Consider the following 111,818-nt stretch of genomic DNA (forward strand, 5'->3'; position numbering starts at 1 on the left):
CGCGAGGGGGCGGGCGGGGTCGACGCCGCCCGGCCGCGGGGAGGAGGCCGCGTCGCGGCACCGTCCGTCATCGCGGCGCCGCTCGCCCGCGCCCTGGGTCCGGGGGTGCTTCGGTGGTCGCTCCCGGCGGCACCCCGGTCCCGACCCGAACGCGAGGGGGCGGGCGGGGTCGACGCCGCCCGGCCGCGGGGAGGAGGCCGCGTCGCGGCACCGTCCGTCATCGCGGCGCCGCTCGCCCGCGCCCTCCGGGCGGCCGGAGGGCGCGCGTTGTCCCACTCCCGCCGTCCTCCGGGTCGAGCGCTGCTCGCGCGGCGGACCGGACGGCGGTGGCCGCCGCCCGGGGCGGTACGGTGCACGCGGACAGAGCCTCCCCTCCGGAGTGCGCCATTCCGGGCGCATCACGTCATTCCGGGCCGGAGGGGCCCGACGGCCGACGGGAAACGCGGCGCCGGGCGGTCCGGCGGACCGGCGGTGGCCGGTCCCCGTGGCGGGGGCGACGAGGAAGAGCGCGAGACGGGGAACGACGTGGGACCACGGAAGAGAGCCATGGCGGGGCTGGCGGCGGCGGTCGCCCTCGGACTGGGCCTCGCGGCCTGTTCGGCGGACGAGGCGGAGCCCTCGGCGGCCGAGGAGAGGCCCGCCGCCGGGACCACCGGGGCCGCGCCGTCGGAGACGCCCTCGAAGGCGGCGTGGGAGGCCCCCGCGTCGTGCACGGGGCTGAGCCTGCGGCCGGGTGCGACTCTCGACGGCGATCCGCTCGGCACGTGCGTCTCCGAGGCGCTGTCGAGCCACGGCTCCGGAAAGATGCGCATCACCGCCGACACCTTCGGCGACGTCGAGTTCACCTATGACCCCGAGTACAACTTCCAGGGTGAACTGACCAGCTCCGAGGGCCCGGTCAAGATGGTGTTCCTCGACGGGACGATGTGGATCGACCGGGGCGACGGGCCCGTCAAGGGCGACAAGGACTCGGACGACCCCCAGGAACAGCTGGTCGGGGTGACCGGCGAGCTGTACCGGGTCTTCTCCGACGTCAAGTACACCGCCGAGATGGTGCGGTCGCAGCCGGTGTGGAAGGTCGACGACGCGAAGGACTCGATCGAGCTGCCCGACGGCGACACCGTGCAGGCGTACCGGATCACCAGCGACGGCGCCTTCACCTGGAACGGCTTCCCGGTGCGGGACTTCGTCCTCTGGTTCGCCGAGGACTGGACCCCGGTCGGCGACCAGGCCACGATGGAGGTCGCCGGCACCCGCGCGACCCACACCCAGCACTTCTACGACCTGGGCGAGCCGGTGGAGATCACCCCGCTCGGGTAGTGCGGGGCCCGGGGGCGGACGCGGCGCCGCCGCCCTGCCGGCCCAGGTGGGCGGCCACCGCGCGCCGTCCGAGGGGAATCGTGCGCGCACCGGTGTGCGGGAGCGCGCCGTGGTGCCCACACCGACGCCGGACGCGCCCCGGGGGCCGCCCCGGGGCGCCGCGCGCTCAGCCCTTCAGCGCCGAGACCTCCCGCATGCGGTCGGTGAGATCACGCACGGCACGGGTTCCGGCGTAAGGGACGACGCTCCGGCGCACCATGGCGAAGTGGTCGTCGCCCCGCACGGACGAGACGTGCTCGTACTCGTCCAGGAACCGCGTCCAGGACTGGCACGCGGCGTCCACGTGCCCGTGCCGGAGCTGGCGTTCACCGAGCACCGCGTAGGCGTGCACCCGGCCCTGGCGCTCCTGGGCCGGCTGCACCCGGATGGACTGCTTGAGGGCCCGGACGCTGCCGGGGTAGTCGCCCTCCTCCATCAGTACGTGCGAGACGTGGAACAGGTAGGCGGTCATGTCGTAGCCGCCGACGGCGTCCTTGCGGGTGTCGGCCCGGGAGAGCGCTGTCTCGGCCTCGCGGAGGCGGGCGTGGGCCTGGCGGCGGTCGCCCACCATGGAGGCCGCGTGGGCCTGCTGGCCGCGCAGGAAGGCGACGAGCCGGGGGCCCGCCACCGGCGCCGCCTCGGCGGCGGAGTCCGCCAGTTCGAGGGCCATCCGGCCGTGGCCGAGGCTCGACGCCTGGAGCGACATGCCACGCAGGGTCCGGCAATGGGTGAGGCGGTCCCCCGCTTCGTCGGCGAGCCTCAGCGCCTTTGAGTAGTAGGTCTGGCCGAGGCCGTGGGCCTTCTCGTACATGGCCATCCACCCGGTCAGGTACGTGAGGTCGGACGCAGCGGCGAGCATGTCCCGTCTGACGTCCTCGGACGCCCGGGCCCTCAGCCACGGGCCCACGCTGTTCACGAGCAGGGCCGCGGCCATGGGGCGCGCGTGTCCGGCTCCCCATTCGTCCAGGACGTCCGCGATCCGCTCGGTCATGGAGCGGACGGCGGTCACCTGGGCCGGGCCGATCCGGGGAGCGGTACCGCTCCGTGGACCGGGCCGGTCCGAGGTTGCCCGCGCGGTCTCCTGGAACAGGGGTACGGAGAGCGCCGCGGTGAAGAGGGTGGTGGAGAGGATCTTGCGCCGGGATGGGTCCATGTCCGCCCTTCCTAAGGTGATCAGCTCCTCGACAGTGTCGACGGAGGGGGAGCCGTCGACGGACACCGGCGGCTGGAGGCCGGCCTCCCCGTAGGTGACGGGCCGTCCGAGCCGGGCGGACAGCGCCTCGACGATCAGGGGTCTGACCTGCGGCTTCGGTGGTGTTCCGGCGATCCAGTGCGCAACGGCCGTCCGGTCGTACCCGATGTCGAGTCCGGCCTGGGGGCCGAGCCGGTTCACCTGCTGCGCCAGTTGTGTGCGCGTCCAACGTGCCTGGTCAAGGAGGTCGGCCAGGGCGGGATTGGGTGTGCGCTTCCTCGTGGCCATGCGTTCAACTCCCGACAGCTCACGGCGTTCACGGTGTTCACGGTCGCACCTGCTCTCCACGGTACCCGCAGACAGTCATCGGGGGGTTACCTCGTGTGAGTAACGGGACAGCGGAACAGGCGTGGGAAGCGGGAACCATGACGAGAGAGCGCGACACCACCGGCCCGGTGGGGGATTGGCCGCCCGGACCGGCCGACGGTGCCACCGGGGAACGAGGGGAGCCGGGGCAGGACGGCACCGCCCCGCCGTGCTCCGGCGGTTGGCGCGGCGCTGTCCTCGGCGAGGACCGCTGCGGGGGACCGGCGTGCTGAGGGAACGGGGCGCCGGGCCCGGGACGGAAGCCGCTGTCAGGACGTTCTCCCGCGATGCCGCCGCCGTACCCGTGGCGCGGCGCTTCGTGGTGGCCACGTTGACCGGCTGGCGTATCCAAGCGCTGGTGGGCGACGCCGAGTTGATCGTCTCCGAACTCGCCTCCAACGCCGTCCTCCACGCGTCCGGCGACTCGTTCCGGGTGGCTCTGCGCCGCTTCGACGCCCACCGGTTGGGGATCGCCGTGGCCGACCGCAGCCGGAGGCGGCCGGCGAGCCGCGCCCCGGACGCGGCGGACGGCCACGGCCGGGGGCTGGCCATCGTCGAGGCGGTGTCGGCGGGTTGGGGCACGGAGGTGCATTCCTGGGGCAAGAGCGTCTGGGCCGAACTGGCGGTGCCGGTACCGCCGCACGGGGATCCGGCGCGGCTCGCGTCCCCGGGCGCGGAGCGTACGGCGGTCCGTCCGTGAGGGGCCGCCGCGCCGACGCCGGGGTCGGCCGGGACACCCCGACCGTGGGCGTACCGGCCGGGGGCGGCCCCCGTGACGCCGTCCCACCGCCGGGAAAGGGGAACCCCACGGCTTCCGCCGTGAGGCGGAACACGGTGGTCGACGCCGCCCTGCTGGACACCGCCACCCGGCGGATCATCACCCGCGCGGTCGCGGACCTGTGGCCGGGGCGGGAGGCCGTCCTCGGCCCCCGGTGCCCGAGCGCGGCCTCGTACCTCCGCCGGGTCGTGGTGGACGGCGAGGAACTGACCGCCCGGTACGACTGGCTCGGCCTCCCGCTCGGGGCGGTCCTGCGGGGCGCCGGGGGGACCTGGGCGCAGGTCCGGCAGGCCCAGCGCGCCTACCTGGCGAACGCCGACCCGCTGACCGCGCGCGAGGCCCGGCACCTGGACCGTCTCCGCGCGCTCGGCCGCCCCCGGGTGTGCGGGACGGCCGGCCTGCGCGGCGGCGTGCTCCTCACCCGGACCGCACCCGGCACCCCGGTCTCCGACGTGCTGGCGGCCCGCCCGTGGGAGACGGGCATGCTGCTCGACGAAGTCCTCGGCGCCCTGGCCGCTCTCCACGGCCCGCCGGGGGCGGGACGCCTGCGCGGGGTCGCGACGGTGGGCGAGCGGTCCGTGGTCCGGGTCTTCCGCCGGACGTTCGGCGGCCCGAGCGCCGCCGCCCGGCTCCGGGCGCTCGGCCGGGGCGGCGGACTCCCGGAGGACGCGCGACGGAGGGCCGTGGTCCCGATGGGGAGCGCGGCGCGGCGGCTGCTCCCGATGGCCGACGCGCTCCCGCCCCAGCGGGAGACGGCCGTGTTCGGGAACCTCGATCCCGAGCACGTCCTGCTCGACGGCCCGCGCCTGACCTTCACCCGCCCGGCCGTCCGGTGGGCCGCCGGACCCCAGCCGGACCTGGCGACGCTGCTCGGCCGGGCGGTGCTCGTCGCCGCCGGGCATCCGGAGCCGAGGGCGGCGCGGCAGATCGTGCGGGGCGTGGCCGCGACCCTCGAACGGCACCTCGCGCGGCTGCCCGGGCGCGAGCGGACGGCCCGGCTGCGGGAGGTGGCGCTCCTCTGGCTGATGGACACCCTGAACGTCCTGGCGGACTGCCTCGGCGCCGCTCCGGAACTCCCCCTGTCCGCCCGCCGCCGGGCCCTCGTCCCCCGGGCCCCCACGATGGCCGCCGCCGCGGACCGGATGAGCGCCGTGCTCGCCGGCCCCCTGACCGGGCCCGCCCTCCTGGACGCCGTCCTCGCCGAGGCCGACCGGGCCGTCGGAAGGGCCGGTGACGGGGCCGCGACCCGGAGGACGGCGGGAGGGCCACGGAGGTGAGCGGCCCCTCCGGACGGCCGGGTCGAACCCCGGGGGCGGGGTGCTTCCGCAGGGACGATAACCCCGCTCCGGTCACCCGCGCGCTCCGGCGGGCCGGCCGACGGGGCCGCGTCCCCGCAGGGGGTGGCGGGCCCCGGCCGCTCCCACCGCCCGTCCCGGCGGGGAGCGCCGGGTCCCGGGTCAGCCGTCGGCCGGACGGAGTCCGTGCTCGGTGGCGAGGGCGCCGAGCCGGGCGGCCATGGTGGTGTCGAGGGAGGTGATGGTGTCCCCCGCGTCGTGAGTGCTGAGGGCGAGGCGGACGGTGCCGTAGAGGATCGTGACCTCGGCGTGGTGGTTCGCCTCGTCCTCGGCCGCGGCCACCGCCGCGTAGAAGGCGGGGACGGCCGAGCGGTCGGCCCTGAAGACGGCGGTGAGCCGCCCGTCCCGGACGGTCCAGCCGGGGAGGCCGGTGAGGGCCCGGTCGAGTTCGGCGTCGGTCAGCGGGGTCGCGGCCATGGGGGGCTCCTTCGGTTCAGCGGATGTCGGGGGCGAGGGGAGCGGACGCCCGGTCGAGCCGGGCGCCGAGCGGGTCGTTCCGGGCGGCGGACGGTCGGGGCGTCGCCGTCCCGGCGCGGCCGTCCCGGCGCCGGTCCGTTGCCGGGGCAGCCGCCGCCCGTGGCCGGTCCGCCCCACCGGTGGGCCCGGCGCCGGTCCCCATGGCGTCCCCTCGCGTACGGCCTCTCCAACGTAGTGCCCGACGGACCTTCCCGAAGCGGGAGATACGTCGTGTCGGTGCGTCCGTTCCCGGCGGCCGAAGGGTTCTCCCCGGCGGCTGGGTCTGCCCGGCCATCGGGCCGGCCATCGGGCCTGCCGCCGGGGATGTCCGGGGAGCCACGACCGGTCCACGGAGGGGAGAGGCGAAGCCGCGCCCCTCCGCTCACCGCGCCGCGGGCGGGACCGGGTACCGGTGGGCGGAATTCGGGTGACCCGGGGGAACGGGCCGGTCAGGATGGGGGCATGAGTGACGGAGTGGTGGGGGAGCGGCGGCCGGTGGCCCTGGTGACGGGGGCCGGGCGGTCGGCGGGGATCGCCGCCTCCGTGGTGCTGCGGCTGGCCCGGGACGGCTGGGACGTGGCGTTCACCTACTGGACGCCCTACGACGCGCGGATGGAGTGGGGCGCCGAGCCCGGGGCGCCCGGGGCGCTGCGGGAGCGGGCGGCGGCCCTCGGGGCGCGGACGTACGCCGTCGAGGCGGACCTGAGCGACCCGGCCGCGCCGGCCAGGGTCCTCGACGCCGCCGAGCGCGAACTGGGCGGCGTCACCGCCCTGGTGCTCTGCCACTGCGAGTCCGTCGACTCGGGCCTGCTGGACACCACCGTGGAGAGCTTCGACCTGCACTTCGCGGTCAACGCGCGGGCGACCTGGCTGCTGATCCGGGAGTACGGGCTGCGGTTCCGCGGGACCCACGGCACCGGCCGCGTCATCAGCCTCACCAGCGACCACACCGTCGGCAACCTCCCCTACGGGGCGAGCAAGGGCGCCATGGACCGGATCACCCTGGCCGCCGCCCGGGAGCTGGCCCACCTCGGGGTGACCTGCAACGCCGTCAACCCCGGTCCCGTCGACACCGGATGGATGACCGAGGAGCACCGGGCGGACATGGTCCGGGCCACGCCCCTGGGGCGGCTCGGCGTGCCCGGCGACTGCGCGAACCTCGTGGGCTTCCTCTGCTCGGAGGAGGGCGGCTGGGTCAACGGCCAGCTCCTGCTGAGCAACGGCGGCATCGGCTAGGCACGCTCCCCGGGGGGCCTGCGGATCCGGGGCGGCCGGTTCCGATCCGCCCGCCCGGCTGCCTACCCGGGCGCCCGGCGCCGGTACGCCGGTACTCGGTACGCCCACGCCCCACACCCCGTGGTCCGATCCGGCCGGCGGTCCCTACGGGCGCTCCGGGCGCACCGGTCCGGCGGTGCCGTCCGGGCCCAGCGCCGCGCCCAGCGCGGTGAGCCTGCGGTGCAGTTCCGGGTCGGGCGGCGGCTCGGGGAGGAGCGGGACCGGGGGGCTGGGGGAGCCCGGGAGGCGGGTGCGGGACAGCAGGGCCAGGACGGTCAGCCCGGCGCCGGCGCGGGCGGCGGCATCCGGCGCGGGCGGTGCCGGCGGGGCCAGAACGGTCCAGGACAGGAGGCGGCGCACCGCCAGCACGGCCGGCCAGAGGCGGTCCGCCGTGCCGGTCGAGCGGATCTCCTCGGCGGGCACGGCCGCGTGCATGTCCCACAGCTCCGCCGTCCGGCGCCAGGCCGCCCCCTCGGCGGCGGCGTCGTACGTCCCCGCGCGCAGCCGTTCCCGTACGGCCGTCCCCGTCGCCGCCACGGCCTCCGACACCGCCGCGCGCACCCTGCCCGCCGGGACCCCGGGCACCAGCAGCGCGGCGGCCACCCCCAGGGCGAGGCCGAGCGTCAGGTCCAGCAGCCGGAACGCGGCGAGCCGACCCAGCCCGGGGCCGGCCGGGTCCGCGGCGGCGACCAGCAGCAGGGCGACCGGTGTGTTCACCACCGTGCGCAGCAGCAGCGCGCCGGGCGGCACGGCCCGCGAGACGGCGTGCGCGGCGGTGGCCACGACCCCGGTCACCCAGGCGGCTGGCTGGTACGCGTGGAAGACCACGGCGGTGAGCGCCACCCCGGCCACCGTCCCCGCCAGCCGGGTCCGGGCGCGCTGCGCGGGCTGCCGCCCCGGACCGCCCTGGAGCGCGGCGGCGGCGCCCACGGCCACCCACGCCGGGTGCAGCACGGGGAGCAGCGCGCCGAGGACGGTCCCCACCGCGACGGCGAGACCCACCCGCAGGGCGACCGTGAGCACGGGGGAGTCGCGGGACAGCAGCCGCCGCAGGTCCGCGCGGCGGCTCTCGCGGGGCGGCAGGGGAACGGGCCAGTGGCCGGCCGCGCCCCGCAGGAACTCCGGTACGGGTACCGGGGGTTGGCGGAGCGCGATGCGGGAGCGGGGCGTTGTCCGGCCGTCGCGTGCGCGGTCGGCGGGCGAGGGCGGGTCACCGCCGTCCGTACGACTGCCGCTCCCCGCGGTGCCGGTGCCGAGGCCGTTCACCGTTGTGTCGGTGCCGCTCAGCGTCGTGCCGGAGCCGTTCACCGTCGTGCCCGAGTCGGTGCCGGTGCCGGTGCCGGTGCCGCTTGCCGTCGTGCCGGAGCCCGTGCCGGGTGGCGTTGTGCCGGTGCCGGAGCCCGTGTCGCTCCCCGCGGTGACGGCGCCCGTGCCGTGCGCCGCCGTGCCGTGATCCGGGGCGGGGCCGTCGCCGCGGGTGCCGGGTGAGGTGGCGCCGCCGAGGGGGTCGGCCGCCGGGGGCGGGGGGTGCGGGCCCGGCTCCGGTGTCCCTCCCGCCGCGATCTCCGTCGCCGCCGTCCCGAGCCACCGGGACCACCCGGGCGGCACGGGCGCCCCTCTCCCTTCCGTCCCGGCCCCCTCCACCGCGTCCCCGGACACCGCGCCCGCTCCCGCCCCGCCTTCCTCCCCCTCGCGCCGCCCCCTCCCGCCCACTTCCGCCGTGCTCCGTGCCGCGTCCAGCACGGCCTCCAGCCGGGCCAGCAACGCGTAGAGCACCAGACGCCGTTGGCCGGGTACGGCGGCGTTCCGTCCCCTGCCCCGGGCGTCGTCGAGGGCCACCCATGCCGCGTGGGCCGCCGTGTGCGCGCGCCGCTCAAGGGCCGCCGGTCCGCCCGAAGGCCCCGCCCGCGCCGTACCGGAGCCGCGACCGCAGCCGGAGCCGGAGCCGCGATCGGAACCGGAACCGCGACCGCCCCCGGCGGCGCCCTCCGCGCGCGCTCCGGCGGCGGGCCCCGGCCCGGCCCCCGCACCCGCCCCGGCGGCCCCCGCCACCGCGCGGGCCCCCGCCCCCGTGAACTCCCCGGCCGCCCGGAACGCCCCCGCCACCGCGCGCTCCTCCGGGAGGCAGGGGCGGGTCAGGCGGCCGGACATGCCGAGGGTCCAGGACACCGCCGCCCCGAGGGCCACACAGCCCGCCCGCGCGGCGGTCTCCGTGAGGCCCGTCGGCGGCAGGAAGGCCCCGAGCGCGGCGGTCAGGACGACGAAGTAGCTGCCCGGACCGCTCAGCCGCAGCGTGCGCACCAGCAGCGTGGCCGCCACCGCGACCACCGTGAGCGCCGCCGCCATCGTCCACACGTTCCCCGCGGCCAGCGACCCCGCGACGAAGGCCGCCACCATGCCCGCCGACAGCCCCGCGAGCAGCGGCCCCCGCCGGGGGTAGGGATCGCCCGCCCCGTACGCGTCGGCGTAGCAGCCCAGCGCCGCGAAGACCCCGTAGGGCACCCCGGCGACCGCCGCCACGCCCCCGAAGGAGAGCCCGAAGCCCGCCGCCGACCGCAGGGCCCGCCCCCGGTCGAGCCGCCGCGCCCCCTCCCGCCACCGCCGTGCCGCACGGATGGCGGCAGCGCTCACCACAGGGCCCGGGCGACGCCCGCGCCCGCGAACGACAGCGCGAGGCCGAGGGCGACCGTGACCAGGAGGTAGCCCGCCGCCCCGGCCAGCCGGCGGGCGCTCGTCATGGACAGCAGTTCGCTGGAGAACGTCGACCAGGTGGACAGCGCCCCGCAGAACCCCGTCGACAGCAGGGCCTGCCCGTCCCGGCCGAGCGCGCCGTCGGTGCCCGCCTGGACCAGGAAGCCGAGCAGCAGGCAGGCGGCCATGTTGGCGAGGAAGGTGCCCCAGTGGAAGGCGGACCGCAGGTGCTCCCGCGTCAGCACGCCGGACAGATGGCGGAGCGGTGCCCCGGCCGCCCCGCCCACCAGGACCAGCAGCCACTCCATCAGGCGCCCCCGTCCGGGCGTTCCGGCCCGCTCCGCGCGGCCGGGGAGCCGCCCGCGCCCCGCCGGAGCCCGCGACCGGTCAGGGCCAGGCGCGCCAGGGCCGTGCCGAGGGCCACCCCGGCCAGCGCCCCGGCCACCGTCACCACCATGGAGCCCACGGCGGTGCCCGGCTGGCCGTTCTCCAGCAGCCGCCGGGTGTCGTCGGTGTACGACGAGAAGGTGGTGAAGCCGCCCAGCACCCCCGTGCCCAGCAGCGGGTTCAGCAGCCGCGGCGCACCGGTGAACCGCTCCTTGAGGGCCACCGTCAGCACCCCCATCAGAAAGCACCCGAACACGTTGACCACCACGGTCGTCCAGGGGAACACGGCGGAGCCGATGTGCCAGAGCAGGGAGGAGTCGCTGCCGTTGCGCCAGAGGCGGGACAGCCCGTAGCGCAGCAGTGCGCCCACGGCCCCGCCCAGCGCCACCGCGGCCAGCACGGGGCCCCGGGAGCCGGGGGTGTGATCGGGGTGGGGGTGAAGGTGCACATCGCCCATAAGGTGCATATCGTCACACTAGCTGGCGGCCGGTCACCCGGCCCCGGCACGGCCCGCGGCGGCACCGCCCCCCGGCCGACGGCCCGTCAGGGGTCCCTTCCGAAGGAGTACGTGTGGCCTCGCAGCCCCCCGGTCCCGGCACCGGACCGTCCGCCCCCGCCCCGGGGGCCGCGCCCCGGTCCGCGGCGCACACGTGGCGGGACACGGCGCTCGGCGCGCTGCGCGGGGTGGGCCAGGTCGACTTCCAGGCCAGTGTGTGGACCTCCCTGGTGATCCTCGCCGCGCTGTGGGTGGAGGGCTGGCAGACCGGCCTCTTCGCCACCATCGGCGCCGTCGCCGCCACCCTCACCGCGCGCCTGCTCGCCGTCCCGCACGACTCCCTGACCCAGGGGCTGATGACGTACTGCGGGGTGCTCGGCGGCATCGCCATGCTGGTCTACCTCGGCCACCACCCCTCGACCTACGTCATGGCCGTGTCCGCCGCCGTCATGTGCACCCTGGTGACGGCCACCCTCACCACCCTGCTGGCCCCCTTCGGGCTGAGGGCCTTCACCGGGCCGTTCTGCCTGGTCTCGCTGGTGATGGTGCTGGGCGCCCCGTCCTTCGACCGGATCTGGCACGGCACCCCGGAGACGGCGGTCACCGGGGCCACCTCCAAGAGCCCCGTCCTCGACTGGACCGATCTGTGGCAGGGCTTCTTCTCCAACGTCTCCCAGATCTTCTTCGTCGAGACCTGGTACGTCGGCCTGATCATGCTCGCCGGACTCTTCCTGGCGGGATGGCGGGTCGGCGCGTTCGCCGCGCTCGGCAGCGCCGTCGGGCTCCTCACCGCCTGGGCGCTGGGCGCCCCGGCCGTCCTCGTCCACGAGGGCATCTACGGCTACAACGCGGTCCTGACGAGCCTCGCCTTCGGCGTGGTCCTGCTGCGCCCCACCTCCTGGAACCTCGGCTACACGGTGCTGGCCGCCGCCGCGACCACCGCCCTGACCGCCTCCCTGGCGGTGTTCTTCGAGGAGTTCGGCAGCCACACCTTCACCTGGCCGTTCAACATCGCCACCTGGGCGCTGCTGGCCGCCGTCCCCACCCTGTCGCGCATCACCCCGCTCACCGACGACTGACCGCCCCGCCCCGCACACCCGTCCGACGTCCCCCACCCGCTCCGGCCCGATCCGCACCGCCGCCGTCCGCGGCCCCCTCCCGCGGACGCGCTTCCCGAGGAAGGCAGCCCAGCCCATGAACCTGGCCCCCCGAGAGATCGACAAACTGCTCGTGTACGTCGTGGCGGACCTGGCCCGCAAGCGCCGCGACCGCGGACTGAAGCTGAACTTCAGCGAGTCGGTGGCCCTCATCACCGAGGCCATCCTCGAAGGCGCCCGGGACGGGAAGACCGTCGCGGACTGCATGGAGCTGGGGCGGCACATCGTCCGCGAGAACCAGACCATGCCGGGCGTCCGGGAGATGCTCCCGCTGCTCCAGGTGGAGGCGACCTTCGACGACGGCAACAAGCTCGTCTCCTGCCACGACCCGGTCGGCGGCTGAGCCGTGCGCCGGGGCACGGTGGTGGCCGTCGGCGGCCACGAGAGCGACGGCGGACGCGCCCTGCGCGGACTGCTGGACCCCGGGGTGGCCCGCGTGGGCCGGGGGCGCGAACTCCTCGCCCGGGTCAGGGCCGCGCGCGCCCGGGACGAACCGGTGTGCGTGGTGCCGATGACCCTGGGCCGGGACCCGGACCTGGTCGCGGACACCGCCCGCACCCTGCTGGCCCTCTCGCCCGCGGAGCGCGCCGGCACCGTGCTGGCCGGGCCCTTCGGCACCGCGGACCACCTCACCGGCTGGCTGCGGTCGGCCGCCCTGCGGGTGCCCGCGGACCGGGCGCTGCTGGTCACCGCGCCGACCGGGGACCCCTTCAGCGACGCCGACCTCTTCCGGATCGCTCGCCTGGTGCGGCAGTACGGACGGCACCGCCTCGTCGAGACCGCCCTGATCGGCGGCGACCCGGACCCGGCGGAGGGCGTGCGCCGCTGCCGGGCCCTCGGCGCGGAGCGCGTCGCGCCGCTGGCCGCCTCCTGGGTGCTCCCCGTCCTCCCCGCCGGGGAGAGCGATCCGGTCCGGCCGCTGCTCTCGGCGCCCGCGGTGGCCGGGGTGCTCGCCGCCCGCGCGGCCGACGCGTGGCACCGCCACGACCGGCACGGCGACGACGGCCTGTCCCGCGCCCTGACCGCCGCCCACGGCCACGGACACGCCCACAGCCACGGCCCGGGGGACCACGCGCACGACCACGGCACCCCCGGCCACGCGCACGACCACGAGCACGGCACCCCCGGCCACGACCACGCCCCCGGCGGCCACGGGCACGACCACGGCGCGCACCCCCACCCCCACGGCCCCGGGGAGCACGGCCCCGAGCACCGCGCCCACGGCGACCACCCCCACGGAACCCCGGCGCACGGCGCGCACCCCGACCCCCGGGACGGCCGCGCCCCCGCCCCGTACGCCCTCCCCTTCGGCAGGAGCCTGTCATGACGCTTCCCCCCCGCCACCAGTACGGCGAAGGCACCATCGAGATCAACGCCGGACGGCGCACCGTCAAGGTCACCGTCCGCAACACCGGCGACCGGGCCATCCAGGTCGGCTCGGACTACCACTTCTTCGAGGCCAACTCCGCCCTCGAATTCGACCGCAACGCCACGCTCGGCACCCACCTCAACATCGCCGCCGGGACCTCCGTCCGCTTCGAGCCCGGCGGCACCCGGGAGGTCGAGCTGTGCGCCTACGCCGGCACCGGGCGGCTCACCGGCTTCAGCGGCCTGCTCAACGGCAGCGTCAAGTCGCACCCCGCCCGGGTGGAGGCCGTCGCCCGGGCGTTCCAGCGCGGCTTCCGCGGCGCCGAGGGGCTGCCCGGGAACACCGCCGGAAAGTCCTCGTCCGCCGGGAAGTCCTCCTCCGCCGGAAAGGCCGGGGGCAAGGGCGACTCCGCCGGGTCCGGTGCCAAGAAGGCCAAGAAGAAGGGAACGAACTGACATGCCGACCCTCTCCCGCAAGCAGTACGCCGACCTGTTCGGCCCCACCGTCGGCGACCGCTTCCGGCTGGCCGACACCAATCTCGTCGTCGAGGTCGAGAAGGACGTCCGCGAGGGCTCGTACGGCGACGAGATCGTCTACGGCGGCGGCAAGACCATGCGCGACGGCATGGGCTCCGACCCGCAGGCCACCGCCGCGCAGGGCGCCCTCGACCTGGTGATCACCAACGCCGTGGTGCTGGACCCGGTGCTCGGCGTCGTCAAGTGCGACATCGGCGTCAAGGACGGCTTCATCGCGGGTATCGGCAAGGCGGGCAACCCGCAGACCCAGGACGCCGTGGACCCCCGGCTCGTGATCGGCACGGGCACGGAGGTCATCGCGGGCGAGCACCTGATCGCCACCGCCGGGGCCATGGACGCGCACGTGCACCTGATCTCCCCGCAGCAGTGCGAACAGGCCCTGAGCAACGGCATCACCACCCTCTTCGGCGGCGGCACCGGGCCGACGGACGGCAGCAACGGCACGACCTGCACCCCCGGCCCGTACAACCTCGCCCGTCTCCTGGAGGCCGCCGAGGACCTGCCGGTCAACATCGGCATCATGGCCAAGGGCAACGGCAGCCTCCCCGCCGCGCTCGACGAGCAGATCGAGGCCGGGGCCGCCGCCCTCAAGGTGCACGAGGACTGGGGCTCGACGCCCGCCGTCATCGACAACGCGCTGGCCGTCGCCGACCGCCACGACGTGCAGGTCGCCATCCACACCGACACCCTCAACGAGGGCGGCTTCTTCGAGGACACCCGCTCCGCGATCGACGGCCGCACCATCCACACCTTCCACAGCGAGGGCGCGGGCGGCGGCCACGCCCCCGACATCCTGCGGGTCACCGGCGAGCCCAACGTGCTGCCGTCCTCCACCAACCCGACGCTGCCGTACACCAGGAACTCGGTCGACGAACTGCTGGACATGGTGATGGTCTGCCACCACCTCAGCCACGACATCCCGGAGGACGTGGCCTTCGCGGACAGCCGGGTGCGGGCGGAGACCATCGCGGCCGAGACGGTCCTGCACGACCGGGGCATCATCAGCATGGTCTCCTCCGACTCCCAGGCCATGGGCCGCGTCGGGGAGTCCGTCACCCGCGCCTTCCAGATCGCCCACGTGTGCAAGGAGGCGTTCGGCCCGCTGCCCGAGGACTCCGCGCGCAACGACAACGAGCGGGTGCTGCGCTACCTGGCCAAGGTCACCATCAACCCGGCCATCGCCTGCGGCGTCTCGGACCACGTCGGGTCGCTGGAGGCGGGCAAGCTCGCGGACATCGTGCTCTGGCCGATGCACTCCTTCGGCGCCAAGCCCAAGATGGTCATCAAGGGCGGGGTCATCTCCTGGGCGCAGATGGGCGACCCCAACGCCTCGCTGCCCACGCCCCAGCCGGTCTACTACCGGCCCATGTTCGGCCAGTACGGGCGGGCCCTCCAGAGCACCCACGTCACCTTCATGTCCCAGGCCGGCATCGCGGCCGGGGTCCCGGAGCGGCTCGGACTCCGGCGGCGGGTGCTGCCGGTGCTCAAGACCCGCACCATCGGCAAGCACAACATGGTCCGCAACGACGTGCTGCCGGAGATCGAGGTCGACCCGGAGACGTACAAGGTGACGGTGGACGGCGAGGTGGTGACCATCGACCCGGCCCGCGAACTGCCCCTCAACAAGCTGTTCTTCCTCGCCTGAGCCCCATGTTCCGCGACGAGGACACCTCCCTGGAGACCGCCGGCCCGGGCCCCGGCGCCCCGGCCGGCACGGCGCCGCCCCGGACCGCCGCCGCCCCGGCCGCGACCGCGGTCGGACAGCTGCTGACCGCCCTCCAGCTCACCGACTCGGCCTTCCCCAGCGGCTTCTACACCCTCTCCCACGGCCTGGAGGGCTTCACCCAGCAGGGCGCGGTCGACCGGGACACGCTCCCCGCGCTCCTGCACGACGTGCTGCGGCACGGCGTCGGCCCCTCCGACGCCACCGCGCTCGCCCTCGCCCACCGGGCCGCCTCGGCGGAGGACTGGGAGACCGTGGCCGCCGTCGACCGGCGGCTGCACGCCACGAAGCTCAACCGCGAGTCCCGCCAGGCCGCCACCCGCACCGGGCGGCAGCTCCTGGACCTGGCCGCGGAGGTCTTCGGCGGGCCCGGCATCGTCCGCTACCACCGCACGGTGGCGGAGCGCCGGGCGCCGGGCACCCAGGCCGTGGCCGCCGGGGTCGTCCACGCCGCGTCCGGGGTGCCGGCGCGGCAGGCCGTCGCCGCCGACCTGTTCGCCTTCTGCGCCAGCTTCGCCGGGGCGGCGCTCCGGCTGCGGCTCACCGACCACCGGCTCGCCCAGGTCCTGCTGCGGGGCGCGGCCCCGGTCATCGAGCGGACCACCCGCGAGGCCCTGGCCCGGGACCTCGACGACCTCGGGGCGACCACCTTCGCGGTCGACGTGATGTCGGCCCGCCACGAACGGGCGGAGGCCCGCCTGTTCGCCAGCTAGGGGGTGCCGCGCACCCCGCCCGACACCGGGTGCCGGACACCCCGGCAGCCCGGCCCGCCCCATCGGAAGGAACACGGACCATGACGGACAACGTCCTGCGCGTCGGAATCGGCGGCCCCGTCGGATCGGGCAAGACCGCCCTCATCGAGGCCCTCGTCCCCGTCCTCATCGGCCAGGGCCGCACGCCCGCCGTGATCACCAACGACATCTACACCCAGGAGGACGCCCAGCACATCCGCCGCACCCTGGCGGGCGTGCTGGACGGCGACCGGGTGGTCGGCGTGGAGACGGGCGCCTGCCCGCACACCGCCGTGCGCGACGACCCGACGATGAACCTGGCGGCCGGCGCCGAGATGCTGGAGCGCTGCCCCGACGTGGACGTCCTGCTCTACGAGAGCGGCGGCGACAACCTGACGCTCACCTTCAGCCCCGCCCTCGTCGACGTCTTCGTCTTCGTCCTGGACACCGCCGAGGGCGAGAAGATGCCGCGCAAGCGGGGCCCCGGCATCACCGACTCCGACCTGCTGGTCATCAACAAGATCGACATCGCCCCGTACGTGCGGACCGACATCGGCGTCATGGAGTCCGACGCCCACCGGGTGCGCGGCGACGGCCCGGTGGTGCTCACCGACTGCCTGACCGGCACGGGCGTCGACGAGGTCGCCGCCTTCCTCGCCTCGCGGCGCAAGGTCCTGATCTGAGATGCCCGCCGTCCGCGACCGGCTCGCGCCGGAGTTCTACGAGCCCGCCCGGCTGCCGCCGGAACTGGCGGCCCACGCCGCCGCGCCGGAGACGCTCGGGCCGGGCTCGCCCGCCAAGGTCGGCATCCTCGACCTGGCGTTCGCGCGGCGCGGGGACCGGACGGAGCTGGTCGAGCGGTACCAGAAGGCGCCGCTGGAGATCATGCGCCCGCTGCACGTCGACCCGTCGCTGCCCGGCATGGCCGTCACCTATGTGATGGCCACCGGCGGGGGCGTCGCCCAGGCCGACCGCTACCGCCAGGATCTGCGCTGCGGCCCGGGCACCGAGGCGCTGTTCACCACCCAGGCGGCGACCAAGGTCTACCGGATGGAGCAGGACTACGCGACGCAGCTCGTGCGGCTCTCCGCCGACGAGGGCGCCTACGTGGAGTACCTGCCCGATCCGCTGATCCCGTTCGCGGGCGCCCGCTTCCACCAGAGCGCCGTGGTCACCGTGCACGAGGACGCCACGGTGGTGTACGGCGAGACGGTCACCGCGGGGCGGATCGCGCGGGGCGAGCGGCACGCGTACACCGTCCTCGGCGGCGACCTGGAGTTCCGCCGTCCCGACGGCACCCTCCTGGCCGCCGACACCCTGCGGCTGCGCCCCGGGGGGCGCGGCGGGGTGGACGGGCCGGGGGTCTTCGCCGGGCACGACCACGTCGCCTCCCTCTTCGTGGTGAGCGGCCGGTGCCCCGCCGCCGCGATCGCCGACGCCCTGCACGCGTCCCTGGACGGCCACGAAGTGCTCCACGGGGCGAGCGTGCTCCCGGGGGAGTGCGGGGCCTGGGTGCGGGTGCTCGCCCACGAGGAGCCCGCCGTCACCGCCGCCGTCCGCGCCGCCTGGGACGCCGTGCGCCGTCTGCTCACCGGCCACCCCGCCCCCGACCTGCGCAAACCGTAGGAGGCACCGCCGTGATCACCGCACCCGCCCCCATGCCGCCCGCCTACGACTCCGGCGACACCGCCTGGATGCTGGCCGCGGCGGCCATGGTGCTGCTGATGACCCCCGCCCTGGCCTTCTTCTACGGCGGCATGGTGCGCACCAAGCACATCCTGGTGATGCTCAAGATGAGCTTCGCCTCGCTCTGCTTCGTCAGCATCCTCTGGTACGTCGTCGGGTACTCGCTCGCCTTCGGCCCGGACGCCGGGGGCCTCGGGCTGATCGGCACCCTGGACCACGCCTTCCTGCGCGGCATCGGCCCGACCACCCTGACGGGCTCCATCCCCACCTATGTGTACGCCACCTTCCAGATGGGCTTCGCCATCGTCACGGTCGCGCTGATCAGCGGCTCCATCGCGGGCCGGGCGACCATGCGGGGGTGGCTGGTCTTCTCCGCGCTCTGGCTGCTGGTCGTGTACGTGCCCCTCGCCCACTGGGTCTTCGACACGGAGCACGGCTGGATCACCGCCCGGCTGGGCGCGCTGGACTTCGCCGGGGGCCTGCCGGTGGAGCTGAACTCGGGCATCGCCGGGCTGGCCGCCGCGCTGGTCGTGCGGGGGCCGGCGGACTTCCGGCGCCAGGAGCCGCGGCCCAACAACATCCCCCTGGTCATGATCGGCGTGGCGCTGCTCTGGTTCGGCTGGCTGGCCTTCAACGCGGGCTCCGCGGTCCGCGACACCGGGACCGCCGCGACGGCCTTCATCAACACCCAGCTCGGCGCGGCCGGGGCGATGGTGACCTGGCCGCTGGTGGAGTACTGGCGCACCCGCAGGGTCACGATGATGGGCGTCGGCTCGGCGGCGGTGGCCGGCATGGTCGCCATCACCCCCGCCTGCGGCGAGATCGATCCGACCGGCGCGCTGGTGACCGGGCTGGTCGCCGGGTTCGTCTGCGCCTTCGCCGTCACCCTCAAGTACCGGATCGACGTGGACGACACCCTCGACGTGGTCGGGGTGCACGGCGCCGGGGGGCTGACCGGCCTGATCATGGTCGGCCTGTTCGCCACGGCCCAGGTGAGCGGCAAGAAGGGGCTGTTCTACGGGGGCGGCGGGACGCTCCTCTGGAAGCAGGTCGTGGCCGTCCTCGCGGTGGCGGCGTTCTCCTTCGTGCTCACCTGGCTGCTGGCCAAGGCGGTGGACCTGACGGTGGGGTTCCAGGACCGGGAGGCGTACGCGGCGGTGCCGGGCGAGGACGAGGAACGGGCCTACGACTTCCGCGCCGCGGCCCGGCTGGACGCCCTGGCGTCCGGCGGCCACGCCGACCGGGAGGTCCTCGCCGAGATCCAGCGCCTCCTCAAGGACCACCGGGACGTGTGAGGGGCCGGAGGCCCGCACCGTCCGCTCACCGGGCCGGGCCGGGGCGCCGGGGACGAGGACGGGCGGGGGAGAGGCGGGGCGCGGAGGCCGCCGGGGAGGCCGCCGGGAAGGTGCGGCCGGGGGCGGATTCCGGTCCGCCGGGCCCGCACCACGCGATCCCGTCGCCTTGGGCTACCGGTAACAGGCAGGGTTGTCTATATGGCTTCTCTGTTCGATGGTCCGGGGCGTGGATGAAGATCCCTGGTCGAGGCCGACGGGGGCCTGATTTCGGTCAACCATCAACGATTGCGGTGAGTGTTCCGTATCCCACTCTGCCCATTAAAACAGGCAGAGTTGTATGCTCTCTGGTGTCGCCGGTGCCCACGCCTGCGGCACCTCATGTTGCGGCGGGAGCGGGCGGGAGCGGATCTGATGCAGATGCGGGCCGAACGGACGCGTCGGTCCCTCGTACGGGCCGCGGCCGAGCTGATCGCGGACGGGGGCCCGGCCGACGCGGGGCTGGTCAGCGTCTGCCGCCGGGCGGGGGTGAGCCGGGGTGCCCTCTACCACCACTACTCCTCGCTCGGGGAGCTGACGGCCGAGGTCTACGGACAGGCCCGCGGCCGGCTCGTCGAGCTGATGGACGAGGCGTTCGCGGGCCCGGCCGCCGACGCCCCCGAGCGCTTCCTCGTCGCCCTCGGCGGGGCGCTGCGCGCCGAGACGGTGGTGCGGGCGGGGGTGCGGCTGGCGGCGGACGGCTCCGCGGGCCCGCCGCTGCTGCGCGACGAACTCCCCGCCCTGGTGCGGGAGAGGGCGACCCGGGCCCGCTGGGAGGGCGGACCGCCGGAGCCCGGCACGGCCGATCTGGTGCTCGCCGTGGCCGCCGGGATCGAGTCGCTCGGCCACGCCGACCCCCGCTGGTGGGACCGGACGACCCTGCAACGGCTCAGCGGCCTGCTGCGCCCCCTGACGGCACCGGTGGGGGAGGGGCGGTGCTGAGGCGGGGCCCGGCTCCCGCGGGCGGCCGGGTCAGGGGGCGGCGGCGGGAGCGGGCGGCGCGGCCTCCGGGGCGGCGGGCGCCGGGACGACGCGCAGCCGGCCGATCAGCCCGGGGGTGGCCAGGCCCGGGAGCGTGAAGCGCCAGAACGCGGTGACGCGCTCGGGCAGGTCCGCGCGGTTGGTGTACACCTGCGACACGATCTGGAGCCCGGTGAAGGCGCCGATGATCAGCGAGGTGGCCTCCCGCACATCGACGCCGGGAAGGATCTCGCCCTGGTCCTGGGCCTGCCGCAGCAGGCCGAGGATGGCGGTGCCGGACTGCTCGTAGGCGGTCTGGCGGGGCGCGTCGAACGACGTCTGCTCTATGGTCAGGCGCACGCTGGCGCGCAGCACCGGGTCGACCTGGAGGCGCCGGGAGAACTCCAGCGTCAGGTCGATCACGGCCTGGAGCTTCACCGGCTGGTCGGGCACCTCCAGGGCCTCGGCGTGCGCGTCGACCAGGGCCATCGCGATGGCCTTCTTCGACGGGAAGTGGTGGTACATCGAGCCCCGGGTGAGACCGGTGCGGGCGAGGATCTCGTTGGTGCTCGCGGCGTCGTAACCGCGTTCGTCGAAGACCTGGGCGGCAGCCTCCAGGATGCTCCGTCTCGACCTCCTGCCGCGTTCCTGCTGCGTCATCCCGCTCCCCTACCCTGTATGAACAGACTTGTCTGTATCTTAGAGGACGGCGGACCGGGCCGTCCGTCCCGCGCCCGCGCGCCGGGTGCCGCGCGGCGCCGGAGGGGGCGGGCTCCGGTGCGGGCATCGCGCCCCCCGTGTCCACCGCCCGCCCTTCCCCGGCAGGCCGCTCCTCCCGTGGCCGCTCCTCCCGTGCCCGGCGCCGCCCCCCCGACCCGGCAGCCTCCCCCTCGGGCCCACCACCCGTCCGAGCGGGGCCGTTGCGGCCCCTGCCGTCCTCCACCTCGTCCGGCCCCGCCCGGGCGCGGTGCTCCCGGTCCGTGTCCCCGCCCGACGCCCCCCGCCCGAGGGGGAGTCGGGAGCGCTTCCGCCCGACCGGCGCGGGCGGCGGGCCCGTTCACCCGCGCCGCCGCCGTCGCGCCCCGCCGCCGCCCGGGCACGTGCGCGGCCCGGCGGGAGGCCGCCCCCGCCGCCCGCCGCCCGCGCCCCCGCTCCCTCCCGCGCCCCCTCCGTCCCCCCGCCCGGGCGCCGTGCGGGCGAGGGGGGCGTTGACAGACGGGGGCGCACGGCAGAGACTCGCCCCAGAAAAGTGAAGGAATTTTCACCAGGCGAACACATGCCCGCCGCGCCGCAGCCCCAGTGCCGTGCGCCGCCGGCGCGCCGTGCCCTCGCCGCATCCGCACCGACCGAAGGGAACGACCGATGCGCACCACCGTCGGGATCATCGGGGCCGGCCCCGCCGGACTGCTGCTCGCCCGGCTGCTGCACAACGCCGGGATCGACTCGGTCGTCCTGGAGAGCCGCGACCGCGCCTACGTCGAGCAGCGCCAGCGCGCCGGAATCCTGGAGCAGGGCACCGTCGACGTCCTGCGCGCCGCCGGAGCGGGCGCGCGGATGGACCGCGAGGGCCTGCGCCACGACGGCGTCGAGCTGCGCTTCGACCGCCGCCGCCACCGCGTCGACTTCCCCGCGCTCACCGGCGGCCGGTCCGTGATGGTCTACGCCCAGACCGAGGTCTGCAAGGACCTCATCGCCCTGCACGCCGAGGACGGCGCCCCGCTCCTCTTCGAGGCGGAGGCCCTCGCGGTGGAGGGCGCCACCACCGACCGCCCCCGCGTCCGCTTCCGCCACCAGGGCACCGAGGACGTCCTGGAGTGCGACCACGTCGTCGGCTGCGACGGCTCCTGGGGCGTGGCCCGCAAGGCCGTCCCGGACTCCCTCGGCCGCGGCTTCGAGCGCGTCTACCCCTACTCCTGGCTCGGCATCCTCGCCGACGCCGCCCCCTCCCACGACGAGCTGGTCTACGCCCGGCACGACCGCGGCTTCGCCCTGCTCTCCATGCGCTCGCCGTCCGTCTCCCGCCTCTACCTCCAGGTCCCGGCCGGGACCGACGCCGGGGCGTGGAGCGACGAGGAGATCTGGGACGAACTCGACCGCCGCCTGGAGACCGACGACGGCTGGACCCTGCGGCGCGGCCCGATCACCCAGAAGTCGGTGACGCCGATGCGCTCGGCCGTCCACGAGCCGATGCGCCACGGCCGGCTCTTCCTCGCCGGCGACGCCGCCCACATCGTGCCGCCCACCGGCGCCAAGGGGCTGAACCTCGCCGTCGGCGACGTCGTCACCCTCGCCCGCGCCCTCACCCACCGCCGCGACACCGGCTCGGAGGCCCTCCTGGACGCCTATTCCGCCACCTGTCTGCGCCGCGTCTGGCAGGCCGAGCGGTTCTCCTACGACATGACGACGATGCTGCACCGCGACCCCGGTGCCACTCCCTTCGAGGACCGGCTCCAGGTGGCGCGGCTGGACCGGATCTCCCAGTCGCGGGCCGCCGCCACGGACCTCGCGGAGGGCTACACCGGCTTCCCGCTGGACGCGGGACCGGTCCCGCCGGGCCCGGCGGCGCGCGCACCCCGCCCGTGAGGAGTGTCACCGCTCCGCGTAGCGTGTTCCGTCAAAGGGCGAGGGAAAGATCCTCCCCAGGCAGTAGGGTCAATCCTTTGCCGTTCTATTACTCTTGAGCCCAAGGCTGCGCCGTGTGGCCATGGAGGAGTGAAATGAGGAGCAGAAACCCGGTCTTCTCGCGACGGGGGTTCAGCCGCGACAACGGCTACGCGGGCTTCAACGCCGCGCCGCAGGCCGGGGGCCCCGCAGTCGCCACCCAGGGCAACCCGTACGCGCAGCCGTCCGGCAACCCCTACGCGCAGAACCCGTACGCCACGCAGGACCCGCAGTACGGCGTGCAGCCGCAGGCGCCCGCCGTCGCCGACCGGATGACGATGGACGACGTCGTCATCCGCACCGGCAGCACCCTCGGCCTGCTGGTCGTCACCGCCGCCCTGTCCTGGGCCCTGCTGCCGGTCGACGACGCCAACATCGGGCGTTCCTACGGCATCGCCATCGGCGCCGCGCTGATCGGCATGGTGCTGGCGTTCGTCCAGTCCTTCAAGCGCAAGGCCTCGCCCGCGCTGATCCTGTCGTACGCGGCGTTCGAGGGCGTGTTCCTCGGCGTGGTGTCCAGCGTCGTCGACAACCGCATCGCCAGCGGCGCGGCCATGCAGGCCGTGATCGGCACGATGGCGGTCTTCGTCGGTGTGCTGATCGCCTACAAGGCGGGCTGGATCCGCGTCAACCGCCGCTTCTACGGCTTCGTGATGGCGGCGGCGCTCGGCTTCGTCCTCCTGATGATGGTGAACATGCTGTTCGCCGTCTTCGGCGGCGGCGACGGCCTCGGCTTCCGCAGCGGGACCCTCGGCATCGTCTTCGGCATCGTCGGCATCCTGCTCGGCGCCTGCTTCCTCGCCCTGGACTTCAAGCAGGTCGAGGACGGCATCGCCTACGGGGCCCCGCGCGAGGAGTCCTGGCTCGCCGCTTTCGGCCTCACGCTGACCCTGGTCTGGATCTACATGGAGTTCCTGCGGCTCATCTCGATCCTCAACAGCAGCGACTGACCCGGCGCGAGCGCCGGCGGCCGTCGCCGCAGCACAGGAAGGGCCCCGGGCACCCGCCCGGGGCCCTTCCCGTCGTTCCGGGCCCCCGCGCCGCCACGTGCCCCGTCGCGCACCGGGAGCACCCGCCCGGCGCCGCCCGGCGGGCCCGCCGGGCGGACGGGGGACGCGACGCCGGGGCGCCCGGGGGCGGACGGGGGGACGCGACGCCGGGTCCTAGCGCTCCCGCGCGGGCGCCGCGAGGGCGTCCAGCAGCCGGTCCACCGGCAGCCCCGGCAGGGTCCGCCCGCCGAAGCCGGTGGTCGTGGACGCCGCGAGCAGCGAGTTGAGCACCGCCTCCTCGACCGCGTCGAGCACCCCGTCGAACAGCGGCCCCAGCTCCGCGTCGGCCACGGCGGCGCCGCCCCTGCCCGGCGGCACCGTCCCGAGGGCGACGGCGTAGTCGCCGCTGCCGTGGCCGTACGCCGCGCCCGTGCGGGCCAGGGCGAACACGGCGCGCCGGGCCAGCCGGGTGAGCTGCCGGGCGTCCAGCGGGGCGTCGGTGGCCACCACGATCACGCAGGAGCCGGTCTCCGCCGCCCCCGCGCCCACCCCGTCCGCGAGCCCCAGGGAGCCCGGGGTGAGGCGGCGGCCGAGCACCCGCAGCGTGCCGCCGAAGTTCGCCTGCGTCAGCACCCCCACCGTGTGCCGCGCCCCGCCCGGGGCCGCGACGCGCGAGGCGGTGCCGATGCCCGCCTTGAACCCCAGCGCGCCGGTCCCGGTGCCCGCGCCCACGCTCCCCTCGGCCACCGGACCGCCGCGCGCCCCGTCCAGCGCGGCCCGCACGTGCTCCCCGCGCACCGGCCGGGACCGGATGTCGGAGAGGAAGCCGTCGTTGCACTCGCCCACGACCGGGTTGAGGCTGCGCACCTCGGCGCAGCCGGGCCGCCCGAGCATCCAGCCGACGAGCGCGTCGGCCACCCGGAAGGCGGACAGCGTCGAGGTGAGCAGCACCGGCGTCTCCAGGGTGCCCAGTTCGGCGAGCTGGGTGGTGCCGATGAGCTTGCCGTGGCCGTTGCCGGTGAACACCCCCGCGGGCAGCGGGGCGTGCGGCCCGACCGCGCCGGGCACCACGGCGGTCACCCCGCTGTGCACGTCGGGCGGGCGGCGGACGGTGGTGTGCCCGACCAGGACGCCGGGCACGTCGGTGATGGCGTCCAGGGGGCCGGCGGGGAGGTCCCCGGAGACGAGGCCGAGCTCGCGGGCCCGGGGCCGGGCGGCGCCTTCGGGGGCGGGGGCGGTGAGGGGGTCCATGCGGCGGGAGGCTACGCGCCCGCCGGGGGCGGCGGGGAGCGCCCGGCCGGTGTGCCCGGGGCCTTGCGGCACCTTCGGACACCTTCCGGGGCCGCGCCGTTGGCGGCGCTCCCCGGCGGGCGCGTACGCTCGCGCCGTGCTTGATACGACGCCGTTGACCCGTGCCGTGGAGGACTTCGCCGACCGCCTGCGGGCCGCGCCGCAGAGCCGGCTGCAACGCGGGGCCGCCGCGGAGGCGCTGGAGCTGGCCAGGGAACTGGCCCGGCGCGCCCAGCGGCTGGAGGAGCCGGGGACCGAGCCCCGGGTGATGCCGGACGCGGGGATGTTCGCCGCCGCCGACCAGATCGCGGTCGCCGCGAACGACCTGGCCGCAGTCCTGACGGAGCCGGGCCAGGTGGAGGAGGCGGTGGGCCTGGTGGAGGAGGCCCGCGGACGGGCCGGGGTGTGAGCCCGGCGGCCGGGGAGTCCGGCGCCGGGGGCGGACCGGCGGGCGGGGCGGCGGCGCCGAGGGGGCGCGGCGGATTCCGCCGGGCCCGCGGTGGCGGGGGCGCGCGCCGGTTACAGCGAGGCGATGACCCGGTCGGCGAGGATGTACACGTTCTCCTCGCCGCAGGAGAAGGTCAGGGTGTAGGCGCCGGAGACGCCCGAGCCGCCGAGCAGGCGCGGGGTCTCGCCCCCGGCCAGGGCGGCGGCCAGGCGCTCCGCGGTCTCGCGGTGGCCGGGCGTCATGCACAGGGTGGTGCCGTCGGCGAAGACGTAGACGTCGAGGGTGCCCAGCGGGCCCGGCCGCACATCGGCCAGCGCGACGCGGGAGGCGGCCAGCTCCTCCAGGGCGGCGACGGTGCGCTCGTGGTCGGCCACGGCGGGCGACGGGTTGGGCACGAAGTCGGGGTGCGAGGGGTGGCGGCGGCGGGCGGCGGCCAGTTCGGCGGATTCCGCGGCGCCCTCCTCGGCGTCGGCGACCGGGTCGGCCAGCGGCTCCACCACCGGCTCCAGACCGGCGAAGTCGGCCTGGCGGGGCAGGAACAGCTCGCTGTCGGAGAGCCCGAGCAGCAGCGGGGTGTCGGAGGCGTCACGGGACTCCTGGGCGGCCCAGAAGGCCCGCGCCTCGGCGAGTTCCCGCTCGCGCTCCTCGGCGAGTGCCTCGGCGACGGCGGCGCGTATCTCGTCGGCGTCGGCCGTCGTCCGGGCGGCCGGGACGAGGCCCCGCGCGGCGGCGGCACGGCTCTCGGTCAGCTCGGTGTGCAGGGCCGCGACCTGGCGGCGCAGCACCAGGACGGTGCGCAGGACGGCGACGCCCACGGCGCCGGTGGCGGCCGTGGTGAGCAGCAGGGCGATGGGCATGGCGCTCACTGACAACTCCCGGTTCAAGGTCGATCCCCGACTTCCTACCTCAGCTTGAAGGGTGGACTAACCGTCTGTCAGTGCGTAACGTCACGAAACGGACAGGACTTTGGGCCCCCGGGGGCCTGCTCGACCCCTCTGACCTGCGAGGATTCCCCGCAGAGAGAGGTAGGTCACATCCTGAGGGAGATTGAGTCACAAAACGGCCCAGAACCCTGGGTATTCCGGGGTTCCGGGCCGTCGGGTCACACCGGGTGCCGTCGGGGTCACTGACGGTTCCTCAGCGGGTGGTCCCGGGTCAGCTCAGCCGCTCGACGACCATGGCCATGCCCTGGCCGCCGCCGACGCACATGGTCTCCAGGCCGAACTGCTTGTCGTGCCACTGGAGGGAGTTGATCAGCGTGCCGGTGATGCGGGCGCCGGTCATGCCGAAGGGGTGGCCGACGGCGATGGCGCCGCCGTTGACGTTCAGCTTCTCCAGCGGGACGCCGAGGTCGCGGTAGGAGGGGATGACCTGTGCGGCGAACGCCTCGTTGATCTCGACGAGGTCGATGTCGTCGATGGTGAGCCCGGCGCGGGAGAGCGCCTGCCGGCTGGCCTCGACGGGGCCCAGGCCCATGATCTCGGGGGAGAGCGCGGAGACGCCGGTGGAGACGATCCGGGCGAGCGGCGTCAGGCCCAGCTCGCGGGCCTTGGTGTCGCTCATGACGACGAGGGCGGCGGCGCCGTCGTTGAGCGGGCAGCAGTTCCCGGCGGTGACCAGGCCGTCGGGGCGGAAGACCGGCTTGAGCCCCCGGACGCCCTCCATGGTGACCCCCGGGCGCGGTCCGTCGTCCCTGGCGACCACGGTGCCGTCGGGGAGGGTGACCGGGGTGATCTCGCGCTCCCAGAAGCCGTTCGCGACGGCCTCCTCCGCGAGGTTCTGGGAGCGGACGCCGAACTCGTCCATCTCCTGGCGGCTGATGCCCCGCAGCCGGGCCAGGTTCTCGGCGGTCTGGCCCATCGCGATGTAGGGGTCGGGGGCCAGTCCGTCCTCGCGCGGGTCGTGCCAGGTGGCGCCCTCCCGCGCGGCCGTCCCGGCGGTGCGCGCCTCGGCCTCGGCGAACAGCGGGTTGTGGGTGTCCGGCAGGCTGTCGGAGTTCCCCTTGGCGAACCGGGAGACCATCTCGACCCCGGCCGAGACGAAGACGTCGCCCTCGCCGGCCCGGATGGCGTGCAGGGCCATGCGGGAGGTCTGGAGGGAGGAGGAGCAGTACCGGGTGACGGTGCAGCCCGGGAGGTGGTCCATGCCCATCCGGACGGCGACGATCCGGGCGAGGTTGTTGCCCTGCTCGCCGCCGGGCAGCCCGCAGCCGAGCATCAGGTCGTCGATGTCCCGGGGGTCCAGTCCGGGGACCCGCGCGAGCGCCGCCTCGATGACGGTGGCGGTCAGGTCGTCGGCGCGCAGGTCCTTCAGGGAGCCCTTGAACGCGCGGCCGATGGGGGAGCGGGCGGCAGAGACGATCACGGCTTCGGGCATCACGGCTCCAGTGGCGGGACGGTGCGGGCGGGACGGTCCGGACGGGGGTACGGGCCGGGCTGGTGCGGGCGGACGGTGGCGGCGGGATCGGAGGGGGCTGCCTGGGAAGTTACCGCTCCGTAGCGGCCGGGTCACGGGGGACGGGATGTGAGATGGGCCCCATGTGGCCAAGCGCTTGCTCGGCAGCGTACGCCGTGGCCACGGACGCTGCCACGGGGGCGGAGCGCCCCTGCCCCCGGCCCGCCCCGGCCCTCGGGGGCACCGGCGGAAGCGGCCGGGCCAGGGGCCGCCCGCACCCCGCCACCCCGCCGCACGCCGGGCCGTCCGCGCCTGCCGCCGCCGCCGCTGCCGCTGCCCGCGCCTGCCGCTGCTGCCGCCCGGGCCGGCCGGGGCCCGGTCCGGGCCCCGGCTCCGCCGGGCCCGCCCGGCCTCCGGCCCGGCGCCGCCCCGCCGCCTATCCCGTCGTCCGCTCCGAGGGCTCCGGCTCCGCCTCGGCGACCCGGCGCCTGCGGCGCCGCTTGAGCAGGGCCCAGGCGCCCCAGGGCCCCCGCGGGCCCGTCGGGAGCGCGGCGGCGACCTCCGTGCCGGCCTCGTCCGCGGCCTCCGCCGCGGCCCGCGCCACCGGCAGGAACCCCTCGCGGCGGGCGGCGTCCGGCCGCTCCTCCTCCGCGGGCCACAGCCCGAGCGCCGCGCAGACCGACGGCAGCACCGCCATCGCCGCCGTCGCGTACCCCTCGGCCGAGGGGTGGTAGTTGTCGGGGCCGAACAGCTCCCGCGGGTTCTGCGCGAACTCGGGCCCCAGCAGGTCGCCCAGCGACACCGTGCGCCCGCCCTGCTCCACCGCGCCGATGGTCTGCGCCGCCGCGAGCTGCCGCGAGGCGCGCCGGGCCAGCCAGCGCAGCGGCTGCCGCACCGGCTCGATGGTGCCCAGGTCCGGGCAGGTGCCCACGACGACCTCCGCGCCCGCCGTGCGCAGCCGCCGTACCGCCGCCGACAGGTACCGGACCGAGCGGGTGGCCGGCATCCGGTGGGTGACGTCGTTGGCGCCGATCATGACGACGCAGATGTCGGGGGCCTCGGCCGGGTCGGCCAGCACCAGCGCCACCTGGCGGTCCAGGTCGTCCGAGCGGGCCCCCGGCAGCGCCACCGAGCGCAGCCGCACCGGCCGCTCCGCCACCGCCGCCAGCCCCGCCGCCAGCAGGGCCCCCGGGGTCTGCCCGGCCCGGTGCACGCCCTGCCCCGCGGCCGTGGAGTCGCCCAGCATCACCAGCCGCAGCGGTGTCCCGCCCGCCGTGGCCAGGGGGCCGCCGTACAGGCCCTCCGCGTTCGGCATCCGCTCGGGCGGGCCGCCGCCCACCGCCCGGCGGGCGAGCTGCACCTCGGCCAGCAGCAGCCCGGCCGCCGCGGCACCGGCGAGCCCGATCCCCCCGCCGCCGTACGCCGCGCCGGCCGCGATGCGCCGGGCCACCCTGGCCCTCGACATGCTGGTCATACGTCGCCACCACCTCCGTCAGGCCGTACACCCACTGCTTGCCCCGTACGGACGGTTGCCCAATCCCACCGGTGGGTGAACGGAGGGGACAGGACATCGGCCGGTCGGCAGGCCATAGGGTGGCGGGACCCAGACGACCCCATCCTTCGCGGCCCCCGGAGACCACGTGCACTTCCACGACTCGATGATCAGCCTCGTCGGCGACACCCCGCTGGTACGGCTCAACAGCGTGACCCAGGGCATCAGGGCCACCGTCCTGGCCAAGGTCGAGTACTTCAACCCGGGCGGCTCGGTCAAGGACCGCATCGCCCTGCGCATGATCGAGGCCGCCGAGCGGAGCGGCGAGCTGCGGCCGGGCGGCACCATCGTGGAGCCGACCAGCGGCAACACCGGGGTGGGGCTGGCCATCGTGGCCCAGCAGAAGGGCTACAAGTGCGTCTTCGTCTGCCCGGACAAGGTGTCCACGGACAAGATCAACGTGCTGCGGGCGTACGGCGCCGAGGTCGTCGTCTGCCCCACCGCCGTCGACCCTGAGCACCCGGACTCGTACTACAACGTCTCCGACCGGCTGGTGCGCGAGACGCCGGGCGCGTGGAAGCCGGACCAGTACTCGAACCCGAACAACCCGCTCTCGCACTACCACTCGACCGGGCCCGAGCTGTGGCAGCAGACCGAGGGCCGGATCACCCACTTCGTGGCGGGCGTCGGCACCGGCGGCACCATCTCCGGCACCGGCCGCTATCTGAAGGACGCCAGCGACGGCCGGGTCCGGGTGATCGGCGCCGACCCGGAGGGCTCGGTCTACTCCGGCGGCTCGGGGCGCCCCTACCTGGTCGAGGGCGTCGGTGAGGACTTCTGGCCGACCGCCTACGACCGGGGCGTCGCCGACGGGATCGTCGCCGTCTCCGACAAGGACTCCTTCCAGATGACCCGCCGCCTCGCCAAGGAGGAGGGGCTCCTGGTCGGCGGCTCCTGCGGGATGGCCGTGGTGGCGGCGCTGGAGGTGGCGAAGCCGCTCGGCGAGGACGACGTGGTGGTGGTCCTGCTCCCGGACAGCGGGCGCGGCTACCTCAGCAAGATCTTCAACGACGAGTGGATGGCGGACTACGGCTTCCTGGAGGACACCGGTCCCAGCGCCCGCGTCGCGGACGTCCTGGACGACAAGGCGGGCGGCTCCATCCCGTCCCTCGTCCACATGCACCCGGACGAGACCGTCGGCCAGGCGATCGAGGTGCTGCGCGAGTACGGCGTCTCGCAGATGCCGATCGTCAAGCCCGGCGCCGGCCACCCGGACGTGATGGCCGCCGAGGTCGTCGGCTCGGTGGTGGAACGGGAGCTGCTGGACGCCCTGTTCACCCGGCGCGCCTCGCTGGAGGACCCGCTGGAGAAGCACATGTCGGCCCCGCTGCCGCAGGTCGGCTCCGGTGAGCCGGTCGCGGACCTGATGACGGTGCTCGGCGCGGCCGACGCGGCCATCGTCCTCGTCGAGGGCAAGCCGACCGGTGTGGTGAGCCGCCAGGACCTGCTGGCGTTCCTCGCCAAGGGCACCGGATGAGGTGACCCCGGCCCGGGGCGGCGGACCGGCCCCGCGGGGAGGCTCCGCCGCCTCGCGCGGCGCCCTCGCGCGGGACCTGCGCCCCTGGGCGGGACCTGCGCCCCCGCGCCGGACCGGAGCACCGGGCACGGTCCGCCGCCCCCGCGGAAGCGGAACGCGCGCGACACGTGGCCGCGGTACCGGCGTCACACGGCTGCGCGAGAGTGGAACGCGTCGGCGCCACGGACCTGCCGGAGCGGCTCCCGGACCTCCACGAGCGCCGAGGGCGCCGTGCCCGGCCGCCGGCCGGGTCCGGACGTCCCCCGCGGGGCCCCGCCGCCGTCCCGCCCCCCGGAGACGGGGGTGCGCGGCGGTCCCCGCGCGGTCTCAGTCCTTCCAGCCGCCCTCGTCGCCCCCGGAGCGCCGGGCGCGGTCGAAGAGGCCCGGGTGGGTGCGGGCGGCCTGGACGATGTTGACGCCGACGATGCCCGCCCAGGCGACCAGCAGCCCGGGGAGCCGTCCGACGCCGCCGCCGATCGCGGACAGCGGTACCGCCAGGACCAGCGAGACGATGCCGAAGCCGAAGCGCTCGCCGAAGGAGTCCGTGGACCGGGGCGAGCGGGACTCCCGCGCCGCCGTCATCCGCTCCTCCGCGAGCACCCGCCGCACCCGGCGCTCGACCGCGCCGTCGATCCGCCGGTCGATCTTCTCCAGGAACGACTCCACCAGCGCCGCGTCGTACTCCTCGCCCAGGTCCCTGCGGGCCCGCAGGGTCGCGTCGAGTTCCTTCTTCAGGTCAGGGTCCCGCCCGTCCGTTGCCGTCACGCTGTCACCGTAGGCGACGGACCCGGCGGGGACACTGGGGTTACCCCCCGGCTCCGGCCGGGGGCGGACGGGAGGCCCGGCGCGACGGGGCGCGGAGCGGGGGCGCCCGCCGGGGACGGTGTTCCCGGCCGGGGCGGCTGGACGGCCCCGCCCCGGGCATTCACCGTTCCCTTTCCCCCGTGCGGTTCGCCGTCCGGCCCCGGGGTTTCCGGTCCCACCTTTCGGGGTTGACCGGTCCAGGACAGTCCGCTTTCGGTTGTTGCCACCCTTGATAGGGCTCCCTAACGTAGTTGACCGTGTCGGTTTCCGAAAAACGGCGGGCAGTCGCCACCGCCGCCGCTAAGACGACGCGAGGGAGTGGGCATGGTCAGTTCTCTCATTCAACGGGATGAGCGGTTCCTGACGATCCTGGACCGGCTGAGCAGCAAATCGGTCGAGGAGTACTACAACCCGTACAAGCTCTTCGAATGGCCGGACACCCTGCCGGAGGACATGTGGTGGATGAGTCCCGAACTCACCACCACCCACGGGACACCGGCGGCCGAACGGCTCGGCCCGGAGCGGCTCCACGCGCTCTCGCGCCAGGAGAGCATCAACTTCTACAGCCTCAATGTGCACGGTATCCGCGAACTGCTCATCGAGGTGACCCGGCGCATCCACACGGCGGGTTTCGAGACCCCTTCGGAGTTCTTCCACCACTTCATCGGTGAGGAGAACGAGCACATGTGGTTCTTCGCGGAATTCTGCCTCCGCTACGGCGGGAAGATATACCGTCAGCCCGGCGGGGTCGCCGCCGACATTCCCCGGTCCCCCGTCGAGAGCCTGCTGGTCTTCGCCCGCATCCTCATATTCGAGGAACTGGTCGACCACTTCAACTCCCGGATGGCCCTCGACGACCGGCTGCACGACACCATCCGGGCCATCAACCGCATCCACCACCAGGACGAGTCCCGGCACATCGCCTTCGGCCGGGAACTGGTCGCCGTGCTCCACGCCGACGTCCGGAGGAACGCCGGCGAGCGGGAGCTGGACGACATCTCGGACTACCTGAAGCGGTACATGACCTTCAGCTTCGAGTCGCTCTACAACCCGCAGGTCTACCGCGACGCGGGCATCGAGAAGCCGCAGGAGCTGCGCCGGGAACTGCTCACGGGCCCCGCCCGTGCCGAGTTCGAGGCATCCGTCTTCCGCAAGACCGCCAAGTACCTGCGGAAGACCGGGATCATCCGGTGAGCCCGGCCCCGCACCGCACCGGGGAGTTCACCCGGGGCCGGGACGGCACCGCCGGGGACGCGCTGGTGATCCTGCCGCCCGGGCCGACCGCCCTGCTGCGCGCCCTGGACCGGGTCTTCGCCGGATGGGGCACCGCCGCCGGGGCCGACGAGATCATGCCGCCGCCCCTCTACCCGGTGTCCGACCTGGAGAAGTTCGACGTCTACGCGAACTTCCCGCACCTCGCCCTGGCCGCCGCCCCGCTCGACCTCGAACAGGGCGCCGGCAAGCCCGAGGCGGGCCGCTTCCTGCCCGGCGACCTCCGGGGCGCCCGGCTCGGCCTGCCCCACGCCACCTGCTACGGCGCCTACCTGTACTACGAGGACACCCGGCTGCCCGGCGACACCCTCGTGACGCTGGTCAACCGCTGCTTCCGGCACGAGGACCACTACGACGGACTGCGGCGGCTGCTGAGCTTCCAGATGCGGGAGATCGTGGCGCTCGGCTCGTTCGAGCACACCCAGCGGGTGGTGACCCGGTTCGCGGAGGTCATCGCTGACTTCGCCGGGGCCCTCGGCCTGCCCCTGGACAAGCTGGCGGCCACCGACCCGTTCTTCGAGGCGGACGGGGCACGGGCGCTGCTGGCGAGGCTCAGCCCGGTCAAGTACGAGTTCCAGTCCGACGGCCTGGCCATCGCCTCCGTCAACACCCACCGCAACTTCTTCGGCGAGCGGTGCGGCATCCGCCTGGCGCCGGACGGCGGGCACGCCTTCACGAGCTGTGTCGCCTTCGGGCTGGAACGCTGGGTCGCGGTGCTGCTCGACCACCACGGCCGGGACGCCGCGCGCGCCCTGGACGCCGTGGAGCGGGCCGCCGGACAGGTCTCCTGACGTGGACGCGGGGCGGGTCGGCATCGACCTGGTCCCCTACGGCAGGGTCCGCGAACTGCTGGCCGCCGACGGGCGGACGGCCCTGACCCGGATGCTGTCCGCCGAGGAACAGCGGCTCCTGCGCACCGGGCGGGAGCCGGACGTCCCCGGCATCGCCGGCCGGCTGGCCGCCAAGGAGGCCGTCTTCAAGCTGTTCCGGACGGCCGGGCAGACCCTGCCCTGGCAGGACATCGAGATCCTCCGGGAGGAGGGCGGCTGGCCCGTGGTGCGGCTGCGCGGACGCGCCGCCCGCCTCGCCGCCGAGTCCCTGGTCGGCGCCATCGCGGTGAGCATCGCGCACGACGACCCCTGCGCCATCGCGATCGCCTACTCCGGCGCCTGACGGCCGCCCCGCCCCGGGCGCGCCCCACCGCACCGCCGCACGGCCCCTCCGCGCACCGCCGCACGGCCCCCGCGCACCGCCGCACCGCACCGTCCCCACCCCGACAGGCCCACCCGAGCGAGGAGTTGGACATGGCTTCGGCAGGAATCGAAGACGTACGCGCGTGGATACTCGGCCGCCATCCGGACCGCGCGTCCGTGTCGGACGACGAGAACCTCATAGAGAACCGGCTCGTCGACTCGCTGTCCTTCGTCGAGCTCGTCTACACGATCGAGGGCGCGAGCGGCGCGGAGATCGACTTCGACGCCATCGACATCCAGGACTTCCAGACCCTCTCGGCCATCGAGAAGGCGTTCTTCGCGACCGTCTGACCCAGGAGGGAGCACACCATGGAAGCCGTTTCCTACACGGCCCAGTGGACCGCGGCCGCCCGGGCCGTGGAGTCCGAGCGCGACGGCGACGCGCTGTTCACCGACCCCTACGCCCGGGACCTCGCCGCCCCCCGCGGCTTCGAACTGCTCGCGCGCTACGGCGGCGGAGGGCTGCTGCCCTTCATCGCGATCCGGACCAAGTACGTCGACGACGCCGTCGGGGACGTGCTGCGGGAGACCGGCGCCGACCAGATCGTCCTCGTCGCCGCCGGCATGGACACCCGCGCGTTCCGGCTCGCCTGGCCCGACGGCGCCACCGTGTACGAGGTCGACCACGCCGCGCTCATCGACGAGAAGCGCGAACGGCTGCGGCGGCTGGGCGCCGAGGCCCGCGCCGACCGCCGCGAGGTGCGGGCCGACCTGGCCGGGGACTGGCTCCCCGCGCTGGCCGCCGCGGGCTTCGACGCCTCCCGGCCCACCGTGTGGATCACCGAGGGGCTGCTGTTCTTCCTCACCGAGGACCAGGCCGCCGGACTGCTGCGCACCCTCGGCTCGGTCTCCGCGCCCGGCAGCCGCCTCGTGGTCGACTTCGTGAGCCGGGCCCTGCTGCGCAGCCCCTTCTCGCAGAGCTTCCTGCGGGGACTGCGCGAGGACGGCACGCCCTGGCGGTTCGGCACCGACGAACCCGAGCGGTTCCTCGCCGGGACCGGCTGGAAGACGCACGAGGTGCGCGAGCCCGGCGAACCCGGCGCGGGCGAGGGCCGCTGGCCCTACCAGGTGCAGCCGCGCGAGCGGCGCGGCGCCTCCCGGAGCTGGCTGGTGCGCGCCGAGTACGTCGGGGAGTGAGGCCGGCATGCCGACCGCCACCACCCTGGAACGCGTCGAGTCCTTCCTCCCCGACCGCAGCGTCCGCATCGACGACGTCGCGGACCGCCTCGGGCTCCGGCGCCCGGAGATCGGCGTCTTCCGCCGGATCTACGGCCTCGACCGGCTCCGCTTCGACCCGGACGGCGGGCTGTTCGACCTGGTCCTGCCCGCCGCCCGCAGGGCGCTCAAGGCGCTGCCCGAGGGACGCCGCGTCCGCTACGTCGTCTACGCGCACACCGTGCAGACCGTCACCCCGCCGCACATCGACGCCGCCCAGGTGATCCGCCAGGACCTGGGCCTGCACGACGCCGAGGCGTTCGCCCTCAGCCAGCAGGCGTGCGTCAGCAGCCTCGGCGCGATCGACCTGGCCGGGGAACTGCTGCGGGCCGAGGCCCCGGAGGGCGCCTACGCCCTCATGGTCACCGGTGAGCGGGCCTACTCCCCGAAGGTCCAGCTCATCCCCAACAGCGCCATCATGGCCGACGCCGCGGCGGCCTGCCTGGTCACCGTGGGCGGCCCCGGGGACGAGGTGCGGTCCTTCACCACCCGCACCCTGGGGGAGTTCGCCGCCGGGCTGGAGATGACCCGCGAGCAGATCCAGCGGTTCGGGCAGGTCTACGGCACCGTGCTCGGCGAGGTCATCCACGAGGCGGTCGCCGCCGCCGGACTGGACTTCGACGCCATCGACCTCGTCGTGCCGCACAACGTGAACACGGTGTCCTGGCGGCAGACCATCAAGGCCATGGGCGCGGACCCCGCGAAGTTCTTCCTGGACAACATCCCGCGCTACAGCCACACCTACGCCTCGGACGTGTTCGTCAACTACACGACGCTGCGCGAGAACGGCCGCCTGGTGGACGGCGGGCACTACGTCCTGGTCTCCGTGGGCCTGGGCGCCACCTTCGGCGCCATGGTCGTCACCCACAGGGCGCGGTGATCCGATGACCGAGCGCACGCACCCCGCTCCGGCGGCCCCGGCCCCCGCCCCCGACCGGGCCGGGGGACCCGCCCGTGCCGCGGACCTCCCCGGCCCGGGCCGCCCCCGCACGGACCTCACCTACACCAAGGACCTGAAGGAGGCCCTCACCAAGGACCGCGACGCCCGGTTCGTCTGGCTGTGCAACTTCGAGGTCGAACGCCGCTGGGCCCGCTCCTACACCGGGCTCCCGGCCGTGCGGGGCTCCGCCACCACCGCCACCGTGCAGCGCATGGAGGAACTCGGCGCGCTGCTCGCCGAACCCGGGGACCACCTGCTGCTGGACCGCCCCCTGGACGAGGGCTACCGGCGCTACGCCGACGCCCTGGGGCTCGGCACCCCCACCGGACTCGTCACCCCGGCGCCGGCGGGCGACGCGGGCACCGCCGAGGCCGTGTCCCGCTCACCGGAACTCCTCGACCGGCTGCGCGGGCTCGCCCGGCGGGGCGCCTGGCTCATGCCGATGGGCGTCTCCGACCAGGAGGAGCACCTGGCCCGGCTCACCGGCCTGCGCCTCGCGGTGCCCCCGGCCGCCGTCTACGAACGGGTCAACAGCAAGATCTACAGCCGCCGCGTCACCGAGGAGCTGGGGCTGCGCACCATCCCCGGCCACTGCTGCGAGACCGTCGGGGAACTGCACCGCGCCCTGGACGAACGGTTCCGCGAGGACCCGGGCCCGGTCGTCGTCAAGGACGCCTTCGGCGTCTCCGGCCGCGGGCTGGTGGTCCTCGACAGCCGCCGCAAGGCCGACCGGCTGCTGCGCATGGTCGACCGGCGGGCCGCGAGCAGCGGGGACGACCGCCTGCACGTCGTGGTGGAGGCGTTCCTGCCCAAACGGGCCGACCTGAACCACCAGTTCACCATCGACCGGGAGGGCCGGGTCCGCCAGGACTTCGTCAAACAGGCCATCACCGCGGGCGGCGTGCACCTCGGCCACGTCATGCCCGCCGGCCTCGACGCCGGACAGCGGGACGAACTCGGGGCGGCCGCACAGGCGCTGGGCGAAAGGCTCCACCAGGACGGCTTCACCGGCATCGTCGGCGTCGACGCGCTGCTCGGCGGGGACGGGCTCGTCTACCCGGTGCTGGAGATCAACGCCCGCCTCAACATGTCCAGTTACCAGGGCAGGGTCAGCGAGCGGTTCGGCCGCGGGCAGGGGATCACGCTCGCCCGCCACCACACCCTGCGCCCGGCGGCCCCGGTCGCCTTCGAGGAGGTGACCGAGGCGCTCGGCCCGCTCCTCGACCCGCCGTCCGGCCGGGACGGCCTCGTCATCACCTGCTTCGGCACCGTCAACGCCCAGGCGACCGCGTCCCCCGGGACCCCGTTCGAGGGACGCCTCTACACGATGCAGTTCGCCGCCGACCGGGCGGGACTGGACGCCCTGGACCGGCGGGTCACCGAGGCGCTGAGCCGCTTCGACACCACCGGGAGGACCTCATGACCGGCCCGCACCACGTCCAGGGCATCGACATCACCGCGCTCGCCGAACGGTTCGGCACCCCGCTCTACGTCTACGACGCCGACGTCCTGCGCGACGTGTTCACCGGCCTGCGCGAGCGGCTGCACCCGGCCGTCGACGTCTTCTACTCCCTCAAGGCCAACCCCAACGTCGCGGTCTGCGAGCGGCTCGGCTCGCTCGGCGCGGGTGCCGAGATCTCCTCGCTGACCGAGCTGATGACCGTGCGGCGGGCCGGCATCGCCCCCGAGGACGTGATCTTCCTCGGCCCCGGAAAGACCCCCGCGGAGCTGGAGGCCTGCGTCACCGCCGGCCTGTACGCCGTGGTCTGCGAGTCCCTCGACGAGGTCGTGGAACTGGAACGCCTCGCCGCCGCACACGACGTGGCCGACCTGCCGGTGCTGCTGCGGATCAACCCCGACTTCCGGACCAAGGGCTCCGGCCTCGCGATGAGCGGCAAGCCCCGCCAGTTCGGCATCGACGCCGAGGTGCTGCGCCGTTCGGCCGGGGCGCTCGCGGGCCTCGGCCGGGTCCGGATCCGGGGCTTCCACGCCTACATGGGCACCCGGTTCCTCAACGCCGACGACATCGTCCACAACACCCGCGAGATCCTCGCCCTGTCCGCCGAACTCGCCGAGCGGCTCGGCATCGACCTGGACACCGTGGACTTCGGCGGCGGCTTCGGCGTGGCCTACTTCGACAACGAGAAGGACCTCGACCTCGCCACCACCGTCGACGGCATCAACGAGGCCGTGGAGCCCTTCCTGCGGGACCACCCCGGCTGCCGGCTCATCAACGAACTCGGCCGCTACCTCGCCGCGCCCTGCGGCACGTACGTCGTGCGCGCGCTGTACGTCAAGGAGTCGCTGGGCGAGACGTTCGTGATCGCGGACGGCGGCACCAACCACCACATGGCCGCGGTCGGCATCGGCAGCTTCGTCAAGCGGAACTTCCCCATCCGCTCGCTGAGCCGCCCCGCCGAGGACCCCGCGCACACCTACACCGTCACCGGGCCCCTGTGCACCCCCAACGACGTCGTCGGCAAGAAGGTCCGGCTGCCCCGCGTCGAGCCCGGCGACCTCATCGGCGTGGAGCGCTCCGGCGCCTACGGGCCCAGTGCCTCGCCCGGACTCTTCCTCAGCCACGGCTTCCCGGCCGAGGTGATGGTGCACCGGGGCACCGCCCATCTGGTCCGCGAGCGGGACCGCGCGGAGGAACTGCTCGCCAAGCAGCACATGGTGGGCCCCGACCCCGACCCCGGCGCCGACCCCGGCGCCGAGCCCGACCCCGGCGCCCGCCCCTGACCCCGCGCCGTCCCGCCCCCCACCCGCCGAAGGAGAAGCACATGGAACGCCACACCGCGGTCGCCGCCATCGAGACGGCCCTGAGCGAGGTGCTGGAACGTCCCGTCAGCGGACTCACCGAGGGCACCCGGCTCTTCGACGACCTGCACCTGGACTCCACCTCGGTCCTGGAGATGCTGATGGCGCTGGAGGACGCCATCGACATCTCCGTCGACCCGGAGAACCTCGACATGGAGGACTTCGCCTCGGTCGGCAGCCTCACCGACTACGTCCTGTCGCAGCAGGCCCCGAGCGGAGTGTGAGGCACACCGCCATGCCGACCCTCCTCGCCGCCTCCGGGGTGGTCTCCCCTCCCGCCCGGCCCTTCGACGACTCCCCGGAGGACCTCGCCCACCACCGCGCCCTGGCCGCCTCCTTCGGGGCCGAGGTGGAGGAGCGACTGCTCCGCGACGGCCCCAACGTCGGCCACCGCGACCTCGTGGACCGCCTCGCCCGCGCCGACGGCGTCCGGGACAGCGACCCCGACCTGGTCGTCGTCGCCCACGCCCTGCCCGACCTCACCCCCTTCACCGCCATCGCCCCCCACCTCGACCACCTGCTCGGCGGGCGGTCCGTCAACTTCGGCATCCATCAGCAGGGGCTCGCCGCGCCGTTCACCGCGCTGCGCGCCATCGACGCCTTCCAGCGCGCCGGACGCGCCGGGCGGGCGGTGCTCGCCGTGCTGGAGCAGACGACCCTGCCCACCCGCTTCCCCCTGGTGCACGACAACGGGCTCGTCGACTCCGGCGTCGTCCTGGTCCTCGGCACCGGTGACGGGCCCCGGCTGGCCGGCGTCGAGACCGTCCCCGCCACCGGCGACCCCGTGCGGCGGCTCGCGGAGCTGACCGCCGCCGACCCGGACGGCACCCTCCTCGTCACCGGCCCCTGGACCGACCACGAGGCGCTCCGCCCCGTCACCGCCACGGCGACCCCGTACCGGGTGAACCGGGGCACCTACGCCACCGGGCTGTGGCTGGCCCTCGCCCGCCAGTGGCGGCTCTGGTGCCGGCACCACCGCACCGTGGTCCTCTGCGACACCGACCCGCGCTCCGGCGACACCCACATCGCCGTGCTCGCCACCCGGTCCGCGACCCCGGCGGGGGGACCGCGATGAGCGCCGCGCGGGACCGGATCGGCGCCTTCGCCACCGCCCTGGACGCCTGCCACGACACGGCCCTGCCCGGCGGCACGGTCCCCTCCGGCACCGGCTGGGCCGTGGCCTCGGCCGAACGGCTCACCGGCGGCGGCCCGCTGCCCGGCACCCACGGCCGGCTCGCCGCCGGCCGCGCCGGGGGACCGGCGGACCCGGCCGCGTACGGCGCCTTCTGCGCGGCGCTGGTGCGCCTGCAGTGGCGGACCCTCGCCGAGACCCTCGACGACGCCGTGCACCGGCTCGGCGGACGGGAGTCCGAGGGCAGCCCGCTGCTCGGCCGCCAACTCGTCCGGGGCGCCGTGGCCGACGTGGCCCTGGTCCTCGCCGAGTCGCACGACCTGCTGGAGCTGCCCGGGCCGACGCCCGCCCGGCGCCACCGGGTGCACCGCGACCTGGTGGCCGCCGGACGGACCGCGCTGCGGCTGCACGGGGCCCACGGCTTCACCGCCGAGGGACCCGGCCCCCTGCTCCATCTGACCGAACTGCTGGGCAACACCTATCTGCACCCCGAGGCAGCCGATGACTGACACCCTGCCCCGGCGGGCCGTGCTGCTGCGCGACCACGTGCGCGAGGCCGCCGCCGGACTCCGCCCGATCGGCCTGGAACTGGACCGCGACCCCACGGCCGTCGACCGGTGGCTGCACCTGCCCGCGGTCGACCTGATGCGCCGCTGCACCGTCCCGGTGGAGTACCTGGCCGCACCGCTGCGCATCGGCCCGTACACCTACGACATGCGCTCCTGTCTGGAGCACACCCTCACCATCGAGGAACTCAGCTACGGCGACGCCGGGTTCATGCTGGCCTGCCCGGGACCGCTGATGTCGGGCGTCGCCGTCGCCGCGCTCGGCGACGACAAGCAGCGCCACGCCTACTACGAACGGCTCGGCGGGCCCGAGCCCGTCTGGACCTTCTTCGGCCTGACGGAACCGGGCAAGGGCTCCGCCGCCGCCGAACTGACCACCGAACTCCTCCCCGACGGCGACGGGTTCCGGCTTTACGGGGCCAAGCGGTACGTGGGCAACGCCGCGTTCGCCCAGCTCGGCGTCGTCTTCTGCCGACGCGCGCCGGGCCCGCTCGGCATCGAGGCGGTCCTGGTGGACACCGCCGACCCCGGCTACCGCGCCGAGCTGATCCCCACCGTCGGGCTGCGCGGCGCGCGGATCTCCGCCATCACCCTCGACGGGGTCCGCGTCGAGCGCGAGCACGTCCTCGGCCACGACACGCTCAAGCCGAGCCGCCGGGGACTCGTCGGCGCCATCCGCACCCTCCAGCGCTTCCGGCCGGTGCTCGCGGGCACCGCGCTGGGACTCACCCGTGCCGTCCTCGACCATGTGCGGGTGCGCCGGCCGGGCCTCGCGGGGGCCGCCCGGCACCGCCTGGAGGACCTCCAGGACCGGCTGGCCGCCGCCCGGCACCGCAACCACGCCGTCGCGGCGGCCATCGACGCGGGCACCGTGCGGGCGGACCGCGTCGCCGGGATCAAGACCCGTGCCGCCGAACTGGCCGAGGCCGCCACCCTGGCCGCCGCGGAACTGCTCGGCCCCGCGGCCCTGCTGGAGGACCCGTGGCTGGAGAAGGCGTACCGGGACGCCCGGGCCTTCGAGTTCATGGAGGGCACCGGCCACATCCAGCGGCTCGCGGTCTTCCAGGGCGTCACCAGGGGCACCTTCCTGCCCTGACGCCGCCCGCCGCCGACACAGAGACGGGAGCCGGACGTGTGGATCGGCATCGACGTCCTCGCCGAGGACGAGCTGGAGGGGCTGCTCGGCCGCCCCTGGTTCCGCGCCTATGTCTACGACGCCGGTGAACTCGCCCTCGCCGACGGCCTCGGGGCCGGCCGCGCCCGCGAGTTCCTCACCGGGCGGTTCGCCGCGAAGGAGGCCGCGCTCAAGGTCATCGGCACCGGGGTGCGGGCCGGGGTGACGCCCCGGCAGGTGGCCGTTCTGCGCGACGGGAACGGCGGCCCGGTCGTGCGGCTCTCCGACGCCGCCGCCCGGCACGCGCGCGAGCGGGGCATCGGCACCGTCCGGGTCTCCATCGCCCACAAGCGGGGCCTGGTGGTGGCCGCGGCGATCGGCGTCCCGCACCCCGCCCCGCCGCGCTGACGGGGTGCGGCGGGGCGGGGCGGCGTGCGGCGGGCGCGCGGCCGGGCGGCCCCGCCGGGGCTCAGCCGACGAGACCGTCGACCAGACCGGCGTTGGCCGCGGCGACGCCCGCCTGGAAGCGGCTCTCGGCGCTCAGCTCCTCCATGATCACGGAGATGTGGCGCCGCAGCGTCCGCGAGGAGATCCCGACCCGGCGGGCGATGACGTCGTCCTTCAGCCCCGAGGCGAGCATCCGCAGGATCGAGCCCTTGACGCTGTCGAGGGCCGATTCCGGCGCGTTGCCCCCGGTGAAGGAGCACGCGGACTGCCAGACGTTCTCGAACAGGCCCCGCAGGAGGTTCACGATCACCGGCTCGTAGACGGCGGTGACCAGGGGCCCGCGGCCGGCCGCCGAGTCGGTCGGCAGGAAGGCCGCCTCGTGGTCGACGACGACGAGGAAGTGCGCGATCTCCTCGGAGGTGCGCACGTCGACCCCCGCGTCCCGGTTCTGGTGCAGGGTGGCGCGGAAACTCGGGTGCGACATGGCGGTGTGCGGGAAGAGGGTGCGCAGGGCCACCCCGCGCTGGCCCGCCTCCTGGGAGAGCACCTCGGTCTCGGTCAGCAGATTGGTCTCGTGGCTGCTCACCGGCCACATGGTCAGGATCTCGTCCGAGCCGCGGCGGATGGAGTCGGCCAGCCGCAGCGTCACCTCGCGCGGGTCCTCCAGGATGGCGACCAGCTCACCGCGCCGCTGAGAGCGCTGGTGCCGCTGGTAGGAGGCGAGGAAGCGGCCCAGCCGCTGGTGGATGCAGGCGACCTCGCGCCGCTTCTCGTGGATCAGCGCCTCGACCGGCAGGACGAGTTCGACCTGCGCGGAGTCCGGGTCGGTGGCGGTGTAGGTCCGCTGTTCCGCGCAGTACCGGACCAGCTTGAGGTCGCGCAGGCGCGTCATGACCCATTCGGCGGTCGCCACCGGCAGGCCGAGGGCGGTGGCCGTCTCCCGCGCGGTCACGGCGTGGCGGGAGAGCGCGTACTCGTAGGCGCGGACCGCGAGTTCGTCGTCGGTCCCGTCGCGCCGCGGCAGCGCCGCGGGGCGTAATCGGGAGTCGCCCTCCGGTGCGGGGGCGCGGGGTACGGGAAGGGGGTCGGTGGCGGACGGGGAGGGGGCGTGCGGCGCGCTGGGTGGGGGGATTTCCCGCGTCACTGTTTTCCGTCCTGTTCATCCGGCGGTCAGTGAATGTCTGCCAAAAGGGTTTTGGTGATTTCTTCGGCCACGGTCTCCGTCTGGTCGTTCAGAAAGAAATGGCCGCCCGGGAAGTGCTTGACGCGGAAATCCGCGGAGGTGTGGCGGCGCCAGCCCTGCTCGCCGCCGTCCGTGACATAGGGGTCGGATTCGGCCAGCAGGAATGTCACGGGGCAGCCGACGGTCGCGTCGGGGGCGGCGAGATAGCGTGAGTTCGCGCCGTAGTCGTTCTTCACCACGGCCAGGACGGGACGCAGGAACTTGGGTTTGTCGAACACCCTGGCCGGAATCGACCCGAGTTCCCGGAGCTCGGCCACGATGCCGGCGTCGTCGCGCGGGGTGTGCGCGCCCAGGCCGTCGGAGGGGGCGCGGCGACCGGAGACGATCAGATGGACCGGGCCGCCGCCCGCCGCCTCCAGACGGCGGCTGACCTCGAAGGCCACCACCGAACCGAAGCTGTGGCCGAACACGGCGAGCGGTGTCCCGATCCACTCGCGCAGCTCCCGGGTGATCCGGTCGGCGAGCGGCCCGACGTCCGCGACCGGTGGCTCGTCACGGTTGCCGGGGCGGCCCGGGTACTGGACGGAGAGCGCCTCGACCGACCCGGGCAATGCGGCCGAAAGCGCGCTGTAGGCCGTCGCGGAGGCGCCCGCATAGGGGCAGCAGACCAGGCGGACGGCGGATTCTCGGTGGGGGGAGAGTATTTGTATCCATGAATTGCCGCTTGCTATCTCTGGGATCTCCATTGTGCCTTCCGTGCGGAGCCCGTACGACCAGTGGAAGAGAGATGCGTGTGTGCTGCATTCGGACGCTACTGTCGATGCCTGGGTGTGTCAATGGCGATGGTGCCGGTGTGCGCGGGGGTGTGGCGGAAATGCGGCGGGTGAATCCGGACGGACGGGGGAGAGCGGTGCGCGGTGAATCCCGCCGGGCGTTTTCCGGGGTCTCACGGGGTGCGCGGCGCCGCCTCCCGGGGGGCGGGCGCCGCGGTCGCGGAGGCGTCCGCGGTCCGCTCGGTCCGCCCGGTGAGCGCGGTGGCCCCGGCCGCGGCGAGCACGAACGCGGCTCCCGTCCAGGCGATCCAGGCGGCCCCGGCCCCGTCCAGGAGCCCGGCGCCGAGCACGCTCGACAGCGAGATCGCCAGGTACATCACGGCGGCGTTGAGGGAGACGGCCAGCGGTTCGGTGCCGGGGGCGGTCAGAGCCATCACCCGCTGCTGCTGCGGCGCGGTCACCGACCAGGAGCCGATTCCGGCGACGGCCGTCAGGACGACGGCCACCGGGTAGGAGGAGTGCGCGAGGGCCGTCAGCGCGAACACCACCGTGAGCAGCAGCGTCGCCCCGATCACCACCGCGCGCGGCCCCCTGCGGTCGGCCAGCCGGCCGGCCGTGAGGTTGCCGACCGTGCCCGCCACGCCGAACACCAGCAGCAGGACGGCCACCTTCCCGCCGTCGCCGCCGGTGGCGGGCTCGAAGACGGCGCTGATGTAGGTGTAGGGCAGGTAGACGCCGACGAAGGCGATCAGGGTGCCGGCCAGCACCCCGACGACCCTGCGGTCCGCGAGCGGCGCCAGCCGCTGCCGCAGCCGGGTCGGGCCGCCGACCGTGACGTCGGGCAGCCGCAGGGCGATGACCGGGGCCACCAGGAGGGCCAGGGCGGTCACGAACCACATCGTCGCCTGCCAGCCCCACGCGTTGCCGATGGCGGTGCCGAGCGGCGCGCCGAGGGCGAGCGATCCGGTCAGGCCGACGGTCACGATCGCGATGGCCCGGCCCCGGTGCTCCGGACCGGCCAGGGTGGCCGCGGTCGCGCCCGCGTTCGGCGTGAACATCGCCGCGCCCGCCGCCGCCACCACCCGGGAGGCCAGCACCAGCGGGTAGTCCGGGGCCAGCGCGGTCACCACGTTGCCGACGGCGAAGACCAGGAGCGCGGTGATCAGCACCGTGCGCCGGGACCAGCGGGAGGTGAGGGCCGCGAGCACCGGCGACAACAGCGCGTAGGCCAGGGAGAACACGCTCACGAGCTGCCCGGCGGCCCCGACGGAGACGTCCAGGGAGCTGCTGATGTCGGGCAGCAGGCCCGCGATGACGAAGGCGTCGGTGCCGACGGCGAAGGTGCCCAGCGCCAGCACCGCGGCATGGCTTCGCCAGACCGGTCCTTCCGGTGCGCTGACGGTCCGCGCGGCTGAGGTCATGGAGGGGCTCCGTGGTTCGATGGTCGTCGACTTGGTCGACAGCCATCGTAATAGATGGTCGACATGTATCGTAGATGTCGATGAACATCGACATAGCCCGCCGCCGTCCGCCGAGGCGCGCGGCGGGCCCGGTGGGCATCGACGGGCAGCGGGGGACGGCGGGGGACTGCGGCGGGGCACCGGTGCGGAGCCGTCGCCGGCACGGACCGACGGGACGCGCATCCGGGATGCCGCCCGGCATGACGGGGTCGAACGGGAGAAGATCATGGGAACGCTGGACGCGACGCGGCTGCCGCAGCCGGACCTGGCCGCGGTGGAGATCCAGGCCGTGCTGCAGTGCCTGGCCGATCCGGTCAGACTGCAGATCGTGCGGCTGCTCACCGACCAGGGGGAGGCGCCCTGCGGCGGCCTCGACCTCCCGGTGAAGCGGTCCACCGTCTCCCACCATCTGCGGACGCTGCGCGAGAGCGGCCTGGTGGAGACGCATCTGCGGGGCAACACCAGGGTCAGCCGGGTCCGCCGGGCGGAGCTGGACCGGCGCTTCCCCGGCCTGCTCGCCTCGATCCTGGACGCTCCGGCCGCCGTCCCCGCGCCCGTTCCCGCCCCCGCGGCGGACCCGGACGACGCCGTCGCCGCCGGCCCCGACGGCACCGGACCAGGAGGAGGACGCTAGATGGGACGCTACGCGCATCTCGCCTACACCGAGAGCGTGCGCCGGGCGCAGGAGGAGAACGGCAGCGCCCAGGTGGGCCTCCGGGCCCTCGCACAGGGCGACCACGGCCCGGACCCGCTCGGCCCCGACGAGGCCGCCTTCATCCGCGAGCGCGACGGCTTCTACCTCGCCAGCGTCGGCGAGACCGGCTGGCCCTACGTCCAGCACCGGGGCGGCCCGCCCGGCTTCGTGCACCTGCTCGACCAGGTGACGCTGGCCTGGGCCGAGGTGCGGGGCAACCGGCAGTACATCACCACCGGGAACCTGGCGGCCGACGGGCGCGTCTCGCTCTTCTTCATGGACTACGCCCGGCAGGCCCGGCTGAAGCTGTTCGGCCGGGCCAGGACGCTCCCGCTCGCGGACGACCCGGGCATCGCCCGCGTGGTCGACGGCGTCCGCTCCGACGGCCCGGTCGAGCGCCTGACCGTCGTCGCGGTCGAGGGCCTCAACTGGAACTGCTCCCGGCACATCACCCCGCGCTACTCCCAGGCCGAACTCACCGAGAGCCTCGCACCGGTGCGCGCCCGGATCACCGCGCTGGAGCGGGAGAACGAGCGGCTGCGCGCACGGCTCGCGGAACGCGACGCCCCGGACCCCCGCTGACCGTCCGCCCCCTTCCCTCCCGGCGTCACCGACTCCGCCCTCGCTGTATAACGGTATGCAGGATTCGGGGTGTGTGAATACGGCGAGGGGGAGCGGCATGAGCGGGAGCGACAGCCCGGCCGCGCGGTTGCAGGCGCTCTTCGAGGGGCACCGGCTGACACCGACCCAGCGGCGCATCGCCCACGGGATGGTGCGGCGGGCGGCCGACGTGCCCTTCCTGTCCAGCGTGGAGCTGGCCGAGCTGGCCGGGGTCAGCCAGCCCTCCGTGACCCGCTTCGCCGTCGCCCTCGGCTTCGACGGCTATCCGGCGCTCCGCCGTCATCTGCGCGAACTCGCCCCCCTGGAGCAGCCGGCCGACGCGGGTGTCTGCAACGAGTACCAGCAGGCCGTGGAGGCCGAGATCGAGAACCTGCGGCACCTCGCGGAGGCCCTGGCCGACCCCGGCCCGGTGCGCGAGGCGGGCCGTCTGCTGTCCCGCAGCCGCCCCCTGCCGGTCCTCGGGCTGCGCGCGGCGGCGGCCCAGGCGCACGGCTTCGCCTACTTCGCCGCCAAGGTCCACCCGGACGTACGGCTGCTCAACGAGGGCGGCACCGTGCTTCTCGACCGCATCGACGCCGCCGCCCGGGCCGGGGCCGGGACCCTGCTCTGCTTCGCCCTGCCCCGGCATCCGCGCGAGGTCGTCGACGCCCTCGCCCACGCCAAGGGGGCCGGCCTGACCGTGGTCACCGTCGCCGACTCCGCCTTCGCGCCGGTCGCCAAGGTGTCCGACCTGCTGCTCCCCGCCGCCGTCGGCACCGGGCTCGCCTTCGACACCGCCTGCGCGCCGATGCTGCTGGGCCGGGTGCTGCTGGAGGCGATGTGCGACGACCTGCCGGACGCCCAGGCCCGGCTGGAGGAGTTCGACGCCCGGGCCGCCTCCCGGGGCCTGTTCGTGGAGTGAGCCCGCCCGTGCGGCGGCCCCCGTTCTCAGACGCGTCTCAGGAGGCCCCGTTATCCTGCGGCGTCTGACAGCGCCCTCGAGGGGGCAGGAGCGGACGGGAGAGCGGACGTGGCACGCGTGGGACGCGGAGGGCAGGGACTGGCGCGGGTCGCCGTCGTCGTACGGGCGGGGGCGGCGCCGCTGTGGTGGCTGGGCGTCTGCGCGGCGGGCGTCGGGGCGGTGCCGCCGGGGCTGACGGGGCGCAGGATCGGGGTCCTCGCCGGGGCCGCGCTGTTCCTCGTCGCCGCGGCCGCGGCGGCCCTGGTCCGGCGCGGCCGGTACGCCGCCCTGGCCGGTGCCGCCACCCGGGCCGAGCGGCACGACGTCCTCCAGGACCGCGCGGTGACCCTGCGCGACTGGCGCCGGGGGCACCGCCGGTGGCTGCTGCTCGCCCTCCTCGCGGCGGTGGCGTCCGCGTTCGTCCTGCCCGCCGCCGGAGGCATGCTGCTGGCGGGCTGCGGGGCGGGGCTGTGGCTCAAGGCCGCCTGGATCGGCCGCCGCGAGCAGGACGGGGACGTCCTGTTCTGGGTCGCCGTGGACGGCCTCGACGCCTCCGGCGGCCGTCCGGCGGGCGGCTCGGTCACCGCCTACCGCTCCACCGGCCCCGCCGCGGGCGACGCGGCCCCGGGCGGAGCCCGCCGCACCAGGACACCCGCGGCCTGAGCCGCACCGCTCCAGCCGGAGCACCGGGGCCGGGCCCAGGTCCCGCCCCGGCCCGGCCCCGGCCCGGTCCCGGTCCCGGCCCGGTCCCGGCCCCCGGGGCCGACGTCACCCGCCCCCCGTGCCGTCCCCGGGGGCCGCCGTTGCGGCCCGGTCCGCGTCCACCAGGGCGTCCGCCAGGGCTCCGCCCGATTCCGCCACGATCTCCGCCACCGTCTGCGGCTCCCGCACCGTCGCGAAGGACACGTCCCCGGCGGCGTCCGCCGTGAAGCCGTACACCCCGGGCCGCGCCAGCGAGTTGTACGCGTAGTGGTGGGCGAAGTAGTACGCCCCCGTGTCCAGCGCCGCCGCGTAGTCGCCCTGCTCCAGCGGTGGCAGCGGCCGGGCCGCCGCCAGCAGGTCGCCCGCGAAGCAGGCCGGGCCCGCCACGTCCTGCACCACCTCCGGCCCCCGCTTCGGCCGTCCCGCCCCGTCGTACGCGGCGATCCGCAGCGGCCAGGAGGCCGGGGCGTACACCGTCCGGGCCGCCACCTGCGCGCCCGCGTGCGTCACCGCGATCCGGCGGCCCCCGGCGCTCTTGGCGTACTCCACCCGCGCCACCAGCGTGCCCTCCTTGGCCAGCAGCGACCGGCCGAACTCGGTGACCAGCCCGTACCGTCCGTCGAACAGCCCCGGCACCGTCTCCCGCAGCGCCCGCGCGTACGCCCCGTACGTCGGCGAGGTCTCCTCCGAGGCGAAGTTCACCGGCAGCCCGCCGCCGATGTCGAGGGTGTCGATCCGCCGCTGCCCGGCCCGCGCGTTGATCTCCTCCGCGAGGGCGTACACCGCGCGCACGCCCTCGGCCATCAGCGCCGGCGGGATGCCCTGGGAGCCGGTGTGCGTGTGCAGCCGGGTCAGCCACGGCCGGTCCAGGAAGGCCCGCACCACCCACTCCCGGGCCCCCTCGTCGCGCAGCGCGACGCCGAACTTGGAGGTGGCCGTCGCCGTCGACAGCGCCTCGATGGAACCGCCCCCGACCTGCGGGTTGATCCGCAGACCCAGCGGCGAACGGCCCTCCCGCCCCGGGGGACGGCCCTCCCGCTCCGCCACCAGGGCGTCCAGGCGCCCCAGCTCCTGCGGATTGTCCGCGTTGACGGCGATGCCCAGCGCCAGCGCCTCCCGCAGCTCCTCCGGGGTCTTCGCGGGCGAGTCCAGCACCGTCCGCCCCGCCGGGACCCCCGCCGCGCGCGCCAGCGCCAGCTCACCGGGGCTCGCGACCTCCGCGCCGATGCCCTCCGCCGCCAGCAGCCGTATCACCGGCACCAGCGGCGCCGCCTTCACCGCGAAGGCGTGCAGCACCGGTGTCCCGGGCGCCGCCACCGCCGCGAACGCCGCCCGCAGCGCCGCCGCGGACTCCCGGATGCCGGTGACGTCCAGCAGTCCGGCCAGCGGCGCGCCCGGCCCGAGGAGCCCGTGCTCCACCGCCGCCCGCACCGCCGCGTCCCGCCGCGCCGCCCGCGCCCGCCCGCCGCCGTGCCCCTCGTGGTCCGCGCCGTCGTGCCTCCCGCCGTTCGCGCCGCCGGGCCCGTCCGCCGTCCGGCCGCCCCCCGTGCCGTGCCCGCCGCTGCCCGTGCCGTGCGTGCCCTCGCCCATGCCCCGCCCGTCCCTTCCCGTCGACGACATCCCCTGACGACTTCCCCCCGATGGCGCGGCGGGTCACACCGGCGCGGCAGCGACCCGCCGCGGTCCGGCCGTATTGACTAGCTCTATTCAGATAGCCAGGATGTGAATATCCGCAGTACTCCGCGCGTGCGGTGATGAGCATCCGCCGGGAGCGACCCACCAGGAGGCAGACCATGTCCGGACCCCGTCCCGTCCGAGCCCCGCGCGGCACCCGGCCGAGCGCCCTGGGCTGGCAGCAGGAGGCCGCCCTGCGGATGCTGCAGAACAACCTCGACCCCGAGGTCGCCGAACACCCCGACAAGCTCGTCGTCTACGGCGGCACCGGCAAGGCCGCGCGCGACTGGCGCTCCTTCGACGCCATGGTCCGCACCCTGACCACGCTCAAGCAGGACGAGACGATGCTCGTCCAGTCCGGCCGCCCGGTCGGCGTCATGCAGACCCACGAGTGGGCCCCGCGCGTCCTCATCGCCAACTCCAACCTCGTCGGCGACTGGGCCACCTGGGAGGAGTTCCGCCGCCTGGAGGCCCTCGGCCTGACCATGTACGGGCAGATGACCGCCGGCTCCTGGATCTACATCGGCACCCAGGGCATCCTCCAGGGCACCTACGAGACCTTCGCCGCCGTCGCCGCCAAGCGGTTCGGCGGCAGCCTCGCCGGGACCATCACCCTCACCGCCGGACTCGGCGGCATGGGCGGCGCCCAGCCGCTCGCCGTCACCATGAACGACGGCGTCGCGATCTGCGTCGACTGCGACCCGCGCGCCATCGACCGCCGCATCGAGCACCGCTACCTGGACGTGCGGGCCGACTCCCTGGAGCACGCCCTCCAGCTCGCCACCGAGGCCCGCGACCGGCGCCGCGCGCTCTCCATCGGCGTCCTCGGCAACGCGGCCGACGCCGTCCCGAGGCTCCTCGCCATGGGCGCCCCGATCGACATCGTCACCGACCAGACCTCGGCCCACGACCCGCTGGCCTACCTGCCCACCGGCATGGCCTTCGAGGACATGGCCGACGCCGCCGACAAGGACCCGGCCGGGTTCACCCTCCGCGCCCGCGAGTCCATGGCCCGGCACGTGGAGGCCATGGTCGGCTTCCAGGACGCCGGTGCCGAGGTCTTCGACTACGGCAACTCGATCCGCGGCGAGGCGAAGCTCGCCGGGTACGACCGCGCCTTCGCCTTCCCCGGCTTCGTCCCGGCCTACATCCGCCCCCTGTTCTGCGAGGGCAAGGGCCCCTTCCGCTGGGCCGCCCTGTCCGGCGACCCCGCCGACATCGCCAGGACGGACCGGGCGATCCTCGACCTCTTCCCCGAGAACGAGTCCCTGGCCCGCTGGATCAGGCTGGCCGGCGAGCGCGTCCACTTCCAGGGGCTGCCCGCCCGCATCTGCTGGCTCGGCTACGGCGAACGCGACCGGGCGGGCGAGCGGTTCAACGACATGGTGGCGAGCGGCGAGCTGGCCGCCCCGGTCGTCATCGGCCGCGACCACCTCGACTGCGGCTCCGTCGCCTCCCCCTACCGCGAGACCGAGGCGATGCGCGACGGCTCCGACGCCATCGCCGACTGGCCGCTGCTCAACGCCATGGTCAACGTCGCCTCCGGCGCCTCCTGGGTCTCCGTCCACCACGGCGGCGGCGTCGGCATGGGCCGCTCCCTGCACGCCGGGCAGGTCACCGTCGCCGACGGCACCGCGCTCGCCGGGGAGAAGATCCGCCGCGTCCTCACCAACGACCCCGGCATGGGCGTCATCCGGCACGTCGACGCGGGCTACGACATCGCGGAGTCCGTCGCCGGGGAACGCGGCGTGCGGGTGCCGATGCGCGAGGGTGACGACGCGTGAGCTTCCACGAGATGTGGGCCGAGCTGCTGCCCATCGGCCGCTCGGCCGCCTCCGGCGGCTACCGCCGCTTCGCCTGGACCGGCGCCGACGCCGACTGCCGGGCCTGGTTCCGGCAGCGGGCCGAGGACCGCGGGCTGGCCTACGAGGTGGACCGCAACGGCAACCAGTGGGCCTGGCAGGGCGACCCGGCCGCCGGGGACGCCGTGGTCACCGGCTCCCACCTGGACTCCGTGCCCGACGGCGGCGCCTTCGACGGCCCCCTCGGCGTGGTCTCCTCCTTCGCCGCCCTGGACGCGCTGCGCGAGCGGGGGGCGCGGTTCACCCGGCCGGTGGGCATCGTCAACTTCGGCGACGAGGAGGGCGCCCGCTTCGGCCTCGCCTGCGTCGGCTCCCGGCTCACCGCCGGGGCGGTCACCCCCGAGCAGGCCCACCGCCTCACCGACGCCGACGGCGTCACCCTGCGACAGGCCATGGAGGCGGCCGGGCACGACCCGGACGCCATCGGCCCCGACCCCGAACGGCTCGCCCGCATCGGCGCCTTCGTCGAACTCCACGTCGAACAGGGCCGCGCCCTCGACCTGTCCGGCGACCGCGTCGGCGTCGCCTCCGCCATCTGGCCGCACGGCCGCTGGCGGTTCGACTTCCGCGGCGAGGCCAACCACGCCGGCACCACCGCCCTCGCCGACCGCCGCGACCCGATGCTGCCCTACGCCGAGACCGTGCTCGCCGCCCGCCGCGAGGCCCGGCTCGCCGGCGCCGTCGCCACCTTCGGCAAGATCGGCGTCGAGCCCAACGGCGTCAACGCCGTCCCCTCCCTGGTGCGCGGCTGGCTCGACTCCCGCGCCCCCGGCCAGGACGGGCTGGACGCGGTGGTCGCCGGGATCGAGAAGGCCGCCCGCGAGCACGCCGCCGCCCACGGCGTCGACCTCGACGTCGTCCGGGAGTCCTTCACCCCCGTCGTCGAGTTCGACCACGCGCTCCGCGACGAACTCGTCCGCCTCCTGGGCGGCGCCGCCGAACCCGCCGTGCCCGTCCTCGGCACCGGCGCGGGACACGACGCCGGAATCCTCGCCGGACGCGTCCCGACCGCCATGCTGTTCGTCCGCAACCCCACCGGGGTCTCGCACTCCCCGGCCGAGCACGCCGCCGAGGACGACTGCCTGGCCGGGGTGGACGCGCTGACCGACGCACTGGAAGGACTGGCCTGCACGTGACCCCCACCCAGCGGACCACCGGCCCGGCCCGGACGTACTGGCTGGAGCACGCCTGGCTCGGCACCCGCGCCGAGCCGGGCGTCGCCCTCGACACGGCCGGGGGCCGCGTCACCGCCGTCCGCACCGGGGTGACCGCCCCGCCGCCCGGCGCCGAGGTGCTGCGCGGGCTGACCCTGCCCGGGCTGGCCAACGCCCACTCGCACGCCTTCCACCGCGCCCTGCGCGGCACCGTCCAGGTCGGCAGCGGCACCTTCTGGACCTGGCGCGAGACGATGTACGCCGTCGCCGCCCGGCTCACCCCCGACAGCTACCGGGACCTCGCCCGCGCGGTGTACGCCGAGATGGCCCTCGCCGGCGTCACCGCCGTCGGCGAGTTCCACTACGTGCACCACGCCCCCGGCGGCACCCCCTACGCCGACCCCAACGCCATGGGGGAGGCCCTGATCGAGGCCGCCGCCGACGCCGGCATCCGCATCACCCTCCTCGACACCTGCTACCTCTCCGCCGGCTTCGGCGAGCCCCCCACCGCCCACCAGCTCCGCTTCAGCGACGGCACGGCCGAGGACTGGGCCGCCCGCGCCGCGCTGCTCCGGGAGCGGGACCACGCGCGGATCGGGGCGGCCGTCCACTCCGTACGGGCCGTGCCCGCGGGCCAGCTGGAGACCGTGGCCCGGTGGGCCGAGGAGCGGGCGGCGCCGCTCCACGCGCACCTGTCCGAGCAGACCGCCGAGAACGACGCCTGCCTGCGGGCCCACGGCCGCACCCCCGCCCGGCTCCTCGCCGACCACGGCGTCCTCGGCCCCCGCACCACCGGCGTCCACAACACGCACCTCACCGACGAGGACATCGCCCTGCTCGGCTCCAGCCGCACCGGCACCTGCATGTGCCCCACCACCGAACGCGACCTGGCCGACGGCATCGGGCCCGCCGCCGCCCTCCAGCGGGCGGGCTCCCCGCTCTCCCTCGGCTCCGACAGCCACGCCGTCGTCGACCTGCTGGAGGAGGCCCGCGCCCTGGAGCTGAACGAGCGCCTGCGCACCCGCACGCGCGGCCACTGGACGGCCGCCGCGCTGCTCGCCGCCGCCACCGCCGACGGCCACGCCGCCCTCGGCTGGGACGACGCCGGACGCATCGAGCCGGGCGCCCGCGCCGATCTGACGACGATCGCGCTGGACTCCGTCAGGACGGCGGGGCCGCCGCCCCGGCTGGGCGCCGAGACGGCCGTGTTCGCCGCGACGGCGGCCGATGTGCGCCACACCGTCGTCGGCGGACGGCACATCGTCCGCGACGGGGCGCACACCCTCGTCCCCGACGTGCCCGGAGCCCTCGCACGGGCCGTCGGGGCGCTCGGCCGATGACCCCCGGACCACCGCACCCGCCCCGACGACGCCAGGGACACCATGAGCACGGACACCCCGCACACCGGCCCCGCCGGCCCGCCCGCCGCGGGCGGCAGCACCGCCATCGTCAACATCGCCACGCTGGTCACCAACGACCCCACCCTCCGGCCCGGCTCGCCCCTCGGGACGCTCCGGGACGCGGCCGTCGTCATCGAGGGCGACCGCGTCGTGTGGACCGGCGGCTCCGGCCGGGCGCCCGCCACCGACCACCGGATCGACGCGGGCGGCCGGGCCGTCCTGCCGGGCTTCGTCGACTCCCACTCCCATCTGGTCTTCGCGGGCGACCGCACCGAGGAGTTCAACGCCCGCATGTCCGGCCGCGCCTACAGCGCCGGCGGCATCCGCACCACCGTCGCCGCCACCCGCGCCGCCGGCGACGAGGAGCTGGAGGCGAACCTCACCCGGCACCTCGCCGAGGCCCTGCGGCAGGGCACCACCACCATCGAGACCAAGTCCGGCTACGGACTGACCACCGCCGACGAGGCCCGCGCCCTGCGCATCGCCGCCCGCCACACCGACGAGGTCACCTTCCTCGGCGCCCACATCGTCGCCCCCGAACTCGCCGACGACCCCGCCGCCTACGTCGCCCTCGTCACCGGCCCGATGCTCGACGCCTGCGCCCCGCACGCCCGCTGGATCGACGTCTTCTGCGAGCGGGGCGCCTTCGACGGCGACCAGGCCCGCGCCGTCCTCACCGCGGGCCGGGCCCGGGGACTGCACCCCCGCGTCCACGCCAACCAGCTCTCCCACGGCCCCGGGGTCCGGCTCGCGGTCGAGCTGGACGCGGCCAGCGCCGACCACTGCACCCACCTCACCGACGCCGACGTCGACGCCCTCGCGCAGGGCCGCACCGTCGCCACCCTGCTGCCCGGCGCCGAGTTCTCCACCCGCGCCGCCTGGCCGGACGCCCGGCGGCTGCTGGACGCGGGTGCCACCGTCGCGCTGTCCACCGACTGCAACCCCGGCTCCTCCTACACCTCCTCCGTCCCGTTCTGCATCGCGCTGGCCGTGCGGGACATGGGGATGACGCCGGACGAGGCCGTCTGGGCGGCCACCGCGGGCGGCGCGGCGGCGCTGCGCCGGGACGACATCGGCCGCCTGGTCCCGGGCGCCCGCGCCGATCTGACGCTGCTCGACGCCCCGAGCCACGTCCACCTGGCCTACCGGCCCGGCGTCCCGCTGGTCGCGGGCGTGTGGCGGCGCGGCGTGCGCGTGGTCTGAGGGCGGGCGGGGGCGCGGACGGCCCGGGGGGCGGCCCGGAACCGGGCCGTCCCCCGGGCGGGAGAACGGGTGGCGGGGACGCGCGGGAAGCTCCGGCGCCGCCACCGGGCTCACTCCTCGACGGTGAGCCCCTTGCGCAGCCGTACCAGGGTCCGCGACAGCAGCCGGGAGACGTGCATCTGGGAGATGCCCAGCTCCTCACCGATCTCCGACTGGGTCATCCCCGCGACGAAGCGCAGCGAGAGGATCCTGCGGTCCCGGGCGGGCAGCTCCGCGATCAGCGGCTTCAGGGACTCGACGTACTCGATGCCCTCGATCCCGTGGTCCTCGTAGCCGATCCGGTCCGCGAGAGCGCCCTCGGTCTCGTCCTCCTCCGGCTGGGCGTCCAGCGAGGAGGCGGTGTAGGCGTTGGAGGCGGCCATGCCCTCGACGACCTCGTCGTCGGTGAGGCCGAGGTGGCCGGCCAGTTCCGCGACGGTCGGGGCGCGGTCGAGCCGCTGGGCCAGCTCGTCACCGGCCTTGGCCAGGTCGAGCCGCAGTTCCTGGAGCCGGCGCGGGACGCGCACGGACCACGAGGTGTCGCGGAAGAACCGCTTGATCTCGCCGATGATCGTCGGCATCGCGAAGGTGGGGAACTCCACCCCGCGGGAGAGCTCGAACCGGTCGATCGCCTTGATCAGGCCGATCGTGCCGACCTGGATGATGTCCTCCATCGGCTCGCTGCGCGAGCGGAAGCGGGAGGCGGCGAACTTGACCAGGGCGAGGTTCAGCTCGACGAGCGTGTTGCGCACGTACGCGTGCTCGTGGGTGCCCTCCTCCAGCAGCTCCAGCCGCTCGAAGAGGGTCCTGGACAGGGCCCGCGCGTCGGCCGGGGCGACCTCGTCGTAGGCGGGGATGTCCGGGAGCCCGGCGAGCGCGTCGAACTCCTCGACGTCCGGGCCGGGCCGCTCGATGGGATCCAGCTGTTCCTGTTCCGGAGGGAGTGCCGACGTCGCTTCCTGGGTACGCGATCCGTCGAGCCGGGGTGACATGATGTCCTCCATCGTTCTCGGCATGCGGCTGCCGAAGCCATTGCGTGCACTGCGGTGTGCGGCGCCTCCAAAGCCGGCCGTGTCGGGTGTGTGCCTACTAGCCCTACCGGGTTTACCGAGTTCACCGCAAGTGTGTTCTGTGTGCATATGTCCGTTTATGTACGGTTGTTGGGTGTCGGAGTGCGCCGGGAAGGCGTAGTGTTCGAAGGCGTCAGCAAGCGTCACGGCGTCGGGAGAGAGAGACCGAATGGACCGCGGGACGGTCGGCAGCGCACAGTCGGGCCGGCTTCTGGTCGAGGTGCGGGAAGAGGGCCCCAGTGCCGTCGTGACCCCGGCGGGTGAGTTGGATCACCACACCGCCGATCTGTTGCGCGAGCCGCTCGATGACTGCCTCGCCAAGGGATTCAACCGGCTGGTCGTGGACTGCTCGCGCCTGGAGTTCTGCGACTCGACCGGCCTCAACGTCCTGCTCGGCGCCCGTCTGAAGGCGGAGGCCGCCGGCGGCGGCGTGCATCTGGTGGCCATGCAGCCCGTGGTGGCCCGCGTGTTCGAGATCACCGGGGCCGAGGCGGTCTTCACCGTGCACGACACGCTGGAGGCGGCGCTGTCCGGGGAGTCCGGCGACGCGTCCGGCTGACCGGTTCCGCGCCCCCGGGGGCCGCTTTCCCGCTGCCTCCCGCGTGCGGGCGGGACATCCGGGCGCGGGAGGGGGGTGTTCCCCGGGGCCGCTCGGGCAGGAGACAAGCGGAGCCCGGCGGGCCGGAGCCCCTCACGGGGACGGACGGCGGGGACGCCGCGCGGGCGGGACCCCACGGGAACCGCGCGCCCGCGCCCGCCCGGCCGTCGTCGGGACGGCCGCCCCGCGGAGGGCCGCGACGGCGGACGGGCACGACGGCGGACGAGTACGACGAACGGCTGTGAACCGACTGTGAACAACGTGAACCGGTGAATCGGTGAGGTGAAGCGCTGATGAGCACCACCCGGCCCTGCTCGCCGGGCGACCGCGGCCCGGAACCCGGCGCTTCCGGGGCGTCCGCGGCGCCCGAGGGGGGCGCGCCCGGTCCGGGCCGGCTCGGGGACGGGGCGCCGGGCGCGGTCCCGGTGGCCCCCGGGGCCCCCGCCGCCCCCGCCGTCCGGGCGACCGGCCCCGGTGACGCGCGGACGCCCGCCACCGCGCCGGAGGAGCCCCCGGGCGGCGACGCGGGCGCCGGAGGACGGGTGCGGCGGCTGAGCTTCGCCGACCAGAGCGGTGTCGTGCCGCTGGCCCGCGACTTCACCCGGGAGGCCCTGCACGCCTGGGGCTGGCTGCCGTCCGCCACCGCCGACCAGCGGGCCGCCGCGGAGGACGTGCTGCTGGTGGTCTCCGAACTGGTCACCAACGCGTGCCTGCACGCGGAGGGCCCGGAGGAACTGCGGATCACCTGCGACCGCAAGGTGATCCGGCTGGAGGTCTCCGACCGGGGCACGGGGCAGCCCGCCCCGCGCACCCCGCACCGCGCCGGACGTCCGGGCGGCCACGGCATGTTCATCGTCCAGCGGCTCTGCCTGGACTGGGGGGTCGTACGGACCCCCGGGGTGGCGGGCAAGCGCGTCTGGGCGGAGCTGGGCGCCCCGGCGTAGTCCGGGCGACCCGCGCCGGGCCGTGCGCCGCGCCCCCTCCGGGGCGGACGCGCCCCCTCCGGGGCGGACGCGGTCCGTCCGGGGCCGCGACGCCGCGGGAGGCCCTTCGGCCACGGGTCCGCCCGGCACGGCCACCGCTACCCTTCCCGTGCGGCCGGGCCGCCCGCTCCGGCACGGCGTGCCGGTCCGTGCCGCCACCGCCCTCGGGCCCCGGTGCCGCCACCGCCGCGGTTCCGTCCGCCGCCAGGGGGACCACCGGCGGTCGCCCGGCGCCGTCCACCGGTCCGTCGCCGCCCGTCCCCGGCCCCTGCCGAGCCACTGCCACCGATCCTGCGGTGGGGCAACCGGTCCGGCCCGCACACCGGTCCGTGCCGTCACCGGTCACCGCTCCGGTGTGGCCGGAGCGCCGCCACTCGCACGCGGTCGTCGGCTCACCGGCGCCTCCCGCCTCCGGCGCCCTCCGGCGTCGTTCGCCCCCTGCGGACACCCGGCGACGCCGGGGCACCGGCGTCCCCGGGCCGTCGGCGCCCCTCCGGCGCCCGCCGGACCACGTGCGGCATCGCGGCGCCCCTCCGGCGCCGGTACCGCCCGCCCCGGCACCGCCGGGCCGTCCACGCCGCCCCGCCGAGGACGGCCGCCGCCCCACCGGGCCGCCGCCCACCGGGAACGGCCGTCGCCCCGCCGTGCCCGCACGCGGACGCGCCCGGGGCGCCGGCCCTCGCGGGTGGCGCCCCGGGCGCGTCACGGACAGTGGCCGGTCAGCGTATGTCGCCCATGAGGGCCTTCACCCGCTTGCGGTACATCCAGATCGCGGCGGCCGCGACCACGGCCAGCGTCGCCTCCGCCGCCACGATCCCCGTCCGGTCCAGGTTGACGCCCGCCAGGGAGAGCAGCCCCGTCGTCGCGTCGCCCGCGGTGACCGCCAGGAACCAGACGCCCATCATCTGCGAGGCGTACTTCGCCGGAGCCATCTTCGTGGTCACCGACAGGCCCACCGGCGACAGCAGCAGCTCGCCGCAGGTCTGCGCGAAGTAGATCGCCACCAGCCACATCGCCGCCGCCTTGTGGCCGCCGCCCGCTATCGACAGCGGGGCCAGGAAGAGGAAGAACGAGGCGCCCACCAGGGTCAGGCCGAAGGCGAACTTCACCACCGTGCTCGGCTCCCTGCCGCGCCGGGCGAGCACCGTCCAGAGCGTGGCGAAGACCGGGGCCAGCGCCATGATGATGACCGGGTTGACCGACTGGTACCAGGAGACCGGGAACTCCCAGCCCGCGACGCTGTTCTCGGCGGAGGAGTCGGCGAAGATCGACAGGGTCGAGCCGCCCTGGTCGTAGATCATCCAGAAGACGGCCGCGGCGACGAAGAACCATATGTACGCGGACATCTTCGACTGCTCGGCCCGGTCCAGGGTCCGGTCGCGCTTGATGCGGGTCAGCACCAGCACCGGGATGATCACGCCGAGCAGGGTCAGCGGGACCAGGATCCAGTTCAGCGTGTAGCTGCCGGAGAGGCCGACGGCCGCGTAGAAGACGGCGGCGACGGCGGCCCAGAAGGCGGCCTTGCGCAGCGTGGACGTCCGCTCCCCGGCGGACAGCGGCTTGGGCACGGCGCTGGAGCGGGGGTCCAGGTGGCGGCTGCCGAGGAGGAACTGGACGACGCCCACGCCCATGCCCAGCGCGGCCAGCGCGAAGCCCAGGTGCCAGTCGACGCTCTCGCCGATGGTGCCGATGACCAGCGGCGCGGCGAAGGCACCCAGGTTGATGCCCATGTAGAAGACGGTGAAGCCGCCGTCGCGGCGCGGGTCGTCGGGGCCGTCGTAGAGCTGGCCGACCATGGTGGAGATGTTGGCCTTCAGCAGGCCCGAACCGACGGCGACCAGGCCGAGGCCCGCGAAGAACGTCCCGGAGGACGGCAGCGCCAGGGTCAGGTGGCCGAGCATGATCACCGCTCCGGCCACGGCGACCGTCCGGCGCGGGCCCCAGACGCGGTCGCCGAACCAGCCGCCCGGCATCGTCAGCAGGTACACCAGGGACAGGTACACGGAGTAGATCGCGGTCGCGGTGCCCGCGCTGAGCCCGAGGCCGCCCGGGGCGACGAGGTAGAGCGGCAGGAGGGCCCTCATGCCGTAGTAGGAGAAGCGCTCCCACATCTCGGTCATGAAGAGGGTGGCCAGTCCGCGGGGGTGGCCGAAGAAGGTCTTCCCGGGGCCGGGGGTGGCCGGGGTCACCGGGTCCTTCGTCAGGCTGGACGCCATGGTCGTTCCTTGCTGTCAGGGCGCGCCGACGAGGCGGAGCGCGCCCGTGGGGGGAGGCCGGCACCGGCGGGTCACCGCCGTCCGTCCCACGCCCTGAGGGATCTCCGTCCCGGATCACGGAACGGCGGACGGCGACCACCGGGATCCACGCCCCGGCGCGCAGCGTCGCGCGCCGGGGCCCGGCCACAGGTCATTCCTTTCGGGACCGGCCGGAGCCGGCCCGCACGCAAAAGGGACCTCTGGCGTCGTAGTGCTGCCAAAGGTCCTCATGGTGCTACAGGCGTTGATTCACCATACAGCACGACAGTGACCGTTATGGAAGGACTTGAGACGTGAATCACAGGCTGAGTGTCGCTGTGAACGATCATTCGAAGGTCCGCCCAGGGATGCTCCCCCGGTCCCGCAGGCGGTCGCCGCGGAGCCCGGGGGACCGGCGAGGAACGGGGGAGGAGCGGGCGGAACCGGCCCGTCGGGGGGCCTGGCGATCACCCCCCGGCCGTCGCTCCGGGCGGACTACCATCAGCCCATGACCCGTGTACTGCTCGCCGAGGACGACGCGTCCATCTCGGAGCCGCTGGCCCGCGCCCTGCGCCGGGAGGGCTACGAGGTCGAGGTGCGTGAGGACGGCCCCGCGGCACTCGACGCCGGGATGCAGGGCGGCGTGGACCTGGTCGTGCTCGACCTCGGGCTGCCCGGCATGGACGGGCTGGAGGTCGCCCGCCGGCTGCGCGCCGAGGGCCACGCCGTGCCCATCCTGATCCTGACCGCGCGCGCCGACGAGGTCGACACCGTCGTGGGCCTGGACGCGGGCGCCGACGACTACGTCACCAAGCCCTTCCGCCTGGCCGAGCTGCTGGCCCGGGTCCGGGCCCTGCTGCGCCGCGGTGTCGCCGAGCCGCAGCAGCCCGCCGCCACCCACGGGGTGCGCATCGACGTCGAGTCGCACCGGGCCTGGATGGGCGAGGAGGAGCTGCAGCTCACCGCGAAGGAGTTCGACCTGCTGCGGGTGCTGGTCCGGGACGCGGGCCGGGTCGTCACCCGCGACCAGCTCATGCGCGAGGTCTGGGACACCACGTGGTGGTCGTCGACGAAGACCCTCGACATGCACATCTCCTGGCTGCGCAAGAAGCTGGGCGACGACGCGGCGAACCCCCGCTACATCGCCACCGTGCGCGGCGTGGGCTTCCGTTTCGAGAAGAACTGACCGCCGGGGACCGGGCCTCCGGACGGGCCGGGCCCCCGGGTCCGGCCCCCTCCGGCCGGGCCGGCCGCCGGAGCCGTACGCGGGTACGTAGGGGAACATGCGCCGCCGACTGATCCAGTCCACGCTCGCCGTGGTGCTCGTCGTGATCGCCGTCTTCGGCGTCTCCCTCGTCATCGTCGAGGCCCGGACCATCAGCAGCACCGCCCAGGAGCGGGTCGACCTGGAGGCGGTGCGGCTGGCCAGCATCGTGGACAGCCGGCTCGTCGGCACCGGCAGCGTCGACGCGGACTTCCTGCGCGAGCAGGTCGCGGAAAGCCGCTACGCCGTGATCCGGATCCCGGGCCGCCCGGTCATCGAGGTCGGCCACGAGCCCGGCGGCGACGTGATCCGCGGCCGGGCCACCGGCGAGGAGGGCGAGACCGTCCTCGTCGAGGAGCCGCGCTCCTCGGTCACCCGGGAGGTCGGCCGGACCCTGCTGGTCATCGGACTGGTCGCGCTGCTCGCGGTGATCGCGGCCGTACTGCTGGCCATCCGGCAGGCCAACCGCCTGGCCTCGCCGCTGACCGACCTCGCCGAGACCGCCGAGCGCCTGGGCTCCGGCGACCCGCGCCCCCGCCACAAGCGGTACGGGGTGCCGGAGCTGGACCGGGTCGCGGACGTGCTGGACTCCTCCGCCGAGCGCATCGCCCGGATGCTCACCGCGGAGCGCCGGCTGGCCGCCGACGCCTCCCACCAGCTCCGCACCCCGCTGACCGCGCTGTCGATGCGGCTGGAGGAGATCACGCTCACCGACGACCCGGAGACGGTCAAGGAGGAGGCGACGATCGCGCTGACCCAGGTGGAGCGGCTGACGGACGTCGTGGAGCGGCTGCTGACCAACTCGCGCGACCCGCGCAGCGGCTCCGCCGTCACCTTCGAGCTGGACGACGTGATCCAGCAGCAGATCGCGGAGTGGCGGCCCGCCTACCGCAGCGCGGGGCGGGCCATCGTCAGCTCCGGCAAGCGGCACCTGACCGCCGTGGGCACCCCGGGCGCGGTCGCGCAGGTCCTCGCCGCGCTGATCGAGAACTCGCTGATGCACGGCGGCGGCACGGTGGCCCTGCGGACCAGGGTGACCGGCAACCAGGCGGTGGTGGAGGTCACCGACGAGGGCGCGGGCGTCCCCGCGGACCTCGGGGCGCGGATCTTCGAGCGGACCATCAGCGGACGCAACTCCACCGGCATCGGCCTCGCCGTCGCCCGGGACCTGGCCGAGGCGGACGGCGGGCGGCTGGAACTGCTCCAGTCCAAGCCCCCGGTGTTCGGCCTGTTCCTGTCCCGCAACCCGCCGCCGAGGAAGTCCTCCGAGGCCGGGCACACGGTGCGCTGAACGAGCCGCGCACACGGTGCGCTGAACGGGCCGGGCGGCCCCGGGGCGCGTCCGCCGGTTCAGCGGCGGGCGGCCGTGCCCCCGTCCGCCGCCCGGAGCGCGGCCGGGTGCTCGTGCTCCAGGAAGGTCTCCGCGCGGAGCACCGTCTCGGCGGGCAGCGCGCGGAAGACCCAGGTGCGGTACGACCAGAAGCGGAACAGGGTGCCCAGACCGATCCCGAGGAACTTGAAGATGTTGCTCTGCAACGGGCTGTCCCAGCCGAAGCCGTACGTCGCGGTGTAGAGCACACCGTTCTCGATCACCAGGCCGACCACGCTGAACAGCAGGAACAGCGACATCTCACGGGTGCGCCCGCCCTTGTCGCGGTCCCGGTAGGTGAAGTACCGGAAGCCCAGGTAGTTGAAGACGATCGCGACGACGGTGGCGATGATGCTGGCCCGCACCACCTGGAGGTCGGTCGCCTGCCGGACCAGGTTGAAGACCAGCAGGTTGACCAGGACGCCGGCGCCGCCGACGGCGCCGAACTTCAGCAGTTCGCGGACCAGCAGGTCGACGCGTCGCCGCATCGCGCCGGGTGCTTCCGGAGGGGCCGTGGGAGACCCCGTGGAACCTCGTCCCATGGTCGTACAGGCCCCCGTCCTTCGGTGCTCGGCGTCAACCCGGTCATGCTAACCACCCGGGCCCGGGATCCTCCCCCGGACCGGGCGGACGGCACGCGCGAAGGGCGGGGAACCGGCCGCTGAACCGGTCCGTCCCGGGTGGCCGATAGGCTGGGGGTGTGACGTTCCCGGTAGTCGGCATGGTCGGCGGGGGCCAGCTCGCGCGTATGACACACGAAGCGGGCATCCCGTTGGGCATCAGGTTCAAGCTTCTCAGTGACACTCCCCAGGACTCGGCGGCGCAGGTCGTGAACGAGGTCGTCGTCGGCGACCATCGCGATCTGGAGACGCTGCGCGCGTTCGCGCGGGGGTGCGATGTGATCACCTTCGATCACGAACATGTCCCCACGGAGCATCTCCGTGCCCTGGAGGCGGACGGCATCCCCGTGCGCCCCGGGCCGGACGCGCTCGTGCACGCCCAGGACAAGGGCGTGATGCGGGCGCGGCTCGTCGAGATCGGCGTGCCCTGCCCGCGGCACCGGATCGTGAGCGATCCGGCCGACGTGGCGGCCTTCGCGGCGGAGGGCGACGGCTTCCCCGTGGTCCTCAAGACCGTGCGCGGCGGCTACGACGGCAAGGGCGTGTGGGTCGTGGACTCCGCGGAGGAGGCCGCCGAGCCGTTCCGCGCGGGGGTGCCGGTGCTGGCGGAGGAGAAGGTCGACTTCGTCCGCGAGCTGGCCGCCAACGTGGTCCGCTCCCCGCACGGCCAGGCGGTGGCCTATCCGGTCGTGGAGTCCCGCCAGGTCGGCGGCGTGTGCGACACGGTGATCGCACCCGCCCCGGACCTCGACGAGGAGCTGGCGCTGCGGGCCGAGGAGATGGCCCTCGGCATCGCCAAGGAACTGGGCGTCGTCGGCCACCTCGCCGTCGAGCTGTTCCAGACCCGCGACGGCCGCGTCCTCGTCAACGAACTGGCGATGCGCCCGCACAACTCCGGCCACTGGACGATGGACGGCGCGATCACCTCGCAGTTCGCCAACCACGTCCGGGCCGTCCTCGACCTCCCGCTCGGCGACCCGCGCCCGCGCGCCCCCTGGACGGTGATGGTCAACGTCCTCGGCGGCGACTACCCGGACATGTACTCCGCGTATCTGCACTGCATGGCACGCGACCCCCGGCTGAAGATCCACATGTACGGCAAGGACGTGAAGCCGGGCCGCAAGGTGGGCCACGTCAACACCTACGGCGACGACCTGGACGACGTGCTGGAGCGCGCCCGTCACGCGGCCGGCTACCTGAGAGGCACCATCACCGAATGAGCCCCGTTGTTGGCATCGTCATGGGGTCGGACTCCGACTGGCCCGTCATGGAGGCCGCCGCCAAGGCCCTCGACGAGTTCGAGATCGGCTACGAGGTCGACGTCGTCTCCGCGCACCGCATGCCCCGCGAGATGATCGCGTACGGCGAGCAGGCCGCGGACCGGGGGCTGCGGGCGATCATCGCCGGTGCCGGGGGCGCCGCCCATCTGCCCGGGATGCTGGCGTCCGTCACCACCCTGCCCGTCATCGGCGTGCCGGTGCCGCTGAAGTACCTCGACGGCATGGACAGCCTGCTGTCCATCGTCCAGATGCCGGCCGGTGTCCCGGTCGCCACGGTCTCCGTCGGTGGTGCCCGCAACGCGGGGCTGCTGGCCGTCCGGATGCTCGCCGCCCACGACGAGGAGCTGCGGGGCCGGATGCGCGACTTCCTCCAGGACCTCAACGACCAGGCCACCGAGAAGGGCAGGCGGCTGCGGGCCAGGACCGAGGGCGCCGCCCCCGGCTTCGGCTTCGGGAAGTGAGCACGGCGCGGGGCGGCGGGGCCCGCCCCGCGCGGCCGGGGACGGCCACCGGGAGCGCCCGGACATGACACCGGGCCCGGCCCCGCCCGTACTCCCGGCGGGCCGCGCGGTGCCGCCGGTCCGCCCGATCGGACACCTCCCGGGACCGGCCGGAACGCCGCCCCGGGCCAACGGACAGGAGAGACGCCCATGACCTCCCTCGCGACGGCCCGGGAACTGCTGCGGGAGTTCCCCGTCGCCGACGGCCACAACGACCTGCCCTGGGCGCTGCGCGAACAGGCGCGGTACGACCTCGACGCCCTGGACATCGCGCGGGACCAGAGCGCCCGTCTGCACACCGACCTGCCCCGGCTGCGGGCCGGTCACGTCGGCGCGCAGTACTGGTCCGTCTACGTCCCCTCGGACCGGCCCGGCGCGGTGACCGCGACGCTGGAGCAGATCGACTGCGTACGGCGGCTGCTGGACCGCCACCCCGGGGAGCTGCGGGCCGCGCTGACCGCCGCCGACATGGAGGCGGCCCGCGCCGAGGGGCGCATCGCCTCCCTCATGGGCGCCGAGGGAGGCCACTCCATCGACAACTCCCTCGCCGCCCTGCGCGCCCTGTACGCGCTGGGCGTGCGCTACATGACCCTCACCCACAACGACAACGTGGCGTGGGCGGACTCCGCGACCGACGAACCCGGCGTCGGCGGGCTGTCGGCCTTCGGCCGGGAGGTCGTGCGGGAGATGAACCGCGAGGGCATGCTGGTCGACCTCTCGCACGTCGCCGCCACCACGATGCGGGACGCGCTGGACACCTCCGTGGCGCCGGTGATCTTCTCGCACTCGTCCGCCCGGGCCGTCTGCGACCACCCGCGCAACATCCCCGACGACGTGCTGGAGCGGCTGCCCGCCAACGGCGGTATGGCGATGGTCACGTTCGTGCCGAAGTTCGTGCTCCGGGCGGCCGTGGACTGGACGGCCGCCGCCGACGAGAACCTGCGCGCCCACGGCCTCCACCCCCTCGACACCGGCGAGGAGGCGCAGCGGGCGCACCGCGCCTTCGAGGAGCGCGTCCCCCGCCCCGTCGCCACCGTCTCCACCGTCGCCGACCACCTCGACCACATGCGGGAGGCGGCGGGCGTCGACCACCTCGGCATCGGCGGCGACTACGACGGCACCGCCTTCACCCCGGCGGGCCTCGACGACGTCTCCGGCTACCCCCGCCTGATCGCGGAACTGCTCGACCGGGGCTGGTCCCGGGCCGACCTGGCCAAGCTGACCTGGAAGAACGCGGTCCGGGTGCTGGGCGCGGCCGAGGACGTGGCCCGCCAGGTCCGTGCCACGCGCGGCCCTTCCCACGCCACCATCGACGTGCTCGACGGCTGACCGGGCGGCCCCCGCCGGGGCGGTGCGCCGGGTGCGCGGCCGGGCGGCGCGCCGGGCGCGGGGGCGGCGCCGGGCGGCGTACCCCCGAACGGGCCGTCCGCCAGGAAGGGCGGCGCGGGGCGTGCGACGGTGGGCACACCCGTACGACGACCGTGGGGAGCCCGCATGGCAGACCTCCAGGACGACCTGCACCCCGGCGCCGAGGCGGGCGCCGCCCCGTTCGAGGAGCCGCCCGGGCCGTCGTCCGCGGAGGCCGTCCGCCCGCCGGAGCACCGCCCCGCGGCCCCCGGCCCGGGGGACGGCGAGCCGCTGGACCGGGCCCTCGCCGTGCTGGCCGCCCACCCCGTCGCCGACGGCCACGGCGGACTGCTGCGCGTCCTCGCCCGCCTGCCCTGGTACGACCTGGAGGAGGGCGAGTCCACCGTCGACACCGATGTGCCCAGGCTCCGCCGGGGCGGCGTCGGCGCGGTGTTCTGGGCGCTGCACGCGCCCGGGGAGCCCGGCGGCCGGGCCACCGGCGCCGTACTGGAACAGCTCGACCTGCTCCGGGCGGTGGTCCGCGCCCACCCCGAGGGGCTGCGGGCGGTCCATGACGCCGGGGAGGCCGCCGACGCGCGCGGCCGGGGCCGGATCGCCGTGCTGCCCGGCCCGGCCGGGGCCGCCGCCCTCGGCGACAGCCTCGGCATCCTGCGCTCCCTGCACGCCCTCGGACTGCGCGTGCTCACCCTCACCGGGGTGAGCTGGGCGGGCGAGGCGGGGCTGACCCGGTTCGGCGAGGAGGTCGTCCGGGAGATGAACCGGCTCGGCGTCCTCGCCGACCTGTCCGGCGCCCCGGCCGCGACGGTGCGCCGCACCCTCGCCGTCTCCCGGACGCCGGTCCTGTGCACCCGGTCCGCCGCCCGCGCGCTGCGCCCGCACCCCGCCAACCTCCCCGACGACCTGCTGGCCGCGCTGGGCGCCGCCGGGGGCCTGTGCATGGTGCCGCTGACCGCCGAGCAGACCGGGCCGACCGTCCGCGACGTGGCCGACCACCTGGACCATGTCCGCGCCGTCGCGGGTCCCGGCGCCGTCGGCCTGTCCGGCACGTACGACACCGGGGCCGCCCATCCGCTGGAGCTGGGGGATCCCTCCTGCTACCCGCGGCTGGTGGCGGAACTGCTGCGACGTGGCTGGGAGGAGTCCGACGTCGCCCTGCTGACCTGGGGAAACGTCCAGCGGGTGCTGCGCGGGGCGACCTTCGCCGCCCGCGCGGCCCGGGACCGCCGGGAGCCGTCGACGGCGACGATCGCGGCGCTGGACGGGGCCGTGCCGTCGTAGCCGGGCCGGGGCGCGCGGGGCCGTGCGCCCCGGGAACCGGTGCGGGACCGCCCCGGGGCCCGGACGCCGGGCCCGGTGCGGCGGGTCGTGCCCCGGGCGGCGGGCCCGGTGCCGCGGACCGCGTCCAGGGCGGCGGGCCGGTCAGGCGTCGGCGACCCGGCACAGGCAGAAGGGGTGCCCGGCCGGGTCCGCGTACACCATGAAGTCCTTGCGCTCCCGGTCGTCGAGGTCCAGCGGCCGGGCGCCCAGCGCGAGCACCCGCTCGTGCGCCGCGTCGACCTCCTCCCAGGTGGAGCCGGCGTCGAAGTCGAGGTGGAACTGCTGGGCGTTGCGGTCGGAGCGCGGCCACTCCGGCGGGGTGAGCCCCGGCGCCCCCTGGAAGGCCAGCCGGGGCCCGCCGGGCACCTGGAGCACCACCCAGTCCGGGTCGCGCTCCTCCGGGGTGCCCCCGGCGACCCCCGCGTAGAAGCGGGCCAGCGCGCGGGGGTCGGGACAGTCGATGACGACGGAGCGGAAGAGGGCCGCGGGTGCCATGGGGTACCTCCGGGGGGAAGGGGGAGCGGTGGACGCGGGGCCGGGGCCTGGGCCGTCCCGGCGGGGGAGGGGGCCGGGTCAGCCGGCGCAGAGGCAGAAGGGGTGCCCGGCGGGGTCCGCGTAGACCCGGAAGGTGCGGGTCCGGTCCGCCGCGTCCAGCGTTCGCGCGCCCAGGTCCAGCACGGCGCGCTCGGCCGCGTCCAGGTCCGCGACGTCCAGGTCCAGATGGAGCTGCTGGGCGCCCCCGGTCCCCGGCCAGAGGGGCGGCACGTGTCCGGCGACGGCCTGGAAGGCCAGCGTCCTGCCGTCCGGCAGCTTCAGGTCCACCCAGTCCTCCTCCGTCACGATCGTGCCGCCGAGCAGCCCGGCGTAGAACCCGGCCAGGGCGACGGGGTCGGGGCAGTCCAGGACGACGGCACCCAGGGTGGCGATGGGCATGGCTCTCCTTCGACGGTTCCTGCGGTTCACCCCGGCGGTTACCTCTAAAGGGCGTCAACCGGTAACGGTGCCTGCATGCTGCCGCATGGGCGGTACCGTCGCAACCATGGTGGACAGAGCACCCGCGCCGGGCGGTCTGGAGCTGGTCCGGGCGCTGGTGAACACGCTGGACCTCAGGGCGGGCACCGACTCGCTGGACACGCCGCCGGGCCGGGCGGACTTCGGGCTGACGGCGGACACGGCGGCGGCGCGGGAGCTGCGCGAGTCGCTGCGCGCGGCGCTGCTCGCCCACGCCGGCCACCCGCCGCACCGCGCGGTGACCCCGCTCGGGACGCTGCTGGCCGCCGCTCCGCTGGTGGTCGCCGTCGACCCGGCCGACGGCTCGGCCGCGCTGGTCCCGGCGGCGGGGGTGCCGGGTGCCGGGGTGCCGGGCGCGGGGGTGCGGGGCGCTGCGGCGCCGGGCGCGGGGGCGGACCGCGCCGTGGCCCCGGAGGTCCCGGCCCCGGGCGCTCCCGCCGGGGAGGGCGCGCTGCTCGCCCGGGTGGCCGCGGCCGTCGCCGGGGCGCTGGTCGAGGGCACCTGGGCCCGGCTCAAGGCGTGCGAGGCGGACGACTGCCACTGGGCGTACTACGACCGTAGCCCGGCCGGCCGCGGCCGCTGGTGCTCCATGCGGGGGTGCGGATCCCGCGCCAAGATGCGCCGTTACCGGGCCAAGGAAGGGTAAAACGCACGGGGGTGCCCCCGGTCCCGCGGAGGCACATGGTGCACAATGCGGACAGACGCCGGTTCGGCCGACTGAGCCTCGGCCGAACCGGTGTTCCTCCATGCTCCCGCCGCACTCCGCCGGGACGCGCCCGGAAGGCCCCGGAGCGACCGGGAGACCCGGTGGGCCCGGTGGCCCCCGCAAAACCCTGGAAGGCCGCGAGGTCCCCCGAAGTCCCCGGGAATCCGGGAATCAGGGAGGCCCGGGAACGCGGCGGGGCCCCGCCGTCAGGCGGTGGGGCGGCCCAGCGCCCGGTACGTCCACCCGGCCCGGCGCCACCGCTCCGGATCCAGCGCCCCGCGCCCGTCGAGGATCACCCGGGCCGCCACGGCGCCGCCCAGCTCCGCGGGGTCCAGCTCGCGGAACTCCCGCCACTCCGTCAGGTGCAGGACCACGTCCGCGCCCCGCACCGCCTCCAGCGCGCTGTCCGCGTAGTCGAGCGTGGGGAAGAGGCGCCGCGCGTTCCCCATGCCCTTGGGGTCGTACACCGTCACCTGGGCGCCCTGGAGGTGGATCTGCCCCGCGACGTTCAGCGCGGGGGAGTCCCGGACGTCGTCCGAGTCGGGCTTGAAGCTGGCGCCCAGCACCGCGACCCGCTTGCCGAGGAACGGCCCGCCGCCGAGCGCCTGCCGGGTCAGCTCCACCATGCGGCCCCGCTGGCGCATGTTGATGGAGTCGATCTCGCGCAGGAAGGTCAGCGCCTGGTCGGCGCCCAGCTCGCCGGCGCGGGCCATGAAGGCGCGGATGTCCTTGGGCAGGCAGCCGCCGCCGAAGCCGATCCCGGCCCGCAGGAACTTCCGTCCGATCCGGTCGTCGTAGCCGATCGCCTCCGCCAGCTTCGCGACGTCGCCCCCGGCCGCCTCGCAGACCTCGGCCATGGCGTTGATGAAGGAGATCTTGGTGGCGAGGAAGGAGTTGGCGGCGGTCTTCACCAGCTCGGCGGTGGGGAAGTCGGTGACCACGAACGGCGCGCCCTGCGCGACCGGGGTCGCGTAGACCTCGCGCAGCAGCTTCTCCGCCCGCTCCCCGCGCACCCCGGCCACGATCCGGTCGGGGTGCAGGGTGTCCTCGACGGCGAAGCCCTCGCGCAGGAACTCCGGGTTCCAGGCCAGCTCGGCGTCCTCGCCCGCCGGGGCGTGCGCGACGAGGTAGGCGGCCAGCCGCTCGGCGGAGCCCACCGGCACGGTCGACTTGCCGACGACCAGGGCGGGAGCGGTCAGATGCGGCGCGAGCGAGGCCAGCGCGGCCTCCACGTAGGTCATGTCGCAGGCGTACTCGCCGTGCTTCTGCGGGGTGTTCACGCAGATGAAGTGCACGTCACCGAAGGCCGCGGCCTCCGCGTAGTCCGTGGTGAACCCCAGCCGCCCGGTGGACCCCTCGAACCCGGCGACATGGCGGCGCAGCAGCTCCTCCAGCCCCGGCTCGTACATCGGGACCTCGCCGCGCCGCAGCATCTCGATCTTCTCCGGCACCACGTCCAGGCCCAGCACCTCGAACCCCAGCTCGGCCATGGCCGCCGCGTGCGTGGCCCCGAGGTAGCCGGTTCCGATCACGGTGATCCTGAGGGCCATGACTGCTCCAGACGTGTACGGCGGAGGTGCGCGCCCGAGCATATCCGGGGGCCCCGGAGCGCCCTCCGGTCGGCTGTCGTCAAGCTCACCTATCCACGGGAGTGGCGGACGGCATAAAATTCGGGTTACTTAACGGTAGTTAGCGTGATCGACATCGCAGCGTTTTGGAGCGTGAGAGACCTTGGCCGGATCGGCTGACTTCGACCTGTACCGCCCCTCCGAGGAGCACACGATGCTCCGGGACGTCGTCCGCTCGCTGGCGGAGGCGAAGATCGCGCCGCACGCCGCCGCGGTGGACGAGGAGGCCCGCTTCCCGCAGGAGGCCCTCGACGCCCTGGTCGCGGGCGACCTCCACGCCGTGCACGTCCCCGAGGAGTACGGGGGCGCGGGCGCCGACGCGCTGGCCGCGGTCATCGTGATCGAGGAGGTGGCCCGCGTCTGCGCGTCCTCCTCCCTGATCCCCGCGGTGAACAAGCTCGGCTCCCTGCCGGTGCTCCTCGCCGGCTCCGAGGCGCTCCGGGCGAAGTACATGGCGCCGCTCGCCAAGGGCGACGCGATGTTCTCCTACTGCCTGTCCGAGCCGGACGCGGGCTCCGACGCCGCCGGCATGAAGACCCGGGCCGTGCGCGACGGCGACCACTACGTGCTCAACGGCGTCAAGCGCTGGATCACCAACGCGGGCGTCAGCGACTTCTACACGGTGATGGCCGTCACCGACCCGGAGAAGCGCTCCAAGGGCATCTCCGCCTTCGTCGTGGAGAAGTCCGACGAGGGCGTCTCCTTCGGGGCCCCCGAGAAGAAGCTCGGCATCAAGGGCTCGCCCACCCGCGAGGTCTACCTCGACAACGTCCGCGTCCCCGCCGACCGCATCATCGGCGAGGAGGGCACCGGCTTCGCCACGGCGATGCGGACGCTGGACCACACCCGCATCACCATCGCCGCCCAGGCCCTCGGCATCGCCCAGGGCGCGCTCGACTACGCCAAGGGCTACGTCCGGGAGCGCAAGCAGTTCGGCAAGCCGATCGGCGACTTCCAGGGCGTCCAGTTCATGCTGGCCGACATGGCGATGAAGATCGAGGCCGCCCGCCAGCTCACCTACGCCGCCGCCGCCAAGTCCGAGCGCGGCGACAGCGACCTCACCTTCCAGGGCGCCGCCGCGAAGTGCTTCGCCTCCGACGTGGCGATGGAGGTCACCACCGACGCCGTCCAGCTCCTCGGCGGCTACGGCTACACCCGCGACTACCCGGTGGAGCGCATGATGCGCGACGCCAAGATCACCCAGATCTACGAGGGCACCAACCAGGTCCAGCGCATCGTCATGGCGCGCAACCTGCCGTAGCGGGTCCGGCACGGGCCGGGAGCGGCCCCGGGGGCCCGGCGGGCCACCCCGGGCGGGGCCGCGCCCCGGCCGTTCGCCGCCCGCCCGCGCGGCAGGCCCCCGGCGCGATGCCGGGGGTTCGCCGCCCGCTACGGCCGCGCGAGCGGCAGGCCGCTCCGGTGTCCGCGCGGTTCGGGGAACAGGTGACCGCCGCCGACGACAGGAACGCGGGGCGTTCCAGGCAGAAGCCGTAGGACACGTCGGCGCCCGAGCGCAGGCGCCCGGCGACGGCGTCCACCAGCCGGGGACCTCGACCAGGGTCTCGTGGGGCGGGACCCGCCGGGGCGCTCGGTGAGGAGGCTGCCCTGCACCACGAGGGTCCCGCGATCCGTGGTGTACAGCGTCGGACACTCGCCGTCCTCGCACTCACCCACCGGCCGTGTCAGTCTCACCACGGAACCGTCCTTCTGTCGGTTGCCGATCCACAGATCGTCCCGGTCGCGCGGGACCTCCCGCGAGGACGTCGGGTTTCCGCTTCTGGAAAGCCGGTCCCCTCGTGGCGGGCGGTCCGCACCGGCTCCCCGGTCAGGCACGTCCGACGGTGGCCGAACGCGCCCCGGCCCCTGCGAGGGAGCGGGTGCGGGGCGGAGGGCCCGGGGCCGTGGGCCGGGGGATCAGTCCTCGTAGCCCTCGGCGGCGCGGCGGCGGCGCAGGTCGGTGATGGCGCGGCGGCGGGCCAGCCGGTGGGTGCGGCGGATCTGGGCCTCCTGGTGGCGGCGGCGGTCCCGCTCGGTCTCCGGGAGCACCGGCGGGACGGAGCGCGGCCTGCCGTCCGCGTCGACCGCCGCGAACACCAGGTACGCCGAGCCGACCTGCGTGGCCGGCGTGGACTCGTTCCAGCGCTCGGCGAGCACCCGGACGCCGACCTCCATCGAGGTCCGGCCGGTCCAGTTGACCTGGGCCTTCACATGGACCAGATCGCCGACCCGGACCGGTTCGAGGAACGCCATCTCGTCCATGGACGCGGTGACGGCGGGGCCGCCGGAGTGCCGTCCGGCCACGGCACCGGCCGCGTCGTCGACCAGTTTCATGATCACACCGCCGTGCACCGTGCCGAGGAGGTTGGTGTCGTTGTGGGTCATGATGTGGCTGAGGGTGGTGCGGGACGCCGAGGTCGGTTTGCCCGGGATCTCCGGCGCCGCCTGCCGCCCGGCCGGGGCCGGGTCTGCCTGGTCTGTCATGGCCTCCACCTTATGCCGGGCCGCCCGGCGGGCCCGTTGTGTGTCAGCTTGGCAACAGCGCCGCCCCTATTTCCCGACGCCCCTGTCAGTGGCACCGCCCGCACCGGCACACTGGGGCGTATGAGCGATTGGCCCCAGGGTCGCCCCGGCGACCAGCGCGGCGACCGGTACGGACGCGGCAGCGCGAGCGCACGGCCCGAGAGCGCCCGCGTGATGCGGCAGGTCCGCCACGACGGCGCCGGGCGGCCCCCCGGCCGGACGGCGCCGCCGTACCCCGGCGGGGTGCCCCAGCAGCCGTCGTACGTCGACGGCGGGGGCGACGGGGGACAGGGCGGCTACGACAGCGGCTACAACACCGGCCAGGTCTACGGCTCCCCCGGCGGGGGCGGCTCCGGCCGGGGCGGCGGGCGCGCGGGCCGGCCCGCCCCGGACTGGCGGCGCCGGATCAAGTGGACGGCGATCACCGTGGTGACCGTGCTGGTCGTCACCACCGTCGGCACCTACTTCTGGGCCGACTCCAAGCTCAACCGCGAGGTCGACCTCTCCAAGGTCATCGACCGGCCCGAGGCGGGCAAGGGAACCAACTACCTGATCGTCGGCTCCGACAGCCGCGCGGGCATGACCAAGGAGCAGATGAAGGACCTGCACACCGGCAACGCCGAGGGCAAGCGCACCGACTCCATGATGATCCTGCACACCGGGGACAACGGGTCGACGCTGGTCTCGCTGCCCCGCGACTCCGACGTGGAGATCCCGAGCTTCGTCGGCTCCGAGTCCGGCAAGAAGTACCAGGGCACCGGCCGCCGGGTGAAGCTCAACGCCGCCTACGCCGAGGACGGCCCCGAACTGCTGGTGCGCACCGTCGAGTTCAACACCGGGCTGCGCATCGACCACTACGTGGAGATCGGCTTCGCCGGGTTCGCCAACATCGTGGACGCGGTCGGCGGCGTCGAGATGGACATCCCGCGGGACATCAAGGACAAGAAGTCCGGCGCCGACCTCAAGAAGGGCCGCCAGACCCTGAACGGCCAGGAGGCGCTGGCCTTCGTCCGCACCCGGTACGCGCTGCCCGGCTCCGACCTGGACCGCACCAAGAACCAGCAGAAGTTCCTGTCGGCCCTGGCGAGCCAGGTCGCCACCCCGTCGACGGTGCTCAACCCCTTCCGGCTCTACCCGACCATGGGCGCCGGGCTGGACACCCTCATCGTCGACAAGGACATGGGCCTGTTCGACCTGGCCGGGATGTTCTGGGCGATGAAGGGCGTCAGCGGCGGCGACGGCACCTCGCTCAACATGCCGATCTCCGGCAGCGTCGGCGGCAACCTCGCCTGGGACCGGGCGAAGGTGAAGAAGCTGGTGGACGAGTTGCGCAACGACGAGAAGGTCACCGTCACCGGCAACTGACCGCCGGGGCCGGGCGCCCGGACGGCGGAAGCGCGCCCGGCCCGCCGCCCGTCCCACCCGCCGTCAGCCCCCGCACGGCCCCGCCGGGACGCCACCGGGTCCCGCGCGGGCTCCGTCCGTCCCCGCGCCGCCCCGCCCCGCGCCCCGCACCGGAGCGCCCGAGCGGACGGCGGCGCCCCGGCCCCGCTCACTCCTTGCCGCACACCACCTCGTCGCCCCGCACCACCGTCCCCGACTCCTGCGGCGGATCGGCCGGCGCCACCTTCACGACCTCCTCGAAGTCGCCGCCCACCAGCACCCTGAGCGTCGCCCCCTGCCCCTTCACCGCCCGCAGCTCGCTGCCGGGCAGGGCCGCGTGCAGCGAGGCGGCCGAGCGGTCCCAGCGCGGGTCGTAGGAGATCACGGTCCGCCCGGCCGTGCGGTCCGCGGCGTTGGACGGGGCCCGGGTGGTCCCGAACCCCGTCGCGTGCAGCGCGTCGTCCACCCGCCGGCCGAGCCCGTCGGTCCCCGTGCCGTTCTCCACCTGGACCCGGATCCGCCGCGGGTCCACCGGCACCCGCACCGGCGCCGGACCGGCGGGCCGGGAGCGGTGCGCGGCCAGCGGCCGGTCCTCGCGCAGCGCGTCGAAGAGGCGCCGCGACTTCTCCGGGTCCCACTTCAGGGTCGAGCCGATGCCCTTGACGGCGTGGCCCATCGCCCCGATCGGCACGGTGGTGAACTCCGAGGAGGACGGCGAGAAGCCCCGCATCGCCCGCCCCAGGGCCAGCAGGTCGTCGGTGCCGAAGCCCCGGTCGGCGCGGACCGAGCCCAGCACCGCACGGGTCACGTCCCGGAACCGCAGCGGGTTCAGCAGGATGCCGGAGGAGGACGCCCGGTCCACCAGCGCCGCCAGGAAGCGCTGCTGGCGGGCCATCCGGCTCAGGTCCGACGCCCCGTCCAGATGGCGGGAGCGGACGTACTGGAGCGCCTGCCCGCCGGTCAGCAGATGGCTGCCGGCGGGCAGGTCCAGCCCGGTGTAGCTGTCCTTGAGGCGCTGCACGGTGCAGATCCGCACCCCGCCGAGCACGTCCACGGTCCGCATGAAGCTGGTGAAGTCGACCTCCAGATAGTGGTCGATCTTCACCCCGGTCATCTTCTCGACGGTCCGCACGGTCAGCTGCGGGCCGCCCTCCGCGTAGGCCGCGTTGAGCTTCAGCGGATGCCCCCGGTGGCGCTCGCCGGTGGTGGCGTCGACGTGCTCCGGGGTCTCGGCGTAGGAGTCCCGGGGCAGGCTGACCACGCTGGCCCGGTCCCGGTCCTCCGAGAGGTGCACGATCATGATGGTGTCGGTGCAGTGGCAGGCGGCGCCGCCCAGGCGGTAGGCGCGCCGCTCCTTCTCGCCGATGCCGTCCCGGCCGTCGGTGCCGACCATCAGCACGTTCGTCCCGCCGCCCGCGCGCGGCCGGTTCTTCATGTCCTTGAAGGCGTCCACCCGGGCGATGTCCGCGTCCAGCCCGGTGAGCACCGCGTGCCCGATCCCGGCCGAGGCGAGCACCACCGCCGACAGCGCGGTCACCGCCCGCATGGCCCAGCGCGGCCTCCTCGCGCGCCGTGCGGCCGGACGCCGCGCCGGCGGACGCGGGGCCCGGCCCCCCGGCGGGGGGCCGCCCCGGGCGGGGGCGGCCGGGACCCTGGGGGAGCGGGGCGGCGTGGGCACGGTGGGACCTCCGCAGGGGACGGGCCCTGGGGGCGGGCCCGGGCGAGCCGGACGTGGGATCGTGAGCACCGTAGGCCCATACGATCTCCTGACCGGCCCACCGGCCCCCGCGGCGCGGCCCGTGTCCCCCGTTCGCGGTAACGTGAGCACCGATGAACGCCAAGTCCGACGTGCGGCCGCCCGCCGTTTCCGTGATCATGCCCGTCCTCAACGAGGAGCGGCACCTGCGCGGCGCCGTCCGCGCCATCCTCGCCCAGGAGTACGCGGGCGAGATGGAGGTCGTGATCGCCCTCGGTCCGTCCGCGGACCGCACCGACGAGATCGCCGCCGAACTGGTCCGCGAGGACCCCCGTGTGCACACGGTGCCCAATCCCACCGGCCGGACCCCCGCCGCGCTGAACGCGGCCATCGGCGCCTCCCGGCACCCCGTCGTCGTCCGCGTCGACGGCCACGGCATCCTGTCGCCGGGCTACATCGCCACGGCCGTACGGCTGCTGGAGGAGACCGGCGCGCAGAACGTCGGCGGCATCATGCACGCCGAGGGCGAGAACGCCTGGGAGGACGCCGTCGCCGCCGCGATGACGTCGCGGATCGGCGTGGGCAACGCCGCCTTCCACACCGGCGGCGAGGCGGGCCCGGCCGACACCGTCTACCTGGGCGTCTTCCGCCGCGAGGCGCTGGAGCGGCAGGGCGGCTACAACGAGGAGTTCATCCGCGCCCAGGACTGGGAGCTGAACTTCCGCATCCGCGAGTCCGGCGGGCTGATCTGGTTCTCGCCCGAGCTGCGCGTCTCCTACCGGCCCCGCCCCTCGGCGCGGGCGCTGGCCAAGCAGTACAAGGACTACGGCCGTTGGCGGCACGTCGTCGCCCGCTACCACGCCGGTTCCATCAACCCGCGCTATCTCGCGCCGCCGGTCGCGGTGTGCGCGATCGCGGCCGGGCTCGTGGCGGGCGCCGTGCTCACCCCGTGGGCCTTCGTGGTGCCGGGCGGCTACCTGGCCGCGATCGTCGCCGGGTCCCTGCCGGCCGGCCGGGGGCTGGGCGCCGGGGCGCGGGCGCGCATCCCGCTGGCGCTGGCCACCATGCACATGTCGTGGGGCTACGGCTTCCTGACCAGCCCCCGGTCGCTGGCGCGTCGGGTCATCGCCTCGCGGCGCCCGGCCGTGCGGCCGGACGCCGGTGCCGCCGACGCGGCCGGTGCCCGCTGACGCTCAGGACCAGCTGAACGACGGGTCGACCCGCATGCAGGCCGACTCGTCCGCCCCGTTGAGGGCGTTGGCCGACTCCGGCGTCGTGTCGTCCTCCTCGGGCGCCCGGTAGTCGTCCCCCTCGCGCCAGTCGGCGCCGATGACCAGGGTGACGCCCGTGACGTCGGTCGACCGCTCGACCGAACCCGCCGGTACGCCCAGGGAGTCCGCTATCCGCCGGGCGTCGCCCTCCAGATCGGCGCTCGGGTAGCGGACGACGGTGCGCTCCTCGGTGGGCAGCACCGAGGGGTCGGCCACGGCCTGGGTGAAGCCCCGCCGGACCAGCGCCGCGGCGATCGCCCCGGCCCGGCCGGGCGCCAGGCCGAGCGCGTCCGTGCGGGTGCCGTTGCGCACCTGGACCGCGATGGAGCCGTCGGCCGCCGCCGGGTCGGTGGGGGCGGGCGGTGCCTTCACCGGCCGCTTCTCCTCCTTCGCCGCGTCCTTGCCGTCCAGGGCGACGTCCTCGCGCACCATGCGGAACAACGTCTCGGCGTCCCGGGTGGGTTCGACGCGGGCGCCCACCAGGCGGTTGGGCATCGTCGTCATGGTGATGCGCTCCGGCCGCACCTTCCGCAGCTCGTCGCTGAGGTCGTACAGCTTCTTGACGGTGTCCAGGCCCGGGTCGACGGTCAGGGCCTCGGTGGCCCGTTCGGCCAGCCTGCGCAGCCGGTTGGGGCTGGAGAGGGTGGCGTTCTCGCGCAGCACCCGCACCATCGAGTTCAGGTACATGTGCTGGGCCTTGGCGCGGGCCAGGTCGCTGCCGTCCTCGAACCCGTAGCGGGTGCGCAGCCATTGGAGGGCCTGCTCGCCCTTGACCGGGTGCGTGCCCTCGGCCAGCTTCAGCCCGGAGCCGTGGCCCTGGCCGTCGCGGGAGTGGATGTTGGCGTCCACGCAGACCGGCACGCCGCCGACGGCGTCCGCCATGGAGACCACGCCCGCGAAGTCGACCATGACGAAGTGGTCGATGTGGATGCCGGTCAGCTCCTGCCAGGTGGCCACCGTGCAGCCGGGACCGCCGTGGCCGAGGCTCTGGTTGGTCATCACCCGGCCCTCGCCGGCCGGGTACACCGTCCCGTCCTCCGGGTCGGTGCACTTGGGGATCCGCACCAGGGTGTCGCGGGGCATGCTGATGACCGACATGTTGCTGCGGTCGGCGGAGAGGTGGACCAGCATCTGCACGTCCGCGAGCGGGGTGGCGCCGAACGTCTCGCGGGCGCCGCCGAGTTTCTGGTTCGCCTCGCTGTCCCGGGCGTCGGAGCCGATGACGAGGATGTTCAGCGGGGTCTGCCCGGCGGCGTTGGGCGTCGGTCTGGCGACCCTGGTGTCACCCAGGTTGAGGGTGTCCTTCTTGATGTTGTCGTTGAGGTGCTCGTAGTAGAGGTATCCGGCCGCGGCCGCGCACACCATCAGCAGCGCCAGGGTCATCGACGCCCAGCGCAGCAGCCGGCGCCCGCGCCGGGGCCGGCCGGCCCGCGCGGGGGGCTCACCGGCGCCGCGACCGCCGCCGTCACCGCCGTTCCCGCCGGTCGCGGTGGCGGTCGCCGTGGCGGCGGTCCGGGTGTCGGTGCCGCGGTCGTCCGCCGCGGGGGCGGCCCCGTCCGCGCCTCCGCCGCGTGCGGTCCCGTCCGCGCCGCCGCCGGTGGTGGCCCCGTCCGCGCCTCCGCCGCCGGTGGCCGGGCCGCCCTCCGGGCCGTCGCCGCCGGTGGTGCCGTCGCCTTCGCCGGCATCGGCCCGGGCGGCGGCGTCGGCACCCCCGGCCGTCCCGGGCGCGCCCACGCCGGCACCGCCGGCGTCCGTCTCCCCGGCGGCGCCCCCGTCCTCCCGGCCGGCCGGTGACTCCCGGCGCCGGTCCTCCCCCTGCACACTGCTCCGCGTCATCTACGCATCCCCTCCCCACCCCCCGCGCGCCGCGGCGCGGCACGGGCCCGTCCCTCGTCCTGTGAGACGTACGACGGGCCCGTCAGGTCAACTGGCGCACTTCACCTGGTCGGCCGTGGACTTCTCCACGTCCGGCGTCTCCACCGACGTGGCGTTGAGCTTGATCCCCGCGCCCTTGAAGTCCTTGCCGAGGGTGAGCGTCATGGTGGGCATCCCCTGGGCGTTGGCGGTGCTCTCGCCGGGTTTCATCGCGGCCCCGGACAGGCCGAGTATCTCCGCCAGCGCACGGGCCTGGTCGGCCTGGTCCGGGCCGTACTCGAGGGTGGTCCTCGCGACCGGCGCGGGAGCGTCGCCCCCGTTCTCGGACTTCACGATGCCGGCCTCGTTCTGGAAGTACAGCAACTGCTTCTGCGCGCTGCCGTTGGCGGCGCCGCCGTTGAGGACGCGGACGCGGATCTCGCCGGGGTCCGACCGGGTGCCGTCCAGCCGGGCTGCGACGGCGGCGGCCTCCTTCTTCTTCCGCTGCTGCACCTCGGTGAACGAGATGTCGTTCTGCACCATGCCGAAGACCTGCTGGGCGGACCCGTCCTTGAGGACGACCGTGGCCTTGACCGCCTCGGCGGGGTTGTCGACCACCGGCACCGTGGCGAAGGTGATGTTCTTCGGCGGCACCTTCTTCAGCTCCAGGGCTATGTCCTTGAGCGTGCCGACACTGCCGATGGCCTTGTCCACGGTCAGCGCCTCGGTCGCCGCCTCGGCGATCCGCACCAGCTTGGTGGGGCTGGTGAGGGTGTCGCCGGAGGACATCTTCCGCATCAGCGACCCCAGGAACTGCTGCTGCACCTTGATGCGGTCCAGGTCGCCCTCGTTGCCGAAGGCGTGCCGGGTGCGGACGAAGGCCAGGGCCTGCTCGCCCTCGACCCGGGACTCGCCCGCGGGCAGCCTGAGCCCGGACTTCTTGTCGTCGACGGGCTTCTCCACACAGACGTCGACGCCCTCGACGGCCGTGGTCAGCGTCTTGACGGCGTTGAAGTCGGCCATCATGAAGTGGTGCGGCTGGATGCCGGTCACCTCCTTCAGCGTCCGCATCGTGCAGCCCGCGTCCCGGCCGTTGGTGCCCAGGCTGGTGTTGAAGCGGACGCCCGTGGAACCGGGGACGACCGCGGTGCTGCCGTCGTCCTGGGTGGTGGGGCAGTCCGGGACGTTGACGATGAGGTCGCGGGGGATGCTCAGCGCGGTCGCGTTGGAGCGGTCCTTGGCGACGTGCAGCAGGATCGTGGTGTCCGCGTGCCCGACGCTGCCCTTGTCGCCGTAGCCCTCGTTGCCCTTGCCGATACGCCGGTCGGTGCCGATCAGCAGGATGTTGAAGGCCTCGTTCTTCCTGAACGAACTGGCGCCCGCGTCACCGACGTCCGTCGTCGAGACGTTGCCCTCGAGGTGCTTGAGGTACAGATAGCCGCCGATCCCGGTCGCCAGGACGACGAACGCCATGGTGCCGCCGGACCACATCAGGATCTTCCGGCCCCGGGACTTCTTCGCCTTCTTCGCCGGACGGCGTCCGCGCCGGCCGGGCGGCGGCTCCTCCGGGGCGGCCCGGCGGCGGCGCTGCGGCGGTAGGTCCCGGCCGGGCGCGGCGGTGCGGCGGCGCGCGCCCGGAACGGCCGCGCCGGACGCCGGGCGGGCCGGGCCGGCCCCGGCGGGGCCCGTCCCGGCCGGAGCGGCGGACCGCGGGGCCGGGGCCTTCGGTGCCCTCGGGCGGGGGGACGGATGCGCTCCGGAACCGGGCAGTCGCAGTTCGTACTCGCCCGTCCGCGGATTCAGCACCCACTGGTCTGCGGGATCGACGTCGTCGGCCCGCCCACGTCCTTGCGCGTCCACGGTCTCCCAGTCCTCCGTCGGGGCCACGCGGCACCTTCTGCCGGAAGGCGCACGATAAAGGATCAACTTGTGCACGTCGCCGGGGCGGTACGCGTGGGCGGGGGCACTGGAGCGCTCACACTATCGGCCAACTTCTGGCGCCAACGACACAGGTGACGTATCCGACTCCCCTACAACAGGGCAATCCGACGCAATTCCATGAACGTCACCAGCGGTAGGGCGCGTAGACATCCATGCATTTACCGGTTTCGGATCCGTTGAGGGCGTCACTGTTGTCCGGCAGGTCCCCGGCCTGCGGCGTCCGCTGTTTCGGATAGGCGTCCCCGGCCCGCCAGTCGGCGCCGACCACGACGGTGACCCCGGAGACCTCGGCCGATTCGCGCACCGCGTCCGCGGGAATTCCCAGCGCCCCCGCGACGCGCAGCGCGGCGTCCCGCGGACCGTTCCCCGGAAAGAGCACCGAGGTCCTCGGCTCGGCTCCCGCCGCCGAGTTGTCGGTCACCGCCCGGTCGAATCCCCGCTCCGCCAGGGCCCGCGCGACGGCGCCCGCGCGGCCGGTGGCGGGACCGAGGGAGGCGGAGCCGGTGGCGTTGCGCACCAGCACGCCGAGCGTGGCGTCGGCGGCGGAGGCGCCGCCCGGGTCCGGCGGGGCGGAGCCACCGGCCGCGGCCGTACCGCCCGGACCGGCCGTCCCGCCGGTGGTTCCCCCGGCGGTCCCGGCCGAGTCCGGGGTGCGGCCCCCGGTGGTTCCGCCGCCCCCGCGGTTCCCCTTGCCGTCGAAGGGCACGTCGTCGCGGAGCATCGCCCACATCCGCTCGGCCCCGGTCTCCTCCGGCAGCAGGTGGTTGACGTCCTGCGGGTCCTGGACGGTGGGCAGCGTCGTCATGGTGATGCGGTCCGCCGGCACGGTCCTGAGCTGCGCGGCGAGGTCGTACAGCGCCTTCACCGTGCCGATCTCCCGGGAGACCGTCAGGGACTTGGTGGCGGCCTCGGCCAGCTTCATCAGCCTGCCGGTGTCGGTGAAGACGTTCTGGTCCTTCAGGGTGCGGATCATCGAGTTCATGTACATGTGCTGCGCCCGCGCCCGCAGTTGGTCGCTGCCCCAGGCGTGCCGGGTGCGCAGCCACTGAAGGGCCTGCTCGCCCTTCACCTTGTGCGCGCCCGCCGTCAGCCGCAGTCCCGAGCCGCCGCGCTGCCGGGCCGTCGGCCGGTCCCAGACGTTCTGGTTGACGCAGACCTCGACCCCGCCGATGGCGTCCGCCATCCGCACCACGCCGGCGAAGTCGATCGTCATCCAGTGGTCGATGTAGACGTCGCTGAGGTTCTCCCAGGTGGCGAGGGTGCAGCCGGCGCCGCCCCGGCCGAGCGTGGCGTTGATGATGTCGTTGGCCGCCGGATAGGCGCGGCCCGTCTCCGGGTCGGTGCACCGGGGGATGTCGACACGGGTGTCGCGCGGCACGCTCACCACGGAGGCGCTCCTGCGGTCCGCGGACAGGTGGATGAGCATCTGCACGTCCCCGAGCGGCGGTCCGTCGCGGTGGTCCCTGCCGCCGCCCAGGGCCACGTTGGCGTCGGAGGCGCGGCTGTCGGAGCCGATGAGCAGGATGTTCAGGGGTCTCTGCCCGGCCGCGTTGGGCTCGGCCCGGTGCGCCTTGGAGTCGCCGCTGCTGCGCTCGCCCTTCGCGATGTTGCCGTTCAGATGCCGGTAGTAGAGGTAGCCGGCGCCCGCCGTGCCGAGTATCAGCACCGACAGGGCGGTCGCGGACCACCGCAGCACCCGGTGCCGCCGTCCGGCGCGGTGCCCGGAGCGGCCGCCGTGCCGCGCCCCGCCGCCGCTGCTCCGGGCGGGGCCGTCGCCGGTTCCCCGGGCCGGGCGGACGGGCCCGCCCGAGGGGGCGCCCTCCCCGTGCACACTGCTCCGCGCCATGCCTCTCCCCCCAACCGTCGGGCCCACCGGGCGCGGACCGCGCCCCGTTCACGGAAGGGGGACGCGCGGGCGCCCCGCGGGGCTGTACGGGCGGCCCGGTCGTCCGGCACCGCCCCGGCCGCGGCGCGGCCCACCCGGTAGGACGCGAAACGGGGCCCTCAGGTCACTTGGCGCACTGGACCTTGTCCGCCGTGGACTTCTGCACGTCCTCGGGGGCGCGTGCGGCGGCGGCGTCGAGGGGGACCCCGGCGCCCTTGAAGTCCTTGCCGAGGGTGAGCGTCATGGCGGGCAGCCCCTGGGAGTTGACGACACTCTCGCCGGGCTTCATGGCGGCCCCGGACAGGCCGAGGACCGCGGCCAGCGCCCGGGCCTGGTCGGCCTGCTCGGGGGCGTACTCCAGGGTGGTCCTGGCCAGTTCCCCGGGGGCGTTGCCGGCGTTCTCGGACTTGGTGACGCCCGCCTCGTTCTGGAGGTACAGCAACTCCTGCTGGGCGCTGCCGGAGGGGGCGCCGCCGTTCTGGACGCGGACGCGGATGTCGCCGGGCGCGGACCTGGTGCCCTTCAGCCGGGCGGCGACGGCCGCGGCCTCCTTTTTCTTCTTCTGCTGGACGGCGGTGAAGGAGACGTCGTCGCGGATCATCGCGAAGACCCGCTGGGCGGAGGCCTCCCGGAGGACGACCGTGGCCTTGACCTTCTCGGCGGGGTTGTCGTCCACCGGCACGGTGGCGAAGGTCAGGTTCCTGGTGTCCAGCTTGCCCAGCTCCAGGCCCAGGTCCTTGAGCTTGCCGATGCTGTCGAGCCGGGAGTCGACGGTCAGCGCCTCGGTGGCCGCCTCGGCCAGCTTCACCATCTTGGTCGGGCTGGTCAGGGTGTCGTTGGACTTCAGCTTGCGCATCAGCGAGCTGAGGAACTGCTGCTGGATCTCGATGCGGCTCAGATCGCCGCCGAAGCCCACGGAGTGGCGGGTGCGGACGAAGGCGAGCGCCTCCTCGCCCTGGATGGTGTGCTCACCGGCGGACAGCTTGAGGTGCGAGTCCGGGTCGTCGATGTCCTTGGCGAGGCACACGTCGACGCCGCCGACCGCCGAGGACAGCGTCTTGACGGCGTTGAAGTCGGCGACCATGAAGTTGTCGGCGGTGACGCCGGTCAGCTCGGTGACGGTCCGCAGGGTGCAGCTCGGTGTCCGGCCGTCCTGGCCGAGGCTGCTGTTGAAGCGGACGCCGGCGGAGCCGGGGATGACCTTCGTGGTGCCGTCGTCCTGGGTGGTGGGGCAGTCCGGGACGTTGACGATGAGGTCGCGGGGGATGCTCAGCGCGGTCGCGTTGGAGCGGTCCTTGGCGACGTGCAGCAGGATCGTGGTGTCCGCGTGCCCGACGCTGTTCTTGTCGCCGTAGCCGTCGTTGCCGCTTCCGGTGCGCTTGTCGGTGCCGATCAGCAGGATGTTGATCGCTTTGTCCTTCTGGAAGCCACCGGTGCTCGCGCCGTCGTCCGAGACGGACTGGATGTTGTCGTTGAGGTGCTCCAGGTACAGGTAACCGGCCGCGGCGGTGGCGAGGACCACGAACGCCATGGTGCCGCCGGACCACAGCAGGATCTTCTTGGCCCGGGACTTCTTCTTCGCCGGGCGCTTGCGCCCGCGCCGTCCCGGTGGCGCCTCCTCGGAGGGGCGCCTCCGGCGCGGCGGGGGGACGTCGCGGCCCGGGGCGTCCGCGGGGGCGGCGGGGGAACCGGCGGCGGCCGTACGGCCCCGGGGGGCGCCGGACCCGCCGGAGCGGGGCCCGCCGGACGCGCCGGAGCCGCCGGTCCTGCCCCGGCGGGGGCCGGGCACCGGTGGCTGCGGAGCGGATGGGGTCAGTCGCAGTTCGTATTCGCCAGTGGTCGGGTTGAGCACCCACTGGTCTGCGGGGTCGATGCCCTCCGCACGCCCACGGCCTTGCGCGTCCACGGTTGTCCGATCCTCCGTAGGGGGCACGCGGCGCCCTCCCCTCCGGGCGCCCGGTCTCGTCACTGCGTGCGCGGCCGCGGAGAGAACCTCGTGGCCGGGCACACCGGATCGCTCACATTAACCGCCCGGTACGGGACGCGGCGACGCCGGTGGGGCGTTCCGTGAAACTTACAACCGGGCAATACGCCCCATTCTCACAGTGGATTCCTCCCGGCTTGCCCCGGCGTTGCGTGTGCCTTGTCCCGCCTTGGCCGTCGCTTTACCCGGGAGGGGTGCGGGAGGGGTCAGTCGGGTCGGGGGAGGGGGCGCGCCCCGAGCGGACGCGCTCCCTCCGCGGTCCGGCCCGGTGTCAGCCGGCCACCACGGAGACCCGCTCCGCCTCGATCCGCGCGTCCAGCACGCCCTCCCCGGCCCGCTCCGGATGACGGCACAGCACCACCGAGCCGCCGCTGGCCAGCGGTCCGTACAGCCCGGCGCTCAGCCCCTGCCAGGTGTCGTACGGCAGCCTGGACAGGACGCGCGTCCCCGGTCCCGTGAGGCCCAGCCCCGCCGCCTCCGTCCGGGCCCGCTCCACGACCTCCGCACCGCTGAACTCCCGTCCGGCCACGATCAGCGCGGGCTCCTCGGGGTCGACCTGCGCGTACGGCACGAAGCGGTCGCCCTGCCCCGGCACCTCCACGGCGTAGTCCGCGAACCCCTCCGGGACCTGCGGGAACCGCCCGCCCAGGGGGCGCAGCGCGAGCGCCATCCGGGCTCCCCGGCAGGCCCGCGCCGCCTCCAGCGACTCCGGGTCGGGGCCGCTCACGGCGACCTCGGCCGCCGCCGGATCGCCGGCCACGTCGGCGACCGCGCCGACCGACGCGCAGGCCAGCAGCCACACCGCCGTCTGCCAGTGGGCGGGCAGCAGCAGCGCGACCCGGTCGCCGGGTTCGACGGACAGCTCGTCCTGGAGCAGATTGGCGGTCTTGGCCACCCAGTTGGCGAAGGTGGCCACGGAGAGTTCGACGCGTTCGCCCGTGGCGTCGTCGTAGAAGGTCACCAGGGGGCGTCCCGGGTCCGCGGCGAGCGCGGAACTCAGCAGGTCGGCAGGGGTGCGATCGGTCGCGTTCATCCGCGCAAGCGTACGCGGGACGGCCCGGGGGCCGGGTGCGCGGCGGGGAAGGGGTGCGCGGCGGGGAGGGGACGGCCCGGGCGCCGGGCACGCGGCGGGGAGGGGTGCGTAGCGGGAAGGGGTGCGTAGCGGGTGGGGCGGCTGGTCCGGGCTCCGGGCGCAGGGTTCACGACCTCGGGGTGCGCGGGGCGGACCCTCCGGGCCCCCGGGGTTCCGCCGGGCCGCCCCTGACCGTCGGGTGAACGGGCTTCAGGGTGCGGTCCCCGTTCCGGAGCCGCCTCCCACGGGCGGGGACGGGGCGGTGCCTCCCCTTCCCCTGCCCCCGGGCCGCCTTCCCCTGCCCCCGGGCCGCTCTCAGAGCCGTTCGATCCTCCGGGGGGCCATCCGCGGTGCCCGCCGCTCCGGCATCCGTCCGCTCAGCAGGACCAGCCGCGCCGCCCGGTGCCGCTGTCCCGCGTACGGCTCCAGCAGGCGCAGCATCTCCGCGTCGTCCGCGGTCCGGTCGCCGCCGAGCGCGTACCCCACGATCCCCGGCAGGTGCAGGTCCCCCACGGTGACCTCGTCCGCCGCCCCGTGGCTGCGCTGCACCGTCTCCGCCGACGTCCACGGGCCCACCCCGGGGACGGCCTCCAGCCGCGCCCGCGCCGTCACGGGGTCCATCCCGGCCGCCTCCTCCATCCGGCCGGCGACCCGTACGGCCCGCAGGACGGTGGACGCCCGCTTGTCGTCGACCCCGGCCCGGTGCCACTCCCAGGAGGGGATCAGCGCCCAGGTCCGCGCGGCCGGCATCACGGACATCGGTACCGGGACCGGTCCCGGCGCCGGTTCCCCGAACCGCCGTACGAGCAGCCGCCAGGCCCGGTACGCCTCCAGCGTCGTCACCTTCTGCTCCAGCACCGAGGGGATCAGCGACTCCAGCACCAGCCCGGTCCGGGTCAGCCGCAGCCCGGGCCGACGGCGCGCCGTGACCGCCAGCAGGCGGTGCCGGGGCACGAAGGCGTCCGGCTCGTCCCGCGCGCCCAGCAGTTCCGGCAGCGCCTCCAGCAGCCAGTCGGCCCCCGGCCCCCATGCCTCGCCGCGCGCCTCGCCGCCGCGCGAGGAGACCCGCAGGGTGCCCGGTCCGGCGGGGGTGAGACCGGTCCGCCAGACCGAACCGTCGGGCATCGCCCGGAACGTCGGATCACCCGGCCCCCGGCGCAGGGGCCCGAGGACCAGGCCCAGTTCCAGCGGCCCGGGCGGCGTCCAGGTCCGCACCCGCCCGCTCGCGCGGGCCGGCCGGGGCACCCCGGCCGGGGGCACGGCGACGGGCCCGCCGTGCACGCCGGTGCGCGGGGGCCGGGGGGAGAAGCGTCCTGCCACGGGATTCCCGGGAGAGAAGGGGACGGAGGGCAACCAGGGACGGAGGGGGAGCGGGAGACCGCTACGAGCGTAGGCGCTCGCCGACGCCTTCCGACGCGCCCGGCCCGGCATCGTGACCGACCCCACCGCACTCCGGCCCGCCGCACCCCGCCGCCGGTCGGCCGCATCCCGGGCCCGGTCCGCCATCCGCACGGCGACGGTCCCGTCCCGGCCCGCCGGGTCGCGCCGCCGCGCCCGGTCCGCCGCGACCGGTCCCATCGTGGCGGGCCGCCGTTCCCGGCGCCGCTGTGCCGCGCCGCCACCGCGCCCCGGTCCGTCACCGGTCGCGCCGAGCGCCGCGCCGGTCCGTGGTCGCGTCCCGCTGCGGTCTGCGGTCTGCGGTCTGCGGTCTGCGGTCTGCGGTCTGCGGTCGTGTCCCGTCCCGGTCCGCCGTGTCACGCCACCGCCGCGCCGCCGCCGGGCCCCCGGTCCGCCGCCCGCGCAGCGACCGGTCCCATCGTGGCGGGCCGCCGTATCCCGGGCGATCCGCCACCACGCGGCGCTTCGGGAGCCCGCGCCGCGTCCGTGCCCGGACCACGGCGTCCGTGCCCGGACCACGGCGCCCGCGCCCCGACCACCGGCGCTCGACGCGCCCACCGCACCCGGGTCCGCCCCGTCGTCCGGCTACCGCACCTCGATGAACGCCTCCGCCGTCCGCTCCGGCCGGGGCCGGGGCTCCTCGGCGGGGTGTCCGACGGCGACGGCGCCCATCGGGTCCCAGGCGTCCGGCAGGTCCAGCGCCCCGCGCACCACCTCCCGGCAGAACATCGTCGAGGAGACCCATGCCGAGCCGAGCCGCTCCCCGGCCAGGGCGACGAGGAGGTTCTGCACCCCGGCCCCGGCGGCGACCACGAACATCTCCCGCTCCGCCGTGTCCCGCCGCGCGTCCCCGTAGGTGTGCGAGCCGTCCATGACCAGGCAGGGCACGACGAGGTACGGCGCGGCGCGCAGCACGTCGCCGCGCCGCACCCGCCGGGCGATCGACTCCTCGTCCCTCCCGTCCCGCCGCAGGTCCGCGATCCAGGCGTCCCGCATCGCGTCCAGCAGCCGCAGCCGGGCCGGGGCCGACTCCAGCAGCACGAACCGCCAGGGGGTGGTGTGGTGCGGCGCGGGCGCCGTGACCGCCGCGGCCACCGCCCGGCGCACGGCCCCGGGGTCGACCGGCTCGTCGGTGAAGGCCCGTACCGTACGGCGCTGGGTGACCGCCTCCCGCACCGCCTCCGAGGTGCCCAGCCGGAACATGTCGTCCCGCGCGCCGCGCACCAGGGCCCGCGCCCCCTCGCCGTCCCCGCCGGTCACCGCGTGCGGCAGGCCGCGGACGACGGCGACGGGCAGCCCGGCGGCCTTGCCCTTGACCAGGTCGCCCGCGGCGGCCAGCTCGTCGGCGGTGGCGACCACGGTGGCGCTGAGCGGATTGCCGTGCGCGTCGGTGCCGCCGCGCAGATCGTCCAGGACGCGCACGCCCGCCGCCCCGATGGCCACATCGGTCAGCCCGGCCCGCCAGGGCCGCCCGAAGGTGTCGGTGACCACCACGCCGACCTCGACGCCCAGCGCCTCGCGCAGCCCCTCGCGCAGCCGGCGGGCGGAGGCGTCGGGGTCCTCGGGCAGCAGCAGCACGGTGCCGGGCTCGGTGTTGGAGGCGTCCACCCCGGCCGCCGCCATGATCAGCCCCTGGCGGTTCTCCACGATGCGCAGCGGACCGCGCCGGGCCACCACGCGCACGGTCTCCGCGTCGATGGCGGACTCCCGGTCGGCGGCCCGCACGATCCTGCCCTCGGCCTTGGACACGATCTTGGAGGTGACGAGGAGCACGTCCCCGTCGGCCAGGCCGGGGCCCGCGGCGGCGATCAGCCCGGCCAGGTCGTCGCCGGGCCGGACCTCGGGGAGACCGGGCAGCGCCCACACCCGGTAGCCCGGCGCCCCGCCGCTCACGCCGTCCGCACCTCCTCGGCCATCGCCAGTGCCTCCCGGGCCATCGCGGCCGTCGCGTCCAGGTCGCTCATCATCAGCGGCACGGCGCGGCACAGGATGCCGGCGGCCCGGACGCGGCCGACGGACTCCGCGTCGACCGTGTCGACCAGCCAGCCGTCCAGCAGGCCCGAGCCGTAGTGCTCGGCGACCGCGGCGGCCGTGGACTCCACGCCGACCGCCGCCAGGACCTTGTCGGCCATGCCGCGCACGGGCGCGTCCCCGACGATCGGGGAGAGCCCCACCACCGGCACCCCGGCCTCGGCGATGGCCTCCCGGATGCCGGGCACCGCGAGGATGGTGCCGACGGAGACGACCGGGTTGGACGGCGGGAAGAGGATCACGTCCGCCTCCGCGACGGCCTCCAGGACGCCCGGCGCGGGCTTCGCCTGCTCGGCGCCGACCGGGACGACCGCCTCGGCGGGCACGGAGGCGCGCAGCCGCACCCAGTACTCCTGGAAGTGGACCGCCTTGCGCTCGCCGTCCAGCTCGACGGCGACATGGGTCTCCACCCGGTCGTCCGTCATCGGGAGCAGGCGCACCCCGGGCCTCCAGCGGTCGCACAACGCCTCGGTGACCGCGCTGAGCGGATATCCGGCGCCGATCATCTGGGTGCGCACGATGTGCGTGGCGAAGTCGCGGTCGCCCAGGCCGAACCACTCCGGGCCGACTCCGTACGCCGCCAGCTCCTCCTTGAGGTGGAAGGTCTCGTCGGCCCGCCCCCAGCCCTGCTCCTCGTTGATGCCGCCGCCCAGGGTGTACATCACCGTGTCGAGGTCCGGGCAGACCTTCAGCCCGAAGAGGTGGATGTCGTCCCCGGTGTTGCCGATGACCGTGATGTCCGCGTCCGGCGCGGCCCGCTTCAGACCGCGCAGGAACCGGGCACCACCGATGCCGCCTGCCAGAACCACAATGCGCATGCGCCCAGTCTGGCAGGCGGGTACGACAACGCGTCAGCCAGTTGTCACGGAGCGGGTGCGGACGCGGGCTCCGCGGCACCGGCGCCCCGCGGGGCCGCCGCCGAGCAGCGCGCGGTGTGCATGGGCATCTCGGTCAGGCCCGGGTAGTAGACGTGCAGGCTGACGGCCGGTTCCAGCGCGTCGTTGACCACCTCGTGCGCGTAGCCCGGCGCGAACACCCGCTGCGCGCCCGCCGCCAGCGCCCGCGTGCCGCGCCCGGTCCGCTCGGTCAGGACGCCGTCCAGGACGGTCAGGACCCCGGAGGAGGGGCCGTGGTCGTGCAGCCCGCTGCCCTGGCCGGGCACCCAGGACAGCAGCCACACCTCGTAGCCCGGCCCGGTGCGCAGCCGGTGGTACCAGCGCGAGGCCGTGTCGTAGCGGACGAGGTGCTCCCACTGGGAGCGGTCGGCGGCGATGGAGCGGGCGAGGCCGACGAAGTCCGCGACGGTCTCCGGGTGCTCCCGCGGCGCCCGCAGGAGGTGCGGGACCTCGAGGAGGTCGCCGGCGATCTGGAGGTCGCTGTCGCTGTTCATGGGGTGGGGGTGTTCCTCGGCGGAAGGGTGCGGGGAAGGGGCGCGGCGGTGCGCGGCGGAGGCCCCGGAGGGCGGGAGGGAGCGGGCGGGCCGGAAGGGGCCCGGGACAGCCGGAGCGCGGACGGCTCAACAGCTGGAACAGCGGCAACAGCTACAGCGGACCAGGGCAGCACCGTGGGACCCGGGGGTGCGGGTCGGGGCGAGCGCCGAGTTCGCGAGCATGCCCCCTAGGACAGCGGTTCACACCCGCACTGTCAACTCGGCCGGGTGGTGTGGGACATGTTTCACCACATCCGGTTCATCTGCCGGGGGCGAGGTTTGCCCCTCCGCCTTTGGGGACACATGGCGCACAAGCCGGGCACACAACCCTTGTTGCGATCCCGTGATCCGAATGTGATCGGGCTCGCTTCGGCGCGTGTGACGGAACGGGAACGAATGCCGGTACGTCCTCCCCTGTGCACGCCGGGCGCCGGGGCGGGTTCACCGCTGCCCTCGGTGGCGCCCCGGAGTTTATGCCGATTTGAACACTTACCGCATGACCTTGGTTCCGCAGAGTGAATAAGGGGCCCAATAGCAGATCCCGGCTTGACTCGCCCGGAGCAGCACACTTGTAATTTCACTCGTGTCGTTCGGCCGGAAACGATAACGGCCGGATCACGGGGACGCGAAAGACGGACGAGGGGCGCACATGACCGAGCTGGTGCAGCAACTGCTGGTCGACGACGCGGACGAGGAGCTCGGCTGGCAGGAGCGCGCGCTCTGCGCCCAGACCGACCCCGAGTCGTTCTTCCCCGAGAAGGGCGGCTCCACCCGGGAGGCCAAGAAGGTCTGCCTCGCCTGCGAGGTCCGTTCCGAGTGTCTCGAATACGCCCTCGCCAACGACGAGCGCTTCGGCATCTGGGGCGGTCTCTCCGAGCGCGAGCGCCGACGGCTGAAGAAGGCCGCGGTCTGACCGTCCGTCACGACGACCGGTCCGGACCTCCGTGACCCGTCCCATATCTCCCCATACGTCATGAACGGCCCGTCGCGAGTGGGTTATCCACAGGCGGCGGGCCGTCGTGCCGGGCAGCCGATAGTGTGGTCGACCGACCGGGATGCCCCGCCGCCCCCAGGGGGCACAGGCGTCCACCGCAGTCCAGCGAACCGGGGCCCGTACCTCGATGTCCGTGCACAGCCACACTGCGGCAGGCCAAGACCTCGCCGCCACACCAGAGTTCCCGCGTCACGTGGTGACGGCGGTCCTCGTCTCCCACGACGGATCCCGCTGGCTGCCCGACGCGCTCGCCGGCCTGCTCGGCCAGGACCGCCCCGTCCAGTACGCGGTGGCCGCCGACACCGGCAGCGCCGACGACTCCGCGCGGCTGGTCACCGAGGCCCTCGGCGACGACCGCGTGCTGCACCTCGCCCGGCGGACCGGTTTCGGCCAGGCCGTCGAGGAGGCCGCGCGCACCGCGCCCGTCCTCACCCCCGACGAGCTGCCGTACCTGAAGCGGCCGAGCGGCTGGGACCCGGTCGCGCGCACCTGGCGCCTCGACGCCTACGACCTCCCCGAACTGCCCCACGGCGAACCCGTGCAGTGGCTCTGGCTGCTCCACGACGACTGCGCCCCCGACCCGGACGCCCTCTCCCACCTGCTCCGCGTCGTCGACAACGAGTACGAGCTCGGCCGCGAGGACGTCGCCGTCGTCGGCCCCAAGCTCCGCGGCTGGTACGACCGCAGGCAGCTGCTGGAGGTCGGCGTCTCCATCGCCAACTCCGGCCGCCGCTGGACCGGCCTCGACCGCCGCGAACAGGACCAGGGCCAGCACGACCACGTCCGGTCCGTCCTGGCCGTCTCCACCGCCGGCATGCTCGTCCGCCGCGACGTCTTCGAGCGGCTCGGCGGCTTCGACCGCCGACTGCCCCTCATGCGCGACGACATCGACCTGTGCTGGCGCGCCCACGCCGCGGGCCTGCGCGTCCTCGTCGCCCCCGACGCCGTCGTCCGCCACGCCGAGGCCGCCTCCCGGGAGCGCCGCACCGTCGACTGCGCGGGCCGCACCACCGCCTCCCCGCACAAGGTCGACAAGGCCGGCGCGGTCCACACCCTGCTCGTCAACACCCGCACCGCCGCCCTGCCCTGGGTCCTGCTCCGCGTCGTCCTCGGCACCCTGCTGCGGACCGTCGCCTACCTCGTCGGCAAGGCCCCCGGCCAGGCGCTCGACGAGATCCGCGGCCTGCTCGGCGTCCTGCTGCGGCCCGAGCGCGTCATCGCCGGACGCCGCGAGCGCGGCCGCCCCCAGGCCGACAAGGGCGAGCTGCGCCCCCTCTTCCCACCCCCCGGCGCCACCGTCCGGGTCACCCTGGAGCAGTTCGCGGGCAACCTCGTCGGCAGCGCCGAAGCGGAGACCGGCGCGGGCGCAGGACGGCACGGCGGCGTCGAGTCCGGCCCCGGCGGCGACGACGCCGACTTCCTGGAGATCGAGCAGTTCGCCCGGCTCAAGCGCGTCGCCCGCAAGCCCGGCCCCGTCCTCTTCCTCGTCCTGCTCCTGGTCTCCCTGGCCGCCTGCCGCGCCCTGCTGGGCGGCGGCGCCCTGGCCGGCGGCGCCCTGCTGCCCGCCCCCGCCGGGGCCGGCGACCTCTGGGCGCGCTATCTCGACGCCTGGCACACCGTGGGCACCGGCGGCACCGCCTCCGCCCCGCCCTACCTCGCCCTCGTCGCCACCCTCGCCTCCGCGCTGCTCGGCTCCACCGGGCTCGCCGTCACCCTGCTGCTGGTCGGCTCGGTGCCGCTGGCCGGCGTCACGGCCTACTTCGCCTCCCGGTCGCTGGTCCCCTCCCGGCTCCTGCGCGCCTGGGCGGCCGTCGCCTACGCCTTCCTGCCCGCCGCCACCGGCGCCCTCGCGGGCGGCCGCGTCGGCACCGCCGTCCTCGCCGTCCTCCTGCCGCTGATCGCCCGCGCGGGCGTCGCCGCCGCCGGCCTCACCGCCCCCGACGGCACCCGCGGCACCTGGCGCGCCACCTGGGCGTACGCGCTGCTGTTGACGATCACCACCGCCTTCACCCCCGTCGTCTGGCCCATCGCCCTGCTCCTGGGCCTCGGCGTGCTGGCGCTGCGCCGCGGCGACCTCACCGGCTACGGGCCGCGCTTCCTCGCCCAGCTCGGCACCCCGCTGCTGCTCCTGGCGCCCTGGTCGCTGACCCTGTTCCCGTCCGGCTTCCTCCAGGAGGCCGGGCTGCCCCACGGCGCCTCCGCCGCCTCCGCCCTCGACCTGCTCGGCGTGAGCCCCGGAGGCCCCGGCACCGTCGGCGGGCTCGTGCTCCTCGGCGTCGTGCTCGCCGCCCTGGCCGCCCTGCTCCGCTCCGAACGGCAGCTCGGCATCCGCACCGCCTGGGCCGCCGCCCTCGCCGGGCTCCTCCTCGCCGTCCTCGCCAACCGCTCCGCCTGGGCCGGCCCCGCCACCCTGGTCTACGGGCTGGCGCTGCTGGCCGCCGCCGTCCTCGGCGCCGACGGCGCCCGCGCGCGGGTGGCCGAGCAGAGCTTCGGCTGGCGCCAGCCGGTCGCCGCCCTGATCGCCCTGGCCTGCGCCGTCGGCCCGCTCGTCGCCGCCCTCGGCTGGATGATCGGCGGCGCCGACGGGCCCCTGGAGCGGCGCAACCCCGTCCAGGTCCCGGCGTTCGTCGCCGAGGAGAGCGGCACCCGCGACCAGGCCCGCACCCTCGTCCTGGACAGCGACTCCGCCGCCCGCGTCGGCTACATGCTGGTCCGCGGCTCCGGGGTCCGCCTCGGCGACGGCGAACTGGTCGCCGACGGCGGCAACGGCAGGCTCGACAAGGTCGTCGCCAACCTCGTCGCCGGATCCGGCGCCGACCAGGCCGACCAGCTCGGCGGATTCGCCGTGCGCTACGTCCTCGTCCACAAGGGCGCCCCCCGCGAGATGACCCGAGTCCTGGACGCCACCCCCGGCCTGAGCAGGCTCAGCCAGCAGGACGGCAGCGGGCTGTGGCGGGTCGACCGCGAGGTCGCCCGCGCCACCGTCGTGTCCGGCGACGGGGCCGACACCGCCCCGCAGCCCGTCGCGGCCGGTCCCGTCGAGATCCACACCCGGATCGACGCCGGTGCCGAGGGCCGGGTGCTGCGCCTCGCGGACACCGCCGCCGACGGCTGGACGGCCACCCTCGACGGCAAGCCGCTCACCCGCACCACCGTCGACGGCTGGGCCCAGGGCTTCCGGCTCCCCGCCTCCGGCGGACGGCTGGACGTCACCTTCGAGACCCCGTTCAGCCACACCGTCTGGCTCTGGACCCAGGGCCTCCTCGGCCTGGTCCTGATCGTCCTCGCGCTGCCCGGCAGGCGCCGCGACGTCGACGACGACCTGCCCGAGGAGGAGCCCGCCGCCCCGGCCGAGCCGGTCGCCGGCGAGGGCCGCAGGGCCCGGCGCCTGCGCGCCCAGGCCGAGGCGGAGGCCGCCGCGGCGGAGTCCGCGCCGGAGCCCCCGGCGGGCCCGGAGGCCGAGGACTGGGGGACCGGCACCCCGACGGCCCCGGACTTCCCGCCCGCGCCCTCCGGCGGGACCCCCGCCCCCGTCCCCGCCCAGCCCTCCTACGACGAGTGGGACGCGTCCGGCCGGACGGACACGGGCTACGGCTCCTACGGCGGCGAGCCCTACCAGGAGACCCCGGCGCCCTACGAATCGAGCGCCTACGGACAGCAGGGCTACGGGACGGACCCCTACCAGGACGGCGGGTACACCGCCCCCTACGCCTACGGCACCCAGGCCGCCCAGGACGGCGACCCGCAGGGCGGGACCGGGGCGTACGACCCGGCGTACGGCGCGCAGCAGTACGGGCAGGGCGGATACGACGCCCCGTACGACCCCTCCGCCCCACCCCACCAGCCGCACGCCCCGGGCAGTGAGCGTCCGGACGGGAGCCAGCAGTGAAGCGCACCACCCTGTCCCTGATCGCGGGCACCGCCGCGCTCGCCGCCCTCACCGGATTCGCGTCGGTGGCCGCGCCCGGCCCCGCCGCCCCGGAGGCCGCCGGACCGGCCGCCCGGCTGCCCGTCGAGCGCAGCAGCCTGCTGTGCCCGGCACCCAGCGGCTCCGACCTCGCGGAGACGGCCTACACCTCCTTCACCCCCGTCACCCCGGGCGCGGGGGACAAGGGCGGTGCCCGGCTCACCGCCGCGCCCGTCGGCGGGGGGACCACCGGCAAGGACGGCAAGGCCGCGAAGCCCGTCGTCCAGCCCCAGGCCCCCGGCAAGCCGGCCACCGGCGAGGTCTCCGGCCCCGGAGCCACCGCCCTCGCCGGAATCGCCGAGGGCGGCTTCGCCCCGGGCTGGACAGTGCAGCAGACCACCGAGGTCGCCGCGGGCACCGGCCGGGGCCTGCTGGGCGTCGCCTGCACCGCGCCGGACACCGATTTCTGGTTCCCCGGCGCCAGCACCTCCGCCGACCGCACGGACTACGTCCACCTCACCAACCCCGACGGCTCGGCGGCCGTCGTCGACATCGAGCTGTACGGCAAGGACGGCGCGGTGAAGTCGACGGTGGGGGAGGGGGTCACGGTGCCGCCGCACGGCAGCCAGGCGCTCCTGCTCCCCACCCTCGGCGAGACCAGGGAGGACGACCTCACCGTGCACGTCGGGGTGCGCAGCGGCCGGGTCGGCGCCGCGGTGCAGGCCCTGGACGCCAAGCTGGGCGGCGACTGGCTGACGGCCGCCGCGCCCCCGGCGGGCAGCCTGGTGCTGCCGGGCATCCCCAAGGACGCCGCGGAGGTGCGCCTGGTGCTGTTCACCCCCGGCGGGACCGACGCCGACCTGAAGGTGCGGCTGGCCGCGCCGTCCGGCTCGATCACCCCCGCGCAGCAGCAGACGGTGCACGTCAAGGCGGGCATGACGACGGGCGTGGACCTCGGTGACCTCACCCGGGGCGAGGCCGGGTCCCTGCTGCTCACGCCCACCAGGGGCGCCGTGCCGGTGGTGGCCGCGCTGCGCGTGGTGCGGGGCAAGGGGGACGGCCGGGAGTCGGCGTTCATCCCGGCCGCCACCCCGGTCGCGGCCCGCGCCACCGCCGCGGACAACCGCGCCAAGGGCACCACGCTGTCGCTGACGGCGCCGGAGGGGACCGCCCAGGTGAAGGTCACCGCCTCGGCGGGCAGCGGGGGCGGGACGGCCGTCTCGAAGACGTACACCGTCAAGGGCGGCACCACCCAGGACGTGGAGGCGCCGGTGCCCGCGGGGCTGAAGGGCACCTACGCGCTCACCGTCGAGCCGGTGTCCGGCGGCCCGCTCTACGCGGCCCGCACCCTGGCGGTCCCCGTCGGCGACGCGGCGGCCTTCACGGTGCAGGTCCTGCCGGACGACCGGGGCATGGTCGCCGTACCGAGGGCGAAGCAGGACCTCTCGGTACTGCAGCGCTGACGAAGGCGCGGGACCCGGCCGGGCCGGGACCGGGAGGGCCCGCGAGGGTCCCGTGCGGGGTACGGAGGTCGGCGCCGGGCCGGTACCGGGAGAGCGGAGGCGCGGGCCCCGCCGCGAGCGGGAGGCGGCCCGCCCGCCGGGGCCCACGGCCCACCGCGTGCGCGGGACGGCCGGAAGCGGTCCGCGCGCCCCGGACACTCACCCCGGAGCCCGGAGCCCGGAGCCCGGAGCCCGGAGCCCGGAGCCCGGAGCCCGGAGCCCGGAGCCCGGAGCCCGGAGCCCGGAGCCCGGAGCCCGGAGTGGGTGTCTCCGTGTGGTGGACATGGCCGGCCTGGGATCCTGTGCGGTCCCGTTGAGCCCGACCGCCGTCCCGGTGCCCCGGCCGTACCCGGTTCTCGCGTCGCCCTGTCGCCCTGTCGCCCTGTCGCGCCGGTCCGCCCGGCCCCCGCCAGGCACCGCCGGCCGCCCCCGTTCCGGAGTTTGGGCCCGTTCCGGCGTTCGGCCAGGTGCCGGTGCCGGTGCCCGGGCGTCAGTCCTCGCCGTACCGGGGGTCCACCGTCTCCGGCGTCAGCCCCAGCAGCTCCGCGACCTGCTCGACGACGACCTCGTGCACCAGCGCGGCCCGCTCGTCGCGCCCCTTGCTGCGGATCTCGACCGGCCGCCGGTAGACCACCACCCGCGCCGGTCCGCCGTCCCGCGCGGGCACCGTTCCGCCCAGCGGCACGGCCTCGTCGTTCCAGCCCTGCCCGGCCGCGCCGTCCAGCCGCGGCACCTCCAGGACGAGGAAATCGATGTCGGCGAGCTGCGGCCACCGTCGTTCCAGGCGTTCCACGGAGTCCTGCACCAGCTCCGCGAACAGGTCGGCGCGGCTCGCGGCGAGCGGTACCTGGGGCGGCGCGATCGGGCCGCGCATCCCGCGGCCGTGACGATCACGACGGCGGGGTCCTGGGCGGCCGGCCCCATCACGGGGCGTCACGGGGTTGTCCATCACTGGTGAAGGGTAGTCCCCGCCCGCTCCCGGCGCCGGTCCGTCGCCGCCGGGCGGCCCGGTCTCCCCCCGTCCGCCCCGCGCCCGGCTCCCGTCCACCGCCGTCGGCCGACGGCGCGGAGCCGGTCCCGGAAGCGGCCGGAGCGGGACGGACCGGTCCCCGCCGGGAGGCGGATCGCGCGGTGGACCCGGAAGCGGATCCGGAAGCGGACCCCGAAGCGGGACCGGACCCGGCTCCGCCGGGAGCGGTCCGACCATCCGTCACGACCCGCCCGGAGCCCCCGAGGCATGTCACATGATGACCATTCAAGCCAAGGTCGGACTCGATTCGGTATCCCTCGACCACCGCGCCGCCCAAGGCAATTGCCATTGTTTGTATCGTGTGATGACCGGTTCCGGGATCGCCCACCCCCTCGGAAGCGGACGTCGGCGCAGGTCGCCACGGAGCGCCGGCCGGGGTGAGGGTCCGTTTCACGCCACGACACGGAGGTGTCACCTGGTGGAGAGTCATCGCGGCCCGCTCAAGAGTGCGGTACCGTCCAACACCGTGAGCCCTGTACGTCGCTGTTCGCGCACCGCCTGCGGCCGTCCCGCCGTCGCGACGCTGACGTACGTCTACGCCGACTCGACCGCGGTCCTCGGCCCGCTCGCCACCTACGCCGAGCCCCACTGCTACGACCTGTGCGCCGAGCACTCCGAGCGCCTCACCGCGCCGCGCGGCTGGGAGGTCGTCCGGCTCCTCGACTCCTCCGCCCCGGCCCGCCCCAGCGGCGACGACCTGGAGGCGCTCGCCGACGCCGTGCGCGAGGCGGCCCGCCCCCAGGAGCGGGCGGCACGGGCCGGCGGCGGGGCCCGCGCCGCCGATCCGATGGAGGTCGCGCGCCGCGGCCACCTGCGGGTCCTGCGCTCACCGGACAACTGAGCCCGGTCCGCGCCGAGCCGGTCCCCCCGTCCGCGCCGCCCCGGGGCACCGCGCGCCGGTCCGCCGGGGCCTGCGGGTAGTTTGTGGGCATCCACAGGACTTCGAGGAAGGCTGGCCGTGGCTGCTGATCTGTCGCAGATCGTCAAGGCGTACGACGTACGCGGGGTGGTCCCGGACCAGTGGGACGAGGCCACGGCCGAGCTGTTCGGCGCCGCCTTCGCCGAACTGACCGGCGCGGAGGCCGTCGTCGTCGGGCACGACATGCGGCCGTCCTCGCCCGGCCTCTCCGCCGCCTTCGCCCGCGGCGCGGCGGCCCTCGGCGCCGACGTCGTCCTGATCGGCCTGTGCTCCACGGACCAGCTCTACTACGCCTCCGGCGCGCTGGACCTGCCCGGCGCCATGTTCACCGCCTCCCACAACCCGGCCCGCTACAACGGCATCAAGCTGTGCCGCGCGGGCGCCGCGCCGGTCGGCCAGGACACCGGACTCGCGGAGATCCGCGCCCTGGTGGAGCGCTGGACCGCCGAGGGCCCCCCGGCCCCCGCGGCCCGCCAGGGCAGCGTGCGGCACCGCGACACGCTCGGCGACTACGCGGCCCACCTGCGCTCGCTGGTCGACCTCACCGGCGTCCGGCCGCTGAAGGCCGTCGTCGACGCGGGCAACGGGATGGGCGGCCACACCGTCCCCACCGTCCTCGAAGGACTGCCGGTGGGCCTGGTGCCGATGTACTTCGAACTGGACGGCACCTTCCCCAACCACGAGGCCAACCCGCTCGATCCGGCCAACCTCGTCGACCTCCAGCGGCGCGTCCGCGAGGAGGGCGCCGACCTCGGGCTCGCCTTCGACGGCGACGCCGACCGCTGCTTCGTCGTCGACGAGCACGGCGACCCGGTCCCGCCGTCCGCGATCACCGCCCTGGTGGCCGCCCGCGAGCTGGCCCGCAACGGCGGCGAGGGCACGATCATCCACAACCTGATCACCTCCTGGTCCGTGCCCGAGGTGGTCCGCGAGCACGGCGGCACCCCGGCCCGCACCCGCGTCGGCCACTCCTTCATCAAGGCCGAGATGGCCCGCACCGGGGCGATCTTCGGCGGGGAGCACTCCGCGCACTACTACTTCCGCGACTTCTGGAACGCGGACACCGGCATGCTGGCCGCCCTGCACGTCCTCGCCGCCCTCGGCGGACAGCCGGAGCCGCTCTCCGCCCTCGTCGCCCAGTACGACCGCTACGCCGGCTCCGGGGAGATCAACTCCACCGTCGCCGACCAGACCGCCCGCCTGGCCGCGCTCCGGGCCGCCTACGAGGGCCGCGACGGCATCACCCTGGACGAGCTGGACGGCCTCACCGTCACGGCCGGCGACTGGTGGTTCAACGTCCGCCCCTCCAACACCGAGCCGCTGCTCCGCCTGAACGCGGAGGCCCGCGACGAGGCGACGATGGCCAAGGTGCGGGACGAGGCCCTGGCGATCATCCGCGCGTAGCCGACGGCCCGGTCCGCGCCCGCACGGTCCGGACCGCCCCGCACGCGCGCCTCCGGCCGGAGCGGTTCCACCCGCCTGCCTCGGCGGCCCGCTCGCACGCCCCGTCTCCGGCCGGGCCCGCCCGCTCGCCCTCCGTCTCCGGCCGGGCGGTCCCGGGCAGTCCCGGCCTCCGGCCCGGACTGCCCGGGACCGTCTCCCCCGGAGCGTGACCGGTCTCCGGTCCGCTCCCGCCCGGGGCCGGTCCCCGGCCGTGGACAGCCTCGCGTCCCGCCCCACCAGGACCGGTCCGCCCCGGCCCGGTGCCCCCGGCGGGCGGGCTCCGCCCCCGTGCCGCGCCCGGCGCGCGGAGGGCCCCGACACCCGCTCCCGACCGGCGGTACCCTGACCAGCACATCAGCCCATACCGCACCGCCCCGAAGGGAACCCTCATGCCGCTCGAAGCCGGCCTCCTGGAGATCCTCGCCTGCCCGGCCTGCCACGCCGCCCTCACGGAGCAGGACGCCGAGCTGGTCTGCGCCGGCGGGGACTGCGGCCTGGCCTACCCGGTCCGCGACGGCATCCCCGTCCTCCTCGTCGACGAGGCCCGCCGCCCCGAGTAGTCGCCGTGACCGGTGAGGCCCACCGCCCCGCGACCGGCCGCACGGCCCCCGCCGCGCCGTCCGCGCACGCCCCCGTGCGCGAGGTCCGCGCCGCCCCGCGGGGTCGCGCGCCGGACGCCGCGCACCACCCGGCGCGCCCTCCCGGCCACCGCACCCCCGCCGGACCGTCCGCCCCCGAGCGGGCACGCACCCCCGCGGGGTCACACGGCCCCGGCGAACCACGCCCCCCAAGAGGACCGACGGCCGGCGCCCGGCAGCCGACGACCGGGCGTCCGCGCAACCGAACGAACGCCACCGGCGATCGGAGACTGCCGCCATGCTCGACGAATCGCTGCTCGACGACCCCGACCGCCTCACCCGGGCCGACCGCCGCGGCCTGCTCCGCGGTGCCGCCGAGGCCGGGGCCAGGGTCCGCACCGCCGCCCGGCACGCCGCCGAGGCCGGGGTCGGCGCCCTCCGGCCGGACGGCCGCCCCCGCGCCGTCCTGATCGCCGGTCCCGGGGCCGCCGCCACCCACGCCGCCGACCTCCTCGGCACCCTGGCCGGAGCGGGCAGCCCCGTCATCCGCCTCGCCCCCACCGGCGTGGCCCCCGCCGCGGGCGCCCTGCGCTGGGAACTGCCCGGCTGGGCCGGCTCCGTCGACCTGCTGCTCATCACCACCCCCGACGGCGGCGAGCCCGGCCTCGCCCTGCTCGCGGAACAGGCCTACCGCCGCGGCTGCACCGTCGTCGCGGTCGCCCCCGGCGACTCCCCGCTCAGCGAGACCGTGAACGGCTCCCGCGGCCTGCTCATCCCCATGGCGACCACCCCCTACGACCACGACGAGCCGCTCGCCGGAGCCGCCCCCGGCGTCCTGTGGGCCCTGCTCACCCCGCTGCTCGCCCTGCTGGACCGCACCGGTCTGCTCGACGCGCCGCCCGACGCCGTCGACCGCGTCGCGGACCGCCTCGACCGGGTCGCCGAGCGCTGCGGGCCCGCCGTCCCCGCCTACGGCAACCCCGCCAAGACCCTCGCGGCCGAACTCGCCGAATCCCTCCCGGTGGTGTGGACCGAGGGCACCTCGGCCGGTCCGGCCGGCCGCCGCTTCGCCGCCGCCCTCGCGGAACTCGCCGGCGCCCCGGCCGTCGTCGCCGCCCTGCCCGAGGCGCTGGACGCGCACGGCGCCCTGCTGGCCGGGCGCCTCGCCGCCGGCGCCGACCCCGACGACTTCTTCCGCGACCGCGTCGAGGAGTCCCCCGCCCTGCACGCGCGCGTGGTGCTGCTGCGCGACCGCCCCACCGGGGGCCTCACCGCCGCCCCCGCCGCCCGCGAACTGGCCCTCGGCCACGACACGCCGATCAGCGAGCTCGAACCCGAGGCGGGCGGCGAACTGGAGACCCTGGCGGAACTGATCGCCATCACGGATTTCGCCGCCGTTTACCTGGCGCTCGCCTCGGGCGCCTGACCTCTACGCACACTCCGTACACGCGCCCACGCACGTCCCGTACGGGGGAAACGCACCGTCAGAGAGAGCCCATGTACCGCCTCGACAACACCGTCCGCCCCTACGCCTGGGGCTCCACCACCGCCCTCCCCGCCCTGCTCGGCACCGAGCCCACCGGCGAACCGCAGGCGGAGATGTGGATGGGCGCCCACCCCGGCGCCCCCTCCCGCACCGACCACGGCACCCTCGCCGCGCTCATCGACGCCGACCCCGGCGGGGAACTCGGGCCCGCCACCGTCGCCCGGTTCGGCCCGCGCCTGCCCTTCCTCCTGAAACTGCTGGCCGCCGGGGCCCCGCTCTCCCTCCAGGTCCACCCCGACCGGGAGCAGGCCCGCGAGGGCTACGAGGACGAGCAGCGGCGCGGCATCCCCCTGGACGCCCCCCACCGCAACTACCGGGACGCCGGGCACAAGCCCGAACTGGTCTGCGCCCTCACCGACTTCGAGGGTCTGTGCGGCTTCCGCCCCCCGGCCGGGACCGCCGACCTGCTCGACGCCCTCGGCGTCCCCTCCCTCAAGCCCTACGCCGACCTGCTGCGCGCCCGGCCCGCGGACGCCGCCCTGCGCGAGGCCCTCACCGCCATCCTCACCGCCGACCCCGAGGCCATGGCCCGCACCGTCGAGGAGACCGCCGAGGCGTGCGCCCTCCTCGGCGGCGCCCACGCGCCCTACGCCGGGATCGCCCGCCACTACCCCGGTGACGCCGGGGTGCTCGCCGCGCTGCTCCTCAACCACGTCCGGCTCCGCCCCGGCGAGGCCCTCTACCTGGGCGCCGGGGTCCCGCACGCCTACCTCGACGGGCTCGCCGTCGAGATCATGGCCAACTCCGACAACGTCCTGCGCTGCGGCCTCACCCCCAAGCACGTCGACGTCCCCGAACTCCTGCGCGTCGTCCGCTTCGAGTCCGGCGGCCCCGCCGTCCTGCGCCCCGAGGCCACCCCCGACGGCGAGGAGCCGTACGACACCCCGGCCGAGGAGTTCCGCCTCTCCCGGTACCTGCTGACCGGCACGGCGGCCCCCCGCGACCTGACCCGGGACGCGCCGCAGATCCTCCTGTGCGTCGAGGGCGCCGTCCGGGCGGGCGGGCACCGCCTCACCCCCGGCCGGTCCGTCTTCGTCCCGGCGGGGGAGCGGGCCGAAGTCGCGGGCACCGGGACGCTGTTCCGCGCCACCGTCCCCGTCTGACCGCGTCCTCCCGCGGCCGGCCCGCCCGTCCGGGCGCCTTCCCGGCGGCCCGGCCCGCGGCCCCCGGGCCGGGCTGCGACAATGTCCCACCGCGAAAGTACGGAGCACCGCGGTTCCGGGCCCGGCCCGGACGGCGTACGCGCGCAACCGGCGCGCGGAGTGCGGACACGCGGACCGATGCGAAGGGACCAACGCGACACATGAGCGCGTCAGGCGGCACCAAAGCGATCATGGCGGCACTCGGCGCCAACCTCGCCATCGCGGTAGCGAAGTTCGTGGCGTTCGCGTTCAGCGGCTCGTCGTCGATGCTCGCGGAGGGCGTGCACTCGCTCGCCGACTCGGGGAACCAGGCGCTCCTGCTGGTCGGCGGCAAGCGCGCCCAGCGCGAGGCCACCCCGCAGCACCCCTTCGGCTACGGCCGCGAGCGCTACGTCTACGCCTTCCTCGTCTCCATCGTGCTCTTCTCGGTCGGCGGCATGTTCGCCCTCTACGAGGGCTACGAGAAGATCAAGAACCCGCACGAGATCGAGCACTGGTACTGGCCGGTCGGCGTCCTGGTCTTCGCCATCATCGCCGAGGGCTTCTCCTTCCGCACCGCCATCAAGGAGTCCGACTCCCTGCGCGGCCAGCTCTCCTGGACGGACTTCATCCGCCGTGCCAAGGCCCCCGAGCTGCCCGTCGTCCTCCTGGAGGACTTCGGCGCCCTGGTCGGCCTCGTCCTCGCCCTCGGCGGCGTGGGCCTGGCCCTGCTCACCGGCGACGGCGTCTGGGACGGCGTCGGCACCCTGTGCATCGGCGTGCTGCTCATCCTGATCGCCCTGGTGCTGGCCGCCGAGACCAAGTCCCTGCTGCTCGGCGAGTCCGCCGGCACCGAGGAGGTCCGCCGGATCGAGGCCGCGACCGTCGACGGGGAGACCGTCACCCGCCTCATCCACATGCGCACCCTCCACCTCGGCCCCGAGGAACTCCTCGTCGCCGCCAAGATCGCCGTCCGCCACGACGGCACGGCCACCGAGATCGCCGCGGCCATCGACGCCGCCGAGGCCCGCATCCGCGAGGCCGTCCCGATCGCCCGCGCCATCTACCTCGAACCGGACATCTACAGCGAGGCCGCGGCCGCCAGGGGCGCCGACCCCGACGCCACCCCGGGCGGCCCGGTCGGCCGCCCCTCCGGGGATCACTGACCTCCCCGTCCTCCCGTCCGCCGGGCCCCGCCGCACTCCCGCGGCGGGGCCCGGCGCGTTCCGCGCGCGGCGGCACGTGTCCGGATCTCTTCCCGGGCGGGCTGGGGCCGGAGGGCCCGCCGGTGTAGCTTGGGACGGAGCCAGACGTCGCTGCTGATGGCGGTCGGGCGGTCCCGAGGGACCGTCCGAGGGAGAGAGGGCCTCCGACGGACTGCGCTGCGCGTACGCGGGCATGCCCGTGCCCGTCCCGGGCACCCTGTGTCCGCCGCCGCGCAGATCAGCCGATCCCACCTCGCCCCCGATCCGAGGAGCAGCCCGTAATGACGACTGTCGACAGCCGACAGGACTTCAAGGTCGCCGACCTCTCCCTGGCCGTGTTCGGCCGCAAGGAGATCACGCTCGCCGAGCACGAGATGCCCGGCCTGATGGCCATCCGCGAGGAGTACGCGGCCACACGGCCGCTGGCCGGTGCCCGGGTGACCGGTTCCCTGCACATGACGGTGCAGACCGCCGTGCTGATCGAGACGCTGGTGGCGCTGGGCGCCGAGGTCCGCTGGGCGTCGTGCAACATCTTCTCCACCCAGGACCACGCCGCCGCGGCCATCGCCGTCGGCCCGAACGGCACCCCGGACGACCCGCAGGGCGTCCCGGTCTTCGCCTGGAAGGGCGAGACGCTCCAGGAGTACTGGTGGTGCACGGAGCAGGCGCTGACCTGGCCGGACAGCCCGACCGGCGGCCCGAACATGATCCTGGACGACGGCGGTGACGCCACCCTCCTGGTGCACAAGGGCGTGGAGTACGAGAAGGACGGCAAGGTCCCCTCCCCGGACACGGCCGAGTCCGACGAGCACCGCGTGATCCTCGAACTGCTGACCCGCACGGTCGCCGGGGAGCCGCAGAAGTGGACCCGGCTGGCCTCGGAGATCCGCGGCGTGACCGAGGAGACCACCACCGGCGTGCACCGCCTGTACGAGATGCACCGCGAGGGAGCGCTGCTCTTCCCGGCGATCAACGTGAACGACGCGGTGACCAAGTCGAAGTTCGACAACAAGTACGGCTGCCGCCACTCCCTGATCGACGGCATCAACCGCGCCACGGACACCCTGATCGGCGGCAAGACCGCCGTGGTCTGCGGCTACGGCGACGTCGGCAAGGGCTGTGCGGAGTCCCTGCGCGGCCAGGGCGCCCGCGTCATCGTCACCGAGATCGACCCGATCTGCGCGCTGCAGGCCGCGATGGACGGCTACCAGGTCGCGACGCTCGACGACGTCGTGGAGACGGCGGACATCTTCGTCACCACCACGGGCAACAAGGACATCATCATGGCCTCTGACATGGCCCGGATGAAGCACCAGGCCATCGTGGGCAACATCGGCCACTTCGACAACGAGATCGACATGGCCGGCCTGGCCGCCACGCCGGGCATCGTCAAGGACGAGGTGAAGCCGCAGGTCCACACCTGGACCTTCGCCGACGGCAAGGTCATCATCGTCCTCTCCGAGGGCCGCCTGCTCAACCTGGGCAACGCGACCGGCCACCCGTCGTTCGTCATGTCCAACTCGTTCGCGGACCAGACGCTGGCCCAGATCGAGCTGTTCACCAAGCCCGACGCCTACCCGACCGACGTCTACGTGCTGCCCAAGCACCTCGACGAGAAGGTCGCCCGCCTCCACCTCGACGCCCTCGGGGTCAGGCTGACCACGCTCCGCCCGGAGCAGGCCGACTACATCGGCGTCAAGGTCGAGGGCCCCTACAAGCCGGACCACTACCGCTACTGAGCCCGTACGCACCGGCCCGGGGCGTGCCGCACCCGACGGCACCCCCCCACGGCCGGCCCCGAGCTCCGGAAACAGGCCCCCGCACCCCCGTGCCGGGGGCCTGCCCCGTCGCCGGGCCACCCGAGGGTGGCCCGGCCGACCATCACGACCCAGGACCCCCATGCCCAGCGGCCGCTACGCGCTCCACGACCCGCACGACCACACCCTCCTCGCCGAGGAGCACTTCCAGTGCGCCCCCGGGCCCTCCGGCTGGCGCTACGTCTCCCGGCTGACCACGCCCGCGGGGGAGCAGCGGGGCTCCGTCGACCTCGCCCTCGACGGGCTGGGCCGCCCGATCCGGCTCGAACTGCGCGCCGGGGGCTGGCAGGTGCGGGGCGCGGCGCTGGACGGTGTCACCTGGGTCCGCGCCGACCCGGCCGGCGCCGACGCGGCCGAGGGCAGTGTGCGCGCCCACGCCTTCACCGGCGGCTCCCCGGCCTTCCTCGTCGCCACCGCCCGCCTCCTGCGCCTCACCCCCTCCGCTGCCGCCACCCGGGTACGCCTCGTCGCCCTCACGGAACCGGTCCTCGCCCCCCGCACCGTGGACCAGTCCTGGGCCCTGCTGAGGAGCGAAGCACACCCCACCGACAGCGGCCCCCTCGTCGTGGAGGAGTACGAGGTCACCGCCCTCGACACGGGGGAGCGGTACAGCGTGCACCTCGCGGGGGACGTCGTGCTCGCGGCCCCAGGGGTCGAGCTGGAGGACCTGGAGTCGCCGCCGTCGGTCTTCCCCTGAGCCCCGCCGCGCACCACCGGGCACCGTCCGCGCGCCGCATCCGGGCCGGGCACCGGCCGTGCCACGCCTCACCCGCGCCGCGCCGTATCCGCGCCGCACCCGGGCCCGGGTCGCCTACGCCGGGGGGACGAAGCCCGTCCCGGGCCGTCCGCCGGAGTCCGGGCCCCGTCCGTCGTCCGACCGCCCCGCCTCCGGAGCGCCGCCGGATCCCCCCGGCGGGGGAGCGGGGGGCCGGGGCGCGGAGGACGGCGACCCGGGGGCGCCGGCCGGACCGGCCGCGGCGGCTGGGTCCCGGGGGTGCGCCGCGCCGGGTGCCCCGTACGGAGCCGCGCCGGGACCGGTGCCCGGAGCCGCGTGAGCGTGTCCCCCGAAGTACGGGGGAACCCCTCCGCCCGCGCCGGACACCCCACCCCCGGCACCCCCGGCACCCCCGGCACCCCCGGCACCCCCGGCGCCGAAGGTCCGCCGGGCCTCCCGGACCTGCCGCTCCTGGAGCACCGCCGCCAGATAGGCGTCCGCCGGAACGCCCCGCGGAGCGGGCGTTCCCGTCCGGACCGCGACATCGGCGGCGAGCCGGTCGGCCATGGCCCGGCCGACCGCCGGGTCCAGCTGCCCCCTCCGCGTCAGGTACTGGCGGACAGCGAGCCACAGGCCGTCCGGGACCGCCGACAGGTCCAGCTCCGAGAACCGCCCGGCCAGCCAGGGCGGGGGCGGCGGCACGAACCCCGCCGGAGCCGAGGGCACCCGCTCCCGCACCACCAGCGTCCCCGCGAAGACGTCGCCGAGCCGCCGCCCCCGCTCCGAGACCAGCGAGGCGACACAGGCGACCGCGCCGAACGTCATCAGGATCTCGACCACCCCGATCAGCCCGCGCACCAGCGCGTGCCGGAACCGGACCGGCCCCCCGTCGTCCCGCACCACCCGCAGACCGCAGGCCGCCTTCCCGAGCGACCGCCCGTGGCTCAGCGTCTCCACCGCGACCGGCGCCCCCACCAGCACCAGCACGAACGCGGCGATCGACAGCGCGGTCCGGGCCGCCGTGTCCAGGGAGGCGGTGGCGGTCAGCAGACCGACGCCCACGCCCACGTAGACGACCAGGGCCGCGGCCAGATCGACCAGGACGGCCAGCGCCCTGCTGGGCAGCCGCGCCGGACGCAGCTCCAGCGCCACCGCCTCGCCCGTCACCAGCTCGCTCACCGCATGCCGCCCTTCCCCGAACGTCGTGGTCCCGGCCCAGTCTGCCAAGCTGATCCGGAACGCATCCCATACGACAAGCCGATCCGCGTCGCGGCTGATCCGCGTCGGACCGATCCACGACGGACCGATCCGCGCGAGCCGCCGACGCGAGCCGAGGAGCAGGACACGATGGACCTCGACGTCTTCGTCTCCGCCCACCGGGCGGAGTGGGACCGCCTCGACGCCCTGCTCAGGCGCGGCCGACGGCTGACCGGCGCCGAGGCCGACGAACTCGTCGCCCTCTACCAGCGCACGGCCACCCATCTCTCCCTGATCCGGTCCAGCGCCCCCGACCCGCAGCTCACCGGCCGGCTCAGCCGGCTGGTGGCCCGCGCGCGGGCCACCGTGACCGGCACCCGGCGGGCCTCCTGGCGCGACGTCACCCGCTTCCTGACCCGCGACTTCCCGGCCGCCGTCCACCGCGCGCGCCACTGGTGGGTGCCCACCGCACTGCTGTCCACCGCCGTGGCCGTCCTCCTCGGCTGGTGGATCGGCACCCACCCCGAGGTGCAGTCCGCCATCGCCGCGCCCGACGAACTGCGGGAGCTGACCCGCCCCGGCGGCGAGTACGAGACCTACTACTCCTCCCACCCGGCGGCCTCCTTCGCCGCGCAGGTCTGGACGAACAACGCCTGGGCCGCCGCGCTCTGCCTGATCCTCGGTGTCTTCCTGGGGCTGCCGGTCCTCTGGGTCCTCTTCCAGAACATGCTCAACCTGGGGGTCGGCCTCGGTCTGATGTCGTCAGCGGGCCGCCTCGACACCTTCCTCGGCCTGGTCCTGCCGCACGGGCTGCTCGAACTCACCGCCGTCTTCGTGGCCGCCGGTACGGGACTGCGGCTGGGCTGGACCGTGATCGACCCGGGCCCGCGCACCCGCCGCACCGCGCTCGCGGAGGAGGGCCGCGCCGCCCTGGGCATGGCGATCGGGCTGGCGCTGGTGCTGTTCGTCTCCGGCGCCGTCGAGGGCTTCGTGACCCCGTCCGGCCTGCCCACCTGGGCCCGCGTCGCCATCGGCGTGGCGGCGGAGCTGGCGTTCCTCGCGTACGTCTTCGTCCTGGGCGGACGCGCCGCCCGCGCCGGCGACACGGGTGACGTCGAGGAGTCCGAGCGCAGCGCGACCCTGCCGACGGCCGCCTGATGTGCGTGTACGCCGGACGACCTGCTAGTGTCCTCATCGTTCCCGGACGAGCCGTTGACACGGAGCGTTCGGGGAGGTAGATTCGAACAGTTGCCTGTAGACGGGTTCACCCCGGAGGGCGACTTGACGTAACTATCAGCTTCCGGAATCGCAGAATTCGCGGAAGCTCTCCCGATGAATCGGAATGGAAGCCGGTAAGACCGGCAGAAATCCTCTGATAGAGTCGGAACCGCCGGAAAGGGAAACGCGGAAGCGGGAACCTGGAAAGCACCGAGGAAATCGGATCGGAAAGATCTGATAGAGTCGGA

At 75.2% G+C, this 111,818-nt stretch carries 97 protein-coding genes; 63 read left to right on the forward strand and 34 right to left on the reverse strand.

Annotated features, from left to right (window positions below; genetic code table 11):
- The first annotated feature begins 546 nt into the window (after positions 1–546).
- The gene (locus ACZ7LB_RS27550; protein ID WP_471471919.1) at positions 547–1,320 is read left to right on the forward strand and encodes a hypothetical protein; all 774 of its coding nucleotides are present in this window, start codon (positions 547–549) and stop codon (positions 1,318–1,320) included.
- Between the two features lie 166 nt (positions 1,321–1,486).
- On the opposite strand, the gene ACZ7LB_RS27555 is transcribed toward ACZ7LB_RS27550, so the two are convergent.
- Entirely contained in the window at positions 1,487–2,839 is a 1,353-nt protein-coding gene (locus tag ACZ7LB_RS27555) for a hypothetical protein (RefSeq protein WP_471471920.1), read from the reverse strand.
- 304 nt (positions 2,840–3,143) lie between these two features.
- Here ACZ7LB_RS27555 and ACZ7LB_RS27560 point away from each other — a divergent pair, with 304 nt between their 5' ends.
- Both ACZ7LB_RS27560 and ACZ7LB_RS27565 read left to right on the forward strand, forming a co-directional pair.
- Positions 3,144–3,617, forward strand: a complete 474-nt coding sequence (locus ACZ7LB_RS27560; protein ID WP_471471921.1) for an ATP-binding protein — start codon at positions 3,144–3,146, stop codon at positions 3,615–3,617.
- A 119-nt stretch (positions 3,618–3,736) separates the two neighbouring features.
- Complete coding sequence (locus tag ACZ7LB_RS27565; protein ID WP_471471922.1) at positions 3,737–4,972, forward strand: hypothetical protein; 1,236 nt, start codon at positions 3,737–3,739, stop codon at positions 4,970–4,972.
- A 180-nt stretch (positions 4,973–5,152) separates the two neighbouring features.
- Here the strand turns inward: ACZ7LB_RS27565 and ACZ7LB_RS27570 are convergent, their stop codons facing one another.
- Complete coding sequence (locus ACZ7LB_RS27570; RefSeq protein ID WP_471471923.1) at positions 5,153–5,467, reverse strand: 4a-hydroxytetrahydrobiopterin dehydratase; 315 nt, start codon at positions 5,465–5,467, stop codon at positions 5,153–5,155.
- Positions 5,468–5,968: 501 nt separating this feature from the next.
- Here ACZ7LB_RS27570 and ACZ7LB_RS27575 point away from each other — a divergent pair.
- Complete coding sequence (locus tag ACZ7LB_RS27575) at positions 5,969–6,742, forward strand: SDR family oxidoreductase (protein WP_471471924.1); 774 nt, start codon at positions 5,969–5,971, stop codon at positions 6,740–6,742.
- 144 nt (positions 6,743–6,886) lie between these two features.
- Here ACZ7LB_RS27575 and ACZ7LB_RS27580 read toward each other — a convergent pair whose 3' ends face one another.
- From ACZ7LB_RS27580 to ACZ7LB_RS27590, 3 genes are read right to left on the reverse strand one after another with little or no spacing between them, the layout of a single operon-like run.
- Positions 6,887–9,412: an FUSC family protein gene (locus ACZ7LB_RS27580; RefSeq protein WP_471471925.1), complete on the reverse strand. Its 2,526-nt coding sequence runs from the start codon at positions 9,410–9,412 to the stop codon at positions 6,887–6,889.
- Positions 9,409–9,783, reverse strand: coding sequence for a fluoride efflux transporter FluC (locus ACZ7LB_RS27585; RefSeq protein WP_471472005.1), 375 nt, complete (start codon positions 9,781–9,783; stop codon positions 9,409–9,411). The genes ACZ7LB_RS27580 and ACZ7LB_RS27585 overlap by 4 nt, the downstream gene beginning before the upstream one ends.
- Positions 9,780–10,316, reverse strand: a complete 537-nt coding sequence (locus ACZ7LB_RS27590; protein ID WP_471471926.1) for a fluoride efflux transporter FluC — start codon at positions 10,314–10,316, stop codon at positions 9,780–9,782. The genes ACZ7LB_RS27585 and ACZ7LB_RS27590 overlap by 4 nt, the downstream gene beginning before the upstream one ends.
- A 113-nt stretch (positions 10,317–10,429) precedes the next feature.
- Between ACZ7LB_RS27590 and ACZ7LB_RS27595 the strand changes: the two genes are divergently transcribed.
- From ACZ7LB_RS27595 to ACZ7LB_RS27640, 10 genes are all read left to right on the forward strand, one after another.
- On the forward strand, positions 10,430–11,434 hold the full coding sequence (locus ACZ7LB_RS27595; RefSeq protein WP_471471927.1) for an urea transporter: 1,005 nt from the start codon (positions 10,430–10,432) through the stop codon (positions 11,432–11,434).
- Positions 11,435–11,549: 115 nt separating this feature from the next.
- Entirely contained in the window at positions 11,550–11,855 is a 306-nt protein-coding gene (locus ACZ7LB_RS27600; RefSeq protein WP_265295832.1) for an urease subunit gamma, read from the forward strand.
- A gap of 3 nt (positions 11,856–11,858) precedes the next feature.
- Complete coding sequence (locus ACZ7LB_RS27605; RefSeq protein WP_471471928.1) at positions 11,859–12,839, forward strand: sirohydrochlorin chelatase; 981 nt, start codon at positions 11,859–11,861, stop codon at positions 12,837–12,839.
- Positions 12,836–13,336 (forward strand): urease subunit beta, encoded by a 501-nt coding sequence (locus tag ACZ7LB_RS27610; protein WP_471471929.1) that lies wholly within the window; start codon positions 12,836–12,838, stop codon positions 13,334–13,336. Before ACZ7LB_RS27605 ends, ACZ7LB_RS27610 begins: the two co-directional genes overlap by 4 nt.
- Position 13,337: 1 nt before the next feature.
- The gene (gene ureC, locus ACZ7LB_RS27615; RefSeq protein WP_471471930.1) at positions 13,338–15,062 is read left to right on the forward strand and encodes an urease subunit alpha; all 1,725 of its coding nucleotides are present in this window, start codon (positions 13,338–13,340) and stop codon (positions 15,060–15,062) included.
- A gap of 5 nt (positions 15,063–15,067) precedes the next feature.
- Positions 15,068–15,853, forward strand: a complete 786-nt coding sequence (locus tag ACZ7LB_RS27620) for an urease accessory protein UreF (protein WP_471471931.1) — start codon at positions 15,068–15,070, stop codon at positions 15,851–15,853.
- A gap of 80 nt (positions 15,854–15,933) precedes the next feature.
- On the forward strand, positions 15,934–16,554 hold the full coding sequence (gene ureG / locus ACZ7LB_RS27625) for an urease accessory protein UreG (RefSeq protein ID WP_471471932.1): 621 nt from the start codon (positions 15,934–15,936) through the stop codon (positions 16,552–16,554).
- 1 nt (position 16,555) lies between these two features.
- Positions 16,556–17,497, forward strand: a complete 942-nt coding sequence (locus tag ACZ7LB_RS27630; protein WP_471471933.1) for an urease accessory protein UreD — start codon at positions 16,556–16,558, stop codon at positions 17,495–17,497.
- Positions 17,498–17,508: 11 nt separating this feature from the next.
- Complete coding sequence (locus tag ACZ7LB_RS27635) at positions 17,509–18,852, forward strand: ammonium transporter (RefSeq protein ID WP_471471934.1); 1,344 nt, start codon at positions 17,509–17,511, stop codon at positions 18,850–18,852.
- 411 nt (positions 18,853–19,263) lie between these two features.
- Positions 19,264–19,830 (forward strand): TetR family transcriptional regulator, encoded by a 567-nt coding sequence (locus tag ACZ7LB_RS27640; protein ID WP_471471935.1) that lies wholly within the window; start codon positions 19,264–19,266, stop codon positions 19,828–19,830.
- 30 nt (positions 19,831–19,860) lie between these two features.
- Here the strand turns inward: ACZ7LB_RS27640 and ACZ7LB_RS27645 are convergent, their stop codons facing one another.
- Positions 19,861–20,508 carry a ScbR family autoregulator-binding transcription factor gene (locus ACZ7LB_RS27645; protein WP_471471936.1) on the reverse strand — a complete coding sequence of 216 codons (648 nt, stop codon included), beginning with the start codon at positions 20,506–20,508 and terminating at the stop codon, positions 19,861–19,863.
- Between the two features lie 702 nt (positions 20,509–21,210).
- Here ACZ7LB_RS27645 and ACZ7LB_RS27650 point away from each other — a divergent pair.
- Both ACZ7LB_RS27650 and ACZ7LB_RS27655 read left to right on the forward strand, forming a co-directional pair.
- On the forward strand, positions 21,211–22,431 hold the full coding sequence (locus tag ACZ7LB_RS27650) for a 4-hydroxybenzoate 3-monooxygenase (RefSeq protein WP_471471937.1): 1,221 nt from the start codon (positions 21,211–21,213) through the stop codon (positions 22,429–22,431).
- Between the two features lie 134 nt (positions 22,432–22,565).
- Positions 22,566–23,459 carry a Bax inhibitor-1/YccA family protein gene (locus ACZ7LB_RS27655; RefSeq protein WP_471471938.1) on the forward strand — a complete coding sequence of 298 codons (894 nt, stop codon included), beginning with the start codon at positions 22,566–22,568 and terminating at the stop codon, positions 23,457–23,459.
- A gap of 213 nt (positions 23,460–23,672) precedes the next feature.
- Here the strand turns inward: ACZ7LB_RS27655 and ACZ7LB_RS27660 are convergent, their stop codons facing one another.
- A complete protein-coding gene (locus ACZ7LB_RS27660) occupies positions 23,673–24,749 on the reverse strand; it encodes a P1 family peptidase (RefSeq protein ID WP_471471939.1) in 1,077 nt (358 codons plus the stop codon).
- Positions 24,750–24,885: 136 nt separating this feature from the next.
- Here ACZ7LB_RS27660 and ACZ7LB_RS27665 point away from each other — a divergent pair, with 136 nt between their 5' ends.
- Complete coding sequence (locus ACZ7LB_RS27665; RefSeq protein ID WP_345943329.1) at positions 24,886–25,197, forward strand: hypothetical protein; 312 nt, start codon at positions 24,886–24,888, stop codon at positions 25,195–25,197.
- A gap of 110 nt (positions 25,198–25,307) precedes the next feature.
- On the opposite strand, the gene ACZ7LB_RS27670 is transcribed toward ACZ7LB_RS27665, so the two are convergent.
- The 3 genes from ACZ7LB_RS27670 to ACZ7LB_RS27680 form a co-directional block, all read right to left on the reverse strand.
- Positions 25,308–26,102 (reverse strand): hypothetical protein, encoded by a 795-nt coding sequence (locus ACZ7LB_RS27670; protein WP_471471940.1) that lies wholly within the window; start codon positions 26,100–26,102, stop codon positions 25,308–25,310.
- Between the two features lie 289 nt (positions 26,103–26,391).
- Positions 26,392–27,612, reverse strand: a complete 1,221-nt coding sequence (locus ACZ7LB_RS27675; RefSeq protein ID WP_471471941.1) for an acetyl-CoA C-acetyltransferase — start codon at positions 27,610–27,612, stop codon at positions 26,392–26,394.
- Between the two features lie 454 nt (positions 27,613–28,066).
- Positions 28,067–29,104 carry an SGNH/GDSL hydrolase family protein gene (locus tag ACZ7LB_RS27680; protein WP_471471942.1) on the reverse strand — a complete coding sequence of 346 codons (1,038 nt, stop codon included), beginning with the start codon at positions 29,102–29,104 and terminating at the stop codon, positions 28,067–28,069.
- A 166-nt stretch (positions 29,105–29,270) separates the two neighbouring features.
- Here ACZ7LB_RS27680 and ACZ7LB_RS27685 point away from each other — a divergent pair, with 166 nt between their 5' ends.
- Positions 29,271–30,659 (forward strand): cystathionine beta-synthase, encoded by a 1,389-nt coding sequence (locus ACZ7LB_RS27685; protein WP_471471943.1) that lies wholly within the window; start codon positions 29,271–29,273, stop codon positions 30,657–30,659.
- 366 nt (positions 30,660–31,025) lie between these two features.
- Here ACZ7LB_RS27685 and ACZ7LB_RS27690 read toward each other — a convergent pair whose 3' ends face one another.
- Positions 31,026–31,463, reverse strand: coding sequence for a hypothetical protein (locus ACZ7LB_RS27690; RefSeq protein WP_471471944.1), 438 nt, complete (start codon positions 31,461–31,463; stop codon positions 31,026–31,028).
- A gap of 363 nt (positions 31,464–31,826) precedes the next feature.
- Here ACZ7LB_RS27690 and ACZ7LB_RS27695 point away from each other — a divergent pair, with 363 nt between their 5' ends.
- The 13 genes from ACZ7LB_RS27695 to ACZ7LB_RS27755 all read left to right on the forward strand — a co-directional run bounded on the left by ACZ7LB_RS27695 (position 31,827) and on the right by ACZ7LB_RS27755 (position 42,222).
- A complete protein-coding gene (locus ACZ7LB_RS27695) occupies positions 31,827–32,696 on the forward strand; it encodes a diiron oxygenase (RefSeq protein ID WP_471471945.1) in 870 nt (289 codons plus the stop codon).
- The gene (locus ACZ7LB_RS27700) at positions 32,693–33,565 is read left to right on the forward strand and encodes a class-II aminoacyl-tRNA synthetase family protein (protein ID WP_471471946.1); all 873 of its coding nucleotides are present in this window, start codon (positions 32,693–32,695) and stop codon (positions 33,563–33,565) included. Before ACZ7LB_RS27695 ends, ACZ7LB_RS27700 begins: the two co-directional genes overlap by 4 nt.
- Before the next feature lies 1 nt (position 33,566).
- Entirely contained in the window at positions 33,567–33,947 is a 381-nt protein-coding gene (locus tag ACZ7LB_RS27705) for a holo-ACP synthase (RefSeq protein WP_471471947.1), read from the forward strand.
- A 131-nt stretch (positions 33,948–34,078) separates the two neighbouring features.
- Positions 34,079–34,318, forward strand: a complete 240-nt coding sequence (locus ACZ7LB_RS27710) for an acyl carrier protein (RefSeq protein WP_471471948.1) — start codon at positions 34,079–34,081, stop codon at positions 34,316–34,318.
- A gap of 18 nt (positions 34,319–34,336) precedes the next feature.
- The gene (locus tag ACZ7LB_RS27715) at positions 34,337–35,164 is read left to right on the forward strand and encodes a class I SAM-dependent methyltransferase (protein WP_471471949.1); all 828 of its coding nucleotides are present in this window, start codon (positions 34,337–34,339) and stop codon (positions 35,162–35,164) included.
- A gap of 7 nt (positions 35,165–35,171) precedes the next feature.
- Positions 35,172–36,122, forward strand: coding sequence for a 3-oxoacyl-[acyl-carrier-protein] synthase III C-terminal domain-containing protein (locus ACZ7LB_RS27720; RefSeq protein WP_471471950.1), 951 nt, complete (start codon positions 35,172–35,174; stop codon positions 36,120–36,122).
- 4 nt (positions 36,123–36,126) lie between these two features.
- The gene (locus ACZ7LB_RS27725) at positions 36,127–37,605 is read left to right on the forward strand and encodes a preATP grasp domain-containing protein (RefSeq protein ID WP_471471951.1); all 1,479 of its coding nucleotides are present in this window, start codon (positions 36,127–36,129) and stop codon (positions 37,603–37,605) included.
- A complete protein-coding gene (locus tag ACZ7LB_RS27730) occupies positions 37,602–38,924 on the forward strand; it encodes a type III PLP-dependent enzyme domain-containing protein (RefSeq protein ID WP_471471952.1) in 1,323 nt (440 codons plus the stop codon). Before ACZ7LB_RS27725 ends, ACZ7LB_RS27730 begins: the two co-directional genes overlap by 4 nt.
- A gap of 41 nt (positions 38,925–38,965) precedes the next feature.
- A complete protein-coding gene (locus tag ACZ7LB_RS27735; RefSeq protein WP_471471953.1) occupies positions 38,966–39,226 on the forward strand; it encodes an acyl carrier protein in 261 nt (86 codons plus the stop codon).
- Positions 39,227–39,237: 11 nt separating this feature from the next.
- Positions 39,238–40,077, forward strand: a complete 840-nt coding sequence (locus ACZ7LB_RS27740; RefSeq protein ID WP_471471954.1) for a hypothetical protein — start codon at positions 39,238–39,240, stop codon at positions 40,075–40,077.
- The gene (locus tag ACZ7LB_RS27745; RefSeq protein WP_471471955.1) at positions 40,074–40,643 is read left to right on the forward strand and encodes a hypothetical protein; all 570 of its coding nucleotides are present in this window, start codon (positions 40,074–40,076) and stop codon (positions 40,641–40,643) included. The genes ACZ7LB_RS27740 and ACZ7LB_RS27745 overlap by 4 nt, the downstream gene beginning before the upstream one ends.
- The gene (locus ACZ7LB_RS27750; protein WP_471471956.1) at positions 40,636–41,796 is read left to right on the forward strand and encodes an acyl-CoA dehydrogenase family protein; all 1,161 of its coding nucleotides are present in this window, start codon (positions 40,636–40,638) and stop codon (positions 41,794–41,796) included. The genes ACZ7LB_RS27745 and ACZ7LB_RS27750 overlap by 8 nt, the downstream gene beginning before the upstream one ends.
- A gap of 36 nt (positions 41,797–41,832) precedes the next feature.
- Positions 41,833–42,222 (forward strand): holo-ACP synthase, encoded by a 390-nt coding sequence (locus ACZ7LB_RS27755; RefSeq protein ID WP_471471957.1) that lies wholly within the window; start codon positions 41,833–41,835, stop codon positions 42,220–42,222.
- 61 nt (positions 42,223–42,283) lie between these two features.
- On the opposite strand, the gene ACZ7LB_RS27760 is transcribed toward ACZ7LB_RS27755, so the two are convergent.
- From ACZ7LB_RS27760 to ACZ7LB_RS27770, 3 genes are all read right to left on the reverse strand, one after another.
- Positions 42,284–43,405 carry a helix-turn-helix transcriptional regulator gene (locus ACZ7LB_RS27760; protein WP_471471958.1) on the reverse strand — a complete coding sequence of 374 codons (1,122 nt, stop codon included), beginning with the start codon at positions 43,403–43,405 and terminating at the stop codon, positions 42,284–42,286.
- A 26-nt stretch (positions 43,406–43,431) separates the two neighbouring features.
- Positions 43,432–44,190: a thioesterase II family protein gene (locus tag ACZ7LB_RS27765; protein WP_471471959.1), complete on the reverse strand. Its 759-nt coding sequence runs from the start codon at positions 44,188–44,190 to the stop codon at positions 43,432–43,434.
- Positions 44,191–44,390: 200 nt separating this feature from the next.
- On the reverse strand, positions 44,391–45,638 hold the full coding sequence (locus tag ACZ7LB_RS27770; protein ID WP_471471960.1) for an MFS transporter: 1,248 nt from the start codon (positions 45,636–45,638) through the stop codon (positions 44,391–44,393).
- 265 nt (positions 45,639–45,903) lie between these two features.
- On the opposite strand from ACZ7LB_RS27770, the gene ACZ7LB_RS27775 reads away from it, so the two are divergent.
- From ACZ7LB_RS27775 to ACZ7LB_RS27790, 4 genes are all read left to right on the forward strand, one after another.
- Positions 45,904–46,311: an ArsR/SmtB family transcription factor gene (locus tag ACZ7LB_RS27775; RefSeq protein ID WP_161224590.1), complete on the forward strand. Its 408-nt coding sequence runs from the start codon at positions 45,904–45,906 to the stop codon at positions 46,309–46,311.
- Positions 46,312–46,953 (forward strand): pyridoxamine 5'-phosphate oxidase family protein, encoded by a 642-nt coding sequence (locus ACZ7LB_RS27780; RefSeq protein WP_471471961.1) that lies wholly within the window; start codon positions 46,312–46,314, stop codon positions 46,951–46,953.
- 97 nt (positions 46,954–47,050) lie between these two features.
- Positions 47,051–47,893 (forward strand): MurR/RpiR family transcriptional regulator, encoded by an 843-nt coding sequence (locus tag ACZ7LB_RS27785; protein ID WP_471471962.1) that lies wholly within the window; start codon positions 47,051–47,053, stop codon positions 47,891–47,893.
- A gap of 117 nt (positions 47,894–48,010) precedes the next feature.
- Positions 48,011–48,595, forward strand: a complete 585-nt coding sequence (locus ACZ7LB_RS27790; RefSeq protein ID WP_471472006.1) for a hypothetical protein — start codon at positions 48,011–48,013, stop codon at positions 48,593–48,595.
- Between the two features lie 105 nt (positions 48,596–48,700).
- Here the strand turns inward: ACZ7LB_RS27790 and ACZ7LB_RS27795 are convergent, their stop codons facing one another.
- Positions 48,701–50,224, reverse strand: coding sequence for a type III PLP-dependent enzyme domain-containing protein (locus tag ACZ7LB_RS27795; RefSeq protein ID WP_471471963.1), 1,524 nt, complete (start codon positions 50,222–50,224; stop codon positions 48,701–48,703).
- A gap of 203 nt (positions 50,225–50,427) precedes the next feature.
- On the opposite strand from ACZ7LB_RS27795, the gene hutU reads away from it, so the two are divergent.
- The 4 genes from hutU to hutI are packed head-to-tail and all read left to right on the forward strand — an operon-like array spanning position 50,428 to position 55,927.
- Positions 50,428–52,092 (forward strand): urocanate hydratase, encoded by a 1,665-nt coding sequence (hutU, locus tag ACZ7LB_RS27800; RefSeq protein ID WP_471471964.1) that lies wholly within the window; start codon positions 50,428–50,430, stop codon positions 52,090–52,092.
- On the forward strand, positions 52,089–53,306 hold the full coding sequence (locus tag ACZ7LB_RS27805) for an allantoate amidohydrolase (protein WP_471471965.1): 1,218 nt from the start codon (positions 52,089–52,091) through the stop codon (positions 53,304–53,306). Before hutU ends, ACZ7LB_RS27805 begins: the two co-directional genes overlap by 4 nt.
- The gene (locus ACZ7LB_RS27810) at positions 53,303–54,664 is read left to right on the forward strand and encodes a formimidoylglutamate deiminase (RefSeq protein ID WP_471471966.1); all 1,362 of its coding nucleotides are present in this window, start codon (positions 53,303–53,305) and stop codon (positions 54,662–54,664) included. Before ACZ7LB_RS27805 ends, ACZ7LB_RS27810 begins: the two co-directional genes overlap by 4 nt.
- 42 nt (positions 54,665–54,706) lie before the next feature.
- The gene (hutI, locus tag ACZ7LB_RS27815) at positions 54,707–55,927 is read left to right on the forward strand and encodes an imidazolonepropionase (RefSeq protein ID WP_471471967.1); all 1,221 of its coding nucleotides are present in this window, start codon (positions 54,707–54,709) and stop codon (positions 55,925–55,927) included.
- Positions 55,928–56,037: 110 nt separating this feature from the next.
- Here the strand turns inward: hutI and ACZ7LB_RS27820 are convergent, their stop codons facing one another.
- The gene (locus ACZ7LB_RS27820) at positions 56,038–56,970 is read right to left on the reverse strand and encodes an RNA polymerase sigma factor SigF (protein WP_471472007.1); all 933 of its coding nucleotides are present in this window, start codon (positions 56,968–56,970) and stop codon (positions 56,038–56,040) included.
- A 235-nt stretch (positions 56,971–57,205) separates the two neighbouring features.
- On the opposite strand from ACZ7LB_RS27820, the gene ACZ7LB_RS27825 reads away from it, so the two are divergent.
- Both ACZ7LB_RS27825 and ACZ7LB_RS27830 read left to right on the forward strand, forming a co-directional pair.
- Complete coding sequence (locus tag ACZ7LB_RS27825; protein ID WP_471471968.1) at positions 57,206–57,595, forward strand: STAS domain-containing protein; 390 nt, start codon at positions 57,206–57,208, stop codon at positions 57,593–57,595.
- 332 nt (positions 57,596–57,927) lie between these two features.
- Entirely contained in the window at positions 57,928–58,578 is a 651-nt protein-coding gene (locus ACZ7LB_RS27830; protein WP_471471969.1) for an ATP-binding protein, read from the forward strand.
- A 758-nt stretch (positions 58,579–59,336) separates the two neighbouring features.
- Here ACZ7LB_RS27830 and ACZ7LB_RS27835 read toward each other — a convergent pair.
- Positions 59,337–60,833 (reverse strand): oligopeptide:H+ symporter, encoded by a 1,497-nt coding sequence (locus ACZ7LB_RS27835; protein ID WP_471471970.1) that lies wholly within the window; start codon positions 60,831–60,833, stop codon positions 59,337–59,339.
- A 526-nt stretch (positions 60,834–61,359) separates the two neighbouring features.
- Here ACZ7LB_RS27835 and ACZ7LB_RS27840 point away from each other — a divergent pair.
- On the forward strand, positions 61,360–62,037 hold the full coding sequence (locus ACZ7LB_RS27840; RefSeq protein ID WP_161227186.1) for a response regulator transcription factor: 678 nt from the start codon (positions 61,360–61,362) through the stop codon (positions 62,035–62,037).
- A 97-nt stretch (positions 62,038–62,134) separates the two neighbouring features.
- On the forward strand, positions 62,135–63,406 hold the full coding sequence (locus ACZ7LB_RS27845) for an ATP-binding protein (protein ID WP_471471971.1): 1,272 nt from the start codon (positions 62,135–62,137) through the stop codon (positions 63,404–63,406).
- A 59-nt stretch (positions 63,407–63,465) separates the two neighbouring features.
- On the opposite strand, the gene ACZ7LB_RS27850 is transcribed toward ACZ7LB_RS27845, so the two are convergent.
- Positions 63,466–64,026 carry a GtrA family protein gene (locus tag ACZ7LB_RS27850; protein WP_471471972.1) on the reverse strand — a complete coding sequence of 187 codons (561 nt, stop codon included), beginning with the start codon at positions 64,024–64,026 and terminating at the stop codon, positions 63,466–63,468.
- 158 nt (positions 64,027–64,184) lie between these two features.
- Between ACZ7LB_RS27850 and ACZ7LB_RS27855 the strand changes: the two genes are divergently transcribed.
- From ACZ7LB_RS27855 to ACZ7LB_RS27870, 4 genes are all read left to right on the forward strand, one after another.
- Entirely contained in the window at positions 64,185–65,324 is a 1,140-nt protein-coding gene (locus ACZ7LB_RS27855) for a 5-(carboxyamino)imidazole ribonucleotide synthase (RefSeq protein ID WP_471471973.1), read from the forward strand.
- Positions 65,321–65,845 (forward strand): 5-(carboxyamino)imidazole ribonucleotide mutase, encoded by a 525-nt coding sequence (gene purE, locus ACZ7LB_RS27860; RefSeq protein WP_237532335.1) that lies wholly within the window; start codon positions 65,321–65,323, stop codon positions 65,843–65,845. Before ACZ7LB_RS27855 ends, purE begins: the two co-directional genes overlap by 4 nt.
- Before the next feature lie 189 nt (positions 65,846–66,034).
- Positions 66,035–67,213, forward strand: coding sequence for a dipeptidase (locus tag ACZ7LB_RS27865; RefSeq protein ID WP_471471974.1), 1,179 nt, complete (start codon positions 66,035–66,037; stop codon positions 67,211–67,213).
- A gap of 165 nt (positions 67,214–67,378) precedes the next feature.
- Complete coding sequence (locus ACZ7LB_RS27870) at positions 67,379–68,530, forward strand: dipeptidase (RefSeq protein ID WP_471471975.1); 1,152 nt, start codon at positions 67,379–67,381, stop codon at positions 68,528–68,530.
- Between the two features lie 141 nt (positions 68,531–68,671).
- On the opposite strand, the gene ACZ7LB_RS27875 is transcribed toward ACZ7LB_RS27870, so the two are convergent.
- Complete coding sequence (locus tag ACZ7LB_RS27875) at positions 68,672–69,064, reverse strand: VOC family protein (RefSeq protein ID WP_471471976.1); 393 nt, start codon at positions 69,062–69,064, stop codon at positions 68,672–68,674.
- Positions 69,065–69,142: 78 nt separating this feature from the next.
- Positions 69,143–69,502, reverse strand: a complete 360-nt coding sequence (locus ACZ7LB_RS27880) for a VOC family protein (RefSeq protein WP_471471977.1) — start codon at positions 69,500–69,502, stop codon at positions 69,143–69,145.
- A gap of 106 nt (positions 69,503–69,608) precedes the next feature.
- Between ACZ7LB_RS27880 and ACZ7LB_RS27885 the strand changes: the two genes are divergently transcribed.
- Positions 69,609–70,226, forward strand: coding sequence for a CGNR zinc finger domain-containing protein (locus ACZ7LB_RS27885; protein ID WP_471471978.1), 618 nt, complete (start codon positions 69,609–69,611; stop codon positions 70,224–70,226).
- A gap of 266 nt (positions 70,227–70,492) precedes the next feature.
- Here ACZ7LB_RS27885 and ACZ7LB_RS27890 read toward each other — a convergent pair whose 3' ends face one another.
- Complete coding sequence (locus ACZ7LB_RS27890; RefSeq protein WP_471471979.1) at positions 70,493–71,836, reverse strand: UDP-glucose dehydrogenase family protein; 1,344 nt, start codon at positions 71,834–71,836, stop codon at positions 70,493–70,495.
- Positions 71,837–72,017: 181 nt separating this feature from the next.
- Between ACZ7LB_RS27890 and ACZ7LB_RS27895 the strand changes: the two genes are divergently transcribed.
- Positions 72,018–73,175: an acyl-CoA dehydrogenase family protein gene (locus ACZ7LB_RS27895; RefSeq protein ID WP_471471980.1), complete on the forward strand. Its 1,158-nt coding sequence runs from the start codon at positions 72,018–72,020 to the stop codon at positions 73,173–73,175.
- Positions 73,176–73,828: 653 nt separating this feature from the next.
- Here ACZ7LB_RS27895 and ACZ7LB_RS27900 read toward each other — a convergent pair.
- Positions 73,829–74,395 (reverse strand): acyl-CoA thioesterase, encoded by a 567-nt coding sequence (locus ACZ7LB_RS27900; protein WP_471471981.1) that lies wholly within the window; start codon positions 74,393–74,395, stop codon positions 73,829–73,831.
- A gap of 120 nt (positions 74,396–74,515) precedes the next feature.
- Between ACZ7LB_RS27900 and ACZ7LB_RS27905 the strand changes: the two genes are divergently transcribed.
- Positions 74,516–75,799, forward strand: a complete 1,284-nt coding sequence (locus tag ACZ7LB_RS27905; protein WP_471471982.1) for an LCP family protein — start codon at positions 74,516–74,518, stop codon at positions 75,797–75,799.
- A 187-nt stretch (positions 75,800–75,986) separates the two neighbouring features.
- On the opposite strand, the gene ACZ7LB_RS27910 is transcribed toward ACZ7LB_RS27905, so the two are convergent.
- Complete coding sequence (locus ACZ7LB_RS27910) at positions 75,987–77,495, reverse strand: LCP family protein (RefSeq protein ID WP_471471983.1); 1,509 nt, start codon at positions 77,493–77,495, stop codon at positions 75,987–75,989.
- A gap of 152 nt (positions 77,496–77,647) precedes the next feature.
- On the opposite strand from ACZ7LB_RS27910, the gene ACZ7LB_RS27915 reads away from it, so the two are divergent.
- Entirely contained in the window at positions 77,648–78,703 is a 1,056-nt protein-coding gene (locus ACZ7LB_RS27915; RefSeq protein ID WP_471471984.1) for a glycosyltransferase family 2 protein, read from the forward strand.
- Positions 78,704–78,706: 3 nt separating this feature from the next.
- Here the strand turns inward: ACZ7LB_RS27915 and ACZ7LB_RS27920 are convergent, their stop codons facing one another.
- The 9 genes from ACZ7LB_RS27920 to ACZ7LB_RS27960 form a co-directional block, all read right to left on the reverse strand.
- On the reverse strand, positions 78,707–80,620 hold the full coding sequence (locus ACZ7LB_RS27920) for an LCP family protein (RefSeq protein WP_471471985.1): 1,914 nt from the start codon (positions 80,618–80,620) through the stop codon (positions 78,707–78,709).
- Between the two features lie 87 nt (positions 80,621–80,707).
- Positions 80,708–82,498, reverse strand: coding sequence for an LCP family protein (locus tag ACZ7LB_RS27925; RefSeq protein WP_471472008.1), 1,791 nt, complete (start codon positions 82,496–82,498; stop codon positions 80,708–80,710).
- A 205-nt stretch (positions 82,499–82,703) separates the two neighbouring features.
- Positions 82,704–84,425, reverse strand: a complete 1,722-nt coding sequence (locus ACZ7LB_RS27930; RefSeq protein ID WP_471471986.1) for an LCP family protein — start codon at positions 84,423–84,425, stop codon at positions 82,704–82,706.
- A 163-nt stretch (positions 84,426–84,588) separates the two neighbouring features.
- Positions 84,589–86,370 (reverse strand): LCP family protein, encoded by a 1,782-nt coding sequence (locus tag ACZ7LB_RS27935; protein WP_471471987.1) that lies wholly within the window; start codon positions 86,368–86,370, stop codon positions 84,589–84,591.
- A gap of 349 nt (positions 86,371–86,719) precedes the next feature.
- Positions 86,720–87,481 carry a TIGR03089 family protein gene (locus tag ACZ7LB_RS27940; protein ID WP_471471988.1) on the reverse strand — a complete coding sequence of 254 codons (762 nt, stop codon included), beginning with the start codon at positions 87,479–87,481 and terminating at the stop codon, positions 86,720–86,722.
- Between the two features lie 354 nt (positions 87,482–87,835).
- Positions 87,836–88,840, reverse strand: a complete 1,005-nt coding sequence (locus ACZ7LB_RS27945; RefSeq protein ID WP_471471989.1) for a DNA-3-methyladenine glycosylase family protein — start codon at positions 88,838–88,840, stop codon at positions 87,836–87,838.
- A 663-nt stretch (positions 88,841–89,503) separates the two neighbouring features.
- Positions 89,504–90,811, reverse strand: a complete 1,308-nt coding sequence (locus ACZ7LB_RS27950; protein ID WP_471471990.1) for a coenzyme F420-0:L-glutamate ligase — start codon at positions 90,809–90,811, stop codon at positions 89,504–89,506.
- Complete coding sequence (gene cofD / locus ACZ7LB_RS27955) at positions 90,808–91,767, reverse strand: 2-phospho-L-lactate transferase (RefSeq protein WP_471471991.1); 960 nt, start codon at positions 91,765–91,767, stop codon at positions 90,808–90,810. The genes ACZ7LB_RS27950 and cofD overlap by 4 nt, the downstream gene beginning before the upstream one ends.
- A gap of 44 nt (positions 91,768–91,811) precedes the next feature.
- Positions 91,812–92,339, reverse strand: coding sequence for a cysteine dioxygenase (locus ACZ7LB_RS27960; protein WP_471471992.1), 528 nt, complete (start codon positions 92,337–92,339; stop codon positions 91,812–91,814).
- A gap of 688 nt (positions 92,340–93,027) precedes the next feature.
- Here ACZ7LB_RS27960 and ACZ7LB_RS27965 point away from each other — a divergent pair.
- The 3 genes from ACZ7LB_RS27965 (at position 93,028) to ACZ7LB_RS27975 (ending at position 98,742) form a co-directional block, all read left to right on the forward strand.
- Positions 93,028–93,291, forward strand: a complete 264-nt coding sequence (locus ACZ7LB_RS27965) for a WhiB family transcriptional regulator (RefSeq protein ID WP_003975777.1) — start codon at positions 93,028–93,030, stop codon at positions 93,289–93,291.
- Between the two features lie 208 nt (positions 93,292–93,499).
- Entirely contained in the window at positions 93,500–97,261 is a 3,762-nt protein-coding gene (locus ACZ7LB_RS27970) for a glycosyltransferase (RefSeq protein ID WP_471471993.1), read from the forward strand.
- Entirely contained in the window at positions 97,258–98,742 is a 1,485-nt protein-coding gene (locus ACZ7LB_RS27975; RefSeq protein WP_471471994.1) for a DUF5719 family protein, read from the forward strand. The genes ACZ7LB_RS27970 and ACZ7LB_RS27975 overlap by 4 nt, the downstream gene beginning before the upstream one ends.
- Positions 98,743–99,271: 529 nt before the next feature.
- On the opposite strand, the gene ACZ7LB_RS27980 is transcribed toward ACZ7LB_RS27975, so the two are convergent.
- Positions 99,272–99,730: a metallopeptidase family protein gene (locus ACZ7LB_RS27980; RefSeq protein WP_161226618.1), complete on the reverse strand. Its 459-nt coding sequence runs from the start codon at positions 99,728–99,730 to the stop codon at positions 99,272–99,274.
- 499 nt (positions 99,731–100,229) lie between these two features.
- On the opposite strand from ACZ7LB_RS27980, the gene ACZ7LB_RS27985 reads away from it, so the two are divergent.
- The 8 genes from ACZ7LB_RS27985 (at position 100,230) to ACZ7LB_RS28020 (ending at position 109,137) form a co-directional block, all read left to right on the forward strand.
- Complete coding sequence (locus ACZ7LB_RS27985; RefSeq protein ID WP_471471995.1) at positions 100,230–100,652, forward strand: DUF3499 domain-containing protein; 423 nt, start codon at positions 100,230–100,232, stop codon at positions 100,650–100,652.
- A gap of 117 nt (positions 100,653–100,769) precedes the next feature.
- Entirely contained in the window at positions 100,770–102,134 is a 1,365-nt protein-coding gene (locus ACZ7LB_RS27990) for a phosphomannomutase/phosphoglucomutase (RefSeq protein WP_471471996.1), read from the forward strand.
- Between the two features lie 428 nt (positions 102,135–102,562).
- Complete coding sequence (locus tag ACZ7LB_RS27995) at positions 102,563–102,733, forward strand: Trm112 family protein (protein ID WP_471471997.1); 171 nt, start codon at positions 102,563–102,565, stop codon at positions 102,731–102,733.
- Between the two features lie 316 nt (positions 102,734–103,049).
- Positions 103,050–104,177 (forward strand): SIS domain-containing protein, encoded by a 1,128-nt coding sequence (locus ACZ7LB_RS28000; RefSeq protein WP_471471998.1) that lies wholly within the window; start codon positions 103,050–103,052, stop codon positions 104,175–104,177.
- Between the two features lie 71 nt (positions 104,178–104,248).
- Positions 104,249–105,400 carry a mannose-6-phosphate isomerase, class I gene (manA, locus tag ACZ7LB_RS28005; protein ID WP_471471999.1) on the forward strand — a complete coding sequence of 384 codons (1,152 nt, stop codon included), beginning with the start codon at positions 104,249–104,251 and terminating at the stop codon, positions 105,398–105,400.
- A gap of 200 nt (positions 105,401–105,600) precedes the next feature.
- Positions 105,601–106,584 (forward strand): cation diffusion facilitator family transporter, encoded by a 984-nt coding sequence (locus ACZ7LB_RS28010; RefSeq protein WP_471472000.1) that lies wholly within the window; start codon positions 105,601–105,603, stop codon positions 106,582–106,584.
- Positions 106,585–106,904: 320 nt separating this feature from the next.
- On the forward strand, positions 106,905–108,362 hold the full coding sequence (ahcY, locus tag ACZ7LB_RS28015) for an adenosylhomocysteinase (RefSeq protein ID WP_471472001.1): 1,458 nt from the start codon (positions 106,905–106,907) through the stop codon (positions 108,360–108,362).
- A gap of 160 nt (positions 108,363–108,522) precedes the next feature.
- On the forward strand, positions 108,523–109,137 hold the full coding sequence (locus tag ACZ7LB_RS28020; protein ID WP_471472002.1) for a hypothetical protein: 615 nt from the start codon (positions 108,523–108,525) through the stop codon (positions 109,135–109,137).
- Positions 109,138–109,251: 114 nt separating this feature from the next.
- Here the strand turns inward: ACZ7LB_RS28020 and ACZ7LB_RS28025 are convergent, their stop codons facing one another.
- Entirely contained in the window at positions 109,252–110,334 is a 1,083-nt protein-coding gene (locus ACZ7LB_RS28025) for an RDD family protein (RefSeq protein ID WP_471472003.1), read from the reverse strand.
- A 168-nt stretch (positions 110,335–110,502) separates the two neighbouring features.
- Here ACZ7LB_RS28025 and ACZ7LB_RS28030 point away from each other — a divergent pair, with 168 nt between their 5' ends.
- On the forward strand, positions 110,503–111,510 hold the full coding sequence (locus tag ACZ7LB_RS28030; RefSeq protein ID WP_471472004.1) for a stage II sporulation protein M: 1,008 nt from the start codon (positions 110,503–110,505) through the stop codon (positions 111,508–111,510).
- Positions 111,511–111,818 lie beyond the last annotated feature (308 nt).

The organism is Streptomyces sp. NPDC107521 (assembly GCF_055598485.1).

Coding starts and splice junctions, on each gene's coding strand:
- ACZ7LB_RS27645 (WP_471471936.1), bottom strand. CDS start 20,508: ATGACGCAGCAGGAACGCGGCAGGAGGTCGAGACGGAGCATCCTGGAG.
- ACZ7LB_RS27620 (WP_471471931.1), top strand. CDS start 15,068: ATGTTCCGCGACGAGGACACCTCCCTGGAGACCGCCGGCCCGGGCCCC.
- purE (WP_237532335.1), top strand. CDS start 65,321: ATGAGCCCCGTTGTTGGCATCGTCATGGGGTCGGACTCCGACTGGCCC.
- ACZ7LB_RS27995 (WP_471471997.1), top strand. CDS start 102,563: ATGCCGCTCGAAGCCGGCCTCCTGGAGATCCTCGCCTGCCCGGCCTGC.
- ACZ7LB_RS27930 (WP_471471986.1), bottom strand. CDS start 84,425: ATGGCGCGGAGCAGTGTGCACGGGGAGGGCGCCCCCTCGGGCGGGCCC.
- ahcY (WP_471472001.1), top strand. CDS start 106,905: ATGACGACTGTCGACAGCCGACAGGACTTCAAGGTCGCCGACCTCTCC.
- ACZ7LB_RS27630 (WP_471471933.1), top strand. CDS start 16,556: ATGCCCGCCGTCCGCGACCGGCTCGCGCCGGAGTTCTACGAGCCCGCC.
- ACZ7LB_RS27965 (WP_003975777.1), top strand. CDS start 93,028: ATGACCGAGCTGGTGCAGCAACTGCTGGTCGACGACGCGGACGAGGAG.
- ACZ7LB_RS27885 (WP_471471978.1), top strand. CDS start 69,609: ATGGTGGACAGAGCACCCGCGCCGGGCGGTCTGGAGCTGGTCCGGGCG.
- manA (WP_471471999.1), top strand. CDS start 104,249: ATGTACCGCCTCGACAACACCGTCCGCCCCTACGCCTGGGGCTCCACC.
- ACZ7LB_RS27940 (WP_471471988.1), bottom strand. CDS start 87,481: ATGAACGCGACCGATCGCACCCCTGCCGACCTGCTGAGTTCCGCGCTC.
- ACZ7LB_RS28020 (WP_471472002.1), top strand. CDS start 108,523: ATGCCCAGCGGCCGCTACGCGCTCCACGACCCGCACGACCACACCCTC.
- ACZ7LB_RS27875 (WP_471471976.1), bottom strand. CDS start 69,064: ATGGCACCCGCGGCCCTCTTCCGCTCCGTCGTCATCGACTGTCCCGAC.
- ACZ7LB_RS27675 (WP_471471941.1), bottom strand. CDS start 27,612: ATGCCCGAAGCCGTGATCGTCTCTGCCGCCCGCTCCCCCATCGGCCGC.
- ACZ7LB_RS27905 (WP_471471982.1), top strand. CDS start 74,516: ATGAGCGATTGGCCCCAGGGTCGCCCCGGCGACCAGCGCGGCGACCGG.
- hutU (WP_471471964.1), top strand. CDS start 50,428: ATGTCCGGACCCCGTCCCGTCCGAGCCCCGCGCGGCACCCGGCCGAGC.
- ACZ7LB_RS27765 (WP_471471959.1), bottom strand. CDS start 44,190: ATGGAGATCCCAGAGATAGCAAGCGGCAATTCATGGATACAAATACTC.
- ACZ7LB_RS27715 (WP_471471949.1), top strand. CDS start 34,337: ATGGAAGCCGTTTCCTACACGGCCCAGTGGACCGCGGCCGCCCGGGCC.
- ACZ7LB_RS27720 (WP_471471950.1), top strand. CDS start 35,172: ATGCCGACCGCCACCACCCTGGAACGCGTCGAGTCCTTCCTCCCCGAC.
- ACZ7LB_RS27735 (WP_471471953.1), top strand. CDS start 38,966: ATGGAACGCCACACCGCGGTCGCCGCCATCGAGACGGCCCTGAGCGAG.
- ACZ7LB_RS27825 (WP_471471968.1), top strand. CDS start 57,206: ATGGACCGCGGGACGGTCGGCAGCGCACAGTCGGGCCGGCTTCTGGTC.
- hutI (WP_471471967.1), top strand. CDS start 54,707: ATGAGCACGGACACCCCGCACACCGGCCCCGCCGGCCCGCCCGCCGCG.
- ACZ7LB_RS27710 (WP_471471948.1), top strand. CDS start 34,079: ATGGCTTCGGCAGGAATCGAAGACGTACGCGCGTGGATACTCGGCCGC.
- cofD (WP_471471991.1), bottom strand. CDS start 91,767: ATGCGCATTGTGGTTCTGGCAGGCGGCATCGGTGGTGCCCGGTTCCTG.
- ACZ7LB_RS27610 (WP_471471929.1), top strand. CDS start 12,836: ATGACGCTTCCCCCCCGCCACCAGTACGGCGAAGGCACCATCGAGATC.
- ACZ7LB_RS27785 (WP_471471962.1), top strand. CDS start 47,051: ATGAGCGGGAGCGACAGCCCGGCCGCGCGGTTGCAGGCGCTCTTCGAG.
- ACZ7LB_RS27725 (WP_471471951.1), top strand. CDS start 36,127: ATGACCGAGCGCACGCACCCCGCTCCGGCGGCCCCGGCCCCCGCCCCC.
- ACZ7LB_RS27655 (WP_471471938.1), top strand. CDS start 22,566: ATGAGGAGCAGAAACCCGGTCTTCTCGCGACGGGGGTTCAGCCGCGAC.
- ACZ7LB_RS27915 (WP_471471984.1), top strand. CDS start 77,648: ATGAACGCCAAGTCCGACGTGCGGCCGCCCGCCGTTTCCGTGATCATG.
- ACZ7LB_RS27900 (WP_471471981.1), bottom strand. CDS start 74,395: ATGACAGACCAGGCAGACCCGGCCCCGGCCGGGCGGCAGGCGGCGCCG.
- ACZ7LB_RS27570 (WP_471471923.1), bottom strand. CDS start 5,467: ATGGCCGCGACCCCGCTGACCGACGCCGAACTCGACCGGGCCCTCACC.
- ACZ7LB_RS27795 (WP_471471963.1), bottom strand. CDS start 50,224: ATGGGCGAGGGCACGCACGGCACGGGCAGCGGCGGGCACGGCACGGGG.
- ACZ7LB_RS27555 (WP_471471920.1), bottom strand. CDS start 2,839: ATGGCCACGAGGAAGCGCACACCCAATCCCGCCCTGGCCGACCTCCTT.
- ACZ7LB_RS27970 (WP_471471993.1), top strand. CDS start 93,500: ATGTCCGTGCACAGCCACACTGCGGCAGGCCAAGACCTCGCCGCCACA.
- ACZ7LB_RS27680 (WP_471471942.1), bottom strand. CDS start 29,104: ATGACCAGCATGTCGAGGGCCAGGGTGGCCCGGCGCATCGCGGCCGGC.
- ACZ7LB_RS28000 (WP_471471998.1), top strand. CDS start 103,050: ATGCTCGACGAATCGCTGCTCGACGACCCCGACCGCCTCACCCGGGCC.
- ACZ7LB_RS27640 (WP_471471935.1), top strand. CDS start 19,264: ATGCAGATGCGGGCCGAACGGACGCGTCGGTCCCTCGTACGGGCCGCG.
- ACZ7LB_RS27890 (WP_471471979.1), bottom strand. CDS start 71,836: ATGGCCCTCAGGATCACCGTGATCGGAACCGGCTACCTCGGGGCCACG.
- ACZ7LB_RS28010 (WP_471472000.1), top strand. CDS start 105,601: ATGAGCGCGTCAGGCGGCACCAAAGCGATCATGGCGGCACTCGGCGCC.
- ACZ7LB_RS27920 (WP_471471985.1), bottom strand. CDS start 80,620: ATGACGCGGAGCAGTGTGCAGGGGGAGGACCGGCGCCGGGAGTCACCG.
- ACZ7LB_RS27850 (WP_471471972.1), bottom strand. CDS start 64,026: ATGGGACGAGGTTCCACGGGGTCTCCCACGGCCCCTCCGGAAGCACCC.
- ACZ7LB_RS27590 (WP_471471926.1), bottom strand. CDS start 10,316: ATGGGCGATGTGCACCTTCACCCCCACCCCGATCACACCCCCGGCTCC.
- ACZ7LB_RS27845 (WP_471471971.1), top strand. CDS start 62,135: ATGCGCCGCCGACTGATCCAGTCCACGCTCGCCGTGGTGCTCGTCGTG.
- ACZ7LB_RS27870 (WP_471471975.1), top strand. CDS start 67,379: ATGGCAGACCTCCAGGACGACCTGCACCCCGGCGCCGAGGCGGGCGCC.
- ACZ7LB_RS27775 (WP_161224590.1), top strand. CDS start 45,904: ATGGGAACGCTGGACGCGACGCGGCTGCCGCAGCCGGACCTGGCCGCG.
- ACZ7LB_RS27750 (WP_471471956.1), top strand. CDS start 40,636: ATGACTGACACCCTGCCCCGGCGGGCCGTGCTGCTGCGCGACCACGTG.
- ACZ7LB_RS27770 (WP_471471960.1), bottom strand. CDS start 45,638: ATGACCTCAGCCGCGCGGACCGTCAGCGCACCGGAAGGACCGGTCTGG.
- ACZ7LB_RS27550 (WP_471471919.1), top strand. CDS start 547: ATGGCGGGGCTGGCGGCGGCGGTCGCCCTCGGACTGGGCCTCGCGGCC.
- ACZ7LB_RS27820 (WP_471472007.1), bottom strand. CDS start 56,970: ATGGAGGACATCATGTCACCCCGGCTCGACGGATCGCGTACCCAGGAA.
- ACZ7LB_RS27960 (WP_471471992.1), bottom strand. CDS start 92,339: ATGAACAGCGACAGCGACCTCCAGATCGCCGGCGACCTCCTCGAGGTC.
- ACZ7LB_RS27740 (WP_471471954.1), top strand. CDS start 39,238: ATGCCGACCCTCCTCGCCGCCTCCGGGGTGGTCTCCCCTCCCGCCCGG.
- ACZ7LB_RS27695 (WP_471471945.1), top strand. CDS start 31,827: ATGGTCAGTTCTCTCATTCAACGGGATGAGCGGTTCCTGACGATCCTG.
- ACZ7LB_RS27840 (WP_161227186.1), top strand. CDS start 61,360: ATGACCCGTGTACTGCTCGCCGAGGACGACGCGTCCATCTCGGAGCCG.
- ACZ7LB_RS27650 (WP_471471937.1), top strand. CDS start 21,211: ATGCGCACCACCGTCGGGATCATCGGGGCCGGCCCCGCCGGACTGCTG.
- ureG (WP_471471932.1), top strand. CDS start 15,934: ATGACGGACAACGTCCTGCGCGTCGGAATCGGCGGCCCCGTCGGATCG.
- ACZ7LB_RS27660 (WP_471471939.1), bottom strand. CDS start 24,749: ATGGACCCCCTCACCGCCCCCGCCCCCGAAGGCGCCGCCCGGCCCCGG.
- ACZ7LB_RS27780 (WP_471471961.1), top strand. CDS start 46,312: ATGGGACGCTACGCGCATCTCGCCTACACCGAGAGCGTGCGCCGGGCG.
- ACZ7LB_RS27880 (WP_471471977.1), bottom strand. CDS start 69,502: ATGCCCATCGCCACCCTGGGTGCCGTCGTCCTGGACTGCCCCGACCCC.
- ACZ7LB_RS27730 (WP_471471952.1), top strand. CDS start 37,602: ATGACCGGCCCGCACCACGTCCAGGGCATCGACATCACCGCGCTCGCC.
- ACZ7LB_RS27600 (WP_265295832.1), top strand. CDS start 11,550: ATGAACCTGGCCCCCCGAGAGATCGACAAACTGCTCGTGTACGTCGTG.
- ACZ7LB_RS27575 (WP_471471924.1), top strand. CDS start 5,969: ATGAGTGACGGAGTGGTGGGGGAGCGGCGGCCGGTGGCCCTGGTGACG.
- ACZ7LB_RS27865 (WP_471471974.1), top strand. CDS start 66,035: ATGACCTCCCTCGCGACGGCCCGGGAACTGCTGCGGGAGTTCCCCGTC.
- ACZ7LB_RS27745 (WP_471471955.1), top strand. CDS start 40,074: ATGAGCGCCGCGCGGGACCGGATCGGCGCCTTCGCCACCGCCCTGGAC.
- ACZ7LB_RS27980 (WP_161226618.1), bottom strand. CDS start 99,730: ATGGACAACCCCGTGACGCCCCGTGATGGGGCCGGCCGCCCAGGACCC.
- ureC (WP_471471930.1), top strand. CDS start 13,338: ATGCCGACCCTCTCCCGCAAGCAGTACGCCGACCTGTTCGGCCCCACC.
- ACZ7LB_RS28030 (WP_471472004.1), top strand. CDS start 110,503: ATGGACCTCGACGTCTTCGTCTCCGCCCACCGGGCGGAGTGGGACCGC.
- ACZ7LB_RS27835 (WP_471471970.1), bottom strand. CDS start 60,833: ATGGCGTCCAGCCTGACGAAGGACCCGGTGACCCCGGCCACCCCCGGC.
- ACZ7LB_RS27830 (WP_471471969.1), top strand. CDS start 57,928: ATGAGCACCACCCGGCCCTGCTCGCCGGGCGACCGCGGCCCGGAACCC.